The organism is Bradyrhizobium sp. McL0615 (genome assembly GCF_049993905.1).
Taxonomy (GTDB): Bacteria; Pseudomonadota; Alphaproteobacteria; order Rhizobiales; family Xanthobacteraceae; genus Bradyrhizobium.
In genome coordinates, this window is the sequence record NZ_CP188254.1 from 2581214 (window position 1) to 2696556 (window position 115343).

At 62.8% G+C, this 115343-nt stretch carries 102 protein-coding genes, 1 tRNA gene and 1 pseudogene (2 of these 104 running past the window's edge); 54 read left to right on the forward strand and 50 right to left on the reverse strand.

Features of this window, described 5'->3' with window-relative positions; all coding sequences use genetic code 11:
• Positions 1-136 carry the 5' portion of an ATP-dependent Clp protease adapter ClpS gene (clpS, locus tag ACPPVP_RS12415; RefSeq protein WP_426534523.1) on the reverse strand. Its footprint begins 170 nt before the window's first position, so 136 of the gene's 306 nt are visible here — the first part of the coding sequence; its start codon is at positions 134-136; the stop codon falls past the left edge of the window.
• Between the two features lie 414 nt (positions 137-550).
• Between clpS and ACPPVP_RS12420 the strand changes: the two genes are divergently transcribed.
• The gene (locus ACPPVP_RS12420; RefSeq protein ID WP_426534525.1) at positions 551-1423 is read left to right on the forward strand and encodes a DUF1194 domain-containing protein; all 873 of its coding nucleotides are present in this window, start codon (positions 551-553) and stop codon (positions 1421-1423) included.
• A gap of 170 nt (positions 1424-1593) precedes the next feature.
• Here the strand turns inward: ACPPVP_RS12420 and ACPPVP_RS12425 are convergent, their stop codons facing one another.
• The 9 genes from ACPPVP_RS12425 to ACPPVP_RS12465 form a co-directional block, all read right to left on the reverse strand.
• Positions 1594-2847: a class I SAM-dependent RNA methyltransferase gene (locus ACPPVP_RS12425; RefSeq protein ID WP_426534527.1), complete on the reverse strand. Its 1254-nt coding sequence runs from the start codon at positions 2845-2847 to the stop codon at positions 1594-1596.
• Positions 2840-3595 (reverse strand): TlyA family RNA methyltransferase, encoded by a 756-nt coding sequence (locus ACPPVP_RS12430; protein WP_426534529.1) that lies wholly within the window; start codon positions 3593-3595, stop codon positions 2840-2842. Before ACPPVP_RS12430 ends, ACPPVP_RS12425 begins: the two co-directional genes overlap by 8 nt.
• Before the next feature lie 17 nt (positions 3596-3612).
• The gene (locus ACPPVP_RS12435) at positions 3613-4176 is read right to left on the reverse strand and encodes a nucleoside 2-deoxyribosyltransferase (RefSeq protein WP_426534531.1); all 564 of its coding nucleotides are present in this window, start codon (positions 4174-4176) and stop codon (positions 3613-3615) included.
• Positions 4177-4243: 67 nt separating this feature from the next.
• Positions 4244-6169 (reverse strand): 1-deoxy-D-xylulose-5-phosphate synthase, encoded by a 1926-nt coding sequence (gene dxs, locus ACPPVP_RS12440; protein WP_426534533.1) that lies wholly within the window; start codon positions 6167-6169, stop codon positions 4244-4246.
• Between the two features lie 351 nt (positions 6170-6520).
• Positions 6521-7819: a hypothetical protein gene (locus tag ACPPVP_RS12445; protein ID WP_426534535.1), complete on the reverse strand. Its 1299-nt coding sequence runs from the start codon at positions 7817-7819 to the stop codon at positions 6521-6523.
• A gap of 177 nt (positions 7820-7996) precedes the next feature.
• On the reverse strand, positions 7997-8248 hold the full coding sequence (locus ACPPVP_RS12450) for an exodeoxyribonuclease VII small subunit (protein ID WP_426534537.1): 252 nt from the start codon (positions 8246-8248) through the stop codon (positions 7997-7999).
• A 72-nt stretch (positions 8249-8320) separates the two neighbouring features.
• Entirely contained in the window at positions 8321-9247 is a 927-nt protein-coding gene (locus ACPPVP_RS12455; protein ID WP_426534539.1) for a histone deacetylase family protein, read from the reverse strand.
• An 88-nt stretch (positions 9248-9335) separates the two neighbouring features.
• Positions 9336-11003, reverse strand: a complete 1668-nt coding sequence (locus tag ACPPVP_RS12460) for a bifunctional metallophosphatase/5'-nucleotidase (protein WP_426534541.1) — start codon at positions 11001-11003, stop codon at positions 9336-9338.
• A 241-nt stretch (positions 11004-11244) separates the two neighbouring features.
• Positions 11245-12009: a crotonase/enoyl-CoA hydratase family protein gene (locus tag ACPPVP_RS12465; protein ID WP_426534543.1), complete on the reverse strand. Its 765-nt coding sequence runs from the start codon at positions 12007-12009 to the stop codon at positions 11245-11247.
• A gap of 128 nt (positions 12010-12137) precedes the next feature.
• Here ACPPVP_RS12465 and ACPPVP_RS12470 point away from each other — a divergent pair, with 128 nt between their 5' ends.
• A complete protein-coding gene (locus ACPPVP_RS12470; protein ID WP_426534545.1) occupies positions 12138-13091 on the forward strand; it encodes a ring-cleaving dioxygenase in 954 nt (317 codons plus the stop codon).
• 119 nt (positions 13092-13210) lie between these two features.
• Positions 13211-13417, forward strand: coding sequence for a DUF1737 domain-containing protein (locus tag ACPPVP_RS12475; RefSeq protein WP_426534547.1), 207 nt, complete (start codon positions 13211-13213; stop codon positions 13415-13417).
• A gap of 93 nt (positions 13418-13510) precedes the next feature.
• Here ACPPVP_RS12475 and ACPPVP_RS12480 read toward each other — a convergent pair whose 3' ends face one another.
• Both ACPPVP_RS12480 and ACPPVP_RS12485 read right to left on the reverse strand, forming a co-directional pair.
• On the reverse strand, positions 13511-14128 hold the full coding sequence (locus ACPPVP_RS12480; protein ID WP_426534549.1) for a hypothetical protein: 618 nt from the start codon (positions 14126-14128) through the stop codon (positions 13511-13513).
• A 526-nt stretch (positions 14129-14654) separates the two neighbouring features.
• Positions 14655-14870: a hypothetical protein gene (locus ACPPVP_RS12485; RefSeq protein WP_426534551.1), complete on the reverse strand. Its 216-nt coding sequence runs from the start codon at positions 14868-14870 to the stop codon at positions 14655-14657.
• A 628-nt stretch (positions 14871-15498) separates the two neighbouring features.
• On the opposite strand from ACPPVP_RS12485, the gene ACPPVP_RS12490 reads away from it, so the two are divergent.
• From ACPPVP_RS12490 to ACPPVP_RS12500, 3 genes are all read left to right on the forward strand, one after another.
• The gene (locus ACPPVP_RS12490) at positions 15499-15690 is read left to right on the forward strand and encodes a hypothetical protein (protein ID WP_426534553.1); all 192 of its coding nucleotides are present in this window, start codon (positions 15499-15501) and stop codon (positions 15688-15690) included.
• Complete coding sequence (locus ACPPVP_RS12495; RefSeq protein ID WP_426534555.1) at positions 15687-16835, forward strand: hypothetical protein; 1149 nt, start codon at positions 15687-15689, stop codon at positions 16833-16835. Before ACPPVP_RS12490 ends, ACPPVP_RS12495 begins: the two co-directional genes overlap by 4 nt.
• 101 nt (positions 16836-16936) lie before the next feature.
• A complete protein-coding gene (locus ACPPVP_RS12500; protein WP_426534557.1) occupies positions 16937-17281 on the forward strand; it encodes a GcrA family cell cycle regulator in 345 nt (114 codons plus the stop codon).
• A 113-nt stretch (positions 17282-17394) separates the two neighbouring features.
• Here the strand turns inward: ACPPVP_RS12500 and ACPPVP_RS12505 are convergent, their stop codons facing one another.
• From ACPPVP_RS12505 to ACPPVP_RS12515, 3 genes are all read right to left on the reverse strand, one after another.
• Positions 17395-18777 carry a hypothetical protein gene (locus ACPPVP_RS12505; RefSeq protein ID WP_426534559.1) on the reverse strand — a complete coding sequence of 461 codons (1383 nt, stop codon included), beginning with the start codon at positions 18775-18777 and terminating at the stop codon, positions 17395-17397.
• 279 nt (positions 18778-19056) lie between these two features.
• Complete coding sequence (locus tag ACPPVP_RS12510) at positions 19057-20238, reverse strand: MalY/PatB family protein (protein ID WP_426534561.1); 1182 nt, start codon at positions 20236-20238, stop codon at positions 19057-19059.
• Between the two features lie 85 nt (positions 20239-20323).
• Positions 20324-22105 (reverse strand): acyl-CoA dehydrogenase, encoded by a 1782-nt coding sequence (locus ACPPVP_RS12515; protein WP_426534563.1) that lies wholly within the window; start codon positions 22103-22105, stop codon positions 20324-20326.
• Positions 22106-22388: 283 nt separating this feature from the next.
• Between ACPPVP_RS12515 and ACPPVP_RS12520 the strand changes: the two genes are divergently transcribed.
• The 10 genes from ACPPVP_RS12520 (at position 22389) to ACPPVP_RS12565 (ending at position 32062) form a co-directional block, all read left to right on the forward strand.
• Positions 22389-22463: transfer RNA gene (locus ACPPVP_RS12520), tRNA-Gln, on the forward strand.
• A gap of 186 nt (positions 22464-22649) precedes the next feature.
• Complete coding sequence (locus ACPPVP_RS12525; protein ID WP_426534565.1) at positions 22650-23315, forward strand: HAD family hydrolase; 666 nt, start codon at positions 22650-22652, stop codon at positions 23313-23315.
• Positions 23315-24268, forward strand: a complete 954-nt coding sequence (locus tag ACPPVP_RS12530; protein WP_426534567.1) for a sugar-binding transcriptional regulator — start codon at positions 23315-23317, stop codon at positions 24266-24268. The genes ACPPVP_RS12525 and ACPPVP_RS12530 overlap by 1 nt, the downstream gene beginning before the upstream one ends.
• 195 nt (positions 24269-24463) lie before the next feature.
• Positions 24464-25777, forward strand: a complete 1314-nt coding sequence (locus tag ACPPVP_RS12535; RefSeq protein ID WP_426534569.1) for an ABC transporter substrate-binding protein — start codon at positions 24464-24466, stop codon at positions 25775-25777.
• Positions 25778-25860: 83 nt separating this feature from the next.
• A complete protein-coding gene (locus ACPPVP_RS12540; RefSeq protein WP_426534571.1) occupies positions 25861-26733 on the forward strand; it encodes a carbohydrate ABC transporter permease in 873 nt (290 codons plus the stop codon).
• A 3-nt stretch (positions 26734-26736) separates the two neighbouring features.
• Positions 26737-27567, forward strand: a complete 831-nt coding sequence (locus ACPPVP_RS12545) for a carbohydrate ABC transporter permease (RefSeq protein ID WP_426534573.1) — start codon at positions 26737-26739, stop codon at positions 27565-27567.
• A gap of 16 nt (positions 27568-27583) precedes the next feature.
• On the forward strand, positions 27584-28588 hold the full coding sequence (locus ACPPVP_RS12550; RefSeq protein ID WP_426534575.1) for an ABC transporter ATP-binding protein: 1005 nt from the start codon (positions 27584-27586) through the stop codon (positions 28586-28588).
• Positions 28589-28640: 52 nt separating this feature from the next.
• Complete coding sequence (locus ACPPVP_RS12555) at positions 28641-29414, forward strand: SDR family NAD(P)-dependent oxidoreductase (RefSeq protein WP_426534577.1); 774 nt, start codon at positions 28641-28643, stop codon at positions 29412-29414.
• Between the two features lie 28 nt (positions 29415-29442).
• Complete coding sequence (locus ACPPVP_RS12560) at positions 29443-31107, forward strand: FGGY-family carbohydrate kinase (RefSeq protein WP_426534579.1); 1665 nt, start codon at positions 29443-29445, stop codon at positions 31105-31107.
• A 4-nt stretch (positions 31108-31111) separates the two neighbouring features.
• Entirely contained in the window at positions 31112-32062 is a 951-nt protein-coding gene (locus ACPPVP_RS12565; RefSeq protein WP_426534581.1) for a carbohydrate kinase family protein, read from the forward strand.
• A gap of 24 nt (positions 32063-32086) precedes the next feature.
• Here the strand turns inward: ACPPVP_RS12565 and ACPPVP_RS12570 are convergent, their stop codons facing one another.
• Positions 32087-33016, reverse strand: coding sequence for a response regulator (locus ACPPVP_RS12570; RefSeq protein WP_426534583.1), 930 nt, complete (start codon positions 33014-33016; stop codon positions 32087-32089).
• On the reverse strand, positions 33006-36377 hold the full coding sequence (locus ACPPVP_RS12575) for a hybrid sensor histidine kinase/response regulator (protein ID WP_426534585.1): 3372 nt from the start codon (positions 36375-36377) through the stop codon (positions 33006-33008). Before ACPPVP_RS12575 ends, ACPPVP_RS12570 begins: the two co-directional genes overlap by 11 nt.
• A gap of 174 nt (positions 36378-36551) precedes the next feature.
• Between ACPPVP_RS12575 and urtA the strand changes: the two genes are divergently transcribed.
• The 8 genes from urtA to ACPPVP_RS12615 all read left to right on the forward strand — a co-directional run bounded on the left by urtA (position 36552) and on the right by ACPPVP_RS12615 (position 44289).
• A complete protein-coding gene (gene urtA, locus ACPPVP_RS12580) occupies positions 36552-37811 on the forward strand; it encodes an urea ABC transporter substrate-binding protein (RefSeq protein ID WP_426534587.1) in 1260 nt (419 codons plus the stop codon).
• 132 nt (positions 37812-37943) lie between these two features.
• Positions 37944-38870, forward strand: coding sequence for an urea ABC transporter permease subunit UrtB (gene urtB, locus ACPPVP_RS12585; protein WP_426534589.1), 927 nt, complete (start codon positions 37944-37946; stop codon positions 38868-38870).
• 19 nt (positions 38871-38889) lie between these two features.
• The gene (gene urtC, locus ACPPVP_RS12590; protein ID WP_426534591.1) at positions 38890-40035 is read left to right on the forward strand and encodes an urea ABC transporter permease subunit UrtC; all 1146 of its coding nucleotides are present in this window, start codon (positions 38890-38892) and stop codon (positions 40033-40035) included.
• 10 nt (positions 40036-40045) lie between these two features.
• The gene (urtD, locus tag ACPPVP_RS12595) at positions 40046-40801 is read left to right on the forward strand and encodes an urea ABC transporter ATP-binding protein UrtD (RefSeq protein WP_426534593.1); all 756 of its coding nucleotides are present in this window, start codon (positions 40046-40048) and stop codon (positions 40799-40801) included.
• Positions 40802-40812: 11 nt separating this feature from the next.
• Complete coding sequence (gene urtE / locus ACPPVP_RS12600) at positions 40813-41502, forward strand: urea ABC transporter ATP-binding subunit UrtE (RefSeq protein WP_426534595.1); 690 nt, start codon at positions 40813-40815, stop codon at positions 41500-41502.
• Between the two features lie 35 nt (positions 41503-41537).
• A complete protein-coding gene (gene fmdA / locus ACPPVP_RS12605) occupies positions 41538-42767 on the forward strand; it encodes a formamidase (protein WP_426534597.1) in 1230 nt (409 codons plus the stop codon).
• Positions 42768-42858: 91 nt separating this feature from the next.
• Positions 42859-43206 carry an FmdB family zinc ribbon protein gene (locus ACPPVP_RS12610; RefSeq protein WP_426534599.1) on the forward strand — a complete coding sequence of 116 codons (348 nt, stop codon included), beginning with the start codon at positions 42859-42861 and terminating at the stop codon, positions 43204-43206.
• A gap of 42 nt (positions 43207-43248) precedes the next feature.
• On the forward strand, positions 43249-44289 hold the full coding sequence (locus tag ACPPVP_RS12615; RefSeq protein WP_426534601.1) for an aliphatic amidase: 1041 nt from the start codon (positions 43249-43251) through the stop codon (positions 44287-44289).
• Here the strand turns inward: ACPPVP_RS12615 and ACPPVP_RS12620 are convergent.
• From ACPPVP_RS12620 to ACPPVP_RS12655, 8 genes and pseudogenes are all read right to left on the reverse strand, one after another.
• A pseudogene (locus tag ACPPVP_RS12620) lies at positions 44290-44478 on the reverse strand (cytochrome P450); the annotation flags it as partial.
• Between the two features lie 29 nt (positions 44479-44507).
• Positions 44508-45692: a cytochrome P450 gene (locus tag ACPPVP_RS12625; RefSeq protein WP_426534603.1), complete on the reverse strand. Its 1185-nt coding sequence runs from the start codon at positions 45690-45692 to the stop codon at positions 44508-44510.
• A 5-nt stretch (positions 45693-45697) separates the two neighbouring features.
• Positions 45698-45910 carry a ferredoxin gene (locus ACPPVP_RS12630; protein ID WP_426537816.1) on the reverse strand — a complete coding sequence of 71 codons (213 nt, stop codon included), beginning with the start codon at positions 45908-45910 and terminating at the stop codon, positions 45698-45700.
• Positions 45911-46134: 224 nt separating this feature from the next.
• The gene (locus ACPPVP_RS12635) at positions 46135-49245 is read right to left on the reverse strand and encodes an efflux RND transporter permease subunit (RefSeq protein ID WP_426534605.1); all 3111 of its coding nucleotides are present in this window, start codon (positions 49243-49245) and stop codon (positions 46135-46137) included.
• The gene (locus ACPPVP_RS12640; RefSeq protein ID WP_426534607.1) at positions 49242-50417 is read right to left on the reverse strand and encodes an efflux RND transporter periplasmic adaptor subunit; all 1176 of its coding nucleotides are present in this window, start codon (positions 50415-50417) and stop codon (positions 49242-49244) included. Before ACPPVP_RS12640 ends, ACPPVP_RS12635 begins: the two co-directional genes overlap by 4 nt.
• A gap of 28 nt (positions 50418-50445) precedes the next feature.
• A complete protein-coding gene (locus ACPPVP_RS12645; RefSeq protein WP_426534609.1) occupies positions 50446-51165 on the reverse strand; it encodes a hypothetical protein in 720 nt (239 codons plus the stop codon).
• A gap of 152 nt (positions 51166-51317) precedes the next feature.
• Positions 51318-51707, reverse strand: coding sequence for a hypothetical protein (locus tag ACPPVP_RS12650; RefSeq protein WP_426534611.1), 390 nt, complete (start codon positions 51705-51707; stop codon positions 51318-51320).
• Positions 51708-51977: 270 nt separating this feature from the next.
• The gene (locus ACPPVP_RS12655; protein ID WP_426534613.1) at positions 51978-52208 is read right to left on the reverse strand and encodes a hypothetical protein; all 231 of its coding nucleotides are present in this window, start codon (positions 52206-52208) and stop codon (positions 51978-51980) included.
• Between the two features lie 452 nt (positions 52209-52660).
• Here ACPPVP_RS12655 and ACPPVP_RS12660 point away from each other — a divergent pair, with 452 nt between their 5' ends.
• The gene (locus ACPPVP_RS12660; RefSeq protein WP_426534615.1) at positions 52661-53338 is read left to right on the forward strand and encodes a response regulator transcription factor; all 678 of its coding nucleotides are present in this window, start codon (positions 52661-52663) and stop codon (positions 53336-53338) included.
• A 46-nt stretch (positions 53339-53384) separates the two neighbouring features.
• On the opposite strand, the gene ACPPVP_RS12665 is transcribed toward ACPPVP_RS12660, so the two are convergent.
• Positions 53385-53741 (reverse strand): hypothetical protein, encoded by a 357-nt coding sequence (locus tag ACPPVP_RS12665; RefSeq protein ID WP_426534617.1) that lies wholly within the window; start codon positions 53739-53741, stop codon positions 53385-53387.
• Between the two features lie 69 nt (positions 53742-53810).
• Between ACPPVP_RS12665 and ACPPVP_RS12670 the strand changes: the two genes are divergently transcribed.
• Positions 53811-54845, forward strand: coding sequence for a sensor histidine kinase (locus ACPPVP_RS12670; protein WP_426534619.1), 1035 nt, complete (start codon positions 53811-53813; stop codon positions 54843-54845).
• A 23-nt stretch (positions 54846-54868) separates the two neighbouring features.
• On the opposite strand, the gene ACPPVP_RS12675 is transcribed toward ACPPVP_RS12670, so the two are convergent.
• Positions 54869-55162 carry a hypothetical protein gene (locus ACPPVP_RS12675; protein WP_426534621.1) on the reverse strand — a complete coding sequence of 98 codons (294 nt, stop codon included), beginning with the start codon at positions 55160-55162 and terminating at the stop codon, positions 54869-54871.
• A gap of 435 nt (positions 55163-55597) precedes the next feature.
• Here ACPPVP_RS12675 and ACPPVP_RS12680 point away from each other — a divergent pair, with 435 nt between their 5' ends.
• Positions 55598-56518: an RNA polymerase factor sigma-32 gene (locus ACPPVP_RS12680; RefSeq protein WP_426534623.1), complete on the forward strand. Its 921-nt coding sequence runs from the start codon at positions 55598-55600 to the stop codon at positions 56516-56518.
• A 57-nt stretch (positions 56519-56575) separates the two neighbouring features.
• Here the strand turns inward: ACPPVP_RS12680 and ACPPVP_RS12685 are convergent, their stop codons facing one another.
• Both ACPPVP_RS12685 and ACPPVP_RS12690 read right to left on the reverse strand, forming a co-directional pair.
• On the reverse strand, positions 56576-57772 hold the full coding sequence (locus tag ACPPVP_RS12685; RefSeq protein ID WP_426534625.1) for an acetyl-CoA C-acyltransferase: 1197 nt from the start codon (positions 57770-57772) through the stop codon (positions 56576-56578).
• A gap of 355 nt (positions 57773-58127) precedes the next feature.
• Positions 58128-59006, reverse strand: a complete 879-nt coding sequence (locus ACPPVP_RS12690) for a LuxR C-terminal-related transcriptional regulator (RefSeq protein WP_426534627.1) — start codon at positions 59004-59006, stop codon at positions 58128-58130.
• A 345-nt stretch (positions 59007-59351) separates the two neighbouring features.
• Here ACPPVP_RS12690 and ACPPVP_RS12695 point away from each other — a divergent pair, with 345 nt between their 5' ends.
• From ACPPVP_RS12695 to ACPPVP_RS12720, 6 genes are all read left to right on the forward strand, one after another.
• Positions 59352-59939: a hypothetical protein gene (locus tag ACPPVP_RS12695; RefSeq protein ID WP_426534629.1), complete on the forward strand. Its 588-nt coding sequence runs from the start codon at positions 59352-59354 to the stop codon at positions 59937-59939.
• Between the two features lie 298 nt (positions 59940-60237).
• Entirely contained in the window at positions 60238-61041 is an 804-nt protein-coding gene (locus tag ACPPVP_RS12700) for a hypothetical protein (protein WP_426534631.1), read from the forward strand.
• Positions 61042-61167: 126 nt separating this feature from the next.
• Positions 61168-63102 carry a hypothetical protein gene (locus ACPPVP_RS12705; protein WP_426534633.1) on the forward strand — a complete coding sequence of 645 codons (1935 nt, stop codon included), beginning with the start codon at positions 61168-61170 and terminating at the stop codon, positions 63100-63102.
• A gap of 50 nt (positions 63103-63152) precedes the next feature.
• Positions 63153-65321 (forward strand): type I secretion system permease/ATPase, encoded by a 2169-nt coding sequence (locus ACPPVP_RS12710; protein WP_426534635.1) that lies wholly within the window; start codon positions 63153-63155, stop codon positions 65319-65321.
• A 41-nt stretch (positions 65322-65362) separates the two neighbouring features.
• Positions 65363-66727: an HlyD family type I secretion periplasmic adaptor subunit gene (locus tag ACPPVP_RS12715; RefSeq protein WP_426534637.1), complete on the forward strand. Its 1365-nt coding sequence runs from the start codon at positions 65363-65365 to the stop codon at positions 66725-66727.
• A 22-nt stretch (positions 66728-66749) separates the two neighbouring features.
• Positions 66750-68321, forward strand: a complete 1572-nt coding sequence (locus tag ACPPVP_RS12720; protein WP_426534639.1) for a GNAT family N-acetyltransferase — start codon at positions 66750-66752, stop codon at positions 68319-68321.
• A 352-nt stretch (positions 68322-68673) separates the two neighbouring features.
• On the opposite strand, the gene ACPPVP_RS12725 is transcribed toward ACPPVP_RS12720, so the two are convergent.
• Positions 68674-69606, reverse strand: a complete 933-nt coding sequence (locus tag ACPPVP_RS12725) for a dihydrodipicolinate synthase family protein (RefSeq protein WP_426534641.1) — start codon at positions 69604-69606, stop codon at positions 68674-68676.
• Positions 69607-69714: 108 nt separating this feature from the next.
• Between ACPPVP_RS12725 and ACPPVP_RS12730 the strand changes: the two genes are divergently transcribed.
• The 8 genes from ACPPVP_RS12730 (at position 69715) to ACPPVP_RS12765 (ending at position 80604) form a co-directional block, all read left to right on the forward strand.
• The gene (locus tag ACPPVP_RS12730; RefSeq protein WP_426534643.1) at positions 69715-70902 is read left to right on the forward strand and encodes a CaiB/BaiF CoA transferase family protein; all 1188 of its coding nucleotides are present in this window, start codon (positions 69715-69717) and stop codon (positions 70900-70902) included.
• 80 nt (positions 70903-70982) lie between these two features.
• Positions 70983-71930: an alpha/beta fold hydrolase gene (locus tag ACPPVP_RS12735; protein ID WP_426534645.1), complete on the forward strand. Its 948-nt coding sequence runs from the start codon at positions 70983-70985 to the stop codon at positions 71928-71930.
• 304 nt (positions 71931-72234) lie between these two features.
• Positions 72235-72660: a hypothetical protein gene (locus ACPPVP_RS12740; protein WP_426534647.1), complete on the forward strand. Its 426-nt coding sequence runs from the start codon at positions 72235-72237 to the stop codon at positions 72658-72660.
• A 357-nt stretch (positions 72661-73017) separates the two neighbouring features.
• Positions 73018-74493 carry a 1-acyl-sn-glycerol-3-phosphate acyltransferase gene (locus ACPPVP_RS12745; protein ID WP_426534649.1) on the forward strand — a complete coding sequence of 492 codons (1476 nt, stop codon included), beginning with the start codon at positions 73018-73020 and terminating at the stop codon, positions 74491-74493.
• 277 nt (positions 74494-74770) lie between these two features.
• Complete coding sequence (locus ACPPVP_RS12750) at positions 74771-75532, forward strand: SDR family NAD(P)-dependent oxidoreductase (protein ID WP_426534651.1); 762 nt, start codon at positions 74771-74773, stop codon at positions 75530-75532.
• 154 nt (positions 75533-75686) lie between these two features.
• Positions 75687-76523, forward strand: coding sequence for an enoyl-CoA hydratase family protein (locus ACPPVP_RS12755; protein WP_426534653.1), 837 nt, complete (start codon positions 75687-75689; stop codon positions 76521-76523).
• Between the two features lie 288 nt (positions 76524-76811).
• Complete coding sequence (locus ACPPVP_RS12760; protein ID WP_426534655.1) at positions 76812-79160, forward strand: bifunctional salicylyl-CoA 5-hydroxylase/oxidoreductase; 2349 nt, start codon at positions 76812-76814, stop codon at positions 79158-79160.
• Between the two features lie 190 nt (positions 79161-79350).
• Positions 79351-80604, forward strand: a complete 1254-nt coding sequence (locus tag ACPPVP_RS12765; RefSeq protein WP_426534657.1) for a flavin-dependent oxidoreductase — start codon at positions 79351-79353, stop codon at positions 80602-80604.
• A 149-nt stretch (positions 80605-80753) separates the two neighbouring features.
• On the opposite strand, the gene ACPPVP_RS12770 is transcribed toward ACPPVP_RS12765, so the two are convergent.
• A complete protein-coding gene (locus tag ACPPVP_RS12770) occupies positions 80754-81209 on the reverse strand; it encodes a cupin domain-containing protein (RefSeq protein WP_426534659.1) in 456 nt (151 codons plus the stop codon).
• Positions 81210-81231: 22 nt separating this feature from the next.
• Complete coding sequence (locus ACPPVP_RS12775; RefSeq protein ID WP_426534661.1) at positions 81232-82407, reverse strand: ABC transporter substrate-binding protein; 1176 nt, start codon at positions 82405-82407, stop codon at positions 81232-81234.
• A gap of 214 nt (positions 82408-82621) precedes the next feature.
• Between ACPPVP_RS12775 and ACPPVP_RS12780 the strand changes: the two genes are divergently transcribed.
• Positions 82622-83116 carry a MarR family winged helix-turn-helix transcriptional regulator gene (locus ACPPVP_RS12780; RefSeq protein ID WP_212423895.1) on the forward strand — a complete coding sequence of 165 codons (495 nt, stop codon included), beginning with the start codon at positions 82622-82624 and terminating at the stop codon, positions 83114-83116.
• An 8-nt stretch (positions 83117-83124) separates the two neighbouring features.
• Here ACPPVP_RS12780 and ACPPVP_RS12785 read toward each other — a convergent pair whose 3' ends face one another.
• On the reverse strand, positions 83125-84144 hold the full coding sequence (locus ACPPVP_RS12785; protein ID WP_426534663.1) for an AraC family transcriptional regulator: 1020 nt from the start codon (positions 84142-84144) through the stop codon (positions 83125-83127).
• Between the two features lie 250 nt (positions 84145-84394).
• On the opposite strand from ACPPVP_RS12785, the gene ACPPVP_RS12790 reads away from it, so the two are divergent.
• The 4 genes from ACPPVP_RS12790 (at position 84395) to ACPPVP_RS12805 (ending at position 88768) form a co-directional block, all read left to right on the forward strand.
• Positions 84395-84844: a cupin domain-containing protein gene (locus ACPPVP_RS12790; RefSeq protein WP_426534665.1), complete on the forward strand. Its 450-nt coding sequence runs from the start codon at positions 84395-84397 to the stop codon at positions 84842-84844.
• Positions 84845-84928: 84 nt separating this feature from the next.
• Positions 84929-86419, forward strand: coding sequence for a flavin-containing monooxygenase (locus ACPPVP_RS12795; protein WP_426534666.1), 1491 nt, complete (start codon positions 84929-84931; stop codon positions 86417-86419).
• A 179-nt stretch (positions 86420-86598) separates the two neighbouring features.
• Positions 86599-88284, forward strand: coding sequence for a benzoate-CoA ligase family protein (locus ACPPVP_RS12800; protein WP_426534669.1), 1686 nt, complete (start codon positions 86599-86601; stop codon positions 88282-88284).
• A 19-nt stretch (positions 88285-88303) separates the two neighbouring features.
• The gene (locus tag ACPPVP_RS12805) at positions 88304-88768 is read left to right on the forward strand and encodes a RidA family protein (RefSeq protein ID WP_426534671.1); all 465 of its coding nucleotides are present in this window, start codon (positions 88304-88306) and stop codon (positions 88766-88768) included.
• A 16-nt stretch (positions 88769-88784) separates the two neighbouring features.
• On the opposite strand, the gene kynA is transcribed toward ACPPVP_RS12805, so the two are convergent.
• Positions 88785-89624 carry a tryptophan 2,3-dioxygenase gene (gene kynA, locus ACPPVP_RS12810; protein ID WP_426534673.1) on the reverse strand — a complete coding sequence of 280 codons (840 nt, stop codon included), beginning with the start codon at positions 89622-89624 and terminating at the stop codon, positions 88785-88787.
• Positions 89621-90814 carry a kynureninase gene (gene kynU / locus ACPPVP_RS12815; protein WP_426534675.1) on the reverse strand — a complete coding sequence of 398 codons (1194 nt, stop codon included), beginning with the start codon at positions 90812-90814 and terminating at the stop codon, positions 89621-89623. Before kynU ends, kynA begins: the two co-directional genes overlap by 4 nt.
• Positions 90815-90974: 160 nt before the next feature.
• Here kynU and ACPPVP_RS12820 point away from each other — a divergent pair, with 160 nt between their 5' ends.
• Positions 90975-91802, forward strand: a complete 828-nt coding sequence (locus ACPPVP_RS12820; RefSeq protein ID WP_426534677.1) for an alpha/beta hydrolase — start codon at positions 90975-90977, stop codon at positions 91800-91802.
• Between the two features lie 52 nt (positions 91803-91854).
• On the opposite strand, the gene ACPPVP_RS12825 is transcribed toward ACPPVP_RS12820, so the two are convergent.
• Positions 91855-93375, reverse strand: coding sequence for a mannitol dehydrogenase family protein (locus ACPPVP_RS12825; RefSeq protein ID WP_426534679.1), 1521 nt, complete (start codon positions 93373-93375; stop codon positions 91855-91857).
• A 122-nt stretch (positions 93376-93497) separates the two neighbouring features.
• Here ACPPVP_RS12825 and ACPPVP_RS12830 point away from each other — a divergent pair, with 122 nt between their 5' ends.
• The 6 genes from ACPPVP_RS12830 to uxuA all read left to right on the forward strand — a co-directional run bounded on the left by ACPPVP_RS12830 (position 93498) and on the right by uxuA (position 99641).
• Positions 93498-94235, forward strand: coding sequence for a FadR/GntR family transcriptional regulator (locus ACPPVP_RS12830; protein WP_426534681.1), 738 nt, complete (start codon positions 93498-93500; stop codon positions 94233-94235).
• A 159-nt stretch (positions 94236-94394) separates the two neighbouring features.
• Complete coding sequence (locus ACPPVP_RS12835) at positions 94395-95303, forward strand: sialic acid TRAP transporter substrate-binding protein SiaP (protein ID WP_426537818.1); 909 nt, start codon at positions 94395-94397, stop codon at positions 95301-95303.
• A gap of 83 nt (positions 95304-95386) precedes the next feature.
• Entirely contained in the window at positions 95387-95965 is a 579-nt protein-coding gene (locus tag ACPPVP_RS12840) for a TRAP transporter small permease (protein WP_426534683.1), read from the forward strand.
• A gap of 4 nt (positions 95966-95969) precedes the next feature.
• The gene (locus ACPPVP_RS12845) at positions 95970-97376 is read left to right on the forward strand and encodes a TRAP transporter large permease (protein ID WP_426534685.1); all 1407 of its coding nucleotides are present in this window, start codon (positions 95970-95972) and stop codon (positions 97374-97376) included.
• On the forward strand, positions 97373-98419 hold the full coding sequence (locus ACPPVP_RS12850) for an L-idonate 5-dehydrogenase (RefSeq protein WP_426534687.1): 1047 nt from the start codon (positions 97373-97375) through the stop codon (positions 98417-98419). The genes ACPPVP_RS12845 and ACPPVP_RS12850 overlap by 4 nt, the downstream gene beginning before the upstream one ends.
• A 31-nt stretch (positions 98420-98450) precedes the next feature.
• Positions 98451-99641 (forward strand): mannonate dehydratase, encoded by a 1191-nt coding sequence (uxuA, locus tag ACPPVP_RS12855; RefSeq protein WP_426537820.1) that lies wholly within the window; start codon positions 98451-98453, stop codon positions 99639-99641.
• A 42-nt stretch (positions 99642-99683) separates the two neighbouring features.
• On the opposite strand, the gene ACPPVP_RS12860 is transcribed toward uxuA, so the two are convergent.
• The 8 genes from ACPPVP_RS12860 to ACPPVP_RS12895 all read right to left on the reverse strand — a co-directional run bounded on the left by ACPPVP_RS12860 (position 99684) and on the right by ACPPVP_RS12895 (position 109293).
• Complete coding sequence (locus ACPPVP_RS12860) at positions 99684-100859, reverse strand: IS481 family transposase (RefSeq protein WP_426534689.1); 1176 nt, start codon at positions 100857-100859, stop codon at positions 99684-99686.
• 321 nt (positions 100860-101180) lie between these two features.
• Entirely contained in the window at positions 101181-102272 is a 1092-nt protein-coding gene (locus ACPPVP_RS12865; RefSeq protein WP_426534691.1) for an ABC transporter ATP-binding protein, read from the reverse strand.
• Positions 102269-103249 (reverse strand): ABC transporter ATP-binding protein, encoded by a 981-nt coding sequence (locus tag ACPPVP_RS12870; protein ID WP_426534693.1) that lies wholly within the window; start codon positions 103247-103249, stop codon positions 102269-102271. Before ACPPVP_RS12870 ends, ACPPVP_RS12865 begins: the two co-directional genes overlap by 4 nt.
• Positions 103249-104820, reverse strand: a complete 1572-nt coding sequence (locus ACPPVP_RS12875; RefSeq protein ID WP_426534695.1) for an ABC transporter substrate-binding protein — start codon at positions 104818-104820, stop codon at positions 103249-103251. Before ACPPVP_RS12875 ends, ACPPVP_RS12870 begins: the two co-directional genes overlap by 1 nt.
• A 28-nt stretch (positions 104821-104848) precedes the next feature.
• Positions 104849-106411: an ABC transporter substrate-binding protein gene (locus ACPPVP_RS12880; protein WP_426534697.1), complete on the reverse strand. Its 1563-nt coding sequence runs from the start codon at positions 106409-106411 to the stop codon at positions 104849-104851.
• Positions 106408-107295, reverse strand: a complete 888-nt coding sequence (locus ACPPVP_RS12885) for an ABC transporter permease (protein ID WP_426534699.1) — start codon at positions 107293-107295, stop codon at positions 106408-106410. Before ACPPVP_RS12885 ends, ACPPVP_RS12880 begins: the two co-directional genes overlap by 4 nt.
• Entirely contained in the window at positions 107292-108230 is a 939-nt protein-coding gene (locus tag ACPPVP_RS12890) for an ABC transporter permease (protein ID WP_426534701.1), read from the reverse strand. The genes ACPPVP_RS12885 and ACPPVP_RS12890 overlap by 4 nt, the downstream gene beginning before the upstream one ends.
• Before the next feature lie 316 nt (positions 108231-108546).
• A complete protein-coding gene (locus tag ACPPVP_RS12895; RefSeq protein WP_426534703.1) occupies positions 108547-109293 on the reverse strand; it encodes a spermidine synthase in 747 nt (248 codons plus the stop codon).
• 183 nt (positions 109294-109476) lie between these two features.
• Between ACPPVP_RS12895 and ACPPVP_RS12900 the strand changes: the two genes are divergently transcribed.
• Positions 109477-109803: a helix-turn-helix domain-containing protein gene (locus tag ACPPVP_RS12900; RefSeq protein ID WP_426534705.1), complete on the forward strand. Its 327-nt coding sequence runs from the start codon at positions 109477-109479 to the stop codon at positions 109801-109803.
• Positions 109804-109810: 7 nt separating this feature from the next.
• Here ACPPVP_RS12900 and ACPPVP_RS12905 read toward each other — a convergent pair whose 3' ends face one another.
• The 6 genes in view from ACPPVP_RS12905 to hyfB are tightly spaced (at most 12 nt apart) and all read right to left on the reverse strand, a layout consistent with a single transcriptional unit that may run on beyond the window.
• Positions 109811-110344 (reverse strand): NADH-quinone oxidoreductase subunit B family protein, encoded by a 534-nt coding sequence (locus ACPPVP_RS12905; RefSeq protein ID WP_426534708.1) that lies wholly within the window; start codon positions 110342-110344, stop codon positions 109811-109813.
• Positions 110345-110356: 12 nt separating this feature from the next.
• The gene (locus tag ACPPVP_RS12910; RefSeq protein ID WP_426534710.1) at positions 110357-111868 is read right to left on the reverse strand and encodes an NADH-quinone oxidoreductase subunit C; all 1512 of its coding nucleotides are present in this window, start codon (positions 111866-111868) and stop codon (positions 110357-110359) included.
• 12 nt (positions 111869-111880) lie between these two features.
• Positions 111881-113332: a hydrogenase 4 subunit F gene (locus ACPPVP_RS12915; RefSeq protein WP_426534712.1), complete on the reverse strand. Its 1452-nt coding sequence runs from the start codon at positions 113330-113332 to the stop codon at positions 111881-111883.
• On the reverse strand, positions 113329-113991 hold the full coding sequence (locus ACPPVP_RS12920) for a hydrogenase-4 component E (RefSeq protein WP_426537822.1): 663 nt from the start codon (positions 113989-113991) through the stop codon (positions 113329-113331). The genes ACPPVP_RS12915 and ACPPVP_RS12920 overlap by 4 nt, the downstream gene beginning before the upstream one ends.
• Positions 113992-113996: 5 nt before the next feature.
• Positions 113997-114953: a respiratory chain complex I subunit 1 family protein gene (locus ACPPVP_RS12925; RefSeq protein ID WP_426534714.1), complete on the reverse strand. Its 957-nt coding sequence runs from the start codon at positions 114951-114953 to the stop codon at positions 113997-113999.
• Positions 114944-115343, reverse strand: partial view of a hydrogenase 4 subunit B gene (gene hyfB, locus ACPPVP_RS12930; RefSeq protein ID WP_426534716.1) — the final stretch only. The gene runs 1616 nt beyond the window's last position; the window shows 400 of its 2016 coding nt (coding positions 1617-2016); the start codon falls outside the window, past its right edge; the stop codon is at positions 114944-114946. Before hyfB ends, ACPPVP_RS12925 begins: the two co-directional genes overlap by 10 nt.

The window sequence follows — 115343 nt, forward strand, 5'->3', positions numbered from 1 at the left end:
GGAATTCGGCCTTCAGCACCGTGACGACGAATTCGCGCGGCGTGAAGTCGTCATTGACCAGGATGACCTTGTGCAGGCGCGGCCGCTCGATCTTGGTCTTGACCTTGGTCTTTGGCGTGACGGTGGTACCGGCCATTTCTAGTCCCGAAGCGAACGAACCCAAGACGGGCCGGCAGCGCTCAGTTGGCGCGGCAATCCGCCAATCGCTGCGCTATGTCCTGATCGCCGCGGCTGACGGCCGTCTCGATCAGCTTACAGACTCCCGCCCGGTTCTGAAACTGGGCGGCAGGCTGTCATTTGCGGGAAGTTTTGCGGCGTAACCATGATCGTGCCAATGCGGCTCCTGGCAGCCGCATCGCAGGCGTCGCGCCGGGTGCTGCAATCGTTCAATTCGTAGGCAGGTAGCGCAATCCGCAAGCGGAACCGGTCGAGCAGGCCGGACGGTAGGCGAATCCCGATCCTAACCCGAATGTGAAGGACAAATGATTTCAGCGCTTTGCGCCGGCCGTTTTGCATGTCACCATCACTGTCGTTCGACGGGAGGGCCGCAATGCGCTGGTATGTCTCGATCGGGGTCGTGCTTGTCGCGGGCATACTCGCCGGCGGCGACGTGGCGAGTTTTGCCGCGCCGAACCCCACGAACCGGCCGGGCCACCAGCCGAACGCCGCCAGCCGCCAACTGGCCGACAAGGAAGCCAATCCGAGCGTCGACGTCGAACTCGTGCTTGCCGTCGACGTTTCCTATTCGATGGACTTGGATGAACTCGCGCTGCAGCGGGAGGGCTACGCGCAGGCGATCGTCTCCAAGGAATTTTTGCAGGCGCTGAAGAGCGGCCCGAACGGCAGGATCGCGATCACCTATTTCGAATGGGCGGCCTCGACCGACCAGAAGATCATCATCCCCTGGCGCGTGATCGACGGGCCCGAGACGGCCGATGCCGTCGCCAATGAAATCCTCAAAACTCCGATCCGCCGCGCGTCGCGCACCTCGATCTCGGGCGCGATCAACTTCGCCATGCCGCTGTTCGACGAGAACCCGCACCGCGGCCTGCGGCGGGTGATCGACATTTCCGGCGATGGCCCGAACAACAACGGCGCGCCGGTCGTCATCGCGCGCGATGCCGCGGTGGAAAAGGGCGTCGTCATCAACGGCTTGCCGATCATGGTGAAAGAGCCGTCTTACTCCACCATGGATATCGACAATCTCGATCTCTATTACGAGGACTGCGTCATCGGCGGCCCCGGCTCGTTCGTCGTCACGATCAAGGACCGTGAGAAGTTCAAGGAAGCGATCCGTACCAAGCTGCTGCTGGAAGTCGCCGGACGCACCCCCGAACGCCCGGTCGTGCCGGCCGCCGGCCGGGAAGCGCGCGTCAATTGCATGATCGGCGAGAAGATCTGGCAGGACAGGTGGGGAAGGTGAGGGTTCTTATCTTCCCATGGAGGGGGAGGATCGGCGCGCGTAAGCGCGGCGAGGTGGGGTGACAGTCTCTCCACTCGGGCACTGTTGGATATGGAGAGACCGTCACCCCACCCCGCCGCTCATTTCATGAGCGGCGACCCCCCCTCCAGGGGAGGGTGAAGACAGGGCGCTTATCTTCTAAACCTCGCCACCAATTCCACATGCGGCGTGTGCCGGAACTGGTCGATTGGCGTGACGCCGTCGATCTTGTAGCCGCCGTCGATCAAAGTCTTCGCGTCGCGCGCAAATGTCGTGACGTTGCACGATACCGAAACCACCGTCGGCACCTTGCTCGCCGCCAACTGTGTCGCCTGCGCCTGCGCGCCCTGCCGTGGGGGATCGAACACGACCATGTCGTAGTCGCGCAATTCCTGCGGCATCAGCGGGCGGCGAAACAGATCGCGTGGCTCGGCCCTGACCGGCTTCAGCCCCGAGGTGGATGTCGCGGCCTTCTGCAAGGCGGTGACCGCGCCCGCATCGCTGTCAAAGGCGGTTACCCGCGACTTGGCCGCCAGCCGCAGCGCGAAGGGGCCGACGCCGCAGAACAGGTCGGCAATATGTTTGGCGCGCTTGCAATGCTCGGAGACGAGCGCGGCCAGCGTTTCCTCGCCGGCCACCGTTGCCTGCAGGAACGAGCCGGGTGGCAGCGCCACCTGGGCCGGGCCGATCGAAATCACCGGCGGTGTTCGCATCAAGACCAACTCGCCATGGCGCGTCAGCCGCGCCAGCCGATGCTGTTCGGCGATGCGCGACAGCCGTGTGATCAAGGCCGTCGATAGCGGGCCGGAGCCGCGCACATCGACATCGAGCCCGCTATTGGTCGCGGTGACCTGGATGTCGAGCGGCTTGCCGATCGAAATCAGCGGCTCGGCGATGGCCCAGGCCACCTCGATCGCGCCGTTCAGATGCGGGTCGAGGATCGGGCAGCGGTCGATCGGGATGATGTCGTGCGAACCGGCCGCCGCATAGCCGACCTTGAGCACGTCGTGGGTTCCCATCCGCGCATGAAGTGTGATGCGCCGGCGGCCTGCGCCATGGCCATCGGCCAGGGGCGCGACGTCGCAATCGATTCCTGCCTGCGCCAGCGTCGTCACCACGAGCTCGCGCTTCCACGCGCGATAGGGGGTGGTATCCCAGTGCTGGATGGCGCAGCCGCCGCAGACGCCGAAATGCGGACAGAACGGAGCGATCCGCTCCACGCTTGCGGCCTCGACCGCGAGCAATCGCCGGCGGTCGGGATGGTGGCCTGGGACCGCGCCAACGTCGACCGTTTCGCCGCCCAGCGTATACGGCACGTAGATATTGCCCCCGCCGGCGATGGCGATGGCGACGCCGTCGCCGTGATGGCCGACATGATCGATGACGAGGCGCTCGCTGTCAGCCACGGCGTGCGCCCATGAAGAATTCTATATTGCCGTCGCCGCCGGTGATCGGCGAGGGAAACACCTGGATATCGGTGCAGCCGAGCGATGTCGCGAATGCCGAAATATCGTCGCAGATTTCCTGATGCACCATCGCGTTGCGGATGATGCCGTGCTTGGAATGCTTTCGTTCCGCTTCGAATTGCGGCTTGATCAGCGCCAGGAGATGCATCGGCGCGGCGGCAAGCGACAGCGCCACCGGCAGCACCGCCTTCAGGGAAATAAAGCTGACGTCGATGACGACGATATCGGGCCGCGCGGGCAGCCGCTTGCCCTCGAACTTGCGGATATCGGTTTCTTCCATCGACACGATTTTGGGGTGATCGCGCAGCGAGGGGTGCAATTGGCTGCGTCCGACATCGATCGCGAAGACGAGGCTCGCGCCGTTTTGCAGCAGCACCTCGGTGAAGCCGCCGGTGGAGGCACCGACGTCGAGGCAGACATGGCCCTCGATCTCGATCGGATACAATTCCAGGGCGCCGGCAAGCTTGACGCCGCCGCGCGAGACATAGGGGTGCGCGGGCTGCGCGGACAATTCGGCACTGGCGGCGATCATCTCGGATGGCTTCGACACGGGCCTGCCGTCGGCGATCACGCCGCCGGCGTCGATCGCCGCGCGGGCGCGGGCGCGGCTTTCGAACAGGCCGCGCTCGACCAGCAGCACGTCCACGCGCTTGCGGCCAGAAGTCTCGCTGTGGTTCCTGTCAGCCAATGTCCGTCCGATTTGCGTCAGTTCGATTTGCCGATGGCGCGATCCGCCGCAAGCGCGACGCAGGCCTCGAACGAGGTGAGATCGTGCCAGATATCCGCAGGTCGCTGCCGCGGCGTCACCAGTCTAGCACCATGCAGATCGAGCGTGTGGATCATCATCAAATTGTCGGGCAGGCCAAAATCTTCCACCGTCAGTCCGTCATCGTCGACCAAATGGCCGGTCGCGGATTGGGTCACGCCATAGATCCGCTTTACGCGCTCCACATAGACCGCGGGGTCGTTGCTGTAGGCCAGACAGAACTTGCCGCGGCCGGCCATGTAGCCGAGTTCATAGACCGTGCCCGAGTCCGCACTGGGGCCGCGAAACGGCGTCAAATTGGCAATGATCGCGTCCGCCGCGTCCATCATGGCCTCGTTGCCCTTGAAGATTGCGAGCGAGGCATCGGCGGCCGAAAGATCGACCGCATTGTCGAGCGGATAGAGCCCGCTCACACTATGGCGGGCACAGATCGCGGCCTTGCGTCGCCCGATCTCGATGGCGTCCGGCAGGAACACGTCGGGACCTGCCAGATAGATCTTCATGGGGATTTACCGGCGAAAGAGCCAGCGCTTCGGTTCTGAGCAGGTTAGAACCGAAGCGGCTTAAGCCTCAGGCGAGCTTGACCGTCTCGGTCTTGTAGTCCTTGCCGAGCGCATCGAATACCTTGGCGACGATGCCCTTGGCGTCGAGTCCGGCGTGGGCATACATCGCGGTCGGCGAGTCGTGGTCGATGAACTCGTCGGGCAGGATCATCGCGCGCATCCGCAGGCCGCCGTCGAGCATGCCGTGGTCGGACAGCGTCTGCATGACGTGCGAACCGAAGCCGCCGATCGAGCCTTCCTCGATGGTGAGCAGCACCTCGTGGTCGCGCGCCAGCTTCAGCACCAGATCGACGTCGAGCGGCTTCATGAAACGCGCGTCGGCGATGGTGGTGGAGAGGCCGTGGGCGGCGAGTTCGTCGGCCGCCTTTTCGCATTCGGCCATGCGCGTGCCGAACGAGAGCAGGGCGATCTTGTTGCCCTGGCGGACGATGCGGCCCTTGCCGATTTCGAGGGGGATGCCGACCTCGGGCATTTCAACGCCGCGGCCTTCGCCGCGCGGATAGCGCACCGCGCTCGGCCGGTCGTTGATCGCAACCTGCGTCGCAACCATGTGCACCAGTTCCGCCTCGTCGGACGCGGCCATAATGACGAAGTTCGGCAGGCATCCGAGATAGGCGTTGTCGAAGGAGCCCGCATGGGTCGCGCCGTCTGCGCCGACCAAACCGGCACGGTCGATCGCAAAACGTACCGGCAGACTCTGGATCGCGACGTCGTGGACCACCTGGTCGTAGCCGCGCTGCAGGAAGGTCGAGTAGATTGCGCAGAACGGCTTGTAGCCTTCGGTGGCGAGGCCGGCGGCGAACGTCACCGCATGCTGCTCGGCAATGCCGACGTCGAAGGTCCGGTTGGGGAAGGCCTTGTTGAAGATGTCGACGCCGGTGCCGGACGGCATCGCCGCGGTGATGGCGACGATCTTGTCGTCCTTCTCGGCTTCCTTGACCAGGCTCTGGCCGAACACGTTCTGGTAGGCCGGGGCGTTCGGCTTGGCTTTCGCCTGGGCGCCGGTGGCGACGTCGAACTTGACCACCGCGTGATACTTGTCGGCGGAAGCTTCCGCCGGGCCGTAGCCCTTGCCCTTCTGCGTCACGACATGGACCAGGATCGGGCCGGTTTCCATATCGCGGACGTTCTTCAGAACCGGCAGCAGATGGTCGAGGTTGTGACCATCGATCGGGCCGACGTAGTAGAAGCCGAGCTCCTCGAACAGCGTGCCGCCGTCCATCATGAAGCCGCGGGAATATTCCTCGACGCGGTTGGCGCGGTTGGCGAGGATTTTTGGCAGACGCTTGTTGATCTGCTTGGCCGCCTCGCGCAGCGTGCGGTAAGTCTTGCCGGAGTAGAGGCGGGACAGGTAGGCGCTCATCGCGCCGACCGGCGGCGCAATCGACATGTCGTTGTCGTTGAGGATCACGATCAGGCGGGAGTTCATCGCACCCGCATTGTTCATGGCTTCATAGGCCATGCCGGCGGACATCGAACCGTCGCCGATCACGGCGATGACGTTGTTCTTGCCGCCGGAGAGGTCGCGCGCCACGGCCATGCCGAGGCCGGCCGAAATCGAGGTCGAGGAATGCGCGGCGCCGAACGGGTCGTAGTCGCTCTCGGTGCGCTTGGTGAAGCCGGAGAGGCCGCCGGCGGTGCGCAGTGTGCGGATGCGGTCGCGGCGGCCGGTCAGGATCTTGTGCGGGTAGGCCTGGTGGCCAACGTCCCAGATCAGGCGGTCGCGCGGCGTGTCGAAGATGTAGTGGATCGCGGTGGTCAGTTCGACGACGCCGAGGCCAGCGCCGAAGTGGCCACCGGTCACGGAAACGGCGTCGATCGTTTCCTGGCGGAGTTCGTCCGCGACCTGCTGCACTTGCTCGATCTTGAGTTTGCGCAGATCGTCGGGCGTACGGATCGTATCGAGAAGCGGCGTTTTGCTAAATGTGGTCACAGCGATATCCAATTTTGCATGTCAGGGCGAACAGCCCGACGCGAGACGGGAAGCGCGTTAACCGCGCCGCGAAAATCCAGACTCCGGTGCCATCCCGGCGGGCCGGTACCTGATTTAAAAGCCTAGATGCATTCCGGACAGAAACCCTGTGATATGCATCACGTGAGTAGCTTTCAAACCCTTTCCGGTTCAGTTTCTTTAGCTATTTGAAGCGCTTGCTGTCGTCGAAAGTCCCCGGCAAGCCGCTTTCCCCAGCCATAGAACCGCAAACCTTTACACCAAAGCGGCCACCAAAGCCAACCGGGAGCGCCGAATCGGTTCCGTAGCGCGGGCCAGAAAAACCTCGATTTTTCAACCACGGCGGCGGGCGGATGGTTCCACTTTGGTCAAATTGGCGGCACTTTTGGCCGCAGCCGTGGCCGCTTCTATGCTTTTCCAGGCCAGCTCGCGCACCCCGGAATCGCCGGTGGCGACATCCAGCGCTGCGTCGGGGGCGGCCATGCGCTCACTGAGCGGGACCGGTCCGCAGACGATCATGAAGAAGTCGTAGGCATTGGGCAGTTCGTTGGCCATCACGAACTGGAAATGCACGCGGAAAAACTGCCAGCGAAACTTTTCGTAGTGTTCCGGCCGGATGATGTCGCGGAATCGTACCGGCACGATCCTCGGATTGCGCCTCGCGGCGCCGACGTCGATGCCGTGGCTCGTGATCGGATCGAACTGGTAGAAGTTCATCACGTCCTTACGGGCCTGACAGTCGATCCAGTCGATCGAGGGTTCGACCGCCAGCATGCGCAGATGCTCGCGAAACTGCTTCGACACGGCGTGATAGCCGACGATCGGGAAATTGCCGCCGATCGTCAGCAGCACGATCCGCGGACCGTGACGGCCGAGCGCGGGGTCGAGCTTCAGAGCCCGCGCCAGCATTTCCGTCGACAGGAACGATCCGGAGCTATGGCCGACGATGACGATTTCCTCGGCGTCGGTGCTTTTGGCCGTCTTGACCAGATGCTCCGCGAAGCGGTCGATGCGCTGGTCCCATTCGGGGCGTTCGCGGTGCGAGAATTCCCAGGTCCAGATCGTGTCGCACAGCAGATAGAGCACGTAGGTGGCGTTCTCGGTGTATTTCAGCACGATGCCGAGCAGGGCCACGAACAGGGCGGTTGCGATGGCGATGCTGAAAATATTGGGTATGCCGAGCGCATTCAGCCCCTTCTCGAAGACAAAGGCGATGGCGCCGGCGCACGCGGCTTCCAGCAACAGCATCAAGTGCGGATAGGTGATGAACGTTGCAAAACGCCAGTTCGCCTTGCCGAAGCGGGCGATGGTGCCGCCGAAGACGAGCCGCCAGTAGATCCATACCGCGCTGAACACGGTGCGCCAGATCGGCGCCGCCAGATCCTGCTGGATAAAATCCTCGAACCGGAGGAAATCGTAGGCCGTGCGGGTTTGCCAGTCGTCCGCCTTGGTATCGATGGTCCAGGACGCGATCTCGTCGTCGGGGGCGACCTTGGGCCGGCTGATGGTGGCCTGCAGCTGGTAGAGCCGGCCGAACTTGCGCAGTTCGGTGCGGAACATGCGGTAATATTGCGCCAGCCCGCGCGGATCGTAGCCCTGAATATAGATGATATGGCGGTGCTGGACGCGCACGTATTGTCCCCGGATGATGGCCGACTATAACAGGCTGGGCAGGGCGCCAAGAACTATATCGGCCACCAAATTACCGGCTATTAAGCCTTTTGGCGGGGAGGCGAGCACTTAAATTCGCCCCGTGCTCTTTCGGTTACGCCAGGCGAGGCCGGCGGAGGCGGTATTCCGGCGGGCGGATCACTGCACGTCGAGCGGCTCGGTCCCGGTGACCTGGCCGTTGGCATCGGTGGTGATTTTGTCGACGCGGGCCTCGGCCTGCCGCAAAAGTTCTTCGCAGCGGCGCTTCAGCGCCTCGCCGCGCTCATAGATCGTAACCGATTCCTCGAGCGGTACCTTGCCGCCTTCAAGCTTCGTTACGATCGATTCAAGCTCCTCCATCGCACGCTCGAAGGTGAGTTTTTTGACGTCCACTTGGGTGTTTTCGGCCATATCGAGTTCCCGGATGCGCCCGCTAAGAGCGCAGAATCAAACAACATTTTACGGGCCTATTGTGGCGGGGATTTAGGCGCCCATCAATGCGGTGACATGCGCCGCCACCGACTCTTTCAGCCCCTGCAGGTCGTAGCCGCCCTCCAGCACGGACACAAGGCGGCCACCTGAGCTTGCCTCGGCCTGATCCATCAGCTTGCGCGTGACCCAGCCGAAATCATCGGCCTTGAGATTGAGCGAGGCCAGCGGATCGCGGTAATGCGCGTCGAAGCCGGCGGAGACGATGACCAGCTCCGGCGCGAATTTCTGCAACTGCGGCAGGATCAGGTTTTCGAACGCGGCGCGGAATTTGGTGCTGCCGTCCTCGGACGCCAGCGGCGCATTGACGATGGTGTCGTGCTCGCCGCGCTCGCCACTGGCGCCGGTGCCGGGAAACAGCGGCATCTGGTGCGTCGAGGCGTACATCACGGTCGGATCGTGCCAGAAGATATCCTGCGTGCCGTTGCCGTGATGGACGTCGAAATCGACGACCGCAACACGGCCGATGCCGTATTTGCGCTGGGCGTGACGGGCCGCGATCGCGACATTGTCGAAGAAGCAGAAACCCATCGGCTTCGACACCTCCGCATGGTGACCGGGCGGGCGCACCGCGACGAACGCATTCTGATGTTGGCCGGACATCACAGCGTCGGTCGCCGCCACCGCGCCGCCGACGCCGCGCATCACAGCTTCCCAGGTGCCCGGCGACATCGAGGTGTCGCCGTCGATGTAGATCATGCCGCTCTGCGGGGCGATATGCCGGAGCTCGCCGACATAATGCTCGCCATGGCACAGCGTGACGGAATCCAGACTGCCTTCCGGGGCTTCGCCACGTGTCAGCGGCTTGAAGCGGTCTTCTCCCAGCACCTCGGCGACCGCGCGCAGCCGGTCGGGACGTTCCGGATGCCCGGGAGGCGTGACATGATCGAGACAGGCGGTATGCGTCAGAAGCAGCGTCATGCAAAATCCTGGCGTTGAGGCGCGCGCCGGCAGGGAGGGGTTAATCTAGGCGCTTAGCGGCCGCTCGGAAAGGCCCACGAAATCAGGCTTAGTTGACCCGGACGATGCGATCGGCGGCGGTCGGACTGACGGGGCTGTTCGCCCCGAAATAGGCATGCAGCGCGTCGATGTCGTAGACGCCGATCTGCGGTGCGGTTCCCTGGGTGAGCACGGTAAAGCCGTCGCCGCCGACGGACAGGAAATTGTTCACGGTGACGCGATAGCGCGCGGCGGGATCGATCGGTTGTCCGCCGAGCGACATCCGCTCGGCGATGACGCGCTCGCCATCCGGCTTCGATCCGTCCCATGCGTAGCTGAAGCCTTTCGACACCTGCAGGATCCGCGGCCGCTTCGGATCGAGCCATTGCTGCTCCAGCATGTCCTTGATCTGCTTTCCGCTCAGCGTGATCGTCACCAGTTGATTGCGGAACGGCTGGCTGGCGAACAGATCGCCATAGGTCACCGCGCCGTCTTCCTTGCGCGTCACGTCGGCGCGCACGCCGCCGGGATTGGTGAAGGCGATGACCGCGCCGCCTTTCGCTTCAATGCTGGTCGCGGCGAGTTGGGCGTCCGCGACGATGTCGCCGAGCGGGCTTTCGCCGGCATTATTGGGCACGCGCGACAGCGTGGCCGTCACTGCACCTGCCGGGCGGTTGGCGATCGGCGCGGCCAGCCTGTCGTAGGATTCGATCAGCGCGGTTTGTTCGGGGTTCTTTGCCAGCGTTGCTGATCGAACGATGCTGTTATCGGCTTTGGCGCTGATGACGTCCCGCGTGGCGGGATCGAGCTTGAGATCGATGGCGGTGACGAGCGTGCCGTATTTGTCGCCTGATGTGACGAGCCGCCCGTCGATCTCGCAGACATAGGCGCGGTGGGTGTGGCCGGTAACCACGACGTCGACCGCGTGATCGAATTTTTTGACGATGTCGACGATCGGTCCCGAAATGCCCGGGCATTCGTTGTAGTCGCCGGTCGGCAGTCCGCCTTCGTGGATCAGGACGACGATGGCCTCGACGCCGCGCGCCTTGAGCTCCGGGATCAGCGCATTGACCGTCGCGGCTTCGTCGCGGAATTCGAGGTCGGCGACGCCGACCGGAGAGACGAGGCCCGGGGTGCCCTTCAAGGTCAGGCCGATGAAGGCGACCGGAATGCCGTCGAAGGCGCGGATTTCGTAAGGAGGAAACACGGTCTTGCCGCTGCTCTTCTCGAACGTGCTGGCGGCGAGATAGCGGAATTTCGCGCCGGCAAACGGATGCGGCCCCTGGCATTGGTCGACCGGGTGGCAGCCGCCATTCTGCATGCGCAACAGTTCGTCCTTGCCCTCGTCGAATTCGTGATTGCCGACCGAGGAAATATTCAGCCCCATCATCGACAGCGCCTCGATCGTCGGCTCGTCATGGAACATCGCCGACAAAAACGGGCTGGCGCCGATCAGGTCGCCGGCCGCGACGAAGATCGTATTCCTGTGCCCCTCGCGAAGCTGGCCGACCAGCGTCGCCATGTGTTCGGCGCCGCCGGCAGGGACGGTGATCTTCTTGGTCTTGTCCTCGGGATCGGCAATCGTGATCCCGCCCGGCGGCGGGCGCAGGTAGCCGTGAAAATCGTTGATCGCGAGAATGCGCAGGTCGACGGGGGCGGGGGTCTGGGCGCGGGATGACGCGGCGAGCGCCAGCATGATCGCGAATGGTGCAAGGATGGGGCGGAGGAGGGGGCTCATGGACACTGATGTTGTAGCCCGCATGAGCGCAGCGACATGCGGGACCGGCAGGAGTTGAAAACCCCGGATGTCGCTGCGCTCATCCGGGCTACGCTTGCTCTCATGACAGTGACATAGCAGCTTGACAGCTCTGCGTCATTGCGAGGAGCGCAGCGACGAAGCAATCCATCTCGCAGCGTAAAGAAAGAATGGATTGCTTCGCTGCGCTCGCAATGACGGCGGAGAGAGTGTACCTTTTACCTCACCCCTTCTTCCGCTCAAAGAACGCCTTGAACGACGCCACCGCTTCCTTCGAGTGCAACCGTTCGCCGAACAGGTGGCCTTCCTGGTCGATCCGGCGCGTCATGTCCTCCGGCGGCAGTCTGATCAATTTGCGCGAGATCGCGACCGCTTCGGCCGGCAGCGCGCAGATCTCCCGGGCCACCTTGCGCGCCTCGGCTTCGGTGTGGCCGGGCGCCACCACCACATTGACAAAGCCGGCCTCGCGCGCCTCCTCGGCGGAAAACTTGCGTCCCATCACCAGCATGGCAAAGGCGCGCTGGTGACCCATGGTGCGCGGCATCAGAAGGCTGGAGGCGCCTTCCGGCACCAGTCCGAGATTGATGAACGGCGTCGAGAAGGTCGCGGTGGTGCTGGCCAGCACATAGTCGCAATGGAACAGCATCGTGGTGCCGATGCCGATCGCGACGCCGTCGACGGCGGCGATGATCGGCTTGACGTTGTGCGCCAGCGAATAAAGCAGTTTGACGGCGTTGGAGGCGCCGCGTGGCGCATCGGTGTCTGACGTGCTCTCTTTGAGAAAATCCTCGAGATCGTTGCCGGCGGTGAACACGCCCGAACCGCCTGTGATGATGATGCAGCGGATATCGGGATTGTTCTGCGCTTTGTCGATCGCATCGCTCATCGCGCGATACATGTCCTGGGTGAAGGCGTTCTTTTTCTCGGGCCGCCGCAGCTTGATGACGCGCGTGGCGTCTTCGTCGGATACTATGAGGTGCCCGGTCATGAACTTGTCCCTAAAGCGGGCGGCAACGCTGCCGCTGGCCAATCATCCGGCCATATCCTACATGATCCGGCAAGGGTCCAAACTGTTCCGGCGGGCTTTTCCCACCAAGGTAGTAGAAGGATAACGCAATGCAGCTAGGCGGAATTCATCATCTGACCGCGGTCTCGGCGAAGCCGCGGGACAATGTGGCCTTCTACACCGGCCTGCTTGGCATGCGGCTGGTCAAGAAGACCGTCAACCAGGATGACGTCAGCGCCTATCATTTGTTCTACGCCGACGGCAAAGCCAATCCCGGCACCGACCTCACCTTCTTCGATTTCCCGGCAGCCCCCGAGCAGCGCGGAACCAATTCGATCTCGCGCACCGGCTTGCGCGTCTCGGGCGAAAAGACGCTGGGCTACTGGCGGGATCGCCTGAAAAAGGCCGGCGCCGTGGCCGGCGATATCGTCGAGGTCGACGGCCGGCTGACGCTGCCGTTCGAGGACGGCGAGGGGCAGCGGCTGGTGCTGGTCGACGACGGCGGGAAAGGCACGGCCTCTCCGTGGGAGCGCAGCCCGGTGCCGGTGGAACACCAGATCCGCGGGCTCGGTCCGATCGTGCTGACCGTGCACGAGTTGTCGCGGACGGCGTTCGTGCTGACCGAGGTCATGAACATGCGCCGCGTGCGCGACTATGCCGCCCACGGCGCGGAGATCCATGTGTTCGCGATGGGCGAGGCAACGGGAGAGAGCAGTCCCGCCGCCGAACTGCATGTGCTGGAAGAAAAGGATTCTCCCGTCGCGCGGCAGGGCGCCGGCGGCGTCCACCACGTCGCGTTCCGCACGCCCGATGAGGCGCAGTATCACGCCTGGACGCAGCGGCTGAACGAACTACGCGTCCCCAACAGCGGCGAGGTCGACCGCTTCTATTTCCGCAGCCTGTATTTCCGCGAACCCAACGGCATTCTGTTCGAGATCGCGACCGACGGCCCGGGCTTTGCGACGGACGAGCCGATGGAGACACTGGGAGAGAAGCTCGCGCTGCCGCCGTTCCTGGAGCCGCGAAGGGCTGCAATCGAGGCGGGGCTGAAGCCGATTTCGTAGGATGGGTAGAGCGAAGCGAAACCCATCACTGTTCCGCGTCGCATTTGATTGACATCGCTGCGCTCCACCCATCCTACGGGCCATCGCACTGAAGCGTGTTCGAACCTGTGGAGGCCCTCATGAAGGTCTACCGATATCTCACCGGCAAGGATGACGCCGCATTCTGCCATCGGGTGACCGACGCCCTGAACCGCGGGTGGCAGCTTTACGGACCGCCGACACTGACATTCGACCAGGAGCGCGGCGAAGTCATCTGCGGGCAAGCCATCACCAAGGACGTCGAAGGCAAGACTTACGATCCCGAAATGGATTTGTCGAAGCTCTAGCAGCGGAGCGCAGCGAAACCCATCAACCCTTGCGCAGACGTTTTGCGAGCTGATCGGCAGCCACTTGCAGTCAATCGCGCCCCCGTTCGGCGACTACGACGCGGAAGCGATCCGCCCCCGCACGACCTGGCTGAGCTGAGGAAGGCGCGCGGCACGACGGGGCGCGAGCGGGCGGCCGTGCAACCTGATGCGATTGCGCGCCTCATGCAGATACATGGGTTCGAGGCGAATATTGAAGAGTTCGTCGTGTGAACGAGGGCGGAAGGCGCCGAGTGCAATCCGGGTTGCATGCAGCGCCCAACCAATGGTGCGCCGGTTTTCGTCGCTGTCGATCCCGGCCATGGCGCAGGCTCGCGAAAGCGCGACCAGCGCGCGGCCCGCCCGGACGACGTTGAAACCGAGAAGGCTCATCAGGATGCGAACGGTTGGCTCGCTTTCGCCGATCGCAAGCAGACGTGTGCCGAGATTATGGAAAGTGACGAGCGCTCCGCGCAGGTTGCGCACGGCGAGATCATGTTCGTGAATTGCCTGCGAGGTGGTCGCCTGTTCTCGCGGCTTGGGTAGTGCCACATTCCGAAAGAGCTCCATGCTCTTGAGAGCCGTGCGCCGGAGCTGCAGCGCACTTCGTATCGGTTGGCCGACCTGATCGAGAATAAAGTGGGCCAGGAAGACGCTGGCAAACGCCGCCAATGGGTAGACGTACCAATGCATGCCGCGCCCTGATTCAATGCGGGGTTTTCAGCTTCACGTTGCAATGTGGCTTGCCGGATCAATCAACCCTAACAGTTCGTTAACCTCAAGCGGAATCGAAGTTCGTCGTTGGGCGCCTGCGAATGTAGTTAACGGCGGCGACGGTCGATGCATGTTTCTTCGTGTGCCTGGTAGCGAAGTCGATCCAACCGGATCGATCATCCATCAAGCCGGCAGCGATGGAGGGAAAAGGACTTCGTCTCCAGGGAGAGCGCGGCATAAGCCGTCAAACCATGGCGCAGGGAATGCCGGCGCGCTCCGGCTGCGCCTGTATGCTCGTCTGCGCTGCTCTCACCATTGCACACGAGACCGCGGGTGCCGCAAGCACCCAGCATTCCCTGCTCCCTCTCAGGAGGGACAAGGTTCATGCAAGCCTCGGGCGAAAGTCGCGCCGCGAGAAGGTGAGATCATGTTTACGAACGTTGACGCAAACGAATTCGTTATGCCCGGCAAAGAACCGCGCCAGCGTGAGGCAGCCTGCGGCTTCTCAGGCTTCGTTCTTCGGAACGTACTTTCCGAGCACGCATTTGTAGCCCTGCAAATGCCATTCGCGATACGGCCCCTTGGAGAGCCAGTCGGCAATGCCGATCTGCGCGTTGACCGCGCAGGCGCTCATGGTGATGCCGGACTGATCGCTGGTGGTGACGACCTTTTCAAGACAAAGCTGGCTGTTGCAGAGGACGGCGACGAGAGTGACGAGCATGGTGACCTTCGTTGATAAGGAATATCCACTTCGTTCAGCCAATGCAGGGTTCATGCCAACATCGGTGCACGCCGTTTTTTTGGACGCCCCTTAGGCGAATTGCCCGGCAAAAACGCACTCTTCCGTAGCCGCGCTTTTAGCGCGGGACGAATACCGGCACCGCCAGTGAATGCAAACTGCGCTGAGAGTAGGGGCGGGCGTGGACGATTCGCAAAGCGTAGAACTACGGGACCGTGGTGGAATGGCCGTGACTGTCTTAACGCTGCAACAGTTTTGAGCGCCACGTTTGGGCCCACAGTGGAGGCCGCAAGCACACTTCGTCGGATGGGTAGAGCGCAGCGAAGCCCATCACTGTTCCCGGGCACCAATTGATTGACGTCGCTGCGCTCCACCCATCCTACAAATTGGGCACACTCATTTCGCCCTCGATGGTCATCATTTCGGACTCAATCTCGACATCGCGCCATGTCCGTTTCGCGTTCCACGTGCAGCGCGGTTCCCGCTAGAGAGCAGGATGAGACATTAGTGCAACAACCATCGTGCTATCTTCCGGAAGGCGCATCGTTGGGCAGCGATGGCCTGCGCGTAGAGATATAATCTCATCGACGAATCCGAAAAGGAGTTTTCGATGTCGAAGTTTGCAATTGGCGAGCAAGTCGAAAACGTGGCCAACGATCACGAGACGGGTACGGTTGTCGCCGTGTTTCCGACCGTAGACGGAAGCTTCAGATATGCCGTCGACACAGAAGGCTACGGCGCGCTCCAGTTCTTCGCCGAAGAGAAGCTGGCTTTGGCCATGACGAGACAGGGTGCCACATGACAGGGCGTGCAACCACGCAAGCGATCGCCGCGACCGAGCGGATGGACGGCGACAGTGATGCCGTGCGCATCAGGCATCAGCTTGACGCCTGGGCCAATGCTTCAAATCGCACGCCTCGATTGGTGGCGACGCCTGCGGAAGACGCAAGCGCTGAAGCATCAGGTGAAGCGCCGTTGCCGGCAACGAAACGCGGCCGCTCTTCTCCGGCATCCAGCCGCACCAAGGCCGCCAAGGGCACCAAGGCCAAATCAGCCAGGACAACGAGAGCCAAGACGGAAGACGCAAAGGCAGAAGAGGCTAGGGCAGCCGAGGCTGATGGCGAGTTGGAGGCGCCCGACGCGCTGCTGGAGCCGCTGCCGGTTTCCGCAGCACCCGCCGTGCCGGAGGCCGTTACCGCCGCGCCGGAACGCGCACGCGCCAGCCGCGCCTTTGCCCTTGTTGCGGCACTCGCGCTGGCGACGGTCGCTGCCTATTTTTCGGTCGCGGGCATGGCCGAGATATTTCCCGGGGATCCGCTCGCGGTCATGGTGCTCGCCGGCACCATGGAAGCCGGCAAGCTGGTGATCGCCGGATGGCTGGCTGCGCATTGGCGCCGGACCAACTGGAAAATGCGCACGGTCATGATGGCGCTGGTTGCCGGCCTCGCGCTCATCAACGCCGCCGGCGTGTTCGGCAAGCTGGTCGAGGCGCATGTCAGCGTGGCGGCAACGTCACGTTCCGGCGTCACCGAGCGCATTGAGGCGCTCGACGCCCGCGTCAGGGCGCAATCGGCGGCCGTGGCCGACCTCGACAGCCGCATCGCGCAAATCGACCGGGCCGTGGACGAATCGACGCGGCTTGGCCGGGTGACGCGGGCGATCAACATCGCAACACAGCAGCGCACGACGCGGGATGGGCTGGATACGCAGCGGCAGGCGGCAACCGCGACACTGGTTGGCCTGCAGGCGCAACGCGCAGCGCTGGCCGGTGAACGTTCGCGCATCGAGGCATCGGCAGGTCCGATCCAGTATCTTGCGATGATGGCCGGCGTTGCGCCCGAAGTCGCGGTGCGATGGCTGATATTGTTGATGGTGCTCTGCTGCGATCCCGCAGCGATCGCCTTGACGGTTGCTGCGGCTGGTGCGCGAGCCCGCGACTCCAGATGAGCGCTTGCTGATGGTGGCGTTAACGACGAGATCAATCATCGGCCGACGCATCATCAGCTACGACTCGCCTATTGCCGTCATTCGGTGTATAAATATTTCCCATGAGTTGGGATGCGAAAGACGTAGCACTGCTCAAAGAGCTCTGGGCTGCAGGACACAGCGCCGGTCAGATCGCAAGCAGGCTTGGCCATAGCCGCAATGCCGTGAGCGCCAAGCTGAAACGCATGGGCCACAAGCGCGGTCACAAGCCGCCAACGGCCAACCCGAAGATCGTGGCCGTGCGTACGCGAAAGTCGGCATCGGCGGCAGCCTGCGCCCAGCCGGTGGACAGGGTGGTGTCGAAGCCGAACAAGGCTACGACGAAGCCCGCCGCGACGCCGACCAGAGAACTCACCAAGCGTGAGCTGTACGCCATGCTGGCCAATGCGGTCAGGAATACCGGCTGACGGCCACTGCGATGCGGTCGAAAAGATTGATACGATCGATCCGCTGCTGACGAGAAGCGGCGGCGGAGCAGGGTTGCGCCCTTCCGCGTGCGGGAAGGGCGCGCTTGAACCGGTTACATGGTTCTGCCCTTCGCCAACCTTGCGGTTTTGGCGGTCTTGACCTGTGCGATTTTGGCCTGTGCAGTTCTGACGGCTTTGGCCTGCACGGCTTTGGCTCGCGCAGTTTTGACCGACTTCGCCTTGCCGCGGTCGACCCGCGCGGCGACCCGGCTGACCTTCTTGGTCGTCGCTTCCGCTTCCTGCGTTTTCGCGCCGCCGCGACGAGAGACGTATTCCTGGCCGTCGATCGGCGCCACATGGGGCGGATCCCGATTGAGATAGGGCCGCCCGATTCCAAAATCCTTGCCGCGTTCGTCGATCCATTTCCAGAGCTTCTCGGTGGAGACCCATCGCTGCGCGCGGCTGTTGCCTTTCACGCTCACGATGTCGGCCGCAAGCCCGCGGCCGTAGCCGCCACGGAAACTGCCGCCGTGGTAGGACCGATCGGTAGCGGCCTTCAGGCCGGTCGCGATCGATTGACGGTAGTCGTCGCGAAACGCGCTGGTGATGCCTGGCTGCAGTCCGGCCTGTTCGGCGGCGTAGAGCGTATAAAAGAGCTTCAGCTTGAAACTCCGGTCCATGCCGCCGATCACGTAGTCCATCATCGCCATGCCGACCTTGTCAGCCGCCTTGGGGTCCTTCCACCCGAATTCCTCGTCGACACGCCGGGTAAAGGTCCGGGTGACGGTCACCTTCTTGCCTCTCCGTTTGATCGTAACTTTCCGCCGTTCCTCCAACTTGATGGCGTCGACCTTGGGCGCCCGTTCGTAGAGCGCCCACAAATATCGATCGATGCAGATCTCCGCGACCAGGCACTCCTCGTTGATTTCGATGGTGGTCACAGCCGGCAGGGCGGCGTCAGGCGCCGGCTCAGCCATGGTCACCTCGGGAGGAAACACCTGCGAGGAATCGGTCAGCGAGGCCACAACAAAAGATTTCCCATCCACACTGGCCGTCGCATCGGCGACTTTCTCCGGCGTCGGATCGGGCGCGCTTGCCGTCGCACTTTTGGCGGACGGCGTTTCGGCTGGCAGCGTCTGCGACGAATCCGGCAAAGATGCCACGACGAAAGGTTTCGGCTCATCCAGGCTTGCCACCCTGTCGGCGGCTTTGTCTGGCGAGGATGGGGCGGCCTTCGCCAACTCAAGGTTGTCGACGGCGGCGCTTGCCACGACGATCGCTCGCGGCGTGTTGGTCAGTACGGTGCTGGCGATGAGAGATGGTTCGCGGCGTTCCAGGATCGAGACCTCACGGGCGTTCTCGACGGAAGCACTGACGTTTCCAACGGAAGTCGAACCGAAGCCTGCGAGCCACGCGAAAACACAGCTCGCGAGGGCTGTGCCCGCGAGAAGGTTGATTCGGCGCTGCGCCTTCGTCGTCGATCGCCATGGGTCCATGATCCGGCCTCCCAAGGCTCCGCATGAGCCTGACTACACAAGCACGCGACAGCGCACATTCTTCGGATTGCGAAATGAATCCGCAACGGCCGGAGACTACGAAATCATCCATTTTTTCAAAGGTGTTGCCTCAATGCCACGCGCTGCAGCATGGAACTTGCTGTGCCATTCTGTGACGGACGCAGTGTCATCACCCGCCTCGTGCGCAATCGCGCACTGGAGTGGGTGATCCAGGATTCCAGAGCGGCGGTGCGCAGTCGCCAATACCGCGACCGGAATTTACGTTCGGAGTTCTCTAAAAGCCTCATCGAGGCGATCGAGCGCCTCCTCGAGAATCGGACGCGGCGTGGCAATGTTGAAGCGCAGCCAGGTTTCGCCGCCTGGCCCGAATTGCTCACCGGGGCTAACGAAAATGCGCGCCCGGTCCTTGACCCTCGCAGCGACGTCACTGGCCGGCAATCCGGTGCCGGAAAAATCCACCCAGGCCAGATAGGTTGCATCGAGCCGCATCGAGCGAGCGCCCGGCGCTGCGCGCGCGATCCTGTTGTCGAAGATATCGCGGCTGCCGGTGAGATATGGCAGCAGCGCATCGAGCCAGCGATCGCCGGTTCGCCACGCCGCCTCGGTGGCGACCATGCCGAAGGCGTTGTAGGAGGCGAGTCCGCTCGCTGCGATCCGCGCATCGAGCTTCGCTTTCAGCACCGGATTCGACGTGAAGCATGCGCCGACATGGGCGCCGGCAAGATTGAAGGTCTTTGTGGCGGCGACGCAGGTGATCAGGCGATCCGCGATTTCGGGAGCGGCCGACAGGGTCGGCGTATGCCTGGCGCCACCCAGAAGCAGGTCGCAGTGGATTTCGTCGGAAACCAGAATCAAATTGCGTTCGGCGCAGAAGCGGGCGAGCGCGCGGATCTCCTCGGCCGACCAGACGGTCCCGCCCGGATTGTGCGGGCTGCAGAAAAACACGATTTTTGTGCGTGGCGTGAGTTTCGCGGCGAGCGCATCGAGGTCCATCGTGTAGCGGCCCTGACGCAAAGACAATTGCGCGTCGAGGATGCGTCGCTCGTTGGCGAGAATGATCTTCCGGAAAGCGTGATAGGCCGGTGGAAACACCACGACCTCATCACCGGGCTCGGTGACGGCTTGAAGAATGAGGCCCAATCCCGAAACGACGCCCGGTGTTGGGCTTACCCAGGCCGGATCGATCGACAGGCCGTGCCGGCGCTTCATCCATTCGGCAAGCGAGATCGCCCAACTGCCGGTGTCGGCATAATAGCCATGGACGGCACGGGTCACGTCGGCGGTTAGTGCTTCCGTCACGCCGGGAGGTGCCGCAAAATCCATGTCGGCGACCCACATCGGGATTCCGTCCGCTGCGGTGATCCCTGAAAGCTTGGCCATCATGTCCCACTTCGACGCGTGCGTGCCGCGGCGGTCAATTACGCGATCGAAATCAAACATTGGGACGGTGGCTCCTGCGGTGGCGTGTGGCGCGTCACATGCGCGTTGGATTCAGAACGTGTAGGTCAGGACAGCACGAGACTCGTTACCCCAGCAACACCGCATCCGCGCCGTTCACGGCTTCCGCGCTGTCGGTCACCGTCTTCTCCAGCGATCCCGCCTGCACGGTGATGTTCTCGGCAAAGAAGCGCGCCACTGTCACGTAGCGTTGCGGATCGCCGACATCGCCATTGCTCTTGGCGGCCAGCGCCTCGCCGGCCAGCATGCAGCCGCCGAGAGTCGAGCCGAACAGGCGCAGGTATGGCGTGGCGCCGGCGAGCGCGTCGTTCGGCGCAGATGCGACGCGCTCCAGCAGCCATTTGCTGGCGCGCTCCAGCGAGCCGAGCGCGTCGCGCAGTTTTGTACCCGTGGTGCCGAACGCTGGATCGTTCGAAGCTTCGACCTGCTTGACGATGCCGCCCAGTTCATCGAGCAGGGCCCAGACCGAGGCGCCGCCGTTCGCCGCGAGTTTTCGCGTCACGAGGTCGATCGACTGGATGCCGTTGGTGCCTTCATAGATCGTGGTGATGCGCGCGTCGCGGTAATGCTGCGCGGCGCCGGTCTCCTCGATGAAGCCCATGCCGCCGTGAACCTGCACGCCGAGATAGCTTACCTCGTTGCCGATATCGGTAGAGAAGGCCTTGGCAATCGGCGTCAGCAGCGCGCCGCGCGCGGCCGCATCGCTGCGCACCTTGGCGTCCTTGGCGCGCACGGAGACGTCGAGCGCGACGGCGGTGGCGTAGCAGATCGAGCGCGCGGCGGCCGTCATGCTGCGCATTTGCAGCAGCATGCGCTTGACGTCGGGATGCACGATGATGGGGTCGAGCCCGTCGCCCTTCTTGCCGACGGCGCGGCCTTGCTTGCGTTCCTGTGCAAAGGCCAGCGCCTGCTGATAGGCGCGGTCGGCGATGCCGACGCCTTCGAGGCCGACGCCTAGGCGGGCCTGGTTCATCATCGTGAACATGCAGAGCATGCCGCGATTTTCCTCGCCGATCAGGTAGCCGATGGCGCCGCCGTGATCGCCCATCGTCATGGTGCAGGTGGGGGAGGCGTGCATGCCGAGCTTATGCTCGACGCCGGACGGATAGATGTCGTTGCGTGCGCCGAGCGAGCCGTCGGCATTGACCATGAATTTCGGAATGAGAAAGAGCGAAATCCCCTTGGTGCCTGCGGGCGCGTCGGGCAGGCGGGCCAGCACGAAATGCACGATATTATCGGTCATGTCGTGGTCGCCATAGGTGATGAAGATTTTCGTGCCCTTGACGCGATAGCTGCCGTCATCAGCCCGCTCGGCGCGGGTGCGCAGCGCGCCGACGTCGGAGCCGGCCTGCGGCTCGGTGAGCTGCATGGTGCCGGTCCATTCGCCGGAGACGAGTTTTTCCAGGTAGATCTTCTTCAGTTCCTCGCTGCCATGGGCGTCGAGCGCCTCGATGGCGGAGAGCGTCAAGAGCGGGCAGAGGCCGAAGGCGATGTTCGACGCGCTCCAGATTTCGGTGCAGGCCGCGTTGATCGCCATCGGCAGGCCCTGGCCGCCAAAGGCTTCCGGGCCTGACACCGCGTTCCACCCGGCGGCGATCCAGCGCTGATAGGCGTCGGGCCAGCCGGGCGCGGTCGTCACCTTGTTGTCCCCAAGCTTGATGCCGTGTTCGTCGCCCACTTTGTTCAGCGGCGCCAGCACGTCGCCGGCGAATTTTCCGGCTTCCTCCAGCACGGCCGCGGTGATGTCGCCGTCGAAGTCGCCGTAATGGCCGGCCTTCACGGCCGCCTGCAGGCCCGCGCCATGGTTGAGCGCGAGCAGGATGTCGGAGATCGGCGCGCGGTAAGTCATGACGATAATCTCGCGTTGACGGGAACTGGGCTGCCGTATTCCCACGAAACCGGGGTTGTCTCAACTCTCCGATCGGCGGTATCGGGCCGCGCCGGGGGCGTGAAACCGGCCGGGAGCTTTCGCGTAGGCGGTCCTATTATAAAGGGTCACGCTTCCGGGAGCTGATTTCGGACGAAATTGGGTGGTCCAGCCTGTTGAAATGGCCTGACACCCTCTATAGACCGGGCGTTGTCCGAACCGGTTCGGGCAGGGCGCATCGTCCGCGCGTTCCGGTTCAGCCTGTTGGGGCGTAGCCAAGCGGTAAGGCAGCGGATTTTGATTCCGCCATTCGGAGGTTCGATCCCTCCCGCCCCAGCCACACCAGCGTCTCACCCAACTGGACTCTGCATCCGTGAAACCTGCGTTTTTCGTGGGACAAGCCCGGTGAGCTTCCGGTCGAGGGTTGGTCGAACCGCGACAAGCGCGAAGCGCGTGCCGTGCGGGCTGAGGAGGGTTATTGCCCATTCTCTGAGTATATGCTCTGTTTGGACCGGGAAAACTTGTGATGGTCAGACCCGATCTCATCATTTTCGATTGCGACGGCGTGTTGGTCGATAGCGAGGTGCTGAGCTGTCGCTGTCTGTCCGACACCTTGGCGGGATACGGCATCAGCCTTGACGTCGATCAGGCTCTTGATCTGTTCCTTGGACGAAGCGTGACGGCGGTCTTCCAGCACTACGAAGCGTTGGGACGCCCGATCCCCGAGCAATTTTCGGCCGAGCTGAGGGCAGGGGTTCGAGCGGTGTTTCTCTCGTCGCTTTGCCCGATCGAAGGGGTGAACTCGGTACTGCAGGACTTGCAAATCCCGCATTGTGTGGCCTCGTCCAGCGATGTCGATCGGGTGTCGTTCTCGCTCTCTTTGACCGGCCTCGCACCGTATTTCGGCACGCGTCTCTATACCTCACAAATGGTGGAGCGCGGCAAACCGGCACCTGACCTCTTCCTCCACGCAGCGGAAAGGATGCAGGTGGATCCACGCCGTGCCCTCGTGATCGAGGACAGCGTTAGCGGCGTCAAGGCGGGCAAGGCGGCCGGCATGACCGTTTGGGGATTTGTTGGTGGCAGCCACTATCAATCGCGTGATGGCAAGGCCATTCTGCGCGAAGCGGGGGCCGATCGCGTGTTCGGACGAATGGCGGATTTCTGGCGAACCGACCGGCAAGGAGACTGATGGCGGCATCCGATAACGAGAATTCGCGTCTGGACGAAGCCGCACGGGCCGGCTGGCTTTATTTCATTGCCGGTCACACCCAGGACGAAATCGCCAGGATGCTGAAAGTATCGCGCGCATCGGCCCAGCGCCTGGTTTCACTCTGTCTCGCCGAGCGCCTGATTACCTTTCGTCTCGAGCATCCGATCGCTGCATGCATGGAGTTAGCCGCGCGGCTTAAGGACTTGTTTCATCTGGCATATTGCGAAGTCGTCCCGACCGATCCTGCCGCGCCGTTGTCGGCCGCTGGAATCGCCGAGCGCGCCGGCAATATCCTGGAATCGACGTTGCGTACCGGGAAGCCGACGATCGTGGCGCTTGGCACCGGAAGAGCAGTGCGGGCTGCCGTCGAGCGCGTGTCTCCGATCGACTGTCCGAACCACCAGATCGTGTCGCTGGTCGGAAACATTTCGGCCGACGGCTCGGCCAGCTTCTTCGACACCGTCGGCCGTCTCGCCGACCGGACCAAGGCGCGCCACTATCCGATGCCGCTGCCGTTTCTGATGTCGTCCGAGCGCGAGCGCGACCAGATGCTCAAGATAGATCCGATCGCCCGGGTGAGAGCGGTCGCCGCCAAAGCCGATCTGCGGCTTGTCGGGGTCGGGCAGATGGATCGGCAGGCGCAAGTCCATGTTGACGGGTTCGTCTCGCGCGAAGAGCTGCTGGAGATGATGCGGCTGGGCGCCGTTGGCGAACTGACCGGCTGGGCATTCGACGAGGAGGGGCACCTCATCAAGGGCGGGACAAACCTTCGCCTCACCAGCATTCCACCGCAGGTGCCTGCCGAGGCCCTGACCATCGGAGCGGCGGTCGGCCGTGCCAAGGTTTCGGCCATCAGGGCGGCGCTCAAGGGGCGGCTCCTCAACGGGCTGATCACCGACGAGGCGACCGCGGGCGCCATCCTCAAGTCGTAGCCAACTGAACGGGCTTTCAGCTTCTTCGCGCGCGCGGGTTCCCACCGATCAATCCGGTCTGCGCGCCGTCGAACCGTGTCTTCCCGTCTGCGCGTCGGTGCACAGAGCAATTCCGATCCTTGACAACCTCTGGAGTCGGTGTGAACATAATTGCAAGGCGTGGGCATATGCTCAACGTCACTAAGGGAGGTTATCGTGAAACACGTCCTCGGCGCCCTCCTGGGCGCGGCTACCTTGTTAGGTGCAGCCCCTTCCGTCGCACAGACAACCCTGACCATCGCCACCGTGAACAACGGCGACATGATCCGGATGCAGGCGCTGACCAACGAATTCACCGCCAAAAACCCTGACATCACCGTCAAATGGGTGACCCTCGAAGAGAACGTGCTGCGCCAGCGCGTCACCACCGACATCGCGACCAAGGGCGGACAGTTCGACGTGCTGACCATCGGCACCTATGAAGTGCCGATCTGGGCCAAAAAGAACTGGCTCATTCCGCTCGACAATCTCGGATCCGACTACGACGCCGCGGACCTGCTCCCCAAGATCCGCGACGCCGTCTCGGTATCGGGCAAGCTGTACGCCGCGCCGTTCTACGGCGAGAGTTCGATGGTCATGTACCGCACCGACCTGTTCCAGAAGGCCGGCCTGACCATGCCGGAAAACCCGAGCTGGGATTTCGTGATCGATGCTGCGAACAAGCTCACCGACAAATCCGGCGGCGTCTACGGCATCTGCCTAAGGGGCAAGGCGGGCTGGGGCGAGAACATGGCGCTCCTGACCGCGATGGCGAACTCGTTCGGCGCGCGCTGGTTCGACGAGAAATGGCAGCCGCAATTCGACAAGCCGGAGTGGAAGAAGACGCTCTCGACCTATGTCGATCTGATGAAGGCCGCCGGTCCTCCCGGCGCCAGCTCGAACGGCTTCAATGAAAACCTCGCGCTGTTCAATTCCGGCAAATGCGCGATGTGGATCGACGCCACGGTGGCGGCGTCCTTTGTCACCAATCCCAAGGATTCCCAGGTGGCCGACAAGGTCGGCTTTGCGCTCGCGCCGAATGCGGGGCTTGGCAAGAACGCCAACTGGCTGTGGGCATGGAATCTTGCGATCCCCGCCGGTTCGAAGAAAACTGCCGCCGCCGAAAAGTTCATCGCCTGGGCGACCAGCAAGGATTACACCAAGCTCGTCGCTTCAAAGGAGGGATGGGCCAACGTGCCGCCCGGCACCCGCACATCGCTCTACCAGAATCCGGAATATCTGAAGGTCGCGCCGTTCGCCAAGCTGACGCTGGCATCGATCGACGCCGCCGATCCGAACAAGCCGAGCGTGCAGCCGGTGCCGTATGTCGGCGTGCAGTACGCAGCGATTCCGGAGTTCCAGGGTATCGGCACCAGTGTCGGCCAGCAGTTCTCGGCGGCGTTGGCTGGTTCATCGACGGTGGACGCAGCGCTCGCCGCCGCGCAAAGCGCCACCGAACGCGAAATGAAGCGCGCCGGCTATATCAAATAGCGCGCCACGCCAATCTTGGCTGCCGACCGGCCGGAGCACGGACGGCAGCCACATCTCCCTTCAAGAGATAGCAGGAGGCGGCGATGGCGACGCAGCAAACCCAGGTCCTCGGTAGGGCTCTGCTGACGCCGGCCGTCGCATTGCTGTTCATCTGGATGATCGTCCCGCTGGCGATGACGATCTATTTTTCGACGCTGCACTACAGCCTGCTCGACTCCGAAAACTGGAGTTTCGTGGGGCTGGAGAATTTTCGATACTTTCTCACCGACCCCGCTTTTCTGACCGCCCTGCGGAACACGCTGGTGCTGGTTGGTTCAGTGCTCGCCATCACCATCCTGCTCGGCACGCCGCTGGCGCTGCTGCTCGATCAGCAGGTGGTCGGGCGCAGCATCGTCCGCTTGATGGTGATCGCACCGTTCTTCGTGATGCCGACCGTGAGCGCGCTGATCTGGAAGAACCTCTTGATGCATCCGGTTTCCGGGCTGTTCGCCTGGGTCGCGACGCTGGTGGGCGCAACGCCGATCGACTGGTTCAACGATGTGCCTTTGTTTGCGGTGATCCTGATCGTGGCCTGGCAATGGCTGCCGTTTGCCACCCTCATCCTGCTGACGGCGCTCCAGTCGCAGGACGAAGAGCAGAAGGAAGCGGCCGAGATGGACGGGGCGAGCGCGCTTTCTACCTTCATCTATCTCACCTTGCCGCATCTCGCGCGGCCGATCACCGTCGTCATCCTGATCGAAACAATATTCCTGCTGACCGTGTTCGCCGAGATCTTTGTCACGACCGGCGGCGGCCCCGGCCTTGCGACCACCAATATCGCATTCCTGATCTACCAGCAGGCGCTGGTCCAGTACGACGTCGGCAACGCCTCGGCTGGTGGACTGGTCGCGGTCGTGATCGCCAATATCGTGGCCTTCTTCCTGGTGCGGATCGTCGGGCGGAATCTGGAGACGTAGGCGATGGCACGCAAGGTAACGGCGAGACGCGTATGGGTGTCGACTGCGGCCGTGTGGCTGTTCGGATTCCTGATTTTCCTGCCCATCCTGTGGATGGTGCTGACGAGCTTCAAGACCGAGCTCGAGGCGTTCTCGATGCCGCCGAAATTCCTGTTGTTTCACTGGACCACTGAGAACTATGCGACAGTGCAGGAGCGCAGCGATTACGTGCATCATGCGCTCAATTCGATCATCATTGCCGGCGGCTCGACGCTGATTGCGATGATCATTGCGATTCCGGCAGCCTGGTCGATGGCGTTCGCGCCGACCAAGCGCACCAAGGACGTTCTGCTCTGGATGCTCTCGACCAAGATGATGCCGTCGGTCGGCGTGCTGGTTCCGATCTATCTGATCTTTCGCGATTTTGGGCTGCTCGATACGCGCGCCGGTCTCGTGATGATTCTTTGTCTCGGCAATCTGCCGATCGTGATCTGGATGCTCTTCACTTACTTCAAGGAAATCCCGAAAGACATTCTCGAAGCGGCGCGGATGGATGGGGCGACCATCGGGCGCGAACTCGTCTATGTACTGACGCCGATGGCTGTGCCCGGCCTCGCCTCGACGCTGCTGCTTAATTTCATCCTGGCGTGGAACGAGGCGTTCTGGACGCTGAATCTTTCGACGCTGGAGGCAGCACCGCTCACAACGTTCATCGCATCCTATTCGAGTCCTGAAGGCCTGTTCTGGGCAAAACTGTCGGCCGCCTCAACGCTCGCCATTGCGCCGATCATCATCCTCGGATGGTTCACGCAGCGGCAGCTTGTCCGCGGGCTGACCTTCGGCGCGGTCAAATAGCAGGGGAACAGAGATCATGGGCCAGATCACGCTGCAGGGAGTCCGGAAATCTTTCGGGCCGGTCAACATCATCAAGGATGCCAATCTGGATATCGAGGACGGCTCCTTCGTGGTGTTCGTCGGGCCTTCCGGCTGCGGGAAGACGACGCTGTTGCGCCTGATCGCCGGGCTTGAGGACGTCACCGGCGGGCAGATCCTGATCGACGGCAAGAACGTGGTGGATGTGCCGCCGGCCAAGCGCGGCCTGTCGATGGTGTTCCAATCCTATGCGCTCTATCCGCATATGAGTGTCCGCGGCAACATCGCGTTCGGCCTGAAGATGGCGGGCCTGCCGCGCCCGGATATCGACCGCAAGGTGGAGGCTGCTGCCGCCACACTGAACCTCACCCCCTACCTGGACCGCAAGCCGCGCGAGCTATCCGGCGGACAGCGCCAGCGCGTCGCGATCGGGCGCGCGATCGTGCGCGAGCCCAAGGCGTTTCTGTTCGACGAGCCGTTGTCGAATCTCGATGCGGCGCTGCGGGTCCAGATGCGTCTGGAGGTGACAAAACTGCAGAAGCAGCTTGCGACCACCGCCATCTACGTCACCCATGACCAGGTCGAGGCCATGACGATGGCCGACAAGATCGTGGTGCTGAACGCCGGCCATATTGAACAATACGGCTCGCCACTCGAGTTGTACGAACATCCGGCAAACCTGTTCGTCGCCGGTTTCATCGGATCGCCAAAGATGAATTTTGTATCCGGCGAGGCGGCAGGCGAGCCCGACGTCGCCACGCTCGGCATTAGGCCCGAGCACCTGAGGATCGGCAGGGAAGGAGAAGGTTGGCTCGGTACCGTGTCGGTCGCCGAGCATCTGGGCAGCGACACCTTCCTCTATGTCGACGGGGGCAGGCTCGGCCTGCTGACGGCGCGCTGCATCGGAGAATTCAAGTTGAAGGCCGGCGACCGCGTATGGCTTTCGCCGGACCCAGTCCGGCTGCACCGCTTCGACAAGGACGGCGCGGTGATCAGGACATGACATGAGCGGTCGGCGCGCGGCGCCGCGATAGGCAAACAGGAAGAACAAGACGATGTATCTGGAAAAATTCAAGCTTGACCGAAAGACGGCCCTGGTGACGGGCGCCGGCCAGGGAATCGGGCTTGCCTGTGCGGAAGCGCTGGCCGAGGCGGGCGCAAAGGTGCTGATCGCGGACCGCGACCCCCAACTTGCCGCGGCCGGTCGTGCCAGCCTGAAAGCGAAGGGCCTGGATGCCGAGATCATCATCATGGATGTGACGGACTCACGCCGTGTTGACGAGGTCGCCGACGATCTGGCGTCCCGCCACGGCGGCATCAATATCCTGGTCAACAATGCCGGCATTGCGCGGAGCGAGACACCGGCCGAGAAGGTGGCGGACGAACATTGGCTCAATGTCGTCGACGTCAATCTCAACGGCACCTTCTGGTGCTGCCGGGCCTTCGGCAAGCATATGCTAAACGCCAAATCCGGTTCCATTGTGAACATCGGGTCGATGTCCGGCTTCATCGTCAACAAACCGCAGGAGCAGTGTTACTACAACGCCTCGAAGGCCGCGGTGCACCATCTCACCAAATCGCTCGCGGCCGAATGGGGCGCCCGTGGCGTCCGGGTCAACGCGGTGGCGCCCACGTATGTCACAACCCCGCTCAACGCATTCGTCAAAAGCAACCCGCGGATGTACGATGCCTGGATCGGCGGTACGCCGATGGCGCGGATGGGGGAGGTCGATGAGATCGCATCGGTCGTTCTGTTTCTGGCGTCTGACGCCGCCAGCCTGATGACTGGAAGTATCGTCCTCGTCGATGGGGGTTATACGTGCTGGTGAGCTGGCGTTGAACTGAAGCGGGGTTGCGATGCGGCAGGCCTTCATCGGCATCGACGTTGGAACGTCGAGCGCGCGCGCCGGCGTGTTTGACGAGAACGGAGCTTTGCTGGCGACCGCCCGGCATCCGATCACGGTGTGGCACGAAGCGGGCGGTGTCGTCGAACAGTCGTCGTCCGAGATCTGGTCAGCATGCGCCGCCTCGGTTCGCGCCGCGATGCGGGAGGCAGCCATTCCGCCTTCCGCGGTCAAGGGTCTCGGTTTTGATGCGACCTGCTCGCTCGTGGTGCTTGACGCCGGCGGCCAGCCGCTGACGGTGAGCAGTTCCGGCGACGAGCGACGGAACGTCATCGTCTGGATGGATCATCGCGCGATGAACGAAGCGCGCGAGGTGAACGAGACACAGGACGAGGTGCTGCGCTATGTCGGCGGCTCGATCTCGCCGGAAATGGAAATTCCCAAACTGCTCTGGCTGAAGCGGCACCTGCCGTCGACCTACCGGTCGGCGGGTCATTTCTTTGACCTTGCCGACTATCTTTCGTTCCGTGCCACCGGATCGACGGCGCGATCGATCTGCACGGTGGTCTGCAAATGGAACTATCTCGCCCACGATCGGTGCTGGAGCCGCAGCTATTTCGAGCGCGTTGGTCTTGGCGACCTGGTCGCCGACCAATATGCGAAAATCGGAACGGAGATCGTCGCGTCCGGCACGCCGCTGGGTGCAGGTCTGACGAAATCCGCGGCAGATGATTTCGGCCTCCTCGAGGGCACGCCGGTCGCCGCGTCGCTGATTGACGCCCACGCCGGAGGCGTGGGCACGATCGGCGGGCGCGGGAAGTCGGGTGAAGAGGTCGATGTGCGCCGTCGTCTTGCCTACATCATGGGAACCTCGGCCTGCATCATGGCGACAACGCCAAAGCCTTGTTTCGTCCCGGGCGTCTGGGGCCCTTACTATTCGGGAATGGTGCCGGGGTTCTGGCTCAACGAAGGCGGACAGTCCGCCGCCGGTGCGGCCATCGATCACCTCATCAGGTCCCATCCCGCCTATAACGAGGCCGTCGCAACTGCGCGTTCCGCCGGCATGGAAGTTCTCGAATTTCTCGAACGGCGCATCGTCTCACGCGCCTCAAGCCTGGGTGAGGCGGCGTTGCTGGCCCGCGACATCCACGTTCTGCCCGAATTTCTCGGCAACCGGTCACCCTTCGCCGATCCCTATTCCCGCGCGGTGGTTGCAGGCATGGATCTCGACGTCGACATCGGCTCGATGGAGCGACTGTTCGTGGCCGGGCTGTGCGGGCTTGCCTATGGTCTTGCCGATGTCGTCGAAGCTTTTCGATCGCACGGCGTGGACAGTGATATGATGGTGATCAGCGGCGGCGCGGGACGAAGTCCGCTGGTTCGCCAGATCATGGCGGATACGACCGGCCTGACCGTTGCGGTCCCGGAAACGCAGGAGCCCGTCCTGCTCGGCGCTGCCATGCTGGGCGCGGTTGCGGCGAAGTCTTGCAGGTCAATCGGTGAGGCGATGGCCTCAATGTCGGCGATCGGCCGGCTGAGCGAGCTGACACCGCCGGGATTGACCGATTTCCACCGGACAAAGCGGCGAGTTCACGGGATGATGCGAAAATTCGAGCGAGACAGCCGTGATGCGATGCAGGGGATCGCATCGGTCGCCGGACTTGATACGAAGAACTAGAGCCATGCTGCTGAGCTGTGGAGATGCCCTGGTCGATTTTCTGCCGGTCAAGTCCGTGGATGGACGCGACGCGACCGTGCCGGTTGTCGGGGGTTCTTGTCTCAACATCGCTGTCGGCATGGCGCGTCTCGGCGCGCCGGCAGGGTTTGTGGGCGGCGTCTCGAGCGATCTCTTCGGCCGCATGATTGCCGATCACGCGTCGGCCTCGCAGGTCGACCTTCGATATGTGACGCGCAGCGCGCATCAGACGACGCTCGCGTTTGTGCGCCACGTGGGCGGCGAGCCGCACTATGCGTTCTATGACGAGGCAACGGCGTCCCGAAACTGGACCTACCAGCGTGGCTCCATCCCTTTCGGCGAGATCGAAGCGGTTCATGTCGGATCGACCACGCTTGCCAACGACAAGGGGGCGGCCCAGGCGCTGGCGATGATTGAAGACGCAGGCGGCTCGACCACGATCTCCTTCGATCCGAATTGCCGGCCCAATTTGGTGGGGGACAAGGCGCGCTACGTCGATCAGATGAATGCATTTGCCGCGGCGGCAGACATCGTTCGGATGTCGGATGTCGATTTTGAATTTCTCTACGGTGGGAACGACTACGATGAAAAAGCGAGGTCGCTGATCGAGGCCGGTGCAAGTCTGGTCGTCGTTACGAGTGGGGTCCATGGCGCCCAGGCCTGGCACAGCAAAGCGGGGCTGGTGAAGGTCGAGGCGCCCGCAACAAGTGTGGTGGATACCATCGGGGCAGGCGACAGCTTTCAAGCCGCCCTGTTGTTCGCTGTACGCGCGATCGGCAGGATCAAGTGCAGCACGCTGGCGCAACTGAACTCCGACGAGCTTGGTCGTGCGTTGTCGTTTGCGTCGACTTGCGCGGCCTTCACATGCGGGCGCGCCGGAGCCGATCCACCACGCCAATCCGATGTCGGCCCGGCATTGTCGCGTCTTTTGAGCTGACATGTCGGAGGAAGAAATGTTGCGTCAGGATTTTCGATGCTTCGCGTCCACCGCGATCGCAGCCGCTGCGGTGCGGTTTTCGACGCCGAGTTTTGAGTAGATCTGCTCGAGGTGCTTGTCGACGGTGCGCGGGCTCAAGCCCAGAATTTGGGCGATGTCGCGGTTGGTCTTGCCCTTCGACAGCCACGACAGCACTTCGCCCTCGCGCGTCGTCAGGCCAAGCTCGCTGGAGAATTCCGCCGGCGTCTCGGTGCCGGAATCCTTTGCAAGCCGCAGCAGGAATTCGTTGCTGCCCAGCCTGCCCATATATTGCAGCCGGAGCTGTTCGTTGCCGGGAAGCGCGGTCATGATCGCGGCTTTCGATCCGGCCTTGCCCTTGCGGGCCTGGTCCAGCCATAGCGGGATCGGGTCGGGCAGCACGACAGCGTCGTCGCTATCCGGGCTAAGCGCATCCGACAGCAATTTCTGCGCTTGGGGCGTCGCCCACATGATCTTGCCAACGCTGTTGACGGCGAGCAGGTAGCGGCCGGAAACGTCGAGGGCGGCGCGCGCGCTCTGGGTCAGCCGCGCATTGGCGAGGTGGACGCGGATGCGTGCCAGCATCTCCTCCACCGCAATCGGCTTGGTGACGTAGTCGACGCCGCCGGCCTCCAGGCCGCGCACGATATGCTCGGTTTCGGCCAGCCCGGTCATGAAGATGATGGGAACGTGTTCGAGGCCGGCGTCGCGCTTCAGTCGCTTGCAGGTTTCAAAGCCGTCCAACCCGGGCATGACGGCGTCGAGCAGGACGATGTCGGGCGTGATCTGGTCGACGATCCGCATCGCCGCCGCGCCATCCAGCGCGACCATGACCGTCATGCCGGCGCCGTCGAGCGCGTCGGTGAGCAGCCGCAGCGTCTCCGGCGAATCATCGACGATGAGTGCGACGTCGCGCTTTTTGGATTCAGTGATCATAGCTGTGCAGTGTTTTCAGGGTCGCCATGTACTGATCGAGATCGAAGCGATCGATCAAGGTACGCATTTGCGACACGAAGTCGGTATGTTCAGGATAATCGCTCCCGATCTCGTCGAGCTTGACCTGGATCGCTCTGATATAACCGAGTTGCCCGAGGCCGATCAGTTCCTCGACATATTTCACCGGTGGCCGCGATCCCGTTTCCGGTTTCCAGCGCGGCTGGGGTATTGGCTCGGCCTCGTACTGCCATTCGATCTTGAGCAATTGCCGGATCGTCTCCACCAGCTTGGGAATATCGATCGGCTTCATCAGATAGCCGTCGTGAAACGGCTGCGCCAGCGGCGCGCCATGCGCCTCAAGTGCGCTCGCCGACACCATCAGGATGCGGGCCTGATGATGGCCGCTGGCGCGCAACGTTTCAGCCACCGTCCAGCCATCCATCCCCGCCATCGAGATATCCAGCAGGAACAGATCGGGCCGGCAGTGCTGCGCCAGCGCCAGGCAGCCGGGTCCGTCGGGCGCGCTCAGAAGAATAAAACCGAGCGGCGCCAGCACCTCGCGCAAGAGGTCGCGGTGGGTCGGATCGTCATCGGTAATCAGGATCGTTTTGCGCGGGCCGTGATAGCCGAAGATCGGCGCCTCCACCGGCGCGATCCTTGTCGGATTGGTGACCTCAGACAGCAGGATCTTGACGCGGAAAATGCTGCCGGTGCCGACCTGGCTCGTCACCCTGATATCGCCGCCCATCACGCCGGCGAGCAGCCGGCTGATGGTCAGCCCGAGACCGGTGCCGGTCTGCGGCTGCGACACGCCGAGTGCGCCGCGCTCGAACGGCGCGAAGATGCGTTCGAGATCGCTTGCCTGGATTCCGGGGCCGGTATCGATAACCTCGAACTCCGCGACCGGGCTGCGGTAGTGCACGACGAACTGCACGCTGCCGGTTTGTGTGAATTTCAGCGCATTCGATAGCAGGTTGATCAGAACCTGGCGCAGCCGCTTTTCGTCGGCATAGACGACGACGGGCAGTACCGCAGGCCGCTTGAAAACGAAGTCAATGCCCTTGGCGACGGCCTGAACACGAAACATCCCGACGAGCTGGTCGAGGAATTCGCTCAGGCGCACCTCGTCGCGCGAGAGATAGAGCCGGCCGGCCTCGATCTTGGAAATATCCAGAATGCCGTCGATCAGCCCGGACAGATGGTCGGCGCTGCGCCGGACCACGCGCACCTGGTCGCGCGGCTTGGTGGCAAGGCCGGAATCCTGCTCGAGCAATTGCGCATAGCCGGAGATAGCGTTCAGCGGCGAACGCAGTTCATGGCTGAGCCCGACCACATAGCGGCTCTTGGCGAGGTTGGCGGACTCAGCCACTTCCTTGGCGCGTTGCAGCTCGGCGTCGGTGCGCTTGTGCGCATCGATTTCCTGGATCAAAAGCGTGGTCTGCCGTCGCGTTTCCGCCTCCGCCGCGCGGCGGCTCTGTTGCGCCAGCACGAACAGCCACGCCACCACGCCGATGATGATGGTAAGTGCGAAGAACACCTTCCACAGCACGTCGGACAGCAGCAGATTGTCCACCGCCACCGTCGCCGACGTTTGCAGATAGATCAGCCCGAGTATCAGCCCGACGAGGCCGGCGGATACTGCGAACACCCCGACATAATGCCCGAACTGCGAATTGATCCGGGCGTAGACCGGCGCCGGCAACATCTTGCCCAGCGTCTCCGACACCTGCGCGCCGATCCGCGCATGCGGCTTGCACAGATCGTGGCAGCGCGCGTCGAGCGAACAGCACAGCGAACAGATCGGGCCGGCATAGGCGGGGCAGGAGGCCATGTCCTCGGGCTCGAACGAGTGCTCGCAGATACAGCACTGGATCGCTTCGAGGTTCTGCCAGCTACGTTTGGGTTTGCGCGCGATGTAATATTTTCCGTCGGTCGCCCATGCGATCAGCGGCGCGGTGATGAAGGCAACCGCCAGCGCGACGAAGGCCGAGAGCGCCTTCGCTGTCGGTCCGAACAGGCCGTAGAACGCCGAGATCGAGACGATGGTCGCGATCGTCATGGCGCCGACGCCGACCGGATTGATGTCATAGAGATGTGCGCGCTTGAACTCGATGTGCTGTGGCCGCAAGCCGAGCGGCTTGTTGATGACGAGATCGGCGACCAGCGCGCCGACCCACGCAATCGCGACGTTGGAGTAGAGCGCCAGCGTCTGCTCCAGCGCCTTGTAGACGCCGATTTCCATCAGCAGCAGCGCCACCATGACGTTGAACACCAGCCAGACCACGCGGCCGGGATGGCTGTGCGTCAGCCGCGAGAAGAAGTTCGACCAAGCGATCGAGCCGGCATAGGCGTTGGTGACGTTGATCTTGACCTGCGAGAGAATGACGAAGGTGCCGGTCAGCGCCAGCGCCAGATCAGGCTGCGAAAGAACGTAGCGGAATGCTTCGAGATACATGTGCGCGGGATCGGCCGCCTGTTCGTTGGTGACGCCGTGGCTGAGCGCGAAATAGGCGAGGAAGGAACCGACGAGCAGTTTGAGCGCTCCGAAAATGATCCAGCCGGGGCCGGCGCTGAGCAGGGCGATCCACCACGAGGTTCGCGAGGTGCGGCGGTCGCGCGGCAGAAACCGCAGGAAGTCGACCTGTTCGCCGATCTGCGCCACCAGCGAAAACACCACTGAGGCGGCGGTGCCGAACAGCAGCAGATCGAGATGGCCGCTCGCGTCGCCATGTTCGCCGGCGAATTTTCGCCATTCAGTGAACGAATGCGGGTTGGCCCAGGCGATCGCCACGAAGGGAAGGATGTGGAGCACGACCCAGAGCGGCTGCGTCCATAGTTGGAAGCGGCTGATCAAGGTGATGCCGTAGGTCACCAGGGGAATGATGACGACGGCGCTGATGAGATAGCCGATCGGGCGCGGGATGCCGAAGCACATCTCCAGCGCGGCCGCCATGATGACCGCTTCGAGCGCGAAGAAGATGAAGGTGAACGAGGCGTAGATCAGCGAGGTGATGGTCGAGCCGATGTATCCAAAGCCGGCGCCGCGGGTCAGCAGGTCGATATCGATGCCGCATTTAGCGGCATGGTAGGCAATCGGCAGGCCGCAAAGGAAGATGATGACGCTGACGACCAGAATGGCGGCGGTGGCGTTGGTTGCGCCGTAATTCAGCGTAATCGTGCCGCCGATCGCCTCCAGCGCCAGAAAAGAGATGGCGCCAAGGGCCGTATTGGCGACGCGGGCGGCCGACCACCGCCGGGCGCTCTTGGCGGTGAAGCGCAGCGCATAATCTTCCAGGGTTTGGTTCGCAACCCATTGATTATATTGGCGTCTGACGCGGTCGATCCGCTGCCGCCCTGCCACTGCGATGCTCCTGCCCGTTTCAGCTGACCCCTGCGTAGCCAGCAAGCCCCGTACCAAAAATCTACGTCGCTATTTTGCGGTGCAATATACGCAATCCCACGTATCTGTGCAGTGCACAAATCCGGGTCATCCTCGCCTGACCAATAAGCGTTCTCGAACAAAAATGGGGTGCTCATGTCAGACGAACCAAACAAGGGCCTGCAGTCGCCGCTTCGCCGCAAACTGCTGATGGGCGCGGCGGCCCTCCCGCTCATTTCGATGCTTCCCCGGCCCTCATTCGGAGCCGGTCCTGCCACCGCTACGGTCAACACCACGGGGCTGGCGGTCACCGATACGGAAGTCACGGTCGGCATCCTGCACTCGGCCACCGGCACGATGGCGATCTCGGAAACCGGTTCGATCCAGGCCGAGAAGCTCGCCATCGAGCAGATCAACGCCGCCGGCGGCGTGCTCGGACGCAAGATCAAGTTCATCCAGGAAGACGGCGCCAGCGACTGGCCTACCTTTGCGGAAAAGGCCAAGAAGCTTCTCGTCAACGACAAGGTCGCGGCGATCATGGGCTGCTGGACCTCGGCATCGCGCAAAGCGGTGCTGCCGGTCATGGAGCAGTACAACGGCATGCTCTACTACCCGACCTTCTATGAAGGTCTCGAGCAGTCCAAGAACGTCATCTACACCGGCCAGGAAGCCACCCAGCAGATTCTCGCTGGGCTAAACTGGATCGCCAAGGAGAAGGGCGCCAAATCGTTCTTCTTCATCGGTTCGGATTACATCTGGCCGCGCACCTCGAACAAGATCGCGCGCAAGCACGTCGAGAACGTGCTGAAGGGCAAGGTCGTCGGCGAGGAATATTACGCGCTCGGGTCTACCCAGTTCAATTCGGTGATCAACAAGATCAAGCTGACCAAGCCCGACGTGATTTTCACCGACGTGGTCGGTGGTTCGAACGTTGCCTTCTACAAGCAGCTCAAGGCGGCCGGCGTCGACCTGTCGAAGCAGGCGCTGCTGACGATCTCGGTGACCGAAGACGAAATCGACGGCATCGGCGGCGAGAACATCGCGGGCGCCTATGCCTGCATGAAGTACTTCCAGTCGCTCGACAACGCCAACAACAAGGCGTTCGTCGCCGCCTTCAAGAAGATGTGGGGCGAGAAGACCGTGATCGGCGACGTGACGCAGGCCGCCTATCTCGGCCCGTGGCTGTGGAAATTGACGGTCGAGAAGGCGGGCAGCTTCGACATCGACAAGATCGCAGCCGCCTCGCCCGGTATCGAATTCAAGGGCGCGCCCGAAGGCTACGTGCGCATCCATGAAAATCATCACCTCTGGTCGAAGACCCGCGTCGGCAAGGCCAAGCTTGATGGCCAGTTCGAGCTGATCTTCGAGACCGCCGACCTGGTCGAGCCCGATCCGTTCCCGAAGGGCTACCAGTAAAGGCTGCGGCACTTCCCGCAATCTCTCCCGAGCAACCGCTCCCTGGCGTGGACCGTCAATCCGCGCTCACGACCCCGCGTCGCGAATCCGTTCGCGACGCGGGGACCTTATCCCCTCGACGGAGAAAGTCAGATGTTCGGCGAATATTCGATTGGCGATCTGGGCTCCATCTTCGTCATGCAGGGTTTTGCGGGCCTGATCCTGTTTTCCGTCTACGTGCTGATGGCGCTCGGTCTTGCGATCATCTTCGGCCAGATGGGCGTCATCAACATGGCGCACGGCGAGTTCATGATCCTCGGTGCCTACGTCACTTGGATGACGTCGAACGTGTTCCAGAGCTATCTGCCGAGCCTGTTCAGCGGCTATTTTTTCCTCGCGATGCTGCTGGCATTCCTGGCCTCCGGCGCGCTCGGCATGCTGGTGGAATGGGTACTGATACGTCACCTCTACAAACGGCCGCTCGACACGCTGCTCGCCACCTGGGGCCTCAGCCTGATGCTGCAGCAGGCCTATCGCTCGATCTTCGGTGCGCGTGAAGTCGGCGTCGAGCTGCCGCAGTGGATGCTGGGATCGCTGAAGGTCACTGACTCGATCGAGGTGCCGATCAACGGCGTCTTCGTGATGGGCCTGACCGTGCTGATCACCATCGTGGTCGCCTATGTCATGTACAAATCGCGCTGGGGCCGCCAGGTCCGGGCCGTCGTGCAGAACCGCATCATGGCCGGCGCCGTCGGCATCAACACCGCCAAAGTCGATCGTTATACCTTCGCGCTCGGCTGCGGCATCGCCGGCGTCGCCGGCAGCGCCTTCACCATGATCGGCTCGACCGGGCCGACGTCAGGCCAGCTCTACATCGTCGATACCTTCCTGGTGGTCGTATTCGGCGGCGCCGCGAGCCTGCTCGGCACCATCGCATCGGCCTTCTCGATCTCGCAGACACAATCGACGCTCGAATTCTTCATGTCGGGATCGATGGCAAAGGTCCTGACGCTGCTAGCGGTTGTCGGAATTCTCATGCTGCGGCCGCAGGGTCTGTTCGCCCTCAAGGTCCGCAAATAACAAGAAGAGGGCTGAAGGCATGACCGACAATCGCTTTACCAATCGATCGGAGCTGATCGGGATCCTGGTGCTCGCCGTCTTCCTGGTGGTGATCCTGCCGCTCTGTCTCGATGTCTTCAGGCTCAACCTCGTCGCGAAATATCTCACCTATGCCTTCGTGGCGTTGGGGCTGGTGATCTGCTGGGGCTATGGCGGCATCCTGAGCCTGGGGCAGGGCGTGTTCTTCGGTCTCGGCGGCTACTGCATGGCGATGTTTCTCAAGCTCGAGGCATCGAGCGTTGAGAACACCAAGATCCAGTCGACCCCCGGGATTCCCGATTTCATGGACTGGAATCAGATCACCTCGCTGCCGTTGTTCTGGAAGCCGTTCCACAGCCTCACCTTCACCATCGCCGCGGTCATTCTGGTGCCCGGCATCTTTGCCCTGATCATCGGTGCGGCGATGTTCAAGCGCCGCGTCGGCGGCACCTATTTCGCCATCATCACGCAGGCGGTCGCGGCGATCCTGACCATCCTGATCGTGGGTCAACAGGGCTATACCGGCGGCATCAACGGCATGACCGATCTCCGTACGCTGAAGGGCTGGGACATCCGTCCCGACCAGGCCAAGATCGTGCTCTACTTCTTCGAGGTAGGCCTGCTGTTCGTCTGCATCTTCATCGCCCAGTTCATCAGGCATTCGAAGCTCGGCCGCATCCTGGTCGCGATGCGCGACCAGGAGGACCGGGTCCGCTTCTCCGGCTACAGCGTCGCCAACTTCAAGATCTTCGCCTTCTGCGTCGGCGCCATCTTTGCCGCCATCGGCGGCGCCATGTTCGCGCTGCAGGTCGGATTCATGTCGCCGTCCTTTGTCGGCATCGTGCCGTCGATCGAGATGGTGATCTATACCGCGGTCGGCGGTCGGCTCTCGATCCTGGGCGCCGTCTACGGAACCATGCTCGTCAACTTCGCCAAGACCAGCCTTTCGGAATCATTCCCCGAACTCTGGCTGTTCGGCCTCGGCGGACTGTTCATCGCCGTGGTGCTGGCTTTTCCGAACGGCCTCGCCGGTATCTGGGGGGATCATGTGCAGCCGCGGATCGACCGGCTGATCGCTTCGCGCAAGCCGAAGTCCGGCGCCGGCTGGACCGACAGCTCCGTCGCCGACGGCGCGCCGGCAGAGTGAGGGGGACATCATGCTGATTGGTCACCAACCCAAACCTTTCCTGCTCGCGGTCGAGGGCCTCACGGTGTCCTTTGACGGGTTTAAGGCAGTGAACGATCTCTCCTTCTATGTCGAGGAGAACGAGATCCGCGTCATCATCGGTCCCAACGGCGCCGGCAAGACCACGGTGCTCGATCTGATCTGCGGAAAGACCAAGGCCACGTCAGGCTCGATCGCGTTTCGCGGCAAGGAGCTGACGAAGCTGAAGGAGAACCAGATCGTCAAGGCCGGGGTGGGGCGCAAGTTCCAGACGCCGTCGATCTACGACGATCTCACCGTGTTCGAGAATCTGGAAATTTCGTTTCCGCGCGGGCGCACCGTGTTCGGCGCGCTGACGTTCACGCGCGACGCCGTCGTGCGCGACCGCGTCCATGAAGTCGCGGAAATGATCTTTCTGAAAGACCGCCTCGACATGAGCGCAGCCCTGCTCAGCCACGGGCAGAAGCAATGGCTCGAGATCGGCATGTTGCTGATCCAGGACCCGGATTTGCTGATGCTCGACGAGCCGGTGGCCGGCATGAGCGTGAGCGAGCGCTCCAAGACCGCCGAACTCCTCAACCGCATCATCAAGGATCGCTCGGTGCTGGTCATCGAGCACGACATGAAATTCGTCGAGGACATCGCCCACAAGGTCACGGTGCTGCATCAGGGCCAGATCCTGTCGGAAGGCACGATGGACAAGGTGAAGAACGATCCGAAGGTCATTGAAGTGTATCTGGGGCACTAAGGAGCAGGGGCATGCTGGCAATTTCGGATCTCCACGTCGCTTACGGCCAGAGCGAGGTGCTGCACGGCCTCAACGTGTCGGTGGCGCCCAACGAGATCGTCGCGATCATGGGCCGCAACGGCATGGGCAAGACCACGCTGATGAAGTCGCTGATGGGCATCGTGCCCACCAAGAGCGGCTCGGTCAGCATGGAGGGCGCTGAGCTTAGCGCGCTGCCGAGCTACGATCGTGTCGCCAAGGGTCTCGCCTATGTACCGCAGGGCCGCATGATTTTCTCCACCATGACGGTAAAGGAAAACATCGAGACCGGCCTGGTCGTCTCCGGCGGTTCGGAAGTGCCCGAAGACATTTACGAGCTGTTTCCGGTGTTGCTGGAAATGAAGAACCGCCGCGGTGGCAATCTTTCCGGCGGTCAGCAGCAGCAACTGGCGATCGCACGCGCGCTCGCCACCAAGCCGAAGGTGCTGCTGCTGGACGAGCCGACCGAGGGCATCCAGCCGTCGATCATCAAGGAGATGGCGCGCACGCTGAAACGCATTCGCGACGAGCGCGGCCTGTCGATCGTCGTCTCCGAGCAGGTGTTGAGCTTCGCGCTCGATATCGCCGACCGCGTGCTCGTCATCGAGAACGGCGAGATCGTCCGCGACGACCCGCGCGACAGCGTCGATGCCGCGCAAGTTTCGAAATTCCTGTCCGTGTAAACTCGTAACTGCTGTTCTAAAAAGGGGAGCTATCGATGCCAGAGACACTGATCAAGGTCGATCTTTCGAAGTCGGCCTACGACAACGACATGATCCACAATCGGTGGCATCCCGACATTCCGATGGTTTCGTGGGTCAACCCGGGCGACGATTTCATCATCGAGACCTATGACTGGACCGGCGGCTTCATCAAGAACAACGATTCCGCCGATGACGTGCGCGACATCGATCTGTCGATCGTGCACTTCCTGTCCGGCCCGATCGGCGTCAAGGGCGCCGAGCCCGGCGACTTGCTGGTGGTCGACTTGCTCGACGTCGGTCCGCTGAAGGAAAGCCTGTGGGGTTTTAACGGCTTCTTCTCCAAACAAAATGGCGGCGGCTTCCTGACCGACCACTTCCCGCTGGCGCAGAAATCGATCTGGGACATCAAGGGTCTCTACACGTCGTCGCGCCACATTCCCGGTGTGAATTTTGCCGGCCTGATCCATCCCGGCCTGATCGGCTGTCTGCCCGATCCGAAACTGCTCGCGACCTGGAACGAGCGCGAGACGGCGCTGATCGCGACCAACCCGACGCGTGTCCCGGGCCTTGCCAATCCGCCGTTCGCCGCGACTGCCCACGCCGGCCGCGCCAAGGGTGAAGCCAAGGCCAAGGTCGGCGCAGAGGGCGCGCGCACCGTGCCGCCGCGCGAGCATGGCGGCAATTGCGACATCAAGGATCTGTCGCGCGGCTCGAAGATCTTCTTCCCGGTCTATGTGCCGGGCGGCGGTCTCTCGATGGGCGATCTGCATTTCAGCCAGGGCGACGGCGAGATCACCTTCTGCGGCGCGATCGAAATGGCCGGCTGGCTGCACCTGAAGGTCGATATCATCAAGGATGGCGTCGCCAAATACGGCATCAAGAATCCCGTGTTCAAGCCGTCGCCGATCACGCCGAACTACAAGGACTATCTGATCTTCGAAGGCATCTCGGTCGACGAGGCCGGCAAGCAACATTACCTCGACGTTCACATCGCCTATCGCCAGGCCTGTTTGAACGCGATCGAATACCTGAAGAAGTTCGGCTATTCCGGCGCGCAGGCCTATTCGATCCTCGGTACCGCGCCGTGCCAGGGCCACATCTCGGGCGTGGTCGACGTGCCCAACGCCTGCGCCACGCTGTGGCTGCCGACGGAGATTTTCGACTTCGACATCATGCCGTCGTCGGCAGGTCCCATCAAACACATCACGGGCGATATCCAGATGCCGATCTCGCCGGACAAGTGATTCTTGCGCGAGAAGGATGCGGGACGGCCTGCGTGCCGGCCGCCTCGCATCCGCTGCCTGACTACGAAGACAAATCGCGCGAGGAAACCAGATGCCCGTCTACGAATATCTCTGCAACGATTGCGGCCCGTTCACGGACATGCGGCCGATGGCCGAATGCGACGATCCGCAGGACTGCCCGCGCTGCGAGACTGAATCGCCGCGCGTGATCCTGACCGCGCCGGCGTTCTTCTGCATGCCGTCGGACAAGCGCAAAGCCATGGCTACCAACGAGCGCAGCGCCCACGCGCCGAAGACATCAGCCGAATACAAGGCCGCGCATGGCCCCGGCTGCGGCTGCTGTTCGACCGGAAAGAAGAAGCCGGCCAGGCTGATGACCAAGAGCAGAAGCGGAGCCAAGGGGTTTCCGACCGCCCGCCCATGGATGATCAGCCACTGAAGCGCGATCCGTCAAACCCGAACCAGAACAAGAGGCGATCCAATGCTCCACGGTGACATTTCCTCAAGCAACGACACGGTCGGCGTCGCAGTCGTCAATTACAAAATGCCGCGGCTGCACACCAAGGCCGAGGTGCTCGACAACGCCCGCAAGATTGCCGACATGATCGTCGGCATGAAGCTTGGGTTGCCAGGCATGGATCTCGTGATCTTCCCGGAATATTCCACCCACGGCATCATGTACGACTCCAAGGAGATGTACGAGACCGCCTCGCAGGTCCCCGGTGCCGAGACGGAAATCTTTGCCGAAGCCTGCCGCAAGGCAAAAGTCTGGGGCGTGTTCTCGCTCACCGGCGAGCGCCACGAGGAGCATCCGCACAAGGCGCCGTACAACACCCTGATCCTGATGAACGACAAGGGCGAGATCGTCCAGAAGTACCGCAAGATCATGCCGTGGGTGCCGATCGAAGGCTGGTATCCCGGCAATTGCACCTATATGTCCGAAGGCCCGAAGGGCCTGAAGGTCAGCCTGATCATCTGCGACGACGGCAACTTTCCGGAAATCTGGCGCGACTGCGCCATGAAGGGCGCCGAGCTGATCGTGCGCTGCCAGGGTTACATGTATCCGGCCAAGGAACAGCAGATCCTGATTTCCAAGGCGATGGCCTGGGCCAACAATGTCTATGTCGCAGTCGCCAATGCCGCGGGCTTCGATGGCGTCTATTCCTATTTCGGTCACTCCGCGATCATCGGCTTCGATGGCCGCACGCTGGGCGAGACCGGCGAGGAGGAGTACGGCATCCAGTACGCGGCACTGTCGAAGAGCCTGATCCGCGATGCGCGCCGCAACGGACAGTCGCAGAACCATCTCTTCAAGCTGCTGCACCGCGGCTATACTGGCATGATCAATTCCGGCGAAGGCGCGAAGGGCGTCGCGTCCTGCCCCTATGACTTTTACAAAAAGTGGATCGACGATCCCGAAGGCACGCGCGAAATGGTCGAGGCGATGACCCGGCCGACGGTTGGGACTGACGAGTGCCCGATCGACGGCATTCCGAACGAGAAGACGGGAAGCAACTACTAGCTAGCGCCGTAGCGTGACCGGAATTTCCCAAGGGCTGCGCACGGTTCCTATCGACCATTTAACGACCGCGCCGGGGCTCAGTACAAAATCAGGAAATTTGGCGAGCCATTCCTCAAGCGCGACACGGATTTCCGTCCTTGCGAGCGACGAGCCGATGCATCGATGGATGCCGAGGCCGAACGCCGCATGACCGCCGCCAACGCTCGCCATCCCGACAATCAATGCAGAATCGTGATGGGAATCCGTCGCGGCCCTCGCACGAGTCCCGAGGTCCACTCCACGACCGCTCCCTGCTTGAGCTCGAACTCGGGAAACTTGAGCAGCCATTCCTGGATGCCGACGCGAAGTTCCATGCGCGCAAGATGCGCGCCAATGCAGCGATGGATGCCGAGACCAAACGTCACGTGCGGGTTTTCGGTGCGATCGATGATGATCTCGTCCGGCTCCGAAAACAGCGCTGGATCACGATTGGCGGCGCCGTAGCTGAGCATGACCATCTCGCCGGTTTTGAGCGGACAGCCACCGAGCACGGTGTCCTTGATGATGACGCGGCCCAGCAGCGCCGGCGCGTAGGCCCGCAGGAACTCCTCTATCGCCGTCGGGATGAGATGAGGTTCGGTGACAAGACGCCGCCTATCATCTGCATGTGTCGCAAGGTGCCACAGGCAGGTGCCGACCATGCTCCAAGTCGTGTCGATTCCAGCAAGAAGCAAAAGCCGGACCGTTCCGACGATATACTCATCGCTCAGTGGCTGCCCATTCAGTTCTGCCTCGAACAAATATCCGATCAGGTCCTCGCCATGCGTTTTCCGGCACTCCGCCACATGGTCGGACATAAACGCGTTCATTTCAGCGTATGCCGCGCGGGCTATTGCGGGCTCACGAAAGCCTACGTAGAGCTTACGGAGCCACCCTCGAAACCTCTCACCTTCGTGCTCGGGCAGGCGAAGCATATGAGTTATCACGCGTGTCGGTATATTCTGCGCATAATCGACGGCCGCGTCGAATTCAGTCCTGCCGGAAAGGCCTTCAAGCGTCTCGCGGCAAATCGCACGTGCTCGCGGCTCGAGTTCCTGGATGGCAGCCGGCGTAAACAATGGCAACAATAGCTTTCGCTGATCCCGATGCGCGGGCGGATCGGACGAGAACGGCGGGTTCGGCGGAATCTCCGGATTGCCCTCGCGGATCGTGTTGCGACGCGATGAGAAGTGGTCGGTGTCGTAGGCGACGGCCCGGATGTCTTCGTAACGCAGTGGAAAGTAGACACCTGAAAAGCGATCGGTATGAGCGACCGGGCATGTTTGCCGAAGCTCTTTCCAGATCGGAAACGGATCTTCGGCCCAGGCAGGATCGAGATGGTCGAAGTCGCTTGCCCAGTCGGCTACAGGTGCGCGTTCGCCCATGGTGACTACCTTTGCTCTTCGAGATCGATTGCAAGTTCGGGACAATTGGCCCTCGCCAGGTGAGCCTTGTCGCGCAGGTTAGGTGGAAACACGCCGTCGCCGGCGGCATGGGACTCACCGAGTTCGGCGAGTTCGAACAGCTCGGGTGCGAGCGCAACGCAACGGGCGTGCCCTTGGCATCGCTGGCGATTCACCCGCGCTTTCAAGACAACAGAGATAGAAGCGTCCCGACGGATACTCAAAAGCCACCTCCTCAGGTGCCGATCGCCTCCAACATTCTGATGCGCTGCTGTTACGGGTAGATTTCAACAGATGAGATCAGGGTTACGGTTGCAATGGTGTCGACCGAAAGTGGACTGACGCCGCCCACACCTTCAAACATCCGGTCATCGTCCAGCAAAGCGGTAGGCGGGCGGCTGCATTGAGCCGCCCGGGATTGCCGTCATTCGGCCGGCGTCAGCTTGGCCTGACCTTCGGTCGCCGGCTTCTGCTTGCCGAACAGCCAGGTCTGCAGCCTGTCGAGGTAGATGTAGACCACCGGCGTCGTGTACAGCGTAAGAAGCTGCGACACGGCGAGACCTCCGACGATGGCGTAGCCGAGCGGCTGGCGTATCTCGGAGCCCGCGCCGGTGCCGAGCATCATCGGAACGCCGCCGAGCATGGCCGCCATTGTGGTCATGAGAATGGGGCGGAAACGCATGATGCAGGCGCGGTAGATCGCTTCTTCCGCCGTCAATCCCTCCGCCTGACCAACATGCAGGGCGAAATCGACCAGCATGATACCGTTCTTCTTGACGATGCCGATCAGGAGGATGATGCCGACGATCGCGATCACGCTGAGATCGAGATGCGCCGCCATCAGCAGCATCAATGCTCCCAGCCCCGCCGACGGCAGCGTCGAGATGATGGTGATCGGGTGGATCAGGCTCTCATACAATATGCCGAGGATGAGGTAGATCACGAACAGCGCAGCCGCGATCAGGATCGGCGTGCTCGACAGCGCATCCCCGAAGGCCTGCGCGTTGCCCTGGAAACTGGTCTGAAGCGACAACGGTTTGCCGAGTTGCTGTTCGATATGCTGGATGGCGCTGGTCGCTTCGCCGATTGCCGTGCCCGGCAGCAGGTTGAAGGAGATCGTCACCGAGGGAAACTGGCCCTGGTGGTTGACCACGAGCGGGGCGACCTTGACCACGCTGTCGACCAGCGTCGATAGCGGCACTTCCTGGCCGGCTGAGGATTTGACGTAGATTCCGGTCAACGCCTCCGGCGAGTACTGGAACTTCGGATTGACCTCCATGACGACATGGTACTGGTTCAAGGTCGTGTATATGGTCGAGACGATGCGCTGGCCAAAGGCGTCGTCGAGCGTGTTGTCGATGGTGAAGGGCAGGATGCCGTAGCTCGCCGCCACCTCGCGCTTGATGGTGATGTCGAGCAGGGGACCCGAATTCTGCTGGTCGGTTGCGACATCGGTGATGCCGGGGACTTTCTTGATCCGGTCGAGGAACAGTGCGGCCCAGTGATTCAGCTCGCCCTGATCGGCGTCATCAAGCGTGTACTGATATTGGGTTTTCGAGACGCGGCCGCCGATGGTGATGTCCTGCGCGGCCTGCATATAGAGCGTGATGCCCTGGATCTTGGCCAGGTTGGTCCGCAGGCGCGCGAGTATCGTTTCCATGCTGTCGCGCTGCTTGTAGGGCTTGAGCGCAATGTAGATGCGGCCATTGTTGACCGTGGTGTTGCCGCCGCCGGCGCCGATCGCGGAGCCGATGGATGCGACGGCCGGGTCCTTCATGATCGCATTGAGCAGTGCCTGCTGACGCTCGGCCATCGCAGAATAGGAAATATCCTGTGCGGCTTCGGACAGACCGATGATGAGCCCGGTATCTTGCTGCGGAAAAAAGCCCTTGGGAATGACCACGTAAAGATAGCCGGTCAGTGCGATGGTCGCAAACATCGTCAACAGCGTGATGAAGCGGTGACGCAGCACGATTTTCAAGCCTGCTTCGTAGGCTCCGAGCAAGGCATTGAAGCCGCCTTCGGAGAGACGGAACAACCGCCCATGCGTCTGGCTTTCCGGCTTGAGCAGCCGGGCGCACATCATCGGCGTCAGGGTCAGCGAGATCACGAGCGACAGCAGCAGCGCCACGCTGACGGTGACGGCGAATTCGCGGAACAGCAGCCCGACATATCCGCCCATCAGGAACAGCGGAATGAACACGGCGATCAGCGATAGCGTGATCGACATGATGGTGAAGCCGATTTCGCCGGCGCCCTTCAGCGCCGCCTCGTACGGCGTGGCGCCGCCCTCCATGTGCCGCACGATGTTCTCGATCACGACGACGGCATCGTCGACCACGAAGCCGACGGCGATCGACAGCGCCATCAGCGACAAATTGTCGAGACTGTAGCCGAGCTCGTAGAGGACACCGAAGGTGCCGACCAGCGACAACGGAACGGTGACCGCCGGGATGACCGTCGCCCAGAAATTTCTCAGGAAGACGAAGATCACCATCACCACCAGCGCAACCGTCAGTATCAACGTGAACTGAACGTCGTGGATGGATGCGCGGACCGTGTCGGTGCGGTCGGAGATGACATGGATCTTGACGGCAGGCGGGATCGAGGCCTGCAGCACCGGCATTGTCGCATTGATCCGCTGGACGGTGTCGATCACGTTGGCGCCGGGCTGGCGCTGGATCGCCAGGATGACCGCGCGCTGGTTATTGTACCAGCCGGCGATCAGGTCGTTTTCCGGCGCGCTGACGGCGCGGCCGACGTCACGGATGCGGACCGGCGACCCGTTTCGGTAGGCGATCACGAGATTGGCGTAATCGTCCGCGCTCAGCAATTGGTCGTTGGTGTTCAGCGTAAAGGTCTGGCGCGGGCTGTTGAGCGTGCCTTTCGGCAGGTCGACGTTGGCCTGGCCGAGCGCCGTGCGGACGTCCTCGAGATTGATGCCGCGCGCGGCAAGCGCCTGCGGATCGAGCTGCACCCGCACGGCGGGCTTTTGCTGGCCTCCAATGCCGACGAGGCCGACGCCCGGTATCTGCGAAATCTTCTGCAGCAGGATGTTTTCCGCATAGGCGTCCACCGTGGTCAGCGGCAAGCTGTCCGAGGTCAGACCGAGCACCAGGATCGGCGTATCGGCCGGATTGACCTTGCGGATCGTCGGCGGGTAGGGAATGCCCGCCGGCAGGAAGGGGCTCGCGGCGTTGATCGCCGACAGCGTATCGCTGACCGTTCCATCGATCTGGCGGTTCAGGTCGAACTGCAGCGTGATCTGGGTGAAGCCGAGCGCGCTCGCCGATGTCATCTGGGCGAGACCCGGGATCTGGCCGAACTGGAGTTCGAGCGGCGTCGCGACCGATGCCGCCATGGTCTGCGGGTCGGCGCCCGGCAACTGCGCCGTGACCTGAAGCGTCGGATAGTTGACGTTCGGCAGCGCTGCGATCGGCAGCAGCGGGTAGGCGACCAGGCCGCCGACCAGAAGGCCGACCATCAGCAGCGCGGTCGCGATCGGCCGATGTATGAAGGGCGCGGATATGTTCATGGGATTATCGCCTGTTGTGCCTGTTGTGCCGCTGCTTCGTCGGCCGCTTCGCCGTGCAGGACCGTGACAGGCGTGCCAAGCTGCAGCCGGTATTGTCCGTCGACCACGACCTGCTCGCCGACTTTCAGCCCCGAGTCGATCAGCGCCTCACCGTCGGTGATTTGAGCGACCTTGAGCGGCCGGATCGCGACCGTGCTGTCGGATTTGATAACATAGGCATAGGCGCCGTTCGGACCTTGCTGCACGACGGAGGCAGGGACGGTCAGGCCGTTGTGCCGGGTCGTGATAAGCAGCCGCGCATTGACCAGTTCGCCCGGCCACAACGTGCGGGATTTGTTGGGAAAGGTTGCCTTGAGCTGGATCGATCCGGTGGTCTGCAGAATCTCGTTGTTGACCAGCGCGAGTACGCCCTTTCCGAGCTCCAGCGTATCGTCCTGGTTATAGGCGAGGACGGAAAGCGGCGTCTTGGTCACCTGCTGCTGTCCGAGGATCTGCGGCAGCACCCCTTCCGGCAGGGTGAAGATCAGCGAGATGGGATCGAGCTGTGTCACGACGACAAGGCCGTTGGTCGTCGTCGGGCTGATGATATTGCCGACGTCGATCTGGCGTATCCCGACCACGCCGTCGATCGGCGAGGTCAGCCGGGTGTAGCTGAGCTGCACCTTCGCCGCTTCGATCAGCGCCTGGTCGGTCTTGATCGCGGCTTCCAGCTGGCCGACCTGCGCTTTCTGCGTCTCGATCAGCTGCGGCGTGGCCCAGCCCTTGTCGCCGAGCTGGCTGTAGCGCGTGAGATTGGCGCGGGCATTGGTGAGCTGGGCCTGGTCGCGCTCCAGATTTCCCTCGAACTGGTCGATCTGGGCCTGGTAGGGACGCGGATCGATTTGCGCGAGCAGGTCGCCGGCATGGACGGTCTGCCCTTCGGTGAAGTTGATGCTGATGAGCTGGCCCTGGATCTGCGCCCGCACGACGTCGGTATTGTAGGCAATCACGGTGCCGACGCCGTTCTGGTAGATCGGCACGTCATGCTGCGCGACCACGCCGGCCACGACCGGCACCGGAGCTGGCGGCACGGCGGCGGCGACTTTGAACGTCATGGCATGCGTCAGGTAGAAAAGACCGCCGGCGGCGACAGCGCCAAACAAGAGGGCGGGTATTACGACGTTCTTTTTCATGACTGTGTCTCTCGCGTGGGTTTTCCGGTCAGGGCTGCATCGTGGCGCCGGGTGACAGGGCCGGTACCGTGCTCTGTATCCCTGAAACGTTCGGTATCCCCGTGATGGGATTGGTGGCCGCGGGGACGGTCGTTGTGTTCGGGGCTGCAAGCGTGACGGCCGACACCGTCGGGAACGTTGAAGCGATGGTGGGCGTGACGGTGATGGTCGGCACCGCCGCGGCGGAGCTGACCCCGAGATTGCCGATCTCGGTCGAGCCCATCGGGATGCCGGTGCGCGGCACGCCGCCCGGCGTCGTCGGAGACGTCGGCGTCGATGAAGCGGCAAGACTTCCGGATCCGGCGCCGCACATGCTTTGGGTACCCGACGTGTCGATCAGGGCCGATGTCGGCGGGATACCCGACGACGGCATCGCCATCGTGCTTTGCGGCGTGACGGAGCCGACCGGCATGCCGCCGCCGTCAAAGCTGGATGCAGATCCGAACATTGTTGACGGTGCCGTACCGATGGTCGAGCACACGGTGCTGCCGACGATGCCGGTCGAGGGCAGTGGCGCCGGACTTACGCCGGGGGAAGTGATTTCCGTTGCGCCGAACGGGATGCCGGTGCCGCCGACCGGCGCGCCTGGCACCATGCCGAGCGGCGAAGTGGCCGAGAGCGAAGGTGTCGGCATCACCCCAGCCTGCTGCGCAATGGCCTGGCTGCAGAGCAGCACCGAGGCTGTCGTGATCATCAGGAAGCGTTTCATGGTGGTTCTCCGGTGCCGGTCGAGCAGTGTGATGAACGGGAAGGTGGCGCGGCGCCGACGCGATATCGGCCCGCTATTCAGGCGATCGGTCCGGAGGGCATTGGAAGTGCCCTCCGATCCGTCAACCCGCGTGCAGGATTTGCGCGAGGGTCTTAGCCGCAGCTCAGCGGTAAGGGCTGGTCGGGATGCAGGGAGTACCAGTCGTAGCAATCGGGATAGTAGTAGCCGTATCCTGACCCGTATCCGCCGAAGCGATGCAGGGCGTGCTGGTGCAGTCCGAAACCATGCGCGCCAACGTGGCCGCCGCCGAGGCCTCCCATGTGTTCGCCGCCAAGGCCGCCACCGAAATGACCTCCGCCGCCAAAGCCTCCGATGTGACCTCCACCGCCAAAACCGCCGCCCATATGGCCGCCGCCACCGAAGCCTCCGCCACCTCCGCCGTGACCGCCACCACCGCCGCCGCCACCGCGGGCGTCGGCCGCGCCCGCCAGCAGGCTTGAAGCGAGAAGAGCTGTTGCCAATATCGTGATTATCCGTTTCATCGTGACACTCCTTTTCAGTCAGATTGCTCGGCGCCGTGATGCGCGTTCAACGAGCCACGCGAACGAAACGTCGGATGACTGACAGGTAGGTGCGATGCACAAGGCATCCATTAAATTCGGCGTTAGTCTTTCGCCGCCTTTGCGTTCACGAACTGGCGCAGCGACATATCTGCGTCAAAGGCGCGCTGCTTGACGCAGCAAAAGAAGCCGGGCTGGCAGGAGATCCCGCCAGCCCGGCTTGTTTCGTTGTCCCGTCGTAACGCGGGCGGATCAGTAACCCGTGTTGGGCTCGCAAGGCGGCACGGTCCACGGTTCGCTGGCGAAGGCGCCGACGCGCGGAGCACGGATGCAGCTACCGCCTTCGTCGCGCTGCGTCGTCGACATCACGCGGCCCTGGGCGTCGGTGACGAGATGCCGCGAGGTGTGTCCGGCGGCCAGCACCGGTGTGGCGAAGGTGGCAGCGGTGAGTAACACGGCCGACAGAAGTTTCACTTTGCGCATGGGTATTCTCCAATGGTCAGGGGAAGCCAGGCTGGCTTCTTCCGGTGACGTGCGGCTGCTTCGCCATCGTCCAAAGGAAACATCGCTTCACGCCCTTTCAACTCGGCGTGAAGCCGACGAACACCGATCGGTCGCCTGGCCTGGCCCGGAATCGCTCCGGCTGGTCGAACGATGCAGGCCAGCCGATTCATTAAATTGCTATTTATTGGCGCCGCCCGCCGACGAGGGCTAGTTGTTTGGGGTGGACGGGTTCGCTGTGCTCGTATCGAGGCAGCGGAAATGGCCACCGGGCGGATGGCGCATGTCGGGCCCCGAAGGGATCGCCGCGCTATCCGGCTCTCCTGAACCTTGAGACTTGAGTTGTCACCATGGCATTATCGGCTGGCCCGCGTATCATTGCGACCGAGCCTGGCCGTGCGGGCAGAGGGCATCTTGGCAGTCGGAATGATCGCATGACGAAGGTTCTTCTCATAGAGGATGACGACGAGACGGCCGGAGAAATCGCCGCCGAGCTCGCCGATCGCGGCTTCGATGTGGAATGGTCGTCCAACGGGCTGGATGGTCTCGCCAAGGCGCGCGACTTGCGGCCGGATGCCATGATCGTCGACCGCCTGCTGCCGGGAATGGACGGGCTTACTGTCATCGAATCCCTGCGGAAGGATCAGGTGCGCACGCCGGTGCTGGTGTTGAGCGCGCTTGGCGCGGTCGATGACCGCGTGCGTGGACTGAGGATGGGTGGCGACGATTATCTCACCAAGCCGTTCGCGGTTGTCGAACTCATCGCGCGAATAGAGGCGTTGCTGCGCCGTCCGCCGGAAACGCGGGAAACCACCCTCCAGGTAGGACCGCTCGAGCTCGATCTGATCGAGCGCACGGCGAAACGCGGCGAACGTACGATCGATCTCCTGCCGCGCGAGTTTCGCCTGCTCGAATACATGATGCGGCGGAGCGACCAGCTGCTCACGCGCGCCATGCTGCTCGAGGAGGTCTGGAACTACAAGTTTGTTCCGGCAACCAACCTGGTCGACGTGCATATGGGCCGTGTGCGGCACAAGGTCGACGGTCCGGGCGAGGTCCCGATGATTCACAATGTCCGCGGCGCAGGGTTCATTCTTCGCGCCATGTCCTAGAGCACGATCCGAAGACGTGGATACCGGTTTTCCGAAAAGATCATGCTCAAACGGAGAGATCTAGTTTTTTGGAGCTCGTACCGCGCGCCCGCGTCGTGGTGGCCAGCGAGGTAACCGGGTGGCGCAGGGTTCGAAGCATCAGATGCAGTTCATACGTTCGAGCACGTTTCACTGGGCTGCCGCACTGGCGGCCCTGTTCGCTGCGTTTGTCACGATCCTGTTCGGCTTCATCTACTTCAAGATCGATGATTACCTGATCGCGCGTTCCGACAGCATGATTATGACGCAGGTCAATTTCTTTGCCGCGCTGCCGCCCGATCGCCGGCTCAGCGCGCTCGACGATCATCTCGAGCAGGACTCCCGCGGCGTCCGTTTCGCCGGCATTTTCGATACGAAGGGACATCGGCTTGCCGGCAATGTCGCGCGCCTGCCGGACGACCTCGGAGTCGGTGCGGGGGTGAAGAGCGTGCGGATGGTGCGGACCGACGACAAAGAGAGCGAAGATCCAATGGTGAGAGCCGTCGCGCGGAGGCTTGATCAAGGCCATGTAATTGTGATTGGACGCAACGTCGACGAGACCCGGGAAATCTCCAGGGTGGTCGGCGGCGCGCTCGGGCTCGGCCTGCTGCCCGCGTTCTGCTTCTGGCTGCTGGCCGGCGCGTGGCTGAGTGTTCGTGCGCAAAGACGCGTCGAGGAGGTCAACCTGCGGGTCCAGCGTATCATCGCCGGAGATCTGCGCGAGCGGCTGCCGCACCGGAATATCGATGAACCGTTCTCGCGGCTCGCCGCCATCGTCAACGGCATGCTCGATGAACTGGAAACCACCATCCATGCGCTGGCTGGCGTCGGCAACGACATCGCCCACGACCTGCGAACGCCGCTGACGCGCGCGCGCCTGGCGCTCGAGCGCGGCCGTACCAACGCAACCAGTCTTGAACAGCTCCAGCAGGCCGCCGACAAGGCGATCGCCGGCATCGACCAGTCGCTGTCGATCGTCACGGCGCTGTTGCGCCTGGCCGAGATCGAGAACAGCCGTCGGTCGTCCGCATTCGGCAATGTCGAGCTCGGCGAAATTCTGCGCGAGGTCTGCGACATGTACGAGCCGATCGCCGAAGACAAGCAGGTCGAGCTGAGCGTGGGCACGTCAGCCACGCTTGACGTGCGCGGCGATCGGGACCTGCTGCTGGAGGCGGTCGCCAACCTTGTCGACAACGCCATCAAGTTCACGCCCCGGAGCGGTAGCGTCAAGCTCGAGCTGCTGCGCGGCGAGGGAGAAACCATCCTGCGGGTGTCGGATACAGGGCCGGGTATCAGTGATCAGGAGCAGGAGGCCGTGCTGCGCCGGTTCTATCGCTCGGACAAGATTCGCAACACGCCGGGCGTTGGCCTCGGACTGAACCTGGTTTCGGCCATCGTGAAGCTGCATGGATTTCGCTTGATCATCCACTCCGGTCCAGGAGGCCGGGTCGAGATCGTTTGCCCCGATGAGCACGTCAACCCGACCTAGGGTCGGCGTGCTATCCGGGCAGGTCATCCATGCCGGCGGCCTTCGTGCGTGGCGTCGGACGCGTGGTGAATCCAGCCATGGTGCCAGACATTGGCGCCGCCGAACCCGCTTTCCCTTTCATTGTAGTTTTGCATCACTGAAGGCGGCATCCCTTCCATCCTGTAGGCTGGCGTCGGCGCGCCACCATTCAGCACGTCCAGATTCGGATAGTAGAATGCAAAGGCTCCGGGCTCCTGAATGGCTTCCTGAGCGAGGGCGGGCGCTGCTGCCATCATCGACAGCAGTGCTGCGACTGCGATTGTCTTGATCGAGGTCATTTGTGTTTCTCCATACCGTTGATGCGAGAAATTCACCGGGCGCGGAGGTGCGGTCGCGCACCGCAAGGTGCGCGTGTTGTTCCGAACGGGAATAGCTTGCCTGAAGTTGCACCGGTGCATCGGATGCGTGATGGAGATGTAAGTTAGAAAGGGGCTTGGCCTACTAAATTGACTTTTACAAAGCTCAACTAAACTTGAGCCATCTTGCAGGACGCTTGCACGGCAAGCCGAGGTTCGAGATCACGCCAGCGTGCATGGCAGTCGCTCGATGTTCACAAGCTCGTTCGCAATTCCAATCGTGCGATTTCGAAATCGAGATGACAGCAGCGCAAAGCGCTAACAGCGAATTTAGATTCCTCAATTCCTATTTAATGGCTGCACTGCGGTCTGTTCTTCTAGTCTGGACGTGCCGGATTTGATGGATTGGAGCGACCCATGAATGCCCATAGCACAACATTGATAGCAGACAGCCGGGCGACGTTGACCAAAGGCAGACCGCGGGAGCTCGTCGATGAATACGCCGCGCTCATCAAGCGATACGTCCTGCTCGAACAGCCGCGGGAGCAGCAGCTTGCACGACGCTGGCAGGAGCATCGCGACCGCAGCGCGACCGACGCGCTCGTCACCAGCCATCTCCGCCTGGCGGCAAAGGTCGCGCGCCGCTACCAGAGATACGATCTTCCGCTGGCCGATCTGATCGGCGAGGCCAATCTCGGCCTCGTCATCGCGGCCTCGCATTTTGAGCCCGGCCACGGCGCCCGGTTTTCCACCTATGCCCTGTGGTGGATCAAGGCAGCGATCCACGAATACATCCTGCGCTCCCGATCGCTGGTCAAGATCGGGACGACGGCCGCGCAGCGGAAGCTGTTCTTTGGCTTGCGGCGCGCCATGACCAAGTTCGGCGGCGACAGGGTGGGGCTCACGCCGGAGGTGGCCGAGGCCGTCGCGCATGAGCTCGTGGTTCCCGTTCGCGAAGTGATCGAGATGAGCAGCCGTCTGACGGGCGACCTTTCCCTGAATGCGCCCGTCGGCGATGACGGGCCGACAGAGTGGGAGGCGATGCTGGTCGATCATTCGCCGAACGCCGAGGCGATCGTCGCCGAACAGGATGAAATCGCGCAAAAGGCCAAAGCGCTTCGTTCGGCCCTTGATGTGCTGACCGCGCGGGAGCGGCGTGTGTTCGTGGCACGGCGGCTCCGCGAGGATCCGCCGAGCCTGGAGGATCTCGGACGTCAGCTGTCCATTTCCGGCGAGCGCGTGCGGCAGATCGAGGCGTCGGCCTTTGAGAAGGTCAAGCGTGCAGCGACAAGGCGTTTGCGGCCTGACGTCCTCCCGGCGCGAGAGGTGGTCGGATGAAAAGACAGCAGCGAGCGACGCGCGCCGCGCCGCTCGCATGTCTTTCCAATCGTCCGGTCAGCGAACGGCGCGCTCGACGGCGATGGCGGTGGCTTCACCGCCGCCGATGCACAAGGCGGCGACGCCGCGTTTCAAATTCCGCGCTTCCAGCGCATGCAGCAGCGTCACGATCAATCGCGCGCCGGTGGCGCCGATCGGGTGGCCGAGCGCGCAGGCGCCGCCATTGACGTTGAGTTTTTCCCTGGGGATGCCGAGATCCTTCTGCGCCGCCATCGCCACTACCGCGAACGCTTCGTTGATCTCGAACAGGTCAACATCGCTGACGTTCCAGCCCACCTTGTCGAGCAGCTTGCGGATGGCCGGGATCGGCGCGGTGGTGAACCATTGCGGCTCCTGGCTGTGGGTGGCGTGGCCCTTGATCTCGGCGAGCACCGGCAGGCCGTCACGCTCGGCGAGCGAGCGCTTTGCCAGAATGAGCGCCGCGGCGCCGTCGGCATTGGCGGAGGAGGCGGCCGGCGTGATGGTGCCGTTGGCGCGGAACGCGGGCTTCAACCCGGGAATCTTGCCAGGGTCCACCTTGAGCGGATGTTCGTCATTGGCGATGACGCGCGGGCCGGCCTTTTCGGTGAGCGTGACCGGCGCGATCTCGGCCCTGAACGCGCCACCCTCGACCGCCTTGCGGGCGCGGGTCAGCGTTTCCATGGCGTAGGCGTCCTGGTCCTTGCGGGTGAACTGATAGGCCTCCGCGGTGGCTTCGCCGAAATCGCCCATCGAGCGGCCGGTCTCGTAGGCGTCTTCCAGCCCGTCCATCATCATGTGATCGATGATCCGGTCATGGCCGGCGCGATAGCCGCCCCGCGCCTTGGCCAGCAAATAGGGCGCATTGCTCATGCTCTCCATGCCGCCGGACAGCACGATTCCGGCTGAGCCGGCGTTGATGATGTCGTGGGCCAGCATGGTCGCTTTCATGCCGGAACCGCAGACCTTGTTGACCGTGGTGGCGCCGGTGGCGTCGGGCAGTCCGGCGCCGCGCGCGGCCTGTCGCGCCGGCGCCTGACCCTGTCCGGCCGGCAGCACGTTGCCCATGAAGACCTCGTCAACGCGCTCCGGCGCCAGTTTCGCCCGCTCCAGCGCGGCTCCGATCACGTGCGCGCCGAGCTTGTGCGCGCTGAAGGGGGACAACTCGCCCATGAACCGGCCAAGCGGCGTGCGGGCGGCGGAAAGGATGACGACGGGATCGGGGCTTGCGGGCATCGCGGCTTCTCCTGCTCGATTGTTATTGGATGACGATAATCATATATAGCGGGATTGCAATGGGATGCTGCCGGCATTCCGCAGCGAGCTGCAGCCTGACAGGCCGCCGGAAAGTTGGAGAAAATTGAAGCCGGCCCGGCTTTTCCTTCGAAACCGCGTCGCTACCGCGAATCCCGCCAGGAGCGATCACAAGGGAACGAGGGGAGGTGCGAGAGCCTCTGCGGTGCCCGCTCTTCCGTGGCGCGCCGAGTCGGAAGGATTAGCACCGATGATCCCGGGTCTGTCCAAACGCGCGGATTGTGGAACCGATCCAAACCAGGGTGGCGCCATGGCGCTCGGCGCCGAAAATTCACCGCTAGTGAGGTATGGGCGACCTGACCGCTATGATGGAATCCGCAGGCGCCAGTTCGACCGCGCCGTCCGAGCAGACATGTGCGGCGGCGATCGCGACCTGGGTCCGGTTGCTCACGCCCAGCTTGCGCATGATTTCGCGGACATGGACCTTCACGGTCGTCTCGGTCATGCCGAGCTTGCGACCGATGACCTTGTTGGGGTCGCCCTGGCAGAGACAGACGAGAACGGCGTATTGCCGTTCGGTAAACTCGGCCGCGTGCCGCGTGGTGCCGTTGAAGCTGTGGTCGCGCGATACGCTCGCCGCCTTGTCGTCGAAAAGGGAGCCTTGCGGCTCGTAAAGGCCGTCCTCCGGCCCGAGAGGCGGTGCTTGCGTCTGTTGTTCCGGCCCCGGAAGCGGTTGCTCCTGGGAAAGGTCGGGCTGTCTGTATTCGATGGACACGGGTGTGTTGAGGGGCTGGCTGGCCAGGATGGCGGTTGGCGGAAAATAAGTGCCGCCGTGAAGCACGAACGAGAGGGCCTGCAACGCAAGATCGGGCGGCATGGAATTGCTGAAATAGCCCTGGGCCCCGCAACGAATTGCAGCGAGAACGGTGGCGGGATTGTCATCGTCGGAGACGATGGCGAGCGCCGCCTCACGGCGAAGGGTATGCAACACCTGTATCTCGGTGAAGACCTCCTGGGGAGAAGGAGCGCCGACGCTGTAAATCAGCATGTCGCATACGGCGCGCTCGACAAGTCTTGTATGGGCTTCGTCGGAATCGAGCGAAATCAGTTTGACGCTTTCGTTCCGGGCCCACGGATTTAAGAAGCTCTCTGTGCGAGCTCGTCGGAAGGCCATTTCGTCTACAAGGAAAACCGTTTTCGTGAATGGGACCGACATAACGCGCCCCTTCTTACGTCTAATGACTATCGATCATTACATCCTATGAATATCGATAGATTGCTTGCAGCCCTTCTGGTCCGCTGTGAAGGAGATCACTTAGCCTCTAAATTGTGCATAAATCTTTACTCTTGTTCTAAGCGAATGCCAAGAAGCGCGACTGTGACAAGAAGGCGCCGGAAGCAAGGGAACTGCAGCAAGAAAGCAGCAAGAACGTGACATTTTTCTTGTAGTGATTGCAGAAGAGAGACCGCCCAACCTTCGCGGCTATATCTTTCGATATATACTTCCCCGGCGACGAAGCCGTTACGATCAAATGGACCGTCTGGATCTGCGGACATTGCCATGTTTGTCAGCAAGCTGCCTCCGAAACCGGACTTTGACACGCTCGCCGCCGCGGCCCCCGCCTCGGCGGATCGCCGCACATTCGTTCTCGCCCTGATGGGGAACCTGATCTGCAGCTGGTCGAATAATGAAAGCCTTTTCATCTACGTATTGATGATTCTCCTGCGCACCGACGAGGCCTCCGCCGCGGTGGTGTTCGCGACACTGAACACGACCCGCGCGAGGCTCGACCTGATCCAGCGGCTGGCCAAGATCAGGGTCAGCGACAAGGCTCTGTCGAAAAATCTGACCGCGCTCATCGAACGGTTCTCGGAGTCCACCAAGGTTCGCAATGAACTGAATCACTGCATGTTCATTTTCGATTCCACGGGCGCCATCACCCACACCCAGTCGATGCGTTTGATGGAAACCAGGTCGAGCCTGAGGTTCGGAGAGATAAAGGCGCTGGACGAAAACCGTCTGCAGGAGATGCTGCGGACCACCCACGAAATGACGAAAATCAACCGCGATATCTGGGATCTGCTGCCGCACCTCGAAGCGAATGTCTGTGGTGCGCGGCTGCAAAGCGTACCCCTCGATGCGGCTTGAGACCGGCCGGCGCTGAGGGCAGCCATGCCCTGATCCGCTCCAGCTCATTCAAAGCACAACTCTTTCCGGGCGCCAGTCGCGTCGATGGTTGATATCGCAAGATACGGCGATGCATCGAATGCGTGCATGTTGTTGGCGAAGGTGTGGCGGCATTCTGACTGCGCCGGCATCCGCAATCAGGCGGGCGCCGGTAGTCGGAAGAACCGACGTCAAGAGCAGCGCCGCGTTTCGCAGACCGCAGACTTAGAAGATCAGCGATCTCGTTCCGTTCGCGATGCTCCAAACCCAGGAGCTCGTCATGGGTAAGCCACAGAAGAAGCACGACCCCACTCAGGATCAAGATCAGGCGCAGGCGCAGGCGCAGGCCAATCTCCAGGCTCAATTGCAGGGTCAGGGACAAGGCCAGGGTCAAGGCCAGGGCCAGGGTCAGGGCCAATTGCAGTTCGCCGTGCAGTCGCTGGATTCCAAGAGCGACAACAAGAACGACAACGACAACAAGAACGACAATAAGAACGACAACAAGAACTCGAACGAGAATGAGAACAAGGTCGACAATAAGGTCGATAACAAGCTCGACAACAAGGTCGATAACAACATCGACAACAAGGTCGAGAATACCGTTGACAACAAGGTCAACGTCGACGTCAAGGTCGACCTCGATCTGAAGGCGGACGGTCTGAGCAGCCCGGTCATCGATCTCCACAACTTCACCGCCGAGGGTTCCGTCGTGATGCCCGACGTGGTGAACCAGACGCTGAACGGCGGTGGTAACCAGTTCAACATGGATCAGGTCAACAACCTGGTCGATAACGACACCAACAGCTCCTCTACCACCTTCACCGGCGGCAGCGGCGGATCATGGCACGATCCGGGCGGCAGCTTCAGCATGGACGCCAAGATCGACGGCGGCGAGTCCAAGATCGACGGCGCACATATGGGCAACGCCGTGGGCGCAGCCGCCGGCATTCATTCCAGTGCCGATGCTGCCCTCAACCAGTCCGCATTCGATCAGAACATCACGCAGGGTGCGAACATCCAGTTCAACAGCATCACCATACAGGCTGCCGGTCACGATCTGACCGACCATCACGATACAATCTAGTCCGGCGTATGACCCGCGCGGCACGCGCCGCGCGGGCCAATCCATTCATTCATTTATTTATTTATTTATTCGTGGCAATCGTCCGCCGATTTGTCCTGACAGTCTACGGCGACGGGGGAGGTTCCCATGGCGTCTGCCAGCTTTGTCGAAATCATCTCCCACTTTGCCGGCTATCTGAAAATTTTTGAGGATACCGCCCGCGACCGCATCCAGTACGATGAAGGTCTGGTGCAGCGTAATTCCGACGACTACACCACGCTGCGGCCGAATTACGATTTTAACTTCGAGCCCAACGACATGGAGAGTGCGGCGGGCCCGGTGCCGGCGCTGATGCCGGACGATCCGATCCACTTCGTGCGGGGCCTCCCACTCAAGCTGCTCCATGGCCCGGACGATGACGATTCCGATTTCTTTCCGCGTTCGCAGACACCGAACATATCTCCGCCGATGCCGGCGGGCGGCGGCGGTGGTGGTGGTTTCGAGCTTCACGTCCGGGTGAAATACCAGGATGGCGGCGAGCAGACCCAGTTGACGGTTCACCAGTTCAACTTCATGCATGACGACGACGTCAATCTGCCGGCGAATGCGTTGACCGTCTTCGAACCTCTGATTGCACGCCTTAACAGCGATGCGATGGCCACCATTGAGCATTTGGCGGCCGACGCCAATGCTCAGATTCCCGCCAACTGGCAGATGCCGCAAAACGACGGCGGCGCCAAGGATTTCCTGGTTGCCCACGACGCGTCGTGGGCCGAGCGTGGCGGCACGCCGGATGCGCACTCGGTGACCCCCGGCTACTATGTCAATGGCGAACTGCAGGAACGGCCATCGGAGCCGACGCCGCCGGTCGAGCAGGAAAAACTGCCGGACACCGGAGACGGGATCGGCCAGTGGGCCACGCTTGGCGGCAACTTCAGCGTCAATGCCGCGTTGATCGTCGATCTTGGCGAGTCTGCCCGCACGATGGTGGTGATGGGGGATTACTTCAAGACCAATGCGATCTTCCAGACCAACACCACTGTCGACCATGATCATGTCAGCGTATCGGGCGGGAGCCCCGCGGCGCCGCCGTCCAACGCCCAGGACATCGCGACAAACATCGCCGATTTCGCCGAGAACCCCAGCATCTACACCGGTTTTGCGGCCCACGCGGCTGGACCGAACTGGATCGTCGACGTGGTCGACGGCGACTATTACAGCGTTCACGCGGTGGCCCAGGTCAACTATCTCTCCGACAATGACGTGGCCACGCAGGTCAGCAGCAGCTCCCATTACAATCTCGTCGGCGGTCACAACGAGCAAGGCAACCTGTCGCTGATCTATGACGGCAGCGTTCAATACGACCTGATCATCGTCCAGGGCGGCTATCACGGGCTGAACGTCATCTTTCAAAACAACATCCTGTTGAACGACGACAGGGTCGTAACGTCGGCCGACGGCGCCGCCCCGTCTCAATCGGCGAGTTCAGGCGACAACAGCCTGCTGAACGAAGCCTCGATTGCGGACTATGGCGGCAAGACCTTCAACGGCCTGCCCGGGAACCTCGACCTGATCGAAAGCCTGATCGCTTCCGGCATGACATCGCTCGATCCGGAACTGGCCGGCGCGCTCATCGGCCATGGCGGTCCTCTCAGGGTGCTCTACATCACCGGAGACTATTACGACATCAATGCGGTCTGGCAGACCAACGTCACTTCCGATGTCAACGTGATGTATCAGCTCCAGAACCAGCCGTTAGCCGATCTGATGGCGCTTCATCCGGACGGCACCGTGACGCAGTCGGTCACCACCGGCGGCAACGTGCAGCACAACGACGCAGCGATCGTCGACGTCAACCCTGATGCCACATACGTCAAGGGCCAGATCTATACTGATTCCATTCTGGTGCAGGCGAATCTGCTGCCGACAGGGGTAGATCACGCCGTCAACGGCGATACCCACGCGCTGGTGACCGAACTCATTGCTTTCGTCGGTGATCATTCTCACGACACGACGAGCCCGCCGCCGGCAGCGATTGCCAATTCGGTCCAGTCAGACCCGATGGCGAGCATGCTGCATTAGCCGCCAAGGCAGGTGTTTTGTTTGATCTATAGTGCCAGGAGAGTTTTCAAATGTGGGGTTGGGATGATCGTCCAGGCGGCGCCGCCAGTGGGCGCCTGAGTCAGCATGACGAAGTAACGGCGAGTTCGGCCAAGATAATTCCGCTTCGCCCGTGGTTTGATTCACCGCCCTCGCGCGACGAAGATCCGCCTGCCAGATTTACCGATGAGAAGGATCGCCCGGCTGTAGCGAAGGCCGCCGCGCCGGCATCGATTGAGCCCTTCCCACGGGAAAAGATCAAGACTGAAGTCAAAACGGAAGCGAAGACCGAAGCCAGGACTGAAGCCAGGGTTGAAGCCAAGACGGAAGCCAAGACCCCGCCGGGGTCCACCGTCGTGATCGAGCAGGCAGTTCCGGCTCCGCCGCTGCGCACCGGAGGCGACAAGGACGGCGGCGGGTCTTCAGGTGGTGGCGGTGGCGGTGGTGGCGGTGGCGGTAACTCGCCGCCGCTGCACAAGCGTTCCAGCGACAATGAATTCAGGGACGTGCTCGGTAGCGGTCTGGCAAACGCCCGCCGCAACATGGTGACCGTTGGGGTGTTCTCGGTTGCGGTCAACCTGCTGGTGCTCGCCATCCCGATCTACCTGTTCAACATGTCCGATCGCGTGCTGACCAGCCGCAGCACGGACACGCTGGTGATGCTGACCATCATCGTGGTCATTGCGATCGCGGCGCATGTGCTGATGGACATGATGCGCCGCATCATCCTGATGCGGATTGCGGTCGAGACCGAGGCCCGGTTGGGCGGACCTGTGCTGAGCGCCGCCGCCAAGGCCGCGCAGAGCGGATCCAGCCGCGAATTCCAGACACTGGCGGACCTGCAGCACCTGCGCTCGTTCATTACCGGTCCGGTGTTGCTGACGATGTTCGATACGCCGGTGGCGCCGGTCTATTTCGCCGTGGTGTTCCTGATTCATCCGCATCTTGGATTCATCGTGCTGGGATCTGGCGTCGCGCTGGTCATCGTGGCGCTGTTGAACCAGCGGGTTACCGCCATCCCGTTCACCCAGGCGAACAATTATGGCGCCAGGGCAAACCTGACGGCGGAATCGATGGCTCGCAATGCCCAGGTCATCAATGCGATGGGCATGATTCCGGAAGGCGTCCAGGTGTGGGGCCGCGAAACCGTGGAGTCTTTAAAGGCACAGGTGATCGGACAGGATCGCAACATCCTGATGACGGGGTTGTCGAAGTTCCTGCGGCTGTGCACCCAGATCGCCATCCTGGGGTGGGGCGCATGGCTGGCGCTGGAATCCCAGATGACCAGCGGCATGGTGATTGCGGCCTCGATCGTGGCGAGCCGCGCGCTGGCGCCTCTGGAGGGCACCATCGAAGGCTGGCGCAGCTTCGTGCAGGCGCGTTCGGCCTATGCCCGCGTCAGGGCGCTGTTGCTGAACTCGCCGCTCAACCTGGAGCGCCTCCGCCTGCCGCGACCCGCCGGATATCTCAACGTTGAGCGCATTCTCTACGTGCCGCCGCCGAACAAGAAGGTGATCCTGAACGGCATCAGCTTTCAATTGAAGCCCGGGGAATCGCTTGCCATCGTCGGAGACTCCGGCACCGGGAAAACCATGCTGGCCCGCATGCTGGTCGGATCGATCATTCCGACGGCCGGCAGCGTCAGGCTCGACATGATGGACCTGCGCAACTGGGATCCACGCCAGTTCGGCGAGAGCGTGGGCTACCTGCCGCAGGACGTGCAACTGTTTCCGGCATCCATCAAGGCCAACATCGGCCGCATGCGTGACGACGCCCGGGACGAGGACGTGTTCGACGCCGCCGAGACCGCCGATGTGCATGAGATGATTTCGAGCTTTGCCCAGGGCTACGAGACCATCGTCGGCATGGACGGCAGTCCGCTGTCGGGCGGCCAGCGGCAGCGCATCGGGCTGGCGCGCGCGTTCTACGGCAATCCGCGCCTGATCGTGCTCGACGAACCGAATTCGAATCTGGACGCCAATGGCGAGCGGGCGCTCGCCAAGGCGCTGTTGCGCGCCAAGGAAAAGCAGATCACGGTCGTGACGATCACCCAGCGCGCGGCGCTGCTGATGAGTGTCGACAAGATCATGATCCTGCATCAAGGCGCGGTGCAGGCTTTCGGCGCCCGTGACGAGATCATTCCGATGATCACCGGACGCAAGTCGAACAATACGCCGCCCGATCCGCCTGCGTTGAATTGACCGAGGGCATCGGCCGGGTTTGACAGCAACGAGGTTACGCGATGGCCAACAGGAAAATTGCGGTCCGCACCGCGGAAGCAGCAGGCACCTGGTACGATTCGCTGCCGCGATCGACCAAATTGCCGACCGTCGGCGGTGCGCTGATCATGGCGGTGGTGCTGATGGGTTTCGGCGTCTGGGGCAACATGGCGCCGATCGCCGGCGCCGTGGTCGCCTCGGGCGTGTTCGTTGTTACCGGTCAGAACAAGATCGTCCAGCATCTCGAGGGCGGAATGATCCGCGAAATCTATGTGCGCGAAGGCGACACGGTGGAAGCCGGGCAAATGTTGCTCGAACTCGACGACACCGCGGCGCGCGCGGAGCTGCAACGGCTGTTCCTGCGGCGTATCCGCCTGACGGCGATCGATGCAAGGCTGCAGGCCGAGATGAGGGAGGAAAACGATGTCACGTGGCCGCCCGAGGTCGTCCAGTCGCAGGCCAACTCGCCCGAAGTGAAGGAAATCGTGGATAGTCAGCAGATGGCGTTCACGGCGCGCCGCAACAACCTCAACAGCGACGTCAAGAGTATCCAGGAGAGCATCAGCGCCCTGGACGAGCGAATCCGGGGATCGCGGGTGCAGCTCGATGCCGTACACCGTCAGATCGTTCTGCTCGACGAGGAAATCGCGACCAAGGACAAGCTGGTGCAGGCCGGGCTGGTTCGCAAGCCGGAATTGATGGTGCTGCAGCGGTCGAAGGCCAATCTGGAAGGCGAGGTTGGCCGCATCATGGGCGACATCGGCGATGCCAAGGAGCGCATCGCGCGCGCGGTCGAGCAGATCAATGGCGTGCGCAAGACCGCGATCAAGACCGCGGTCGAGCAGATGCACGAGGTTCGCGGCGAACTGGCTGACGTCCGCGAGCGCATGCTGAGCGCCAAGGGCATTCTCGACCGGGTTCGCGTCACGGCGCCGGTGAGCGGCGTGGTGGTGAAGCTGCGCTATCATACGCAGGGCGGCGTGGTTGAACCCGGCAAGAACATCATGGAGCTTCTGCCGCTGAAGGACGAACTGATCATCGAAGCGCGATTGCGGCCGCAGGACATCGACAGCGTCAAGCACGGACAAACGGCGATGGTGCGGCTGACGGCGCTGAACCAGCGCATCACGCCGATGATCTCCGCCGACGTCATCTATCTGTCGGCTGACACGCTGGCGGATGAAAAGAAGTCCCAGCAGGTAGGACCGACCGACATCTATCTCGTGCGCGTCAAGCTCAACGGCGAGGAGAGCAGGAATATTCCGGGCTTCAGCCCGACACCCGGGATGCCGGCCGAGGTCTACATCAAGACGTCGGAGCGGACGTTCTTCCAGTACATCGTGCGGCCGATTCACGACAGCATGATGCGTGCATTCCGGGAGCGCTAGGAGCAGTCAACACGAAGGAAAGGTGTCCGCCGTGCATATCGACATCATCGAAACCTCGCCGTCGCTGGCCAAGCTCGAGGACAACTGGAACGCCGTCTACGACGCGGACGACGAGGCGCAGATTTTCCTGTCGTGGAAATGGCTGAACGGCTGGCTGTCCTCCATCCCGGGACCGTGGTTCATTTTGGCGGCGAAAGAGCGTGATTCCGCCGATCTGCCTTACGTCGCATTCTTTCCGTTGCGGCTGCAGACCACGATCGAGAAGTCCGACGTTTTCGGCGACGTCCGGATGGCAGGCAATTTCGGTGCCGACTATACCGGCATCGTCTGCAGGCCCGATGCCGAGCACAAGGTCATTCCGGCCTTTGCCCGCATCATCAGGCAGATGAACTGGGTGCGGCTCCATCTCGATAATGTCAGAATATCGGATCGGCGATGGCGGCTGCTGACCGCCTGCTTTCCGAACGCAAGTTTTCATTCGACCAAGGTCGACAAGATCATCAAGGTCGACGGGATCGACAACACTCTCTGCCCCTATGCGGCGCTGCCGAACGACTGGAACGCCTATCTCGACGGGCTCAGCACCAATACGCGCCAGAAGATCCGCCGCCTCCTGAAGCAGGTCGAAACGTCGAGCGAATATCGAATAACGGTCGCCACGCCGGAGACGTTCGATCGGGACCTCAAGACCCTGCTGGGATTCTGGGACAAGAAATGGCGTGCGCGCAAGGCGGATCGGATGGATAGCCTGATCCGGTCCAACGGCGCCATGCTGACGCGCAGTTTCCAGTCGGGCCTGGTGTACCTGCCGACCTTCTGGCATGGCGACCGGCCGGTTGCGGCGCTGGCGACCCTGGTGGAGCCGCGCAAGCAGACCTTCTCGTTCTACATGACCGGACGCGACGAAACCTTCGAGGGACCACCGGCGGGCATGATCCTGCATGCCTACAGCATTCGCCACGCCATCGCGCAGGGCTTTGTCGAGTACGACTTCCTGCGCGGCAACGAGCCATACAAATATTCGTTCGGATGCAAGGAGCGCCAGATCTACTCCATCGTTCTGGAAACCAGGAGCGGCAGGAATCTGGGCGGCCGGATCGATCCCAGGTGCATTCCCGACCTGCTGCAACAGGCGACCGAACTTCACCGCAAGGGACAGTCCGCCGATGCGGAGATCGGCTACCGCCGAATTTTGGAAGTTGAACCGAAACACGCCGACGCGTTGCACCGGCTGGGTCAGTTGCTGGCGGCGAAGAGTGACTTTGCCGCGGCCAAGCGGCAGTTCCGAATCCTGACGACGGTTCGGCCCGACGCCGCCAAGGCGTGGCAGTGTCTGGGTCAGGTCTGCGAAAGCCTCGGTCAGCACGAGGAAGCGTTGCGCCATCACCTCGAATTCATGCGCCTGCAACCGACGCTGCCGGACGGTTTCGTCGCCGTTGCCAGGTGTATGGTCAAGCTTGGGCGGATGGCGGAAGTCAACGCCGCGTTGTTGGCCGCGATCGAATCGGCGAGCGCCCCGCCGGTCCGGAAGTGGCGCGATTGGCAGCCCACGCCGGATCGGCAGACCGCCGGCGAACACTCGGTCTCGGCGTAGGGCGGATTTGCTGGAGCTTAATAGATGTGTCCCCAAATGGCTCTCGGTTCGCGATCGCCTTCACCCGAAGACCGGCTGTCTCTACGGACCCGGATCAGGATGAGCGCACTCGGCGCGGTGCGATGCCCAAATCTCGCCGGCAGGGAAGGGGTCGTCATTGGCACGGGCCGCTATCGCAGCACACTCCGCGTCTTGTTCGACGGCTTCAGGTCGGCAACCTCGTTGCACAACAGCTACATCGAGCCGGTGGCCGGGAAGGAAGGTTCTTCCGGCCGGGGCCGCCGCTAGTTTGGCCGAATCTCCCGGGAAATTCCGAAGCGCAAAACAGCCCAGGTGCAGGGACGGTCCTGGTTTATGATCGGCCCCAACGCAACACCACGGGATCGAGCGAGCGGGCGATTTCGATCAGGCCCGCGCGCGCCTCCGGACGGACGCTTTGCAGGGGATGACGAACCGCTGCGGAGCCGATCACGCCGCCTTCCTGCATCAGTATCTTGGCGGCCTGCAGGCCGCATTGACGGTTCTCGTAATTGATCAGCGGCAGCCAGCGCGCATAGGCCGCTATCGCTTCCGCCCGCCGCCCGGCGAGATAGGGATCGACGATTTGTCGGATGCCATCAGGGTAACCGCCGCCGGTCATGGCGCCGGTCGCCCCCGCATCGAGATCGGCCATCAGCGTGATGGCTTCCTCGCCATCCCAGGGACCTACAATGCTGTCTCCGCCGGCCGCGATGAGATCGCGCAGCTTCGTTGCCGCCATCGGCACCTCGATCTTGAAATAACTGATGTTCGCAATTTCCCGCGCCATGCGCGCCAGAAGGTCGACCGAAAGCGGTGTCCCGGCGACCGGCGCATCCTGAATCATGATGGGGATGTCGATGGCGTCAGACACGGTGCGGTAGAAGTCGAAAATAGCCTTTTCCGGAACGCGGAACGTGGCGCCGTGATAGGGCGGCATGATCATCACCATCGCAGCGCCGGCGTCCTGGGCCTGCCGGCTGCGCTCGGCGCAGATCCGCGAGCCGAAATGCGTCGTCGTCACGATCACGGGCACCCGGCCGGCGACGTGCTCCAGCACCGCATGCATCACCTGTTCGCGCTCGGCATCGGTCAGGACGAATTGCTCGGAAAAATTGGCCAGAATGCACAGACCATTGGAGCCGGCGTCGATCATGAAATCGATGCAGCGGCGTTGGCCCGCGAGATCGAGCTCGCCACGGTCGTCGAAAATGGTCGGAGCGACGGGGAAAACGCCGCGATAGGGCCGCTGTGCAGTCGGGGTCATTGAAGGATGTTCCATTGAGGCAGGATCAGTGATTGTATGGCCGTCCAATTCATTCATCAACATGGCAGAAAGGCTCGATACAATCGAGCGCCGGACAAGGAAAGATCGATGGGGGGAGTTCTGGAGGGCGTTCGCGTCCTCGATTTCGGGCGTTATATCGCGGGGCCTTATTGCGCGACACTGCTGGCGGAGTTCGGTGCGGAAGTCATTCGCGTGGAGAAACGCGACGGAAGCGAGGATCGCTTCGTGGCGCCGGTCGGCGAAGGCGGTGAGGGCGCGCTGTTCCTGCAGGTCAACCGCAACAAGAAATGCATCACGCTCGATCCGATGAAGGGCGAAGGGCAGGAGGTGATGCGCCGGCTGGTCGCGACCGCTGACGTCGTCGTCGCCAACCTGCCGCCGCAGACGCTGCGTGCGATGAAGCTCGATTATGAATCGCTGAAGGCGATCAAGCCGGACATCATCCTGACCACGGCAACTGCGTTCGGCGGACCGGGACCGTGGTCCGACCGTGTCGGCTTTGACGGCGTTGGCCAGGTGATGTCAGGCGCGGTGTACATGACCGGCAAGGGCGATCCGCCGTACCGCGCGGCCGTGAACTGGGTCGATTTCGGCACGGCGCTGCATTGCGCGTTCGGCACGCTCGCCGCCCTGATCGAGCGCGGCAAATCCGGCCGCGGCCAGATCGTCGAGGGCGCGCTGCTGGCGACCGCGCTCTCCTTCACCAACGCGACGCTGATCGAGCAGGCGGTGATATCGGCCAATCGCGTGCCCACTGGCAACCTCGGCCAGACCGCGGCGCCCGCCGATATCTACCGCACCAAAGACGGCTGGGTGCTGTGCCAGGTCACCGGCCATCCGCTGTTCATCCGCTGGGCCAGATTGATGGGCGAGGAGGATCAGTGGCTGAAGGATCCGCGTTTCGCCGACGATCTCAAGCGCGGCGACAACGGACCTGTCATCAGCGAGCGAATGGCGCGCTGGTGCGCCGAGCGGACCACGCAGGAAGCGGTCGACACCCTCGGCAAGGCAATGATTCCGGCCGGTCCAGTTCTGAGCCCGCAACAGGCGCTGGAGCATCCGCACATCCGCGCCACCGGCTTCATGCAGGACGTCGATTATCCGGGCCTGCCAAAGCCCGCGCCGACGGTACGTGCCGCGGTGCGGCTGTCGGAAACGCCGGGCGAAATCGTGACGCGCCCGCCGACGCTCGGCGAGCATACCGATCGCGTGCTGGCCGATCTCGGCTATGATGCGGATGCCATCGCCGCGCTTCGCAACAACGGAATCATCTAGATGCCGCGGCCGGCGACCCAGCACGTCGTTCGTTGCCGTCAGGTGATTCCTCGCCAAGCCGCAGCCTGGATGCCCGCGCCATGACACTGCTGTCGATACCGGCCAATCCGGTTCCGGAGGGCGCGGTTGCCGGAACGATCGGGACGCCGGATGGCGTCACGTTGCGCTTTGCGCGCTGGCCGGCGCTGGCCAAGGGCAGGGGAACTGTCTGCGTCTTCGCCGGGCGCGGCGAATGCATCGAGAAATATTTCGAGACGGTGCAGGATCTGCGCAAGCGCGGATATGCGGTGGCGACGATCGACTGGCGGGGGCAGGGACATTCCTCGCGCCAGCTGGACAATCCGCTTAAGGGCCATGTCCAGAGTTTTTCGGAGTACCAGATCGACGTGGCGGCCTTCGTCCAGCAGGTCGTGCTGCCGGATTGCCCGCCGCCGTATTTTGCAATGGCCCATTCGATGGGCGGCGCGGTCATGCTCCACGTCGCGCATGCCGGCATCGCGGCGTTCGAACGCTTCGTGCTCTGTTCGCCGATGGTCGATCTGCCGGGCCTGCGCGCGTCGCTGCCGATGCGCGGCCTGATGCGCCTGCTGCGCGCGGCCGGAATGGGCGAGCGGTTCATTCCAGGCGGCAAGATCGACCTGATCAAGTCGACGGGTTTTGCCGGCAATCGCCTGACCTCGGATCCGCGCCGCTATGCCCGCAACGTGGCGATACTGGAGGCTGATCCAACGCTCGGGATTGCGTCGCCGACGGTCGCGTGGATCAACGCGGCCTTTGCGGCGATGGGCGAGTTTCGTTCGCGCGAGTTTGCCGGCGGGATTCGCCAGCCGGTCCTGATGCTCGCGGCAGGCGATGACAGCATCGTATCGACCCCTGCCAACGCGGCGTTTGCCCGGCATCTGCCGGCGGGATCGCATCGCGTGATCGCGGGTGCGAAGCACGAAATGCTGCAGGAAGACGACCGCTACCGGGCGCAGCTCTGGGCCGCGTTCGATGCCTTCATGCCGGGCCAGGGTGTGGACCTCTGAGAACTAAGGTTTTGGGCAACGACGTCGGTCGTCACGACGTCCTGTCGCGCCGCAATCGGCTTTGTTGTGCGCAAAATGCCATTCCTCAGGCGATTGGTAACGCGCGCTTCAAGCCGAGTTGAGTTTATTGAATCTGAATTTAATGGGACGGGCGCCCGGTCCCCCTACATCCAGTACCAGGTATCCGCATCGGATGCCGCACGCAGATAACTCGCGATCCAGACAGCGCGCTCGCCTCATGAAGCGTGACCGGCTCGTCTTGTCCCACGCGGATCTGCAATCGATCCATATAGGAGAAACGAAAATGACTTCATTCAAAGCTCTTGCAGCAGCCGTGCTGCTGGCCGCGACCGCAGCGGCGCCGGCATTCGCGCGAACCCCAGTGGATGCGCTGGCGCCAGGTGGTGTGAGCAGCAGCGACCACGCCCTGTATAGCAAGAATCTACGCGACTCCGGGTATAATCCGAGGAACGACTTCAATCCGAACGGGACCATGAGGGCCGCCATCCAGGAGCCGGGCGCGTTCGCGTTCTATTATCCCAATCTGGACGTTCTCAATGGTGGCGAGCCGACGCCTGCTGCCAAGGCGTCGCCCGACTGGCCCGCGTTGAAGGGCGCGTGTGCGTCGGCCGGCGGCGGTATCACTTACTGCGGCGACCGCTACGACTCATATGCTTCGGAGCCCGACGCATTCTCGCATCATGTTGCCCACCGCCATCACCGATCGTGACTCGATCGCGCGGTACAGCGCGGCCGCATGGCCGCGTGGCGCGCTGTGACGCAAGGCGAACCTCATCAGGAAGCGATGGCGGTCTCTCTTTCCGATCTCGACTGCACCCTCCAGATGACCAGAACGGCAATGTAGAGAGCCCCGTGACGGCGGTGCAGCCTCAAAAACGGACCTTTCGTTTATGAGTACGCACCGGGTTCGAACGAACGTCGTCGATATCGCGGTTGCGAACATTTCGGCTGATCGCAGGAAATCGGCCGATCCCGATGCTCGGAACGCTTGTCACAACGGAGTTCCAGACCGTATCGTGACGTTGCGGAGCGGCAACGCGCGGCGTTGCGGGATCGGGGTCTTTGCATGGGGTCGCAGGTAAGCTTGCCGCTCTGGGTCGTCGTCCTGATGGCGATCTTCGCGATCTCGGCGGCGCTGGATCGCATCCTCATTCCCAGCGTACGCTGGGCGCTGCGCCGGCGCGCCAATCGTGCGATCGAGGAGCTCAACACCAAGCTGAAGCTTCGCATCCAGCCCTTCAAGCTGACCGCGCGCCAGGTGCTGATCGATCGCCTGGTGTTCGATCCGCAAGTGCTGCGGGCGGCCGAGGAGTACTCGGCCGAAGCCGGCGTGCCGAACGAAGTCGCGATGGAAAAGGTGCGGCGCTACGCCCGCGAGATCGTTCCGGCGTTCAGCGCCTACGCCTATTTTCGCGTCGGGACGCGGATCGCGCGGGCCGTTTCCCATATGCTTTACCGGGTGCGGATCGGCGTCCGCAACGACGAGGCGCTGGCCGCCGTCGATCCCGCCTCGTCGGTGATCTTCGTCATCAATCATCGCTCAAACATGGATTACGTGCTGGTGACCTATGTCGCCTCGACCTCCTCGGCGCTGAGCTACGCCGTCGGCGAATGGGCCAAGGTCTGGGGCCTCAGCAGTTTGATCCGCTCGATGGGCGCCTATTTCATCGCGCGAGATTCCGGCGAGGCGCTCTATCGCAAGGTGCTGTCGCGCTATGTTCATATGGCGACAGCGGCGGGCGTCACGCAGGCGATTTTCCCGGAGGGCGGGCTCAGCCGCGACGGCAAGCTGCGGCCGCCGAAATTCGGGCTGTTGAGTTACATGGTGGCGGACTTCGATCCGCACGGCCCGCGCGACGTGGTGTTCATCCCGGTCGCCGTCAATTACGACCGCGTGCTGGAAGACCGCATGCTGACCTCGGCGGCCAATACCGAGCCGGGGAAGAAGCCGGTGTTCGGCTTCAACGCGGCTACGTTTGCGCGGCATTTCTTGCGCCATCTCTGGCTGGCCATGCGCGGCGAGTGGTATCGCTTCGGATATACCTGCGTCAGTTTTGGCGTGCCGGTGTCGCTGCGAAATTATGTCGAGGCAAGGAAGATCGATTTTCGTGTACTCGCAGCCGAGCCGCGCCGCGTCGAGGTCGAAAGGCTCGGCAACGAATTGATGGAGGCGGTTGGCCGCGTGGTGCCGGCGTTGCCGGTCTCGCTGGTCGCAAGCGCCATGCTGGAGGCCGGCGACCAGCCGCTGACGCTGTTCGAAATCAAGGGCCGCGTCTCAACCTTGATCGGCGAACTCGAACGGCTCGGAAGCTATGTTCACATCCCGCGCGCCGACCGCGACTACGCCATCTCCGTCGGCCTGCGGATGCTGGCGCTGCGCCATCTGGTGATCGAGGCCGACGACACCTGGCGCGCCAACCCGAACGAGCGCGTGCTGTTGCAGTATTACGCGAACGCGGTCGTGCATCTGTTCGAGGGCAGTGAGACGAATGACGGCGGCGATGTCGCTGCGCAGTGGACGGAGAGAGTTGCTCCTCCGTAGTCCGTAGGGTGGGCAAAGGAGCGCAGCGACGTGCCCACCATCCATGCCGCGTGCGCGATGGTGGGCACGCTTCGCTTTGCCCACCCTACGAGCTGTCATCCCCGCGCATGCGGGTATCCAGTATTCCAGAGGCCGTGGTGATTGAGCCGAGAGGCCGCGGCGTACTGGATCCCCCGCCTTCGCGGGGGACGACAAGTTCTTGCGGGGCAGGTGTCTCGGATTGCAAAAGCTTGAAGTTTAAAATATATGCTGAACCATCCTCCTGGAGGCCCAACCGATGTCCCCATTGTCGCGTTCCTCCCATGCGCTCGTCACCGGCGGCGGGCGGGGCATTGGGCTAGCGATATCGGCGGCGCTGTCGAAAGCGGGCGCGACGGTAACCGTTCTCGGCCGCAACCGCGCGACGCTGGAGGAAGCTATTGCATCCGGCGCGGCGCAGTTCGCAGCCGTCGCCGACGTCGCCGATCAGGCCTCGGTCAAATCAGCCATTGCGGAAGCCGCCGCGCGGCAACCGATCGACTTCCTCGTTGCCAATGCCGGCGCAGCCGAGTCTGCGCCGTTTGGCCGCTCCGATGCGGCGTTGTTCCAGCGGATGATGGACGTCAATTTCATGGGCGTGGTCCACGCCACGCAGGCGGTATTGCCTGGAATGGTCGAGCGCCGCCACGGGCGGATCGTTGCCGTCGCGTCCACGGCCGGCCTCAAGGGCTACGCCTACGTCTCAGCCTACAGCGCGGCGAAACATGCCGTCATCGGCCTCGTCCGCTCGCTGGCGTTGGAAACCGCAAAGAGCGGCGTTACCGTCAACGCCGTCTGCCCCGGCTTCACCGAAACCGATCTGCTGGAAGGTTCGATCGACAACATCATCAAGAAGACCGGCCGCAGCCGCGAGCAGGCCATTGCGGAACTGTCGAAACACAATCCGCAGGGACGCCTCGTGGCGCCATCGGAAGTGGCTGATGCTGTGCTTTGGCTCTGCGGCGAGGGCGCCGGCGCCATCACGGGTCAAGCCATCGCGGTAGCGGGCGGTGAAGTCTGAAGAGTGAGAAAGCCAGTTTGAAGCCGTCATTGCGAGCGAAGCGAAGCAATCCATCTTGCAGCGTAGGAAGAATGGATTGCTTCGTCGCGTCGCTCCGCTGTGCAAACGCTTCGCGTTTGTCACAGGCAATGACAAACGACACAAGGGAGATCCCATGAGCAAACCCGCCAATCCCGTCACGTTGCCGCTGATCGATTATTCGCCGAAGCATTTCCTGCTGGCCGTCGTCGATCGCGTCGCCACCGTGACGCTCAATCGTCCCGAGCGAAAGAATCCACTGACCTTCGAAAGCTACCGCGAACTCACCGATTTCTTCCGCGCCTGCGCGATGGATGACGAGGTCAAGACCATCGTCGTGACCGGCGCGGGCGGCAACTTCTCCTCCGGCGGCGACGTGTTCGAGATCATCGGTCCCTTGATCCAGATGGACACCAAGGGACTAACCGCGTTTACCCGGATGACCGGCGACCTCGTGAAGGCGATGCGGGCCTGCCCGCAGCCGATCGTCGCCGCCATCGAGGGCATCTGCGCCGGCGCGGGTGCGATCGTCGCGATGGCATCCGACCTGCGTCTGGCCGCCACCGGCGCCAAGGTCGCGTTCCTGTTCAACAAGGTCGGCCTCGCCGGCTGCGACATGGGCGCCTGCGCAATCCTGCCGCGCATCATCGGCCAGTCGCGGGCCTCGGAACTGCTCTACACCGGCCGCTTCATGACCGCGGAGGAGGGCGAACGCTGGGGTTTCTTCAGCCGCATCGTCACCCCGGACGCGGTGCTGTCGCAGGCACAGCTGATGGCCAAGCAGATTTCCGACGGGCCTACCTTCGCCAACACCATGACCAAGCGTATGCTGGCGATGGAATGGGCGATGTCGGTGGAAGAGGCGATTGAGGCCGAAGCGGTAGCCCAGGCGCTCTGCATGACCACGGAAGATTTCGGCCGCGCCTTCGAGGCGTTCTCGAACAAGCGGACCCCGGTGTTTGAGGGGAACTGAGGATCGTAGGACGGTAGCCCGGGTGAGCGCCAGCGATACCCGGGACCGCTGTCCCCCCTATCGCTTCGCTCATGCGGGCTACGAACTACGAACCTCTATCCCCTCATGGTGAGGAGGCGCGTTAGCGCCGTCTCGAACCATGGGGCCCGTGGCCATCCTTCGAGACGCGGCCAATTGGCCGTTCCTCAGGATGGGGTCGGGGGTGGGGGCAACAGGGCTTGCTCCAAAATTGTTTTAGGCTTAAAGTAATTCCCGAACTAGCCCGATAGCCTGTTTCGGAGGCGGTAGATGAAGATCGCGATTATCGGCGGCGGACCGGCCGGTCTCTATGCCGCGATCCTCCTGAAAAAACAGCGGCCCCAGGCCGAGATCACGGTCTATGAGCGCAACCGCGCCGACGACACCTTTGGCTTCGGCGTGGTGTTCTCCGACGCGACGCTGGACAATTTCGAGAAATACGATCCGCCGAGCTATCGCCGCATCACCCAGGAATTCGCCTATTGGGACGATATCGCCGTGCATTTCCGCGGCACCGTCCACCGCGTCGGCGGCAACGGCTTTTGCGGCTGCTCGCGCCGGACGTTGCTCTTGATCCTGCAGGAGCGCGCCCGCGAACTCGGCGTGACGATCCTGTTTGAAACCGATATCGATGACGAAGCGCGATTTGCCGATGCTGATCTGATCGTGCTCGCCGACGGCATCAACAGCCGCTTCCGCGACAAGCACATCGATCATTTCCAGCCGCAGATCGACCTGCGCTCCAACAAGTTCGCGTGGATGGGCTCGACCAAGCCGCTCGACGCCTTCACCTTCATCTTTCAGGAGACGGAGTGGGGGCCGTTTATCGCGCATGCCTATCAATACGAGACCGGCCGCTCGACCTGGATTTTCGAGACCGATGCCGAAACCTTCCAGCGCGCCGGGCTCGAAGGCCTGAGCGAGCAGCAGTCCGCCGATCGGATGGCCGAGATTTTCGGCTGGTTCCTCGACGGCCACCCCTTGCTGATCAACCGCTCGATGTGGCGCAATTTCCCGATGATCCGCAGCCAGCGCTGGGTCAAGGACAACATGGTGTTGCTTGGCGACGCCAAGGCGACCGCGCATTTCTCGATCGGCTCCGGCACCAAGCTCGCGATGGAAGACGCGATCGCGCTCGCCGACGCCATGGCGCAGGCTCCGACGGTCGAAGGCGCATTGCAGACCTACGAGCATGGCCGGCGCGAGGAGGTCGAGAAGATCCAGCATGCGGCCGACGTGTCGCTGGTCTGGTTCGAACATGTCGACCGCTTCTGGGATTTCGATCCCGTGCAGTTCGCGTTCGGGGTCATGACCCGCGCCAAGGCGATCACCTACGATAATCTGACGCTGCGGGCACCCGAGTTCGTCCGCGAGGTCGACACGGCCTTTGCGAAGCAGGTCCGTTCAAAAGGCTTCGACGTCGATATCGACCAGCCCACGGCGCCGATGTTCCAGCCGCTCAAGCTGCGCGAGATGGAAGTCGCAAACCGCGCGGTGGTGTCGCCGATGTGCATGTACTCGGCGAAAGAGGGCGTGCCCGGCGATTTCCATCTGGTGCATTACGGCTCGCGCGCGATCGGCGGCGCCGGGCTGATCTTCACGGAGATGACCTGCGTCGGCCGCGACGCCCGCATCACGCCCGGCTGTACTGGTCTGTGGAACGATGAGCAGCAGGCTGTGTGGACGCGCATCGTCGATTTCGTCCACGCCAACTCGGCGGCAAAGATCTGCCTGCAGCTGGGACACGCCGGCCGCAAGGGCGCGACCAAGTTGATGTGGGATGGCATGGACCGGCCACTGGAGCAGGGCGGCTGGGACACGATCTCGGCGTCGCCATTGCCTTACTTCCCCGACAGCCAGGTGCCGCGCGAGATGGATCGCGCCGCGATGGACCGCGTCAAGCAGGAGTTCGTGGCCGCAGCGCTGCGCGGCGAGGCCTGCGGCTTCGACATGCTGGAGCTGCACTGCGCTCACGGCTATCTGCTGGCGAGTTTTATTTCGCCGCTGACCAACACGCGCACCGACGAATACGGAGGCTCGCTCGCCAACCGGCTGCGCTATCCGCTGGAAGTGTTCACGGCGGTGCGCGCGGCGTGGCCGGGGCACAAGCCGATGTCGGTGCGCATTTCCGCCACCGACTGGGTCGCGGGCGGCATCACCGGCGACGACGCGGTGGCGGTCGCACGCGCGTTCGGCGAGGCCGGCGTCGATCTGGTCGATGTCTCCACGGGCCAGACCGTGCGGGACGCGCAGCCGATCTACGGCCGGATGTTCCAGACGCCATTCTCCGATCAGGTTCGCAACGAAGCCCGGGTCGCGACCATGTGCGTCGGGAACATCACCACCGCAGATCAGGTCAACACCATCCTGGCCGCGGGACGAGCCGACCTCGTCGCGCTCGCCCGGCCACATCTGGTCGATCCGTCGTTTACGATGCGGGCGGCGGCCTGGTATGGCGCCGATATCGCCTGTCCGCCGCAATATCTGCCGGGCAAGGAGCAGATCTTCCGCAACAGCGTGCGCGACCGCCAGGATTTCGAGGACCTCAAAATTAAGGGTAAGCCGAAAACCCGCGCCGAGCTGAAAGCCGAGGCGACAAAGCCGCTTGCAGCCGAATAGGCCGGATGGCAGGCTCTAACTGCTCCCTCGCCCCGCTCTTGCGGGGAGAGGGGTGGGGTGAGGGGCTCTCTCGGCGAGCTGTGAACGCGGTGAGTGCGGTACCCCCTCACCCGGATCGCATCTATCGATGCGGTCCGACCTCTCCCCGCAAGCGGGGCGAGGTTGAAGAAGAGAGAGTGGAGTAACGCTGATGAAAGCAATCATTGTCGGAGGCGGCATCGGAGGCCTTACCACTGCGCTGATGTTGCGCGCGCGTGGCATCGATTGCGAATTGTTCGAACAGTCCGATACCATCCGCGAGCTCGGCGTCGGCATCAACACGCTGCCGCACGCGATCCGTGAACTAGCGGGCCTCGGTCTGCTCGACCGGCTGGATGCCGCCGCCGTACGCACCGACCAATTATATTATCTCAACCGCCACGGCCAGGAAGTCTGGCGCGAGCCGCGCGGGCTCGATGCCGGCCACGACGTGCCGCAATTCTCGGTTCATCGCGGCCGCCTGCAAAGCGTGATCCATCGCGCCGTCGAGGAGCGGCTCGGGCCTGAGGCTATCCACACCGGCTGCCGTCTCGGCGCGTTCGCGCAGCACGAGGGCGGCGTGGTTGCGCACTTCTTCGATCGCACCGGCGCCCATGTCAAAACCGCGCGCGGCGATATCCTGATCGGCGCCGACGGCATTCATTCGCGGGTGCGCGAGACGCTGTTTCCGGACGAGGGGCCGCCGTGCTGGAACGGCCTGATGCTGTGGCGCGGCGCGCGCGACTGGCCGGCGTTCCTGACCGGCCGTTCGATGATCGTGGCCGGCGGACTGAATGCCAAGGTCGTGGTTTATCCGATCGCGGAAGGATCGAGCCCCGCCAGCCGGCTGACCAATTGGGCGGTGTTGGTGAAGATCGGCGAGAGCAATTCACTGCCGCCGCGCCGCGAGGACTGGTCACGGCCCGGCAAGCGCGAGGAGCTGATGCCGCACGTCGAGCGGTTCTCGGTGCCCCATGTCGACGTGCGCAGCCTGATCTCGGCGACGCCGGAATTCTACGAGTATCCGTGCTGCGACCGCGATCCGCTGCCGTACTGGACCTGGGGCCGGGTGACGCTGCTCGGCGACGCCGCGCATCCGATGTATCCGGTCGGCTCCAACGGCGCGTCGCAGGCGATCCTCGATGCCCGCGCGTTGGCCGATGAATTGGCGCGAGCTGAGCATCCGCGCCAGGCGCTGGTGGCCTATGAACAAAAGCGTCTTCCGATGACGGCGGAGATCGTGCGCTCGAACCGGCGCGGCGGCCCCGAGGGCGTGATCGACGCGGTCGAGCAACTGGCACCTGACGGATTTACCGATATCGAGAAGGTGCTGAGCCACGCCCAGCGCGAGGCGATCGTGCGCGGCTACGCCTCCAAGGCCGGCTTCGCGCCGCCGCCGCTGGGATTAGCGGCGGTGCGGGCGTAGACGAGGTCCTCGTCCTGAGGAGACCGCGAAGCGGTCGTCTCGAAGGATGGCCGCGGGCAAGATCGAGGCCTCATGTTTCGCCCGGCGATGCGAAGCATCGTCCGGAGACGGCGCTGAAGAAGCGCCTCCTCACCATGAGGATCGGCTGCTCACGCGCCCGGAGGCGGCGGCAGGAAGTGGATGTTGTGCTCGGCGGCCAGCGCCACCACCGCGTCCGGCTTCTGCTCCTTCATGTTGTGGATCGCCCAGAACAGATCGTAGAGCCGCCGCGTCGGCGAGACCCAGAACAGCGTCTTCGCCGTGCGGCCGGACTTGTTGAAGATGCCGTGCGGCTTGCCCATCGGCAGCCGCACCAGATCGCCCGGCGTGGCCTGTGTCTCGGCGCCGTCGAGGAAGAAATCGAGCTGGCCCTCCAGGATGTAGAGATATTCATCCTGGTCGGGATGGATGTGCGGCGGCACGAAGGTCTCGGGCGGGAACGTCGCATGCCATGAGAAGGAATGCTCGGTGACGTGTTTCGGCACATAGGTCTGGCCGAGGATGTTCCAGGAGATTCCCTGCATGCCTTCATTGGCGCGGGTGATGCCGGCGATTTCGGTTTTCATGGTGTTGCTCCCTCTCAATTAATTATTTGCCTGCCGTGCAATCCTTGGCGTAGCGATCGCCATAGTTCGAAAACACCTTTTCGACGATCTCGGTCTGGAATTTTCCGTCCGGACGCTTCGCGACCTTGGTCAGATAGAAATTCTGGATCGGATAGCCGTTGACGTTGAACTTGAAGTCACCGCGCAGCGAGGTGAATTCGGCCTTTTTCAGCGCGGCCGACACCGCATCCTTGTTCTTGAGGTCGCCCTTGACCGCCTTCACCGCGCTGTCGATCAGCAAGGCCGTATCGTATCCCTGCATGGCGTAGGTGCCGGGGACGCTGTTGTAGGCGGCCTCGTAGCTGGCGACGAACTTCTTGCTCTGCGGATTGTCCATGTCGGGCGCCCAGTTGGCGCCGCCGAACATGCCGACGGCAGCATCCTGCTGCGCGGGCAGGGTGGATTCATCGACGGTGAAGGCTGACAGCACCGGGATCTTGTCGGCAAGGCCGGCCTGCCGGTACTGCTTGACGAGGCCGACGCCCATGCCGCCCGGCATGAAGGTGAACAGCGCATCGACCTTGGAAGAGGAAATCTTGGTCAGCTCGACCTGGAAATCCAGCGTGCCGAGCGGCGTATAGCTTTCCTCGGCGATTTCGCCCTTGTAGTCGAGCTTGAATCCGGCCGCGGAATCCTTGCCGGCCTGATAGTTCGGCACCAGAACATACATGCGCTTGTAGCCGCGGTCCTGGGCGACCTTGCCGAGGATCTCGTGCACCTGATCGTTCTGGTAGGAGGTGACGTAGAAGAACGGGCTGCATTCCTTGCCGGCGTAGCTCGATGGCCCCGCGTTCGGGCTGATCAGGAACGTCTTGTTCTCGGTCACCGGCCGGTGAATCGCTTGCAGGATGTTGGAGAAAATCGGCCCAACGACGAAATCGACCTTCTCACGTTCGAGCAGGCCCTTGGCCTTGGTCACGGCGCCATCGGGCTTGAGTTCGTCGTCGACGACGACGACCTCGACGTCCTTGCCGGCCATCTTGCCGCCGAGGTCCTTGACCGCGAGTTGAAAACCGTCGCGGGCCTGCTGGCCGAGCACGGCAGCCGGTCCCGAAAGCGTCACGATGATGCCGACCTTGATCTTCTCCTGCGCGGCGGCCGGAGTGGCGACAACACCCAGCAACACGGCAAATCCGCTCAGCTTCAACGACGGCTTCATGATTATCCTCCGTTCGGCCTCTGCGGCCGAAAAACTTGACGCCACACAAAATGCTCGGATTGCAGCTTATTCTGACCGTGACGGCACCTGCAAGCACAACGCATCCATGCAAGCCATGCGCCAATTACTTGAAACCTAAAGAAATCTGGGCAATGATCCGCGACCTGCGCTCTGTTCGGATCACCGAACGCCCAAGCCGGACAATATTTGCATCATGATCCTCGATTCAGAGACCAAGGCCGTCGAACTCCCGGAGCATCATGGCGACGAACTCAGGCTGTGGCTTCGCCTCTTGACCTGCACGACGCTGATCGAGGGTGAGGTGCGCAGCCGGTTGCGCGAGCGCTTCGACGTCACGCTGCCGCGGTTCGACCTGATGGCTCAGCTCGACAAGGTGCCGGAGGGCATGACGCTGTCGGATGTCTCCAAGCGGATGATGGTTTCGAACGGCAACGTCACCGGGCTGGTCGAGCGCCTCGTCGAGTCCGGGCATCTCGACCGCCGCACGTCGGATGCCGACCGCCGCGTGCAGGTGATCCGCCTGACCAAGGCCGGCCGCGCCGAATTTCGCAAGATGGCGGCGGAGCACGAATTGTGGATTGCCGATGTCTTCGGCGACCTGACGCCAAAGGACGTCCGTGAGCTGATGCGCCTGCTGGCCAAGACCAAGGCGTCGGCGCAGAAATCCGCGAAAGCGCGAACGGGCTGAGGCTGGCGCTAGTTCATCGCGCGCAAGGTCGCCGAAGGCCTCTCCCCGAACTTCGCGCGGTAGGCGCTCGCCATCCGGCTGAGATGGGTAAATCCAAGCTCGAATGCGATATCGGTGATGCTGTCGTCAGGGGAGGCGGCGGCCAATCTGACGTTGAGATGCGCGAGCCGGATGTCGCGCAGCATCTCCGAGATCGAGGTTCCGAAATGCCGCTGGAAGCCGAGCTGCAGCGCGCGGATGCCCGTGCCTGCGGCCGTGGCAAGCTGCTCAAGATCGAGCGGCTCGTCTGCATGCGCATACAGGAATTCGTGCGCCCGCCGCAACGACTGCGGCAGCGCTTCCGCCCGGCCGCCAAATCGCTCGATCGCATCGCTGGCGCTGTGGTGCTGGCCGTGGAGGAAGGCGCCCAGCAGCGTCTCGCGTGCATTCGCCGCCGCCATCGGCGAAAGCGGCCGTTGCGGTCCGAGCCGTTCGGCGAGTTCGATGAGCTCCAGAATTTGCGACTGAAGCGTCCGGCCGCCTGTGGAGGAGAGATCGATCGCGGGCTCGAACTCGACCGCGCCCGTGGGCCGGCCAGACAGCGCCGCGGCCCGTTGTTCCAGCAGGCGGCGCTCGACCAGCAGAATGAGCTGGGCGCAATTGCCCTGCCAGGTCATTCGCGTGGGAATCGTCGGCGACAACAGCGAAGCGCTGACGCCGGGAGCGGTTGTGACGTCCCGCGCCGCCGTTTGGATCCGCGACGAACCGTGCACGGGGATCTGCAGCAGGAAGAAACGCTCGAGACAACCGGGGTCGATCGACACCGATCCGCCATAAGCGACGTAGTTGACAGAGAAGCCGCCAAAGACCGCGCAGTTATGGAGCGCGAAGAATTCAGGAGACGATCGCGCGGTGGGCTTCAATTCATGCGGGCAGAAGATGCGGCCGACCGCATCGGCGGCAGCATCGACGCTGTCGGTCGATACGCGGTTGAACGCCGCCAGCCGGACGGCGGGGTCATGCTGGGGAACGCTGGTAGCCCTCGCCACGGCCCGGTCCTTTGCATTTATTTGAAGCCTATAATATCGGCGAAGTCCGCTATTGGAAAGGCGATTTGTTGGCGTTCGCCTGCCTGATCCGGAGGCAAGAGCCGTCTTTTCGCGCCGCAACAATCGGAAAAATTTCTGTCCGCGGCCGACGGATTCGTTTTCTGGCTAGACGGTCGGGCCGCCGGGCCGCAGCCTGCGCGAACGCGTTCGACACCAAGAACCACCAACCGCGACAGAGGAGCAGGCGACCATGGCAGCACTCGAGAAAGGCATCACCACGAATGGCACGGGCTACGGCGGCAAGAGCTGGAATATTCTCGGTCAGGTCTACTTCCCCAAGGCCGTGACCGATTCCACCTTTGCCTTCGAGACCAACAGCGAGCCCGGCCAGTTCGTGCCGGTGCACATTCATCCAACGCAGGATGAGTTCATCCTGGTGCAGGAAGGTGTACTGGATCTCAAGCTCGACGGCGTCTGGGTGCAGGCCAAGGCCGGCGATCTGGTTCGCCTGCCGCGCGGCATTCCGCATGGCTACTTCAATAAATCCGACAAGCCGGCGCGCGCGCTGTTCTGGGTGTCGCCGATGCAGAAGCTCGAAGCGCTGTTCAACCAGCTCCACAATCTGACGGACCCAGCGGAAGTGGTTCGGATCTCGGCGCAGCACGAGGTGGATTTCTTGCCGCCCGAGGCCAACGAATAGCGCCGCAACCGCCGAGCAACTGTGCCGGAAATCACAACGCGTTGAGCCCTCGGTTCTGGGGCCGATCCCTGCTGGAGAATTGTCATGGTCAGGCAAAAACAGGTTTGCATCATTGGCGCCGGTGTATCGGGGCTTGCAGCCGCAAAGGCCTTCGCCGCACGCGGACATCGGATCACGATCATCGAGCGTAGCGGCGATCTCGGCGGGGTCTGGGAGCCGGCGCGGTCCTATCCCGAGGTGCAAACGCAAAGCCCGAAGGATCTCTATCGTTACACCGACAAGGCGATGCCGGATTCCTATCCGGAATGGCCGAAGGGACCCCAGGTCCACGCCTATCTCATCGAGTACGCCAAGGACAATAATCTCCTCGGCGCCATCAGCTTCAACACTTCCGTGGTGCAGATGGATCGTCGGCCCGATTCCGCGCCCGGCTGGCGGCTCGAGGTGCGGGGGCCGGATGGCGGTATCCGTCACGAGGATTTTGATTTCGTCGCTGTTTGTACCGGGCAGTTCAACGAGCCCCAGACGCTCACTCTACCGGGCGAGGAATCCTTCAAGGCGCAGGGCGGCCGCATCCTGCACTCCTCACAGTACAACGATCCTGTCATCGCCAAAGGCCGCAGAATCGTCGTGCTCGGCGGTTCGAAGTCGGCGACGGACATTGCAGTCAATGCGGTCAATTCCGGCGCGGCCGAAGTCACGCTGGTGTACCGCGAGCCGGTGTGGCGGATTCCCTATTTCATCGGCGGCCTGGTCAATTTCAAACGCATTCTCTACATCCGCGCGCAGGAGGAGATGTTCCGAAGCTGGGGCATCGGCGCGATGTCGCGGTTCGCGCATGCGGTCGCAAAGCCGTTGGTCTGGGCCAACTGGCGCGGGCTGGAGAGCCTGCTGAAAGTTCAGCTCAAGCTCGGCAAATGCGACATGGTGCCGAAAGAGCGGATCGAGGGTGGCATCAATTGTGCTGTGCCGATCGCCACGCCAGGATTCTTTCCGATGGTCGCCGATGGCCGCATTAAGGCTATCAGAGGCAGCTTCGATCGCTACGACGGCAATTCCATTGTGATGACCGGCGGGCAGCGCGTCCAGGCCGACGTCGCCGTGCTCGCGATCGGCTACAAACTGGGGGTGCCGTTCCTGCCGCAGGCGTACCGCGACAGACTGGTCGAGCCCGACGGGCAGTACCGGCTATATCGGCTGATCGCCAATCCGGACCTGCCCGAGATGGGATTCGTCGGTTTCAATTCCAGCTTCTGCACGGTGCTGTGCGCCGACCTCGCGGCGAACTGGCTGGTGCGCTACGCCGATGGCCAGCTCGCCCGTCAGCCGACGCCCAGGGAAATGCAGGACAACATCGAGATGATGCTGCATTTCAAGCGGGTCGAGCGTCCGGCGGCTGGCGTCTATGGCGGGCTGTGCGTCGCGCCCTACCATTTCAAGCATTTTGACGAGTTGATGTCGGATATCGGCGTGTCCGGGCGCCGGTCGAACCCGCTGGTGGAGAAATTTACCCCGCCCGATGCCGCGGCCTATGGCCGCTTCCTGGCCGCGGCGCCGGCCTACCGCGCAGCCTGACAGGTTCCCTTGGCCTGCCGCCGTCAGGCTAGTTTCGGCGGCAGGGAGGTGTGATTCCCCATGATTCCGCACTTGCGAAAAATTGTTTTAAGCCTAAAATGATTTGCGAGACGGCGTTGCCGGGCGTCCTCGATATTGATCTCGAGCCTTTCATTGCTGGAAAGCGAGGGGAGATGAAAATGTCAGGTAGAACTCCCAGCCAACCTCTTGGCCCGTCAGGCCATGTCGACGACTTTGCGCGGCAAAACCTGCCTTCGTCCGACCAATGGCCGGACCTGCTGCTCGACCGGCCGGAGTTTCAATACCCGGAATATCTCAATGCCGCGGTCGAACTGACCGACCGTATCGTCGAAAGAGGCTGGGGCGATCGGATCGCGCTGATCGGCAACGGCCGCCAGCGCACCTACAAGGAACTGGCCGACTGGTCCAACCGCCTCGCGCACGCGCTGGTGGAGAACTACGGCGTCAAGCCCGGCAACCGCGTCCTGATCCGTTCCGGCAACAATCCGGCGCTGGTCGCGGCATGGCTCGCGGCCACCAAGGCAGGCGCGGTCGTCGTCAACACCATGCCGATGCTGCGCGCCGGCGAACTCGGCAAGATTATCGACAAGGCCGAGATTGCGCTGGCGCTGACCGACAGCCGCATCGCCGACGAACTGGTCGCATGCGCAAAGACCAGCCGCTTTCTCAAGCAGGTCGTGAATTTCGACGGCACGTCCAACCATGATGCCGAACTTGACCGTGTGGCGCTCAACAAGCCCGTGAAGTTCGACGCCGTGAAGACGGGACGCGACGACGTCGCCCTGCTGGGATTTACCTCGGGCACCACGGGCGAACCCAAGGCGACGATGCATTTCCATCGCGACCTCATGATCGTGGCGGACGGCTACGCCAGGGAAGTCCTCAACGTCACCGAGGACGACGTTTTCGTAGGTTCCCCGCCGCTGGCCTTTACGTTCGGGCTCGGCGGGCTCGCGATCTTCCCGTTGCGGTTCGGTGCGACCGCAACATTGTTGGAAAACGCGTCGCCGCCCGAAATGGTCAAGATCATCGAGACCTACAAGGCAACGATCTGCTTCACCTCGCCGACCGCGTATCGCGCGATGATGGCCGCGATGGACAAGGGAGCCGATCTGTCGTCACTGCGGATCGCGGTATCCGCCGGCGAAACCTTGCCCGCGCCGGTGTTCGAAAACTGGACCCGCAAGACCGGCAAGACCATTCTCGACGGCATCGGCTCGACCGAGCTGCTGCACATCTTCATCACCAACCGCGTCGGTGACGCCGTCGCCGGGACGACAGGGCTGCCGGTTTCCGGTTATGAGGCAAAGGTCGTCGACGACGACATGAACGAATTGCCTGATGGCACCGTCGGCAAGCTTGCGGTGCGCGGGCCGACCGGATGCCGCTATCTCGCCGACAAGAGGCAATCGAACTATGTGCGCGATGGCTGGAACCTGACGGGCGATTCGTTCGTTCGCGATGCGACCGGCCGGCTGTCCTTTGTCGCCCGCTCGGACGACATGATCGTGTCTTCCGGCTACAACATCGCAGGCCCTGAGGTCGAAGCCGCGCTGCTGTCGCATCCTGTCGTCGCCGAATGCGGCGTGGTTGGCGCCCCCGACGAGGCGCGCGGCATGATCGTCAAGGCCTATGTCGTTCTGACGGGTGGCGCCAAGGGCGATGCCGCGCTGACGCAGGCGTTGCAGGATCACGTCAAACAGGCCATTGCGCCGTACAAATATCCGCGTGCGATCGAATATGTCGCGCAACTGCCGAAGACCGAAACCGGCAAGCTGAGGCGCTTTGCGCTGAGGCAGATGGCTGCGGGCGGCCCGGCGTTGCCGAGCATCGCCGCGGAATAACGCTTAAACCTGATGGAGAATGCCGGTGACCGCGCCCAAAGGCCCCACGCTGAGTGTGGTGCCTAACCCCAAGACCGACACCTCGGCGTCGGGCCCGCAAGTGCTGCAGCCGAGCGGCTGGCCGATGCCGAAAGGCTATGCCAACGGCATGGCGGCCGACGGCCGGCTTGTGGTGACCGGCGGCGTGATCGGCTGGGATACGCAAGGGCATCTGGAACCCGATTTTGTTGCGCAGGTGCGCCAGACGCTGAGCAACATTGCCGCTATCCTCGCCGAGGGCGGCGCCGGCCCTGAGCATCTCGTGCGCCTGACCTGGTATGTCGTCGACATCGAGGAATATCTCGCGAGCCTGAAAGAGCTCGGCCGCGTCTATCGCGAGATTTTTGGCGCGCATTATCCGGCGATGGCGCTGGTGCAGGTGGTGCGCCTGGTCGAGACGGCGGCGCGCGTCGAGATCGAAGCTACCGCCGTGGTGCCGCGCTGAAGCCCGCCTTTCGGGACTAGAGCTCTGTTCTCAGCTTCCACAGTTCCGGAAAAAGTTCGACCTCGAGCATCTTGCGCAAGTAGGAGACGCCCGACGTACCGCCGGTTCCGCGCTTCAGGCCGATGATCCGCTCGACTGTCGTGACGTGGTTGAAGCGCCAGCGGCGGAAATAGTCTTCGAAATCAACCAGCTTTTCCGCAAGCTCGTAGAGCATCCAGTGTTTCGCCGGCGACGCATAGACGGTCTTCCAGGCCGCCAGAACCTCGTCGTTTGGCGTGCGCTTGACGCGCCAGTCGGTTCGGCGTGCGTCGTCGCCGATGTCAAAACCATTGCGCGCCAGGAGCAGCAGCGCCTCGTCATAGAGGCCCGGCTCAGCGAGAATTTCCTCGAGCTTTGCGGTGATGTCGGGGCGGTGGGCGTGCGGGCCAAGCAGCGCCAGATTGCGATTGCCGGCGAGAAACTCGATCGCGCGGTACTGGTATGACTGGAAACCCGAGGACTGCCCGAGCTGATCGCGAAACTCGGTGTACTCGCTGGGCGTCATCGTCCGCAACACGTCCCAGGCGGTATTGAGCTGCTCGAAGATCCGGGCGATGCGCGACAGCATCTTGAAGGCGGGCTGCAACTGGTCGTGATGGATCGCCTTGATGGCGGAACGGAGTTCGTGGATGGCGAGCTTCATCCAGAGTTCGGAAGTCTGGTGCTGGATAATGAACAGCAGTTCGTCATGCGCGTCCGAGAGCGGCTCCTGCGCGTCCAGCAGGCGTTCCAAATGCAGATAATCGCTGTAGGACATGCGCCCGTCGAACGACATCTGGGCTCCTTCGCGCGAGACGTCGTCGGGCTTGCCGGTCATGTCACGAGCGCCTTCTTGCGGTATTCCGCGCTATCCCAGCGGCGATTGGTCAGGACGTCGGCGAGGATTTCGACTGCAGCGTGAACCTCCCCTTCTCCGATGTAGAGCGGCGTGAAGCCGAAGCGCATCATGTCCGGCGCGCGGAAGTCGCCGATCACGTCGCGCGCGATCAGCGCCTGCATGATCGCGTAGCCATCCGGGTGACGAAACGAAACCTGGCTGCCGCGCTGCTCTCCGTCCCGCGGCGAAGCCAGCGTCAGCTTGGGACAGCGTGCTTCGACTTCGCGGATGAACAGGTCGGCGAGCGCGATCGATGCATGGCGCACGTCGGTGATGCTGACGTCGTCCCAGACGTCGAGGGCGGCGTCGAGCGCGGCCATCGCAATGATCGGGGGCGTACCGACCCGCATTCGCTCGATGCCGGGCCCGGCCCGATAGTCGAGGTCAAAGGCAAAGGGCGCGTCATGGCCCATCCAGCCGGAAAGCGCCGGCCGCGCTGTATCGGCGTGCTTCGGCGCCACATAGATGAAGGCCGGCGCGCCAGGACCGGCATTGAGATATTTGTAGGTGCAGCCGACGGCGAAATCGGCCTCAGTACCTTCCAGGTCGACCGGAATCGCACCCGCGGAATGCGCCAGATCCCAGACCGTCAGCGCGCCGGCGGCGTGCGCCTTGCGTGTCAGCGCGCGCATGTCGTGCAGCCGGCCGGTGCGATAGTCGACCTCGGTCAGCATCAGAACCGCGATCGTCTCGTCGATGGCGGCTTCGACGTCTTCGGGGGCCACGACCTTCAATTCGTAGCCACGGTCGAGCGATTCAATCAGGCCGCTGGCGACGTAGAGATCGGAAGGAAAGTTGCCGGTGTCCGACAAGACCACGCGCCGCGACGGATTGAGTTCGAGCGCAGAAGCCAGCGCCTGGTAGACTTTGATGGACAGCGTATCGCCGACCACCACCGTCCCGTCGGCCGCGCCGATCAACCGCCCGATGCGGTCGCCGATGCGTCGTGGTTGTGTCATCCACCCGGCGACGTTCCAGCCCTTGATGAGGTGCTTGCCCCATTCCTCCGATATCATGCGGCCGACGCGATTGGCGGCTGCAACGGGCAGGGGACCGAGCGAATTGCCGTCCAGATAGATCACGCCATCCGGGATGGCGAACCGGGATTTCGTTCGCGTGAAATCGGTCATGTCTTTCCCTGGTCCGGCCCCCTGGAATTATTCGCGCGGACATCGATTATTTCAAGCTTAAAATTTATGGCGGGAGGTGCGCTTCTCGGTGTACGCTGATTGCCTGCGGGCATCGATCGGACATCCGCTCGGCCCACAGAATCGAATGGAAGCGAACCTCGTGATTTTTCATCAGATTTCCGACTGGAGCGACGCCTATGCGAACGCTCCGAACATTCCGGGCGGCGAACGCTGGCCGGCGGCGTGGGTGCAGCCCGCGCAGGCCTATCGCGACGCACTTCGATCAAGCGGTCGCGCGACGCTCGATATCAGCTATGGCGAGGGCGCGCGAAACCGCTTCGATCTCTTTGCGCCGGAAGGCCGGCCAAAGGGCCTGGTCGTCTTCGTCCATGGTGGATTCTGGAAGGCGCTCGACAAGAGCTTTTGGTCGCATCTCGCGCGTGGATCGGTTGAAAGCGGCTATGCAGTGGCGATGCCGTCCTACACGCTGTGCCCGAGCGTGCGCATCTCCGAGATCACGCGCGAAATTGCGGCGGCCGTCGCGCGCGCCGCCGCGATGGTCGAGGGCCCGCTTTTTCTGACCGGCCATTCGGCCGGCGGGCATCTGGTGACACGCATGATTTCGGCGACGTCGCCGCTCCCGGACGATGTCCGGGCGCGCATCAGCCACACCGTCTCCATTTCCGGCCTCCATGACCTTCGTCCGCTGATGAAGACCGCCATGAATACGGAGTTGCGGATCGACCAGGCCGAGGCACGCGTGGAAAGCCCCGCATTGCTTGAGCCGATGCCGGATGCGCGGGTTACGTGCTGGGTGGGCAGCGTCGAGCGCCCGGAATTCGTCCGCCAGAACGCGCTCCTCGCCAACGTCTGGACCGGGATCGGCGCGAAAACCTGCGTCATCGAGGAACCTGGCCGGCATCATTTCGATGTCATCGACGGGCTCGCCGATCCCGACCACCAGCTCACCAGGACGTTGTTGTCCTAAATTTCCGAAATAAACGGCGGTCGCGGTGTGGCGCCACCGGCTGACCTGCCAATCATGCTGGCTGGAACGTCTGCACCGTCTGCCGTGCACCCAGGGCATAAAGTTTTGAGAGCGCCCCGGTGACGGCGCTGCGCATGCGGGGATCGGCACCCAACGCGCCGAAAATCGAGTGCACCTCTAGCAGTGCGGGAGCAAGGCGCTCCGCATATGGGCCGGCGCGCTCGGCAATCTCAAACAGTTCCCTGGCAAGCGGATCGCGCACATCTATGGCGCGTCCCTGTTCGTCCTTTGCGGTGACGTAGCGCATCCAGCCCGCGACCGCGAGCGCATGCATGTCGATCGAAAGGCCCAGCCGCAGCCGGTCCTGAATGGTGGCAAGCAGCCGCTGCGGCAGTTTCTGCGAACCGTCCATCGCGATCTGCCAGGTGCGGTGATGCAGGGCGGGATTAGAAAAGCGCTGCAGCAGCGACGCGCCATAGGCGGCAATATCGGTGCCCTCAGGCATCGTTAGCGTCGGCGCCGCGTCGTGCATGATTTGTCGTGCAAGCACTGCGAAGCGAACGTCAGTCATGGTGGAGGCGATGGTCTCATGGCCGGCGAGATAGCCGAGATAGGCCAGCGCCGAGTGACTGGCGTTGAGCAGCCGCAGTTTCATGTGCTCGAACGGCGTCACATCCGAAACCATTTGCACGCCTGCAGCCGCGAAATCCGGCCTTCCGGCCGGAAAGCGATCTTCGACGATCCATTGTGTGAAGGGCTCCGTCACCACCGGCCACGCGTCGGTCATGCCGAGCGCGGACGAAATCTCTGCCCGGTCGAGGTCGGTGGTTTCTGGCACGATCCGGTCCACCATGGTGGAAGGGAAGGCCACCTCGGCTTCGATCCATTTGGCGAGATTGCGCGATCGCAAAGCGGCGAACTGCGTCACGATCCGCCCTACCGTATGGCCATTGGCGGAGAGATTGTCGCAGGACAGAACGGTGAAGGGGGCAGCACCCGCAATCCGCCGGCGCGCCAGCGCGGCGACGAGAAATCCGATGGCCGAACGCGGTGTGCCCGGATTTTGCAGGTCATGAACGATGTCGGGATGATGCTCGTCCAGGTCGCCGGTTTGCGGCGTGTGGCAATAGCCCTTCTCGGTGACCGTCAGCGAGACGATGCGTGTGTCCGGATGGGTGAGCCGCGCGATCAAAGGGGCGGGTTTCTCGTTGGCAACTTCGCATGCGAGAACCGAGCCGATGATCCGGTGATCGGTGCCCGCACCGGAACGAACGGCCAGGGTGTAAAGGCAATCCTGCGGCGCGAGGGCGTCGCGCGTGTCCGGACTGCGCAGGCTGGCCCCGATAATTCCCCAGTCCGTCGCGCCACCCGCGAGCAGGTCGTCGATCACTACGGCCTGGTGTGCCCGGTGGAAGGCGCCAATTCCGAGGTGAACGATGCCTGGCGTTACGGCCGAGCGGTCATACGCCGGACGCCTGATATGGCCGGGAAGCCGATCAAGGCTGGCATTCGAGAGGCGGAAATCGCCCTCTTTTGGTCCGGAAACATGATTTTTCGGCGTTTCGCTTGACATGGGAGGCTCGATCTATCAATCCTTGGTCAATTGGTAAGGCCAATATTGCCGATTTATTGGCCTTGACCCGATCAAAGCAAGAAAAATCGATCACGTAAGGGGATCGTCAGGGAGAGCCGAGCGTGCCGCTCGAAGCCGTGGAAGCGCGACGTCTTTATCGCCAGGTTGCCGATCAGCTCCGCGCCTTGATCGACAGCGGCGAATACCGCGTGGGCAGCCGGCTTCCGACCGAGCGCGATCTTGCCGAGCAGTTGAAGGTATCGCGGCCGACCGTGCGCGAAGCGCTGATCGCGCTCGAAGTCGAGGGCCGGGTTCGGATTCGCGTCGGCTCCGGAATTTACGTCAGCGAGCCGGCGGCGCTGGCGCCGCTTTTGCCGGCGGCGGCCGAGATCGAAGGCCCGTTCGAGTTGCTCCGCGCGCGCGAATTCCTCGAAGGCGCCATCGCCGAACAGGCGGCTGGGGTCGCGACCTCCGAAGACATTGCGCGCATCGATGCGTCGCTGGAAGCGATGGCTACCGTGCAGCATCCCGGCGAAGCCTCGATGGTCCATGACCGCGCGTTTCATGTCGCTGTCGCCGGGTGCCTCGACAACGCCGTGCTGGTCCGTGTGGTCGGCGAGTTGTTTGACCAGCGGCTCAATCCCTACTTCGCCAAGCTCGCGCACTATTTCGAGAACCCGCAATCCTGGAGCTCGGCACTGGCCGAGCACCGCGCGATCCGCGATGCCATTGTCGCGCGCGATCCCGACGCGGCCCGCGTGACGATGCGCGAGCACCTGGCGCGTTCGCAGGCCCGCTTTGCGCAAAATTTCGGGACGGAAGCTTCGTCCGCCTCCCGCGTTCGCGCAAGGAGCGGTTGAACGACCGAGAAAACGACCAAGAATTCGAACGGTCCGACGCAATGCCGGGCCGGTTGGGTAACAAAAGCAAATTGTAGCAAGGGAGGAATTCACGTGTTCAAGAAATTGACGATTGCATTTGCGGCGTCTGCTGCGCTGTTGGCCGCGACCACGTCGGGCATGGCGCAGACCAAACTCAAATGGGCCCACGTCTACGAAACGTCCGAGCCGTTCCATACCGCTTCCGTCTGGGCCGCCGGCGAAATCGGCAAGCGCACCAATGGGCGCTATGCGATCGACGTCTATCCAGCATCGCAGCTCGGCAAGGAAACCGATATCAACCAGGGGCTTTCGCTCGGCTCGGTCGATATGATCATCTCGGGCTCGAGCTTTGCAGCCAAGAGCTTTCCGCCGATCGGCGTGACCTACTATCCCTACACCTTCCGCGATGCCGACCATCTCCTCGCCTATACCAAGAGCGACGTCTTCAAGGAGTTGACGAAGGGCTACGAGGACAAGACTGGCCATCGCATCCTGGCGGTGACTTACTACGGCGTGCGTCACACCTCGTCGAACAAGCCGATCAAGACCTGCGCCGACATGAAGGGCCTCAAGATTCGCGTGCCCGATGTGCCGGCCTATCTCGCGATGCCGCGCGCCTGTGGCGCCAATACCGCGCCGATCGCGTTTGCCGAGGTCTACCTCGCCCTGCAGAACGGCACCGTGGAGGCCCAGGAAAATCCGCTCACCACCATCGAGGCCAAGAAGTTCTACGAGGTGCAGAAGTATATCGTGCTGACCGGCCACATCGTGGATCATCTCAATACCGTGATGTCCGGCGCGCTCTGGAAGAAGCTGTCCGAGGAAGACCGCAAGATCTTCACCGACGTCGCGCAGGAAGCCGCCGCCAAGGCGACCGCCGAGATCAAGATCAACGAAGCCAAGCTGGTCGATTTCTTCAAGCAGAAGGGCCTGACGGTGACCGAGATCAACAAGGACGAGTTCCGCGATACCGTGCTCAAGAATGTCAGCTTCGAGAGCTTCGACTACCGCAAGGCCGACTGGGAACGCATCCAGGCGGTGAAATAAACGGTTGGGCTTTCGTCCGTGTCTGTCGCGATTTTAGCGGCAGCACGGACGCAGCTTCTTAAATGCCTGTTCGGGGAGGGTGCATGTCGACGGTCGAAGTTCACAAGCAAATCACGGCGGACGAGATCGCCCACACCTTCGAGGACGAGGTCCCCAAGGGCGCGGATCTGAGCCAATATGCGCCCGAGGACTGGCTCGCGCTCGCGATCTTCTGGATCATGGCGCTGTGCGTTTTCCTGCAGTTCTTCACCCGCTATGTCCTCAACGATAGTTACGCCTGGACCGAGGAGATCGCGACCTACTGCCTGATCGGCGTGGTCTTCATCGGTTCGGCGATGTGCGTACGGCTGTCGCGGCACATCCAGGTCGACCTGATCTTCCGCTACCTGCCGCATCTGCCGGCGCGTGCGCTGTCGACCGTGATCGACCTGATCCGGATCGCGTTCTTCGGATATGCGATCAAGCTGGTCTGGCAGTTCATCCAGATCATCGGTGACGAGCGGATGACAACGATCAAGTTTCAAAAAGGTTTTGTCTATTACGCCGTGCTGCTCGGCTTCGTGCTGATGTTTGTGCGCTCGATCCAGATCGCGGTCGAGAACTGGCGGCGGGGCTACTCCATCCTGGAGCGCCCCGGCGCATTCGACGGAACGGAAGGGTAGGGGGATGCTGCTGCTGCTTGGGGGATTTCTGCTGCTGATGCTGCTCGGCCTGCCGGTCGCGCTGGCCATGGCGGTCTCGTCGCTCGTTTATATTCTCGTCTCCGGCATCACGCCCGACGTGACGCTGGCGCAGCGCATGATCGCGGGCGTCGAGAGTTTTCCGCTGCTGGCCGTGCCGTTCTTCATTCTGGCCGGCAATCTCATGAACATCGCCGGTGTCACGGGGCGTATCTACAAATTCGCGGTCGCGCTGGTGGGCTGGATGCGCGGTGGCCTCGGCCATGTCAATATCATCGGCTCGGTGATTTTTTCGGGCATGTCCGGCACCGCGATTGCGGATGCCGCGGGGCTCGGCACCATCGAAATCAAGGCGATGAAGGATCACGGCTATTCGACCGAGTTCTCCGTCGGCGTGACGGCGGCATCCGCAACGCTCGGCCCGATCATTCCGCCATCGCTGCCGTTTGTGATCTACGGCATGATGGCCAACGTCTCGATCGGTGCGCTGTTTCTCGGCGGCGTGATTCCCGGCGTGGTCATGACCCTGTTCATGATGGCGACGGTGGCCTATTTCGCGCACAAGAACGGCTGGGGCAGTGACTCGCCGTTCTCATGGGCGCAGCTCGGATCGGCCGGCCTCGAGATCTTCATCGTGCTGGCTTTCCCGATGGTGGTCTGGCTCCTGGTCATCAGCGGGATGTCGGTGAACATGGCGGTCGGGATCGGTCTCGCGGCGCTGCTGGCGCTCGACTGGTATTTCGATTTCTCCGCCGTGATGGCGCTGATGGCGCCGGTGATCCTGATCGGCGGCATGACGCTGGGCTGGTTCACGCCGACGGAAGCCGCTGTCGCCGCGGTGATCTGGTCGCTGTTTCTGGGGCTGGTGCGTTATCGCTCGATGACGCTGCAGACGGTGGCGAAAGCGACTTTCGACACCATCGAGACCACGGCCTCGGTATTGTTCATCGTGACCGCAGCTTCGATCTTCGCGTGGCTGCTGACGGTGTCGCAGGCGGCCCAGACCCTGACCGACGTGATGCTGGGGATTACCCATAACAAATGGGTGTTCCTGCTGCTCGCCAACATCCTGATCCTGTTCGTCGGCTGCTTCATCGACACCATCGCCGCGATTACTATCCTGGTGCCGATCCTGCTGCCGATCGTTCTGAAGCTGGGCATCGATCCCATTCATTTCGGCCTGATCATGACGCTGAACCTGATGATCGGCCTGTTGCACCCGCCGCTCGGCATGGTGCTGTTCGTGCTCGCCCGCGTGGCGAAATTGTCGGTCGAGCGCACCACGATGGCGATCCTGCCGTGGCTGGTACCGCTGCTGCTGGCGCTCGTCGCCATCACCTACATCCCGGAATTGACTCTCTGGCTGCCTAAATACATGGGACTCTCAAAATGACATCGATGGCTTTGGCCGCAACGCTGTTCGGCCCGGAAGATCTGCGTATGGTCGAGCGGCCGCTCGATCCGCTTGCGTCGGGCATGGTGCGGATTCGTTTCGGCGCCGGCGGCATTTGCGGCTCCGACATGCATTACTATCGCCACGCCCGCACCGGCGATTTCGTCGTAACCACGCCGCTGGTGCTCGGCCACGAGATCGCGGGCGAAGTCGTCGAGATCGCTGGCTCCGCGCCCGACGTGAAGGTTGGCGACCGCGTCGCTCTCAATCCGTCGCGCTGGTGCGGCCATTGCAAGCCGTGCCGCGAGAACCGGCCGAACCTGTGCGAGAACATCTTCTTCATGGGTTCGGCTTCGAAGACTCCGCATATGCAGGGCGGCTTTGCATCCTACTTCGATGCCATCCCGGCGCAATGCGTGAAGATTCCCGATCACGTGACCTATCAGGCAGCGGCGCTCGCCGAACCGCTCGCGGTGTGCCTGCATGCGGTGGCCCGCGCCGGCGATGTCACCGGCAAGCGCGCCGTGCTGTTCGGCGCCGGTCCGATCGGCTTGCTGACCATGCTGGCGGCGCAGCGCGCGGGGATCGCGGAGACCACCGTCGTTGACATCGCGGCGGCGCCGCTGGCGTTCGCCACAAAGCTTGGTGCCAATCATGTCGTCGATATCTCCGGTGGCGACGAGGCACTGAAGGCTGAGGCTGCTGCGCGCCCATTCGATGTCGCGTTTGAAGTCTCGGGCACGGCTGCTGGCCTCGCCAGCGCGATCGGCGCCGTCCGGCGCGGGGGCGTCGTGGTCCAGGTCGGCAATTTGCCGGGCGGGCAGATTCCGGTGCCGGCGAATTCTGTCATGGCTAAGGAGATCGATCTTAGAGGCTCGTTCCGCTTCGGCACGGAATTCTTCACTGCCGTCGAGTTGATCGCCGATGGCAGCGTCGACGTGCTTTCGCTGGTGACGGCCCAACGCCCGCTTTCGGTCGCACCCGACGCGGTGCGGCTGGCGCTCGACCGCTCGCAAAGCGTCAAGGTCGTGCTGACGGCTTGATTGCAATTCAGACTTCAGGAGAGCGCCCATGATGTTGCAGGGATGGCGGTGGTACGGGCCCAATGATCCCGTGTCGCTCGACGATATCCGCCAGGCCGGCGCGACCGACGTGGTGACGGCGCTGCATCAGGTGCCGATCGGCGAGGCCTGGACGCGCACTGCTGTCGAGGAACGCAAGAACCTGATCGAGCACAGCCAGCCCGGCCGCTCGCCGCTCGTTTGGTCGGTGGTGGAATCGATTCCGATCCCCGACGATGTCAAGCGGCTCGGAGGCAAGGCGACACGCTCGATCGAGGCCTGGATCGCGAGCCTCGAGGCCGTCGCCGCGTCCGGCATCAAGATCATCTGCTATAATTTCATGCCGGTCGTGGACTGGTGTCGCACCGATCTCGAATGGGAACTGCCGAACGGCGCCAAGGCGATGCGCTTCGATCAGGAGCGTTTTGCGGCGTTCGATCTGCATATTCTGGAGCGCCCCGAGGCGCCGGCCGAATATTCGGAAGGAGCGAGGCGTCGCGCCAGGGAGGTCCATTCGCGGATGACGCAGGCCGATATCGACGTCCTCGTCACCAACATTGCCAGCGCGCTGCCGGGCTCCACGACCGATCCGCTGACGATCCCGCAATTCCGCGACCGTTTGCAGCAATATCGCGGCATCGATTCCGCGGTGCTGCGCCGGCACCTCAGCGAGTTCCTCGCACGCGTGACGCCGGTCGCCGAAGCCCTCGGCGTGACGCTGACGCTGCATCCGGACGACCCGCCGCGGCCTCTGTTCGGTCTGCCGCGCATTGCATCCTCCGCGGAAGACTATCAGGCGCTGTTCGATGCCGTGCCCTCGAAGGCGAACGGCATCTGCTTCTGCACCGGATCGCTCGGTGTGCGCGCGGAAAACGATCTGCCCGCCATGGCAAAGCGGTTCGCACCGCGCATCGGCTTCGCTCATCTGCGCGCAACCAGGCGGGAAGGCGACGGCCTTTCGTTCTTCGAGTCCGACCATCTCGATGGCGACGTCGACATGATTGCGGTGCTCAAGGCGCTGCTTGCCGAGAACAGCAAGCGTTCATCGCGCGACCAGATCGTGTTCCGCCCCGATCACGGCCATCGCACGCTCGACGATCTCGCGGAGACCAAACGCACCAATCCCGGCTACACCGCGATCGGCCGGCTGCGGGGATTGGCCGAATTGCGCGGCGCCATCCGGGCCATCGAGCACGCCGGCTAGAAGAGAGCTCCTCACTCTCCGCTGTCATCCCCCGCGAAGTGTTTAGCCCGGAGACATGGCTGACACCTGTTCGGAAACATCACTGACAGGTTGGCCATTGGTCAAGTCGATCAATGCGACTTGCCAGCTGGCAAAGAAGATACCGTAGTTGCCGTCGCGATCGAGCGGTCGGATAGCGAGACGCTCGCCAACAAAGGCCTGCGGAACTCTCCAGAACTGACCCTTGAAAGAGATATAGCTGCGGGTCGACGAGACGGTCCGAACCGTCTCACCGACGTCGTATTGGACCTTCGGAATGCGCGCCGGCATAACGCGCAAGCTCGGCTGAAAGCGGTCTGCAGGGACGTTCATATCAAGGCCTTGGTGAGGTCGCTCCAGATTGTAGACCATGCGCCAGGCGTCGAGGGCGCGCTGGACTTCAGGCAGGTTGCGGAAGGAACGCATGGCAAACACCTCTGCGTTAAGCGTGCGATGGAAGCGCTCGTTCTTGCCGCGGCCCTGCGGATGGCACGGTCTGGCGTGCACCACCCTGATGCCGAGCTTGAGCAGCCACACCTTCAGCCTGGTCCAGCGGGCGCCGGACGTATCGCCCCAAGGCGAGCCATTATCGATATAGAAAGCCTCCGGCAGGCCATAGCGGCGGAACGTGGCTGTCAGATGTTCCAGCACCGTGGGACGCTGCTCGTTCGCACATGCCTTCAGGCACGGGACGTAGCGCGAGTGATCGTCGATCACCGTCAGCGGGTGACATCGTGTTCCGTTGGCGAGTGGCATGTGGCCCTTGAAGTCCATCTGCCACAACTGATTGGGAGCTTCCTTCTCGAAGCGATGGCCTGGATTAGGCAGCGCATTCTCGCTCGGCTTGATCCGCTCGTTCCGGCACAAGATCCGATGCACCGTGGACGGTACTGGTACAATCTGCCCATCCCGCTTCAGGCAATGGGCGATCTTGCGGGCTCCCCAAGCAGGATGCTTGTCCCGCACCGCTACGACCCGCGCCTCCACGGCCGCCTCGCTGCGCTTGGGCATCCGCTTCGGACGACGGGACCGATCCAAAAGCTCCCGATCGCCGGCCCGCCACCGCCGCAGCCATTTGTAGCCCACATCAGGACTGATCCCGAACCGTCGGCAGAGTTCCCGGCGGTTCGCACCTTCCTGCAAAGCAAGTCGCACAAACTCGCGTTGCTGATCCATTACTGACACCTCGTTCCACGGCATGGACGGCCTCCCGATTCGGACCAATCCAGCCAGTTTTGATGTGTCAGCTATGTCTCCGAACACCCGTCAGTGATCTGTCCGGGCTAAACAGAAGGCGGGGGATCCAGTACGCCGGGTGCTTTCGGTTCTATCGCTAACGTCTCTGGGATACTGGATCACCCGCCTTCGCGGGTGATGACATTCGTGGGTGTGGAAACGGCGGGATGGGGTCGGCTCGGCCGCGCCGTGACCGTCTATAAATCAAGTACTTGTCTACTGTGCATGGGGTTGTTTTCGTAGTTTTGAGTCCGGACCCCTTGCACCGGCCCATCCCGCTTTGGCTCAGGCTGAAATCCGCGCCTGCTTGGCAGCCTCGAACGCCGCCAGCCGCTCGGCGAATTTGCCGTCAGCCATGCCCGCCCGCGCGAGGATGGTGGGGATGGGCAGCGTCTCGAAGAAATGGCAGGCCACACGATGGCCCGGCGCTGCTTCGCGCAGTTTTGGCTCCTCGGCGGAACAGCGTGGCTGCGCGTGCGGGCAGCGGGTGTGGAAGCGGCAGCCGGTCGGCGGCTTGAACGGGCTCGGCACGTCGCCCTGCAGCATCACGCGCTTGGTGCGCAAGCTCGGATCGGGTTTGGGGATCGCCGCCAGCAGGGCCTGGGTATAGGGGTGCAGCGGGCGGTCATAGAGCGTCTTCTTGTCTGCGATCTCGACCAGCTTGCCCAAATACATCACCGCGACGCGGTCGCTGATGTGCTTCACCACGGCAAGGTCATGGGCGATGAACAGATAGGAGAGCCCAAAACGCTGCTGCAGATTCTGCAGGAGGTTGACGATCTGCGCCTGGATCGAGACGTCAAGCGCCGACACCGGCTCGTCGCAGACGATCAGATCGGGATTGACGGCCAGCGCACGGGCGATGCCGATGCGCTGGCGCTGCCCGCCCGAGAACTGGTGCGGATAGCGCCTGGCATGTTCGGGCGACAGGCCGACGATTTCCAGCAGCTCACGCCCGCGCGCGGCGCGTGACGCGACGTCACCGATCTCGTGGACCCGCAGCGGTTCGTCCAGGATTTCGCTGACGGTCATGCGCGGATTGAGCGAGGCGTATGGATCCTGAAAAATGATCTGCATGTGCCGGCGCATCCGGCGCAGCTCGCCCTTGTCGAGATTGGCGATCTCCTTGCCCTTGAAGCGCACCGAACCTGACGTCGGGTCCATCAGGCGCAGGATCAGGCGTCCTGTGGTCGACTTGCCGCAGCCGGATTCGCCGACCAGCGCCAGCGTCTCGCCGCGGGCGATCTCAAAAGTCACATCCTCGACGGCCCGCACAAGGCCGACGATCTTGCGGCGAACAAGGCCGCGACTGACGGCAAAATGCTTCACCAGGCCATCCACCTGCAGGACCGGCACATCGCTCCTGAAATCGCTCATGACGCCACCTCGACCGGCGCCTTCCAGCACGCCACTTGATGGCCGGGCGCGATATCGCGCAATGGCGGCGGGTCAAGCCGGCAGCGCCGGTCCGCGAACGGGCAGCGCGGCGCAAAACGGCAACCCGCCGGCTGGTTGTTGGGGCTGGGCACCGTGCCCTCGATGGTGGCGAGGCGTTCGCGATCGACGTCGATGCGGGGGATCGAGCCGAGCAGGCCGATCGTATAGGGATGCTGCGGATCAGCGAACAGGTCGTTGACGTCCGCGCTCTCGACAATGCGGCCGGCATACATCACCAGCACCTGATCGGCGACCTCGGCGATGACGCCGAGATCGTGCGTGATGATCAGGATCGCCATGCCAAGCCGCTGCTGAAGGTCGCTCAGGAGGTCGAGGATCTGGGCCTGGATGGTGACGTCGAGAGCGGTGGTCGGTTCGTCAGCGATCAACAGCGCCGGCTCGCAGGATAGCGCCATCGCGATCATCACGCGCTGGCGCATGCCGCCCGACATGTTGTGCGGGAAGTCGTCGATCCGCTGCGCCGGAGAGGGGATCCGCACCAGCTCAAGCATTTCGATCGCGCGCGCTCTCGCGGCGCGCGGCGACATCGCGGTATGGGCCAGGATCGCCTCGACGATCTGCTGGCCGACGGTGTGGACCGGATTGAGCGAGGTCATCGGCTCCTGGAAGATCATCGACATCTTGCTGCCGCGCAGCCTGCGGCGCTCGTCGGCGGAAAGCCGCAGCACGTCGCGATTGCCGAACAGCACCGCGTCGGCCTCGACCTTGCCCGGCGGGCTCGGCACCAGCCCCATCACCGAGAGCGACGTCACGCTCTTGCCGCAGCCGGACTCGCCGACAAGGCCGATCGTGCGTCCCCGGGGAACGCTGAAGCTGATGCCGTCGACGGCGCGGAACAGGCCGCGGTCCGTCGCGAAATGGGTCTTCAACCCGCGAACCTCGAGAAGATTGTCCATCAGAACGAGTAATCCAGGCCTTTGTAGAAGGTGTTCTGATAGAGCATGTGCGGCCTGACGCCCTTCAGCTTCTTGAGACTGGTCGTATACATCGCGATGTTCATGACCGGCATCCACAGATGCTCCTCGGTGACGCGCTGCTGCGCCAATGCGTAGTATTTGGCGCGATCGGCTTCCGTCAGCGAGGCGCGGCCCATCTTCAGATACTCGTCGGTCTTTGCGTCATTCCAGTTCATGCGGTTGGGCGCCGGCATATTTTTCGAATCGAAATAGAAATTGAGCAGGTCGCCCGCGGAGATGTAGGGGAACGTCACCGTCCACAATTCGTAATCCTGCTTGGCCATCTCGGCCGGCGCGATGGTGGAGTCGAAGCCTATGATCTTCCAGTCGATGCCGATCTTGCGCATGTAGCCCTGGATCGCCTCGGAGACGCGCGGGAAATAGGCGACCTGGGTATACAGCACGCGGGGCGCGAGCTTCATGCCGTCCTTCTCGCGGATGCCGTCGCTACCGACTTTCCAGCCAGCATCGTCCAGCAGCTTCTTGGCACGTTCGGCGTCCTCCTTGATGATGCCCTTGGTCGATTCCGCAAAATCCAGCGCCTTGGGATCGATGAAGGTGTAGGCGGGGTCGGCGTTGCCCAGCATGATGCCCCTGACGATCTCGGCGCGATTGATCGCGATGTTCATCGCCTCGCGCACGCGGACGTCCGAGACCATGGGCCGCGTCGTCTTGTAGCCGTAGTACATCAGCTGGAAATTGGGCAGGGCTTCCTGAACGTTCAAATTCGGCGCGGCCTTGACCTGCTGGATGAACGCTATCGGGATCTGGTGCGTGACGTCGAACTGTCCGCCGAGCATGGCCGCAACGCGGCTGGAATCCTCCGGCACGATCTTGATACTGAGCTTCTCAAATTTCACCGGGCCCTTGTTCTGGTACATCGACGGGCCCCATTTGTAGGCGTCGTGGCGCTTCAGCACGATTTCGGTGCGCGGCTGCCAGCTCTCGAAGCACCACGGCCCGGTGCCGTCGATCCCCTTGATGCCGTAGTCCTTGCCGAGTTGTTCCACGCTCTCCTGATTGTGGATGGCAGTGGTGAACATCGTGAGCTGAATCAGGAGATCGGAAAACGGCTCATTAAGTTCATATTCGACGGTATAGGGATCAGGCGCCCGCAATTCCTTGATGTTGCCGGCGCGCCAGGCCAGCGGCGCCTTGAGCTCGGGGCTGGTGAGACGCTTGAAGGAATAGAGCACGTCGGCGGCGGTGAACTTCTTGCCGCTGCAGAACTGCACGTCGTCGCGCAGCTTGAAGACATAGGTCTTGCCGTCCTCGCTGATGGTCCAGGACTTGGCGAGGTAGGGGATCGGCGTCTTGCCGTCCCAGTCCATGGCGACCAGCGTGTCCTGGAACATGTTGACGATATCTGAGCTGGGCGACCATGTCGTGCGCTGGCCGTCGTAATGCGGCGCGTCGAGCGACTTCATCATTTTCAGGGTTTGCGCCTCGGCCGTTGAAGAAATTCCGGCCGCTCCGAGCAGCGTCACAACGCCCGCAAAAATCCTGCGCATCGTGTTTTTCCTCCCATTCCGCTTTTTCTTAGCGCGTTACGTCCAGCCCCTTGTAGAAAGTGTTCTGGTAGATCATGTGCGGCCTGGCGCCGGTGATCTTCTTGTTGGCCACCTGGTCCATGTTGATGTTGAGCACGGGCATCCAGAGGTGCTCGCGCGTCACCTTCTGCTGCACCAGTGCGTAATACTTGGCCCGGTCGGATTCGGTCAGCGCCGAGCGGCCCTGTTTAAGCCAGGCATCGGTTTCGGCGTCCTTCCAGTTCATCCGGTTCGGCGTCGGGATGTTGGCGGAATCGAAATAGATGTTCATCAGGTCGCCGGCGGACAGATACGGCACCGTCACCGACCAGATTTCATAGTCCTGTTCCATCATCTTCACGGAAGAGATCGTCGAGTCCCATGGGTGCAGGCGCCAGTCGACGCCGATCTTCCGCAGGTAGCCCTGAATCGCTTCGGCGACGCGGGCCGAGTTGGCGTTGGCGGTGAAGTAGACCCGCGGCGCCAGCTTCATGCCGTCCTTCTCGCGGATGCCGTCGGCGCCCGGTTTCCAGCCGGCTTCGTCGAGCAGCTTCACAGCGCGTGCAACGTCCTCCCTGATGATCCCCTTGGTCGCTGGATCGAAGTCGAGCGCAGCGGGATCGACAACCGTAAAGGCCGGATCGGCATTACCCAGCAGGATCGCCTTGGCAATTTCGGCGCGGTTGATGGCGATGCTCATGGCCTCGCGCACCCGGGCATCGGCCACCATCGGCCGCGTGATCTTGAAGCCGTAATAGAGAAGCTGGAAATTCGGTTTGGCCGGCGTCACGGTCAGCATCGGGGCCGCCTTGGCCTGGGTGATGAACTGCGCCGGGAACTGGTGGGTGATGTCGAACTGGCCGGACATCATCGCCGCGACGCGGCTGGAATCCTCGGGCACGATCTTGACGACGAGTTTTTCGAATTTCACCGGCCCCTTGTTCTTGTACATCGAGGGGCCCCATTTGTAGGCATCGTGCCGCTTCAGCACGATCTCGGTGCGTGGCTGCCAGTGATCAAAGCACCACGGCCCGGTGCCGTCGGCGCCCTTGATGCCGTAATCCTTGCCCAGCGTCTCGACGCTCTCCTTGTTGTGGATGACGTTGGTGAACATCGTGAGCTGCAGCAGCAGTTCCGAGAACGGCTCTTCGAGTTCGTACTCGACAGTGTAAGGATCGGGCGCGCGCAATTCCCTGATATTGCCCGCGCGCCAGGCGAACGGTCCCTTGATCGCCGGGTCCTTGAGCCGCTTGAAGGTGTAGACGACGTCATCGGCGGTGAACTTCTTGCCGCTGCAGAACGAGACGTCGTCGCGCAGCTTGAACGTATAGGTCCTGCCGTCCTCGCTGATCGTCCACGATTTGGCGAGATAGGGGATCGGCGTCCTGCCGTCCCAGTCGAGCGCCACCAGCGTGTCCTGGAACATGTTGACGATGTCGGAGGTCGGCCCCCAGCTCGTGCGTTGCGCATCGTAATGCGGCGCGTCGATGCCCTTCATGATAGTGAGAGTCTGGGCCGCTGCCGTGCCGGCCATTCCGATCGCCAATGCAACACTCAGCGCCAGTCTGATCATGTCTGCAGCCTCGGATCGAGGACGTCGCGGAATGCGTCGCCCAACAAGTTGGCGGCCAGCACAATCACAAAGATGGCACAGCTCGGGATCGTCGCGATATGCGGCGCCATGAACAGGAAGTCGCGGCCTTGCGCCGCCATCATGCCGAGTTCGGCGGTCGGCGGCTGCGCGCCCATGCCGAGGAAGCCGAGCGCCGCGCCGATCAGGATGATCTGGCCGAAGCGCAGGGTGAGAAACACGAAGATCGTGGAAATGCAGTTCAGCGTCAGATAGCGCCAGATCAGTTCGCGGTCGCACACGCCGACGGCGCGGCCGGCTTCCATGAACTCCTGACCCATCACGCCGATCGCAGCACCGCGCGCCACCCGCGCAACATCAGGCACGGTAGCGACGACGAGGGCGATCACCACGGCCGTCAACCCGGCGCCGAAGATCGCGGCTACCGCGAGCCCGATCAGGATCGCAGGAAACGCCAGCATCACGTCGACCAGCCGCATGATCCAGCCGTCGAGACGGCGATAATAGGCGGCGAGGATGCCGAGAACGCCGCCGATGAAGCCGCCGACGATCACGCCGACCAGCCCCAGCATCAGCGTGGCGCGTGTGCCGTAGATGACGCGGCTGAAGATGTCACGGCCGGTATTGTCGGTGCCGAACCAATGCTCGGCATCGGGCGGCCGCATCACCTTGGTAAGATCCGTGAAGTAGGGATCGTAGGGCGCGAGCCAGGGCGCAAACAGCGCGGCGAGCACGACCACGGTCAGCACCAGCCCGGCCAGTGCGGCGACCCGGTCCCGCGCCAGCCGGCGCAACACCCCTGCGCGGGCGAATACGCCGGTGTCGCGCTCGTGGGCAAAGCCGGTATCGAGGGCGTCGGCGCTCATCTGCGCTGTATCCTGGGATCGAGATAGACGTAGAGCACGTCGACCACAAGATTGATCGACAGGAAGGCGATGGCGAGGATCATGATCGCGCCCTGCGCCGTCGGAAAATCGCTGGAGACGATAGCGCCGACGGCGAGCCGGCCGACGCCGGGCCACGAGAACATGGTTTCGGTGACGACGGCGCCGCCGAGCAGGAACGCCGCCTGCAGTCCGATCAGCGTGACGACGGGGATCATGGCGTTGCGCAGTGCGTGATGGACGATTACCACCCGCTCGCGCAATCCCTTGGCGCGCGCCGTGCGGACGAAATCGGCGCCGAGCACTTCGAGCACTGCGGTGCGCGTCAGCCGCGCGATCGGGCCGATCAGCACCGCGCCCAAGGTCAGCGCGGGGAGGATCAGGCTCGGCAGTCCGCCATCCCATACCGGTCCGGTGCGGCCGGTGAACGGCAACAGCCCCCATTTGAATCCGACAAACTGGATCAGGATCAGGCCGATGAAGAACACCGGCATCGACACGCCCGCCACCGAACACGCCATGATGATGCGATCGGCAACACGGCCGCGATTGACGGCGGCCAGCGTTCCGAGAGCAAGGCCACTCGGCACGGCAATCAGCATCGCACCCAGCATCAGCTCAACCGTCGGGCCGATGGTCATCGCCAGTTCCTCGCTGACCATTCGGTTGGAAATGATGGAGCGGCCGAGATCGCCGCGCAGCACGCGCAAAATGTATTCGAAGAATTGGATCGGGATCGATCTGTCGAGACCGAGCTCCTGGCGTATGGCGGCGATGGTCTCGGCCTTGGCGTCGGGCCCGGCGATGATCATCGCGGGATCGGCCGGCACCACCTGTAACAGGCAAAAGCAGAGGAAGAGAACCCCGAGCAAGGCGGGGAACGAAATCAGCAGACGATGGACAATCTGTTGTCCCATGCGACGCCAACGGACCGGTTGGGCCAAAGGAAATTTGTGCGCCGACGCCGACGCTTTTGCTTCCCCCTCGGCAGCCGCGCTTCGTCCGACGTGCGCGGCTTTTGCTTATAGCGGGATAGTGACACCTGTCTGTCGCGGCGTCACGCCCAATCTGCCAATTCGTTCCGACTGCGTCCTTTTGCGCTGGCTGCAATGACTTCTCGCAATGCAAGAAGTCCGTGTCACGAAATTTTGGCGAACAGTTTTGGGTTCAGATGCCAATCGAGGGTTGCGACGCCGTTCGCCAACAGAAACACGAGGCGCACCGCGCGGCTGGTTACCTGTCGGAGGTGGAATAGGTTGCGCCGAGCTCGCGGCCGCGCAATCTGCCTCGCCGGATCGACCATCGCTCGAGGCTGTTTTGCATCACCTCGGCGAGCACCGGATGCGCGTTCAACTGCTTTTCCGGCACGCATGCAATGATCGCATTCCGATCCTGAACGCCCTGTTCGTCGATGATCCACGTTCCCAGCCGGTCGCCGGCCAGCCGCGCGGCGATGCGGTCGGCTACCGGGTCGATGTCGTTCGCGACTAGCACGTTCATGACGATGCGGCCGCCGGGCGTCAGCCGCGCACGGATGGCATCGCAGGTCTCGACGTCGAATTCATCATCAAAGCGAAAATCCGGACCTCCGACATCGATGGCGATCCCGTCGTAAAGCAGATCATCATCGAGAATGAATTTCCGGAAATCAGACACCATCAGCGGCAATCCGTCCGGCAGCCCAAAATATCTCTGAGCGATCACGAAGCTGATCGGATTATTGTCGACGATCGTCAGCTCTTTTCCGAGACGCGCCAGCCTGGTGGCGAGATTCCCTCCGCCGCATCCCAGGACCAGAATGTTCGTTGAGCGATGCAGAAGCTCGTCCATGAGCTTGACGTAGCTGAAGACGCTCTCGCCGTCGGGCGTGGCCTGACTCTGCCTGACGCCTTCCTCGAAGTAGATCCGCGTGCCATCCGCGGAGCATTCGACGATTTCGATTGCGCCGTTCCTGCCCTGATAGCGTCCCAGCAACCGCACCTGATGTCACCATGCATTAAATAAGATGCCTGATACATCGTTTATCATGTCGTGAATCGGATGCCAATTGGGCAGAGACCCGCGCGGTCTCCCGGTTGATATACTGAACGTCTAAGTTGATGCTTGAGACGGTAATTTAGATGGGATAGATATATCCACTTCGGAACCGGGAGAACCGCCCCCATGATTACCGCCCATCAACTCAGGGCCGCGCGAGCGCTTCTGAGCATCGATCAGCGGCAAATGGCCGAGCTGGCCGATCTTTCGGTGCCGACCATCCAGCGTATGGAAGCCAGCGACGGTGTAATTCGCGCCAACGTCGATTCCCTGATGAAACTGGTTTCCGCGCTCGAGAGCGCCGGGATCGAACTGATCAATCCGGGCGCCGCAAGCGCGACAGGCGGGCGAGGGGTGCGCCTTCGCGAACATGCCACAAATCCCAAAACAAATCTCAAGACAAAGAGCAAGACCGTCCGCCAACCGAAGAGGGGGCTGGAACGGGTTCGATAGCCGTTCCTCACGATGTAACGGCGCCCGCGTCCGCGCGTTCGAGCAGCGCCAGCAATCCTTGCAGCATGGCTGTGGGGGCAGGCGGGCAGCCGGGAATGTGCAGGTCGACCGGGATGACCTCGGAGACGCCGCCGACAACCGCATAGCCGCCGGCAAAACATCCTCCGTTGCGCGCGCAATCTCCGACCGCGACGACCCATTTCGGGTTCGGCGTCGCGTGATAGGTGCGTTCGAGCGCCTCGCGCATGTTTTTTGTCACCGGTCCCGTCACCATCAGGACGTCGGCATGACGCGGCGAGGCGACGAACCGCAGGCCGAACCGCTCGACGTCGTAATAGGCGTTGTTGAGCGCGTGAATTTCCAGCTCGCATCCATTGCAGGATCCGGCATCGACCTCCCGGATCGACAGGCTCCGGCCGAGCCGCCGCCGAGCGGCCTGCCCGAGCGCGGTTGCAAGTTCCGCCACGGCGGCGTCATCGGGCGCTGGCGCGCGCTCGGTGAGCGGCTGACGAAACACGCTTTCAAACAGCAGCTTGCGCATCGCGTTACGTCCTTAGAGATCGTGGCCCGAATAGGAGCAGTTGAACGACTTGTTGCAGAGCGGAAAGTCCGCGACGATGTTGTTCTCGATCACGGCTTCCAGCAGCGGCCATTGAAACCAGGACGGATCGCGCATGTGGCATCGTTCGATCAGGCCATTGCGCAAACGCAGCCAGACCAGAACGTCGCCGCGGAATCCCTCCACGATCGCCATGCCCTCGCGTACCTCCCCGCCAAGCGGGACTTCCTCGCGTGTCGGGCCTTCGGGAAGCCGGTTCAGGATCTGGTCGATCAACGACAGGCTTTGCTCGACCTCGCGCACCCTGATCCAGACCCGCGCGTTGACGTCGCCTTCGCTGAGAACAGGCACGTCGAAACGCAGGCTGTCGTAGGGCGGATAGGCCAGCGTTCGGCGCGCGTCGAACGAGCGGCCCGAGGCGCGGCCGACATAGCCGCCGGCGGCGTATTGTCGAGCGAGCGGCGGCTTGAGCGTTCCGGTGTCGACGGTACGATCCTGCAGCGAAGCGGTGTTGTCATAGAGTTCGACAAGCGCGGGAAAGCGCACGCGAACATTGTTCAGCGTGGCCTGGATGGCTTCCGCCCCGCCATTGCCGATGTCGCGGCTGACCCCGCCGGGCACGATGATGTCGCGCATCAGGCGATGGCCGAAGGCGACGCCTGATGCCCGCAGCACGTTCTCGCGCAACATCGCGCAATGCGCGTGCATCAATGCAAAGGACGCATCGTTGCAGATGGCGCCGATGTCGCCGAGATGGTTGGCGAGCCGCTCGAGTTCTGCCAGCAGCGCGCGCAGGAACACGGCTCGATCAGGCACGGCGAGATCCAGAGCGACCTCGGCCGCACGCGAAAACGCGTAAGCGTAAGCCACGGTGCTGTCGCCCGACGTGCGGCCGGCGAGTTGAACGCCGCGCGCGAGGCCGGCGCCGCTCATCAGCCCGTCGATGCCCTTGTGGACGTATCCAAGCCGCTGTTCCAGCCGGACCACGGTCTCCCCGCTGGCGGTAAAGCGGAAATGTCCGGGTTCGATGATGCCCGCATGCACCGGGCCGACCGCAATCTGGTGCAGGCCGTCGCCCTCCGCGGCGAGGAAACGGTAGGGCGCCGCCTTCGGCAATGCGTCGATGCGATCACCCAATGGGAAGCGCACGCCCCAGCGGTTGTGGTCGAGCCAGGGTCGCGCGTCGGGCGAGCCGTCGGGGAACAATCCGAACAGGTCGTGGATGGTGCGTTCCAGCCGCAATGCCGGCGGATGATGCTTGCCGACGGAAGGAAAAATGCGGTCGGGGCAATCCAGGCTGACCACCGCGATGCCAGCGGTCTGTCCATCCATGATTGCCATGTGCACCGTTGCGGATTCGCCCCAGAGGCCGAGCAGGCTCCAGCGTCCATGCGCCAGTTCGCTCGCCGCAAATGTCCAGACCGAAGCATCGACCGCAACGCGCAGCCAGGGGCCGTATTGCCCGACCTTGCGGCCCTCCAGCGTCAGATCGATCAGCGACGGCATGTCGATTCGTTCCTATCCAAGGAGCTGAGCCACGTGCTGGAACCAGACCACCAGCGGGGCGGGAAGATAAATCCCCGCACCCAATACCAGCGCGAGATGCGCAAACATCGGAATATACGAGGCGTCGGCCGGGGCCGTACCGCCGCGCGGCTCGCCGAAGGCAACACTGGTGAGGCGCAACGTCAATGCGCCGAATGCCAGCAACAGCCCGAACACCAGCGCGATCGCGAGCAACGGCTGCCTCGCAAAGGTCGAACTCACGACGAGGAATTCGCTCATGAAGATGCCGAGCGGCGGCAGTCCGGCGATTGCGACCACGCCCACCACCAACCCCCAGCCGAGCGCCGGGTGAGTCACGGTCAGGCCGCGAATCCTGGAAATCCGCTGGGTGCCTTTGATCTGCGAAATGTGTCCGACGGCGTAGAAGATCGCCGACTTGGTCAGGCTGTGCATCACCATGTGCAGCAGCCCGGCGAAATTGGCGAGCGGGCCGCCCATGCCGAACGCAAACACGATGATGCCCATGTGCTCGATCGAGGAATAGGCGAACAGGCGCTTGATGTCGCGCCGCCGGTACAGCATGAAGGCTGCGAAGATCAGCGAGACCAGGCCCATCGTCACCATCAGCGGACCGGGGGCAATCGAGGCCGGGTTGGCGGCGAGCAATATCTTGAAGCGCAGCAGCGCATAGAGCGCGACGTTCAGCAGCAGGCCCGACAACACGGCCGATATCGGCGTCGGACCTTCGGCGTGCGCGTCGGGCAACCAGGCATGCAACGGGGCGAGGCCGACCTTGGTGCCGTAGCCGAGAAACAGGAATACGAAGGCAACATTGAGAAGGGCCGCGTCGAAATTCGCCGCACGCTCGACCAGCAACGTCCAGACCATGCCGTCCTGGCCTTCGCCCATGACCGGACGCGCCGCCATGTAGACCAGGATGGTGCCGAACAGAGCGAGCGCAATTCCGACGCTGCCCAGGATGAAATATTTCCACGCGGCTTCCAGCGCGGCATGGGTTCGGTAGATGCCGACCATCAGCACGGTCGTCAGGGTCGCGATTTCGACCGCGACCCACATCAGGCCGATATTGTTCGACACAAATGCGAGGTTCATGCCGAACATCATGGTCTGGTACATGGCATGGTAGAAGCGCAGGTAAACCGGCGTCAGCCGGCCATCTTCGAGTTCATGCGCGATGTAGCTCGCGCTGAAGATGCTGGTGGTGAACCCCACGAAGGTATTGAGCACGATAAAGACGATGTTCATATCGTCGATCAGCACGTACGGCCCAGGAGAGGGACGTTCAATCGCGAACAGGGAGAGTGCAGACAAGAATGTCGCAAGGCTGGCGACGACGTTCAGCCGGGCCGTCAGCCGGTAGCCGGGCAGGATAGCCAGCAGCGCCGCCGAGCAGATCGGAATCAGCAGGACCGCCGTGACGGGATTGAAGAAAGACAGCGTCATCGTCCTTCACCCCGGAAGTCGTCGAGCGCGGAGACATCCACCGAATCGAAGCGCTCGCGGATTCGGAACAGGAAGATGCCAATGACGATGAACGCGATCAGGATTGAGAAGGCGACGCTGATCTCGACGACCAGCGGCATGCCCTTGGCGCCGGTAGCGGCCAGCACCAGTCCGTTTTCAAGCGACATGAACCCGACAACCTGGCTCACCGCATTGCGGCGCGTGACCATGACCAGAAGTCCGAGCAGCACCACCGACAGGGCAAAGGCGAGATCCTCGCGCGCCAGCGGGTCGGCGTCGCTCGTCACCCGCAGCATGAGAACCAGCGAGAGGGCGACCAGCCCCATGCCGGCCAGCATGGTCGGGCCAATTCCGACGGCGGATTCGATGTCGCGGTGAATCCCGAGCTGCTTGACGATGCGGTGCAACGCCACTGGAATGACGATAGCCTTGAACACCAGGGCGATGATCGCGGTGACGTAGAGATGGGGCGCATCCTGGATGAAAGCCTGCCAGGCAACCGAGAGCGCCAGCACCAGGGCATGGAGCGCAAATACATTGAGCAGCGAATAGAGACGATCCTGATACAGCATCATCAGGCTGATCAGCACCAGTCCGCCGGCCAGCGTGTGGGAGATGTCGAAGGCGAGGCTGTGCATCTGCATCAGAAACTCCTCGAGACGAACAGCAGCAGGGTGCCGAGCAGGCCCAGCATGAACGCCGCGCCGAGGAACTGCGGAACGCGAAATACCCGCATCTTCGCCGTAGCGGTCTCGAACAGCGCGAGCAGGAAGCCGGCAAGCGCGAGCTTGAGGACATACGCGCCGGCGCCGATTGCGTAGGACAACGTACCGCTGCCGTACAGCGCGATCTGCCAGGGGAAGAACACGCAGGCGATCAGAGAGACGTAGAGCAATAGCTTGAGGAACGCGCCGAGTTCGATCATTGCGAGGTGGCGGCCGGAATATTCCAGGATCATCGCCTCATGCACCATGGTGAGCTCGAGGTGCGTCGCCGGGTTGTCGACCGGGATGCGCGCGTTCTCCGCGATCGCCACCATGAACAGCGCGACCAGCGCCATGCCGAGCGACACCCGCAAACCCACATAGGACGACGCCAGGAAGTGCGAGACGGTCGAGAGTTGCGTCGAACCGGCGACCAGCGCCAGGCAGAACACGATCAAGAGCATCGCGGGCTCGGCAAGTGCTGCGATCATGACCTCGCGGCTGGAGCCGATACCGCCAAAGCTGGTTCCGACATCCATCCCGGCGAGCGCGAGGAAGAAGCGCGCACTTCCCAGCAGCGCGACGATGGCGATCAGATCGGCGGTCCAGTTGAACAATAGCCCGGTCGCAAAGGTCGGGACCAGCGCCGCGGCAACCCAGATCGCGGCGAAGGTGATATAGGGCGTCACGCGGAACAGCCACGACGCGTTGTCGGCGAGCACCACCTCCTTGCGCAACAGTCGCAGCAGGTCGCGATAGGGCTGAATGACCGAAGCGCCCTGGCGGCGCACCAGCCGCGCCTTGATCTTGCGCAGGTAGCCGGTCAGGAGCGGGGCGAGCAGCAGCACGAGCAGCATCTGCACGCCTTGCACGATGATGTCCGAGATCACGACCATATCGCGAGTACCAGCAGCAAGGTAACGAGGGTGGCGAAGACCAGGCTGAGATATCGCCGGATGGTCAGGAATTGCAGGCGATTGAGCCGTGTGGACGCAAAGCCGACGGCATCCGCAATCGGCGCATAGATTCCGCGCCAGACCAGGTCGTGCAGTTCGATCCGCAGCCGTGCCGGCCGGATGTCTCCAGGCGGCGGCATTTCGACATGGTCGCGGGCGTGGAACAGCAGCGTGCCGAACACGCGGCGGATCGGCTGGGCAAAGCTGACGCCAGAATATTGCGCGGCAGGCGTTGCATCGGAGAAACCGCATCCCCACGCCGGCCCCCGCCGCAATGCGCGGGAGGCGAAGCGATGGATGACGTAGACCGCCAGCGAGGCGGTCACCGTG

What these genes read in the sequence shown, in the direction of transcription:
- ACPPVP_RS12420 (WP_426534525.1), top strand. Translation starts at nt 551, where the DNA reads ATGCGCTGGTATGTCTCGATCGGGGTCGTGCTTGTCGCGGGCATACTC.
- ACPPVP_RS12435 (WP_426534531.1), bottom strand. Translation starts at nt 4,176, where the DNA reads ATGAAGATCTATCTGGCAGGTCCCGACGTGTTCCTGCCGGACGCCATC.
- ACPPVP_RS12450 (WP_426534537.1), bottom strand. Translation starts at nt 8,248, where the DNA reads ATGGCCGAAAACACCCAAGTGGACGTCAAAAAACTCACCTTCGAGCGT.
- ACPPVP_RS12455 (WP_426534539.1), bottom strand. Translation starts at nt 9,247, where the DNA reads ATGACGCTGCTTCTGACGCATACCGCCTGTCTCGATCATGTCACGCCT.
- ACPPVP_RS12460 (WP_426534541.1), bottom strand. Translation starts at nt 11,003, where the DNA reads ATGAGCCCCCTCCTCCGCCCCATCCTTGCACCATTCGCGATCATGCTG.
- ACPPVP_RS12465 (WP_426534543.1), bottom strand. Translation starts at nt 12,009, where the DNA reads ATGACCGGGCACCTCATAGTATCCGACGAAGACGCCACGCGCGTCATC.
- ACPPVP_RS12470 (WP_426534545.1), top strand. Translation starts at nt 12,138, where the DNA reads ATGCAGCTAGGCGGAATTCATCATCTGACCGCGGTCTCGGCGAAGCCG.
- ACPPVP_RS12475 (WP_426534547.1), top strand. Translation starts at nt 13,211, where the DNA reads ATGAAGGTCTACCGATATCTCACCGGCAAGGATGACGCCGCATTCTGC.
- ACPPVP_RS12480 (WP_426534549.1), bottom strand. Translation starts at nt 14,128, where the DNA reads ATGCATTGGTACGTCTACCCATTGGCGGCGTTTGCCAGCGTCTTCCTG.
- ACPPVP_RS12485 (WP_426534551.1), bottom strand. Translation starts at nt 14,870, where the DNA reads ATGCTCGTCACTCTCGTCGCCGTCCTCTGCAACAGCCAGCTTTGTCTT.
- ACPPVP_RS12490 (WP_426534553.1), top strand. Translation starts at nt 15,499, where the DNA reads ATGTCGAAGTTTGCAATTGGCGAGCAAGTCGAAAACGTGGCCAACGAT.
- ACPPVP_RS12495 (WP_426534555.1), top strand. Translation starts at nt 15,687, where the DNA reads ATGACAGGGCGTGCAACCACGCAAGCGATCGCCGCGACCGAGCGGATG.
- ACPPVP_RS12500 (WP_426534557.1), top strand. Translation starts at nt 16,937, where the DNA reads ATGAGTTGGGATGCGAAAGACGTAGCACTGCTCAAAGAGCTCTGGGCT.
- ACPPVP_RS12505 (WP_426534559.1), bottom strand. Translation starts at nt 18,777, where the DNA reads ATGGACCCATGGCGATCGACGACGAAGGCGCAGCGCCGAATCAACCTT.
- ACPPVP_RS12510 (WP_426534561.1), bottom strand. Translation starts at nt 20,238, where the DNA reads ATGTTTGATTTCGATCGCGTAATTGACCGCCGCGGCACGCACGCGTCG.
- ACPPVP_RS12515 (WP_426534563.1), bottom strand. Translation starts at nt 22,105, where the DNA reads ATGACTTACCGCGCGCCGATCTCCGACATCCTGCTCGCGCTCAACCAT.
- ACPPVP_RS12525 (WP_426534565.1), top strand. Translation starts at nt 22,650, where the DNA reads ATGGTCAGACCCGATCTCATCATTTTCGATTGCGACGGCGTGTTGGTC.
- ACPPVP_RS12530 (WP_426534567.1), top strand. Translation starts at nt 23,315, where the DNA reads ATGGCGGCATCCGATAACGAGAATTCGCGTCTGGACGAAGCCGCACGG.
- ACPPVP_RS12540 (WP_426534571.1), top strand. Translation starts at nt 25,861, where the DNA reads ATGGCGACGCAGCAAACCCAGGTCCTCGGTAGGGCTCTGCTGACGCCG.
- ACPPVP_RS12545 (WP_426534573.1), top strand. Translation starts at nt 26,737, where the DNA reads ATGGCACGCAAGGTAACGGCGAGACGCGTATGGGTGTCGACTGCGGCC.
- ACPPVP_RS12550 (WP_426534575.1), top strand. Translation starts at nt 27,584, where the DNA reads ATGGGCCAGATCACGCTGCAGGGAGTCCGGAAATCTTTCGGGCCGGTC.
- ACPPVP_RS12555 (WP_426534577.1), top strand. Translation starts at nt 28,641, where the DNA reads ATGTATCTGGAAAAATTCAAGCTTGACCGAAAGACGGCCCTGGTGACG.
- ACPPVP_RS12560 (WP_426534579.1), top strand. Translation starts at nt 29,443, where the DNA reads ATGCGGCAGGCCTTCATCGGCATCGACGTTGGAACGTCGAGCGCGCGC.
- ACPPVP_RS12565 (WP_426534581.1), top strand. Translation starts at nt 31,112, where the DNA reads ATGCTGCTGAGCTGTGGAGATGCCCTGGTCGATTTTCTGCCGGTCAAG.
- ACPPVP_RS12570 (WP_426534583.1), bottom strand. Translation starts at nt 33,016, where the DNA reads ATGATCACTGAATCCAAAAAGCGCGACGTCGCACTCATCGTCGATGAT.
- urtA (WP_426534587.1), top strand. Translation starts at nt 36,552, where the DNA reads ATGTCAGACGAACCAAACAAGGGCCTGCAGTCGCCGCTTCGCCGCAAA.
- urtB (WP_426534589.1), top strand. Translation starts at nt 37,944, where the DNA reads ATGTTCGGCGAATATTCGATTGGCGATCTGGGCTCCATCTTCGTCATG.
- urtC (WP_426534591.1), top strand. Translation starts at nt 38,890, where the DNA reads ATGACCGACAATCGCTTTACCAATCGATCGGAGCTGATCGGGATCCTG.
- urtD (WP_426534593.1), top strand. Translation starts at nt 40,046, where the DNA reads ATGCTGATTGGTCACCAACCCAAACCTTTCCTGCTCGCGGTCGAGGGC.
- urtE (WP_426534595.1), top strand. Translation starts at nt 40,813, where the DNA reads ATGCTGGCAATTTCGGATCTCCACGTCGCTTACGGCCAGAGCGAGGTG.
- fmdA (WP_426534597.1), top strand. Translation starts at nt 41,538, where the DNA reads ATGCCAGAGACACTGATCAAGGTCGATCTTTCGAAGTCGGCCTACGAC.
- ACPPVP_RS12610 (WP_426534599.1), top strand. Translation starts at nt 42,859, where the DNA reads ATGCCCGTCTACGAATATCTCTGCAACGATTGCGGCCCGTTCACGGAC.
- ACPPVP_RS12615 (WP_426534601.1), top strand. Translation starts at nt 43,249, where the DNA reads ATGCTCCACGGTGACATTTCCTCAAGCAACGACACGGTCGGCGTCGCA.
- ACPPVP_RS12625 (WP_426534603.1), bottom strand. Translation starts at nt 45,692, where the DNA reads ATGGGCGAACGCGCACCTGTAGCCGACTGGGCAAGCGACTTCGACCAT.
- ACPPVP_RS12635 (WP_426534605.1), bottom strand. Translation starts at nt 49,245, where the DNA reads ATGAACATATCCGCGCCCTTCATACATCGGCCGATCGCGACCGCGCTG.
- ACPPVP_RS12640 (WP_426534607.1), bottom strand. Translation starts at nt 50,417, where the DNA reads ATGAAAAAGAACGTCGTAATACCCGCCCTCTTGTTTGGCGCTGTCGCC.
- ACPPVP_RS12645 (WP_426534609.1), bottom strand. Translation starts at nt 51,165, where the DNA reads ATGAAACGCTTCCTGATGATCACGACAGCCTCGGTGCTGCTCTGCAGC.
- ACPPVP_RS12650 (WP_426534611.1), bottom strand. Translation starts at nt 51,707, where the DNA reads ATGAAACGGATAATCACGATATTGGCAACAGCTCTTCTCGCTTCAAGC.
- ACPPVP_RS12655 (WP_426534613.1), bottom strand. Translation starts at nt 52,208, where the DNA reads ATGCGCAAAGTGAAACTTCTGTCGGCCGTGTTACTCACCGCTGCCACC.
- ACPPVP_RS12660 (WP_426534615.1), top strand. Translation starts at nt 52,661, where the DNA reads ATGACGAAGGTTCTTCTCATAGAGGATGACGACGAGACGGCCGGAGAA.
- ACPPVP_RS12665 (WP_426534617.1), bottom strand. Translation starts at nt 53,741, where the DNA reads ATGTCCCTTCGTATCGAAAATGCCGGCGAAACGGACGCCGCGGGAGTC.
- ACPPVP_RS12670 (WP_426534619.1), top strand. Translation starts at nt 53,811, where the DNA reads ATGGTGCGGACCGACGACAAAGAGAGCGAAGATCCAATGGTGAGAGCC.
- ACPPVP_RS12675 (WP_426534621.1), bottom strand. Translation starts at nt 55,162, where the DNA reads ATGACCTCGATCAAGACAATCGCAGTCGCAGCACTGCTGTCGATGATG.
- ACPPVP_RS12680 (WP_426534623.1), top strand. Translation starts at nt 55,598, where the DNA reads ATGAATGCCCATAGCACAACATTGATAGCAGACAGCCGGGCGACGTTG.
- ACPPVP_RS12685 (WP_426534625.1), bottom strand. Translation starts at nt 57,772, where the DNA reads ATGCCCGCAAGCCCCGATCCCGTCGTCATCCTTTCCGCCGCCCGCACG.
- ACPPVP_RS12690 (WP_426534627.1), bottom strand. Translation starts at nt 59,006, where the DNA reads ATGTCGGTCCCATTCACGAAAACGGTTTTCCTTGTAGACGAAATGGCC.
- ACPPVP_RS12695 (WP_426534629.1), top strand. Translation starts at nt 59,352, where the DNA reads ATGTTTGTCAGCAAGCTGCCTCCGAAACCGGACTTTGACACGCTCGCC.
- ACPPVP_RS12700 (WP_426534631.1), top strand. Translation starts at nt 60,238, where the DNA reads ATGGGTAAGCCACAGAAGAAGCACGACCCCACTCAGGATCAAGATCAG.
- ACPPVP_RS12705 (WP_426534633.1), top strand. Translation starts at nt 61,168, where the DNA reads ATGGCGTCTGCCAGCTTTGTCGAAATCATCTCCCACTTTGCCGGCTAT.
- ACPPVP_RS12710 (WP_426534635.1), top strand. Translation starts at nt 63,153, where the DNA reads ATGTGGGGTTGGGATGATCGTCCAGGCGGCGCCGCCAGTGGGCGCCTG.
- ACPPVP_RS12715 (WP_426534637.1), top strand. Translation starts at nt 65,363, where the DNA reads ATGGCCAACAGGAAAATTGCGGTCCGCACCGCGGAAGCAGCAGGCACC.
- ACPPVP_RS12725 (WP_426534641.1), bottom strand. Translation starts at nt 69,606, where the DNA reads ATGACCCCGACTGCACAGCGGCCCTATCGCGGCGTTTTCCCCGTCGCT.
- ACPPVP_RS12730 (WP_426534643.1), top strand. Translation starts at nt 69,715, where the DNA reads ATGGGGGGAGTTCTGGAGGGCGTTCGCGTCCTCGATTTCGGGCGTTAT.
- ACPPVP_RS12735 (WP_426534645.1), top strand. Translation starts at nt 70,983, where the DNA reads ATGACACTGCTGTCGATACCGGCCAATCCGGTTCCGGAGGGCGCGGTT.
- ACPPVP_RS12740 (WP_426534647.1), top strand. Translation starts at nt 72,235, where the DNA reads ATGACTTCATTCAAAGCTCTTGCAGCAGCCGTGCTGCTGGCCGCGACC.
- ACPPVP_RS12745 (WP_426534649.1), top strand. Translation starts at nt 73,018, where the DNA reads ATGGGGTCGCAGGTAAGCTTGCCGCTCTGGGTCGTCGTCCTGATGGCG.
- ACPPVP_RS12750 (WP_426534651.1), top strand. Translation starts at nt 74,771, where the DNA reads ATGTCCCCATTGTCGCGTTCCTCCCATGCGCTCGTCACCGGCGGCGGG.
- ACPPVP_RS12755 (WP_426534653.1), top strand. Translation starts at nt 75,687, where the DNA reads ATGAGCAAACCCGCCAATCCCGTCACGTTGCCGCTGATCGATTATTCG.
- ACPPVP_RS12760 (WP_426534655.1), top strand. Translation starts at nt 76,812, where the DNA reads ATGAAGATCGCGATTATCGGCGGCGGACCGGCCGGTCTCTATGCCGCG.
- ACPPVP_RS12765 (WP_426534657.1), top strand. Translation starts at nt 79,351, where the DNA reads ATGAAAGCAATCATTGTCGGAGGCGGCATCGGAGGCCTTACCACTGCG.
- ACPPVP_RS12770 (WP_426534659.1), bottom strand. Translation starts at nt 81,209, where the DNA reads ATGAAAACCGAAATCGCCGGCATCACCCGCGCCAATGAAGGCATGCAG.
- ACPPVP_RS12775 (WP_426534661.1), bottom strand. Translation starts at nt 82,407, where the DNA reads ATGAAGCCGTCGTTGAAGCTGAGCGGATTTGCCGTGTTGCTGGGTGTT.
- ACPPVP_RS12780 (WP_212423895.1), top strand. Translation starts at nt 82,622, where the DNA reads ATGATCCTCGATTCAGAGACCAAGGCCGTCGAACTCCCGGAGCATCAT.
- ACPPVP_RS12790 (WP_426534665.1), top strand. Translation starts at nt 84,395, where the DNA reads ATGGCAGCACTCGAGAAAGGCATCACCACGAATGGCACGGGCTACGGC.
- ACPPVP_RS12795 (WP_426534666.1), top strand. Translation starts at nt 84,929, where the DNA reads ATGGTCAGGCAAAAACAGGTTTGCATCATTGGCGCCGGTGTATCGGGG.
- ACPPVP_RS12800 (WP_426534669.1), top strand. Translation starts at nt 86,599, where the DNA reads ATGTCAGGTAGAACTCCCAGCCAACCTCTTGGCCCGTCAGGCCATGTC.
- ACPPVP_RS12805 (WP_426534671.1), top strand. Translation starts at nt 88,304, where the DNA reads ATGCCGGTGACCGCGCCCAAAGGCCCCACGCTGAGTGTGGTGCCTAAC.
- kynA (WP_426534673.1), bottom strand. Translation starts at nt 89,624, where the DNA reads ATGACCGGCAAGCCCGACGACGTCTCGCGCGAAGGAGCCCAGATGTCG.
- kynU (WP_426534675.1), bottom strand. Translation starts at nt 90,814, where the DNA reads ATGACCGATTTCACGCGAACGAAATCCCGGTTCGCCATCCCGGATGGC.
- ACPPVP_RS12825 (WP_426534679.1), bottom strand. Translation starts at nt 93,375, where the DNA reads ATGTCAAGCGAAACGCCGAAAAATCATGTTTCCGGACCAAAAGAGGGC.
- ACPPVP_RS12835 (WP_426537818.1), top strand. Translation starts at nt 94,395, where the DNA reads ATGGCGCAGACCAAACTCAAATGGGCCCACGTCTACGAAACGTCCGAG.
- ACPPVP_RS12840 (WP_426534683.1), top strand. Translation starts at nt 95,387, where the DNA reads ATGTCGACGGTCGAAGTTCACAAGCAAATCACGGCGGACGAGATCGCC.
- ACPPVP_RS12845 (WP_426534685.1), top strand. Translation starts at nt 95,970, where the DNA reads ATGCTGCTGCTGCTTGGGGGATTTCTGCTGCTGATGCTGCTCGGCCTG.
- ACPPVP_RS12850 (WP_426534687.1), top strand. Translation starts at nt 97,373, where the DNA reads ATGACATCGATGGCTTTGGCCGCAACGCTGTTCGGCCCGGAAGATCTG.
- uxuA (WP_426537820.1), top strand. Translation starts at nt 98,451, where the DNA reads ATGTTGCAGGGATGGCGGTGGTACGGGCCCAATGATCCCGTGTCGCTC.
- ACPPVP_RS12860 (WP_426534689.1), bottom strand. Translation starts at nt 100,859, where the DNA reads ATGCCGTGGAACGAGGTGTCAGTAATGGATCAGCAACGCGAGTTTGTG.
- ACPPVP_RS12865 (WP_426534691.1), bottom strand. Translation starts at nt 102,272, where the DNA reads ATGAGCGATTTCAGGAGCGATGTGCCGGTCCTGCAGGTGGATGGCCTG.
- ACPPVP_RS12870 (WP_426534693.1), bottom strand. Translation starts at nt 103,249, where the DNA reads ATGGACAATCTTCTCGAGGTTCGCGGGTTGAAGACCCATTTCGCGACG.
- ACPPVP_RS12875 (WP_426534695.1), bottom strand. Translation starts at nt 104,820, where the DNA reads ATGCGCAGGATTTTTGCGGGCGTTGTGACGCTGCTCGGAGCGGCCGGA.
- ACPPVP_RS12880 (WP_426534697.1), bottom strand. Translation starts at nt 106,411, where the DNA reads ATGATCAGACTGGCGCTGAGTGTTGCATTGGCGATCGGAATGGCCGGC.
- ACPPVP_RS12885 (WP_426534699.1), bottom strand. Translation starts at nt 107,295, where the DNA reads ATGAGCGCCGACGCCCTCGATACCGGCTTTGCCCACGAGCGCGACACC.
- ACPPVP_RS12890 (WP_426534701.1), bottom strand. Translation starts at nt 108,230, where the DNA reads ATGGGACAACAGATTGTCCATCGTCTGCTGATTTCGTTCCCCGCCTTG.
- ACPPVP_RS12900 (WP_426534705.1), top strand. Translation starts at nt 109,477, where the DNA reads ATGATTACCGCCCATCAACTCAGGGCCGCGCGAGCGCTTCTGAGCATC.
- ACPPVP_RS12905 (WP_426534708.1), bottom strand. Translation starts at nt 110,344, where the DNA reads ATGCGCAAGCTGCTGTTTGAAAGCGTGTTTCGTCAGCCGCTCACCGAG.
- ACPPVP_RS12910 (WP_426534710.1), bottom strand. Translation starts at nt 111,868, where the DNA reads ATGCCGTCGCTGATCGATCTGACGCTGGAGGGCCGCAAGGTCGGGCAA.
- ACPPVP_RS12915 (WP_426534712.1), bottom strand. Translation starts at nt 113,332, where the DNA reads ATGACGCTGTCTTTCTTCAATCCCGTCACGGCGGTCCTGCTGATTCCG.
- ACPPVP_RS12920 (WP_426537822.1), bottom strand. Translation starts at nt 113,991, where the DNA reads ATGCACAGCCTCGCCTTCGACATCTCCCACACGCTGGCCGGCGGACTG.
- ACPPVP_RS12925 (WP_426534714.1), bottom strand. Translation starts at nt 114,953, where the DNA reads ATGGTCGTGATCTCGGACATCATCGTGCAAGGCGTGCAGATGCTGCTC.